General features: G+C 66.2%; 101 protein-coding genes (2 of these 101 cut by a window edge). 62 read left to right on the top strand and 39 right to left on the bottom strand.

Going from position 1 to position 115,343, the window contains the following annotated elements:
• Together ppa and dmeF are read right to left on the bottom strand one after the other, a co-directional pair.
• On the bottom strand, positions 1 to 141 hold the 5' end (the start) of the coding sequence (gene ppa, locus BSY238_RS16505; protein WP_069040112.1) for an inorganic diphosphatase. 408 nt of this gene lie to the left of the window's left edge; the window shows 141 of its 549 coding nt (coding positions 1-141); the start codon lies at positions 139 to 141; the stop codon falls past the left edge of the window.
• A gap of 27 nt (positions 142 to 168) precedes the next feature.
• Positions 169 to 1,146, bottom strand: a complete 978-nt coding sequence (dmeF, locus tag BSY238_RS16500) for a CDF family Co(II)/Ni(II) efflux transporter DmeF (RefSeq protein WP_223300182.1) — start codon at positions 1,144 to 1,146, stop codon at positions 169 to 171.
• 187 nt (positions 1,147 to 1,333) lie between these two features.
• On the opposite strand from dmeF, the gene hemP reads away from it, so the two are divergent.
• The 17 genes from hemP to BSY238_RS16415 all read left to right on the top strand — a co-directional run bounded on the left by hemP (position 1,334) and on the right by BSY238_RS16415 (position 14,840).
• Positions 1,334 to 1,519, top strand: a complete 186-nt coding sequence (gene hemP, locus BSY238_RS16495) for a hemin uptake protein HemP (protein ID WP_069040110.1) — start codon at positions 1,334 to 1,336, stop codon at positions 1,517 to 1,519.
• A 7-nt stretch (positions 1,520 to 1,526) separates the two neighbouring features.
• Positions 1,527 to 1,742 carry a (2Fe-2S)-binding protein gene (locus BSY238_RS16490; RefSeq protein WP_069040109.1) on the top strand — a complete coding sequence of 72 codons (216 nt, stop codon included), beginning with the start codon at positions 1,527 to 1,529 and terminating at the stop codon, positions 1,740 to 1,742.
• Between the two features lie 87 nt (positions 1,743 to 1,829).
• Positions 1,830 to 2,309: a bacterioferritin gene (gene bfr / locus BSY238_RS16485; protein WP_069040108.1), complete on the top strand. Its 480-nt coding sequence runs from the start codon at positions 1,830 to 1,832 to the stop codon at positions 2,307 to 2,309.
• Positions 2,310 to 2,485: 176 nt separating this feature from the next.
• Entirely contained in the window at positions 2,486 to 3,289 is an 804-nt protein-coding gene (locus BSY238_RS16480; protein WP_083224177.1) for an energy transducer TonB, read from the top strand.
• Positions 3,290 to 3,376: 87 nt separating this feature from the next.
• Entirely contained in the window at positions 3,377 to 4,147 is a 771-nt protein-coding gene (locus BSY238_RS16475; RefSeq protein WP_069040107.1) for a MotA/TolQ/ExbB proton channel family protein, read from the top strand.
• A 14-nt stretch (positions 4,148 to 4,161) separates the two neighbouring features.
• Complete coding sequence (locus BSY238_RS16470; RefSeq protein ID WP_069040106.1) at positions 4,162 to 4,581, top strand: ExbD/TolR family protein; 420 nt, start codon at positions 4,162 to 4,164, stop codon at positions 4,579 to 4,581.
• Between the two features lie 245 nt (positions 4,582 to 4,826).
• Positions 4,827 to 5,072, top strand: a complete 246-nt coding sequence (locus tag BSY238_RS16465) for a hypothetical protein (protein WP_069040105.1) — start codon at positions 4,827 to 4,829, stop codon at positions 5,070 to 5,072.
• A 16-nt stretch (positions 5,073 to 5,088) separates the two neighbouring features.
• Positions 5,089 to 5,703 (top strand): 30S ribosomal protein S4, encoded by a 615-nt coding sequence (rpsD, locus tag BSY238_RS16460; RefSeq protein WP_069040753.1) that lies wholly within the window; start codon positions 5,089 to 5,091, stop codon positions 5,701 to 5,703.
• Positions 5,704 to 5,985: 282 nt separating this feature from the next.
• Complete coding sequence (locus BSY238_RS16455) at positions 5,986 to 6,741, top strand: PEPxxWA-CTERM sorting domain-containing protein (RefSeq protein ID WP_069040104.1); 756 nt, start codon at positions 5,986 to 5,988, stop codon at positions 6,739 to 6,741.
• Between the two features lie 273 nt (positions 6,742 to 7,014).
• Entirely contained in the window at positions 7,015 to 9,267 is a 2,253-nt protein-coding gene (locus tag BSY238_RS16450; RefSeq protein ID WP_069040103.1) for a TonB-dependent receptor domain-containing protein, read from the top strand.
• 323 nt (positions 9,268 to 9,590) lie between these two features.
• A complete protein-coding gene (locus tag BSY238_RS16445; RefSeq protein ID WP_069040102.1) occupies positions 9,591 to 9,962 on the top strand; it encodes a DUF779 domain-containing protein in 372 nt (123 codons plus the stop codon).
• 136 nt (positions 9,963 to 10,098) lie between these two features.
• On the top strand, positions 10,099 to 10,302 hold the full coding sequence (locus tag BSY238_RS16440; protein ID WP_069040101.1) for a hypothetical protein: 204 nt from the start codon (positions 10,099 to 10,101) through the stop codon (positions 10,300 to 10,302).
• A gap of 121 nt (positions 10,303 to 10,423) precedes the next feature.
• Positions 10,424 to 11,071 carry a PEP-CTERM sorting domain-containing protein gene (locus tag BSY238_RS16435; protein WP_069040100.1) on the top strand — a complete coding sequence of 216 codons (648 nt, stop codon included), beginning with the start codon at positions 10,424 to 10,426 and terminating at the stop codon, positions 11,069 to 11,071.
• Positions 11,072 to 11,103: 32 nt separating this feature from the next.
• Positions 11,104 to 12,168, top strand: a complete 1,065-nt coding sequence (locus BSY238_RS16430) for a hemin-degrading factor (protein WP_069040099.1) — start codon at positions 11,104 to 11,106, stop codon at positions 12,166 to 12,168.
• Complete coding sequence (locus tag BSY238_RS16425) at positions 12,165 to 13,004, top strand: heme/hemin ABC transporter substrate-binding protein (protein WP_069040098.1); 840 nt, start codon at positions 12,165 to 12,167, stop codon at positions 13,002 to 13,004. The genes BSY238_RS16430 and BSY238_RS16425 overlap by 4 nt, the downstream gene beginning before the upstream one ends.
• The gene (locus BSY238_RS16420; protein WP_069040097.1) at positions 13,001 to 14,050 is read left to right on the top strand and encodes a FecCD family ABC transporter permease; all 1,050 of its coding nucleotides are present in this window, start codon (positions 13,001 to 13,003) and stop codon (positions 14,048 to 14,050) included. Before BSY238_RS16425 ends, BSY238_RS16420 begins: the two co-directional genes overlap by 4 nt.
• A 1-nt stretch (position 14,051) precedes the next feature.
• Positions 14,052 to 14,840 carry a heme ABC transporter ATP-binding protein gene (locus BSY238_RS16415; RefSeq protein WP_069040096.1) on the top strand — a complete coding sequence of 263 codons (789 nt, stop codon included), beginning with the start codon at positions 14,052 to 14,054 and terminating at the stop codon, positions 14,838 to 14,840.
• Positions 14,841 to 14,854: 14 nt separating this feature from the next.
• On the opposite strand, the gene BSY238_RS16410 is transcribed toward BSY238_RS16415, so the two are convergent.
• The 3 genes from BSY238_RS16410 to BSY238_RS16400 are packed head-to-tail and all read right to left on the bottom strand — an operon-like array spanning position 14,855 to position 17,183.
• Positions 14,855 to 15,052, bottom strand: coding sequence for a hypothetical protein (locus BSY238_RS16410; RefSeq protein ID WP_069040095.1), 198 nt, complete (start codon positions 15,050 to 15,052; stop codon positions 14,855 to 14,857).
• The gene (gene feoB, locus BSY238_RS16405) at positions 15,049 to 16,920 is read right to left on the bottom strand and encodes a ferrous iron transporter B (protein WP_069040094.1); all 1,872 of its coding nucleotides are present in this window, start codon (positions 16,918 to 16,920) and stop codon (positions 15,049 to 15,051) included. The genes BSY238_RS16410 and feoB overlap by 4 nt, the downstream gene beginning before the upstream one ends.
• Complete coding sequence (locus BSY238_RS16400) at positions 16,917 to 17,183, bottom strand: FeoA family protein (RefSeq protein ID WP_223300181.1); 267 nt, start codon at positions 17,181 to 17,183, stop codon at positions 16,917 to 16,919. The genes feoB and BSY238_RS16400 overlap by 4 nt, the downstream gene beginning before the upstream one ends.
• A 292-nt stretch (positions 17,184 to 17,475) precedes the next feature.
• Between BSY238_RS16400 and BSY238_RS16395 the strand changes: the two genes are divergently transcribed.
• Positions 17,476 to 19,695 carry a TonB-dependent receptor gene (locus tag BSY238_RS16395; protein WP_069040092.1) on the top strand — a complete coding sequence of 740 codons (2,220 nt, stop codon included), beginning with the start codon at positions 17,476 to 17,478 and terminating at the stop codon, positions 19,693 to 19,695.
• 62 nt (positions 19,696 to 19,757) lie between these two features.
• On the opposite strand, the gene BSY238_RS16390 is transcribed toward BSY238_RS16395, so the two are convergent.
• Positions 19,758 to 20,834, bottom strand: a complete 1,077-nt coding sequence (locus BSY238_RS16390) for a metal-dependent hydrolase (protein WP_069040091.1) — start codon at positions 20,832 to 20,834, stop codon at positions 19,758 to 19,760.
• A 164-nt stretch (positions 20,835 to 20,998) separates the two neighbouring features.
• Between BSY238_RS16390 and BSY238_RS16385 the strand changes: the two genes are divergently transcribed.
• A complete protein-coding gene (locus BSY238_RS16385) occupies positions 20,999 to 24,934 on the top strand; it encodes a DUF3683 domain-containing protein (RefSeq protein WP_069040090.1) in 3,936 nt (1,311 codons plus the stop codon).
• 16 nt (positions 24,935 to 24,950) lie between these two features.
• On the opposite strand, the gene BSY238_RS16380 is transcribed toward BSY238_RS16385, so the two are convergent.
• Positions 24,951 to 25,502: a hypothetical protein gene (locus BSY238_RS16380; protein ID WP_069040089.1), complete on the bottom strand. Its 552-nt coding sequence runs from the start codon at positions 25,500 to 25,502 to the stop codon at positions 24,951 to 24,953.
• Between the two features lie 203 nt (positions 25,503 to 25,705).
• Here BSY238_RS16380 and BSY238_RS16375 point away from each other — a divergent pair, with 203 nt between their 5' ends.
• Positions 25,706 to 26,158 (top strand): hypothetical protein, encoded by a 453-nt coding sequence (locus BSY238_RS16375; protein ID WP_069040088.1) that lies wholly within the window; start codon positions 25,706 to 25,708, stop codon positions 26,156 to 26,158.
• Between the two features lie 3 nt (positions 26,159 to 26,161).
• Here the strand turns inward: BSY238_RS16375 and BSY238_RS16370 are convergent, their stop codons facing one another.
• Positions 26,162 to 26,839 (bottom strand): HAD-IB family phosphatase, encoded by a 678-nt coding sequence (locus BSY238_RS16370; protein WP_069040087.1) that lies wholly within the window; start codon positions 26,837 to 26,839, stop codon positions 26,162 to 26,164.
• On the bottom strand, positions 26,836 to 27,942 hold the full coding sequence (locus tag BSY238_RS16365) for a phosphoserine transaminase (RefSeq protein WP_236952602.1): 1,107 nt from the start codon (positions 27,940 to 27,942) through the stop codon (positions 26,836 to 26,838). Before BSY238_RS16365 ends, BSY238_RS16370 begins: the two co-directional genes overlap by 4 nt.
• A 459-nt stretch (positions 27,943 to 28,401) precedes the next feature.
• On the opposite strand from BSY238_RS16365, the gene BSY238_RS16360 reads away from it, so the two are divergent.
• Genes BSY238_RS16360 through BSY238_RS16345 form a run of 4 tightly spaced genes read left to right on the top strand, consistent with a single transcriptional unit; the run spans position 28,402 to position 33,025 of the window.
• The gene (locus BSY238_RS16360) at positions 28,402 to 29,214 is read left to right on the top strand and encodes a PEPxxWA-CTERM sorting domain-containing protein (protein ID WP_150123963.1); all 813 of its coding nucleotides are present in this window, start codon (positions 28,402 to 28,404) and stop codon (positions 29,212 to 29,214) included.
• Entirely contained in the window at positions 29,214 to 29,627 is a 414-nt protein-coding gene (locus BSY238_RS16355; RefSeq protein WP_069040085.1) for a hypothetical protein, read from the top strand. The genes BSY238_RS16360 and BSY238_RS16355 overlap by 1 nt, the downstream gene beginning before the upstream one ends.
• Positions 29,628 to 29,636: 9 nt before the next feature.
• Positions 29,637 to 30,908: a glycosyltransferase gene (locus BSY238_RS16350; protein ID WP_069040084.1), complete on the top strand. Its 1,272-nt coding sequence runs from the start codon at positions 29,637 to 29,639 to the stop codon at positions 30,906 to 30,908.
• Between the two features lie 38 nt (positions 30,909 to 30,946).
• On the top strand, positions 30,947 to 33,025 hold the full coding sequence (locus tag BSY238_RS16345; protein ID WP_069040083.1) for a tetratricopeptide repeat protein: 2,079 nt from the start codon (positions 30,947 to 30,949) through the stop codon (positions 33,023 to 33,025).
• Positions 33,026 to 33,219: 194 nt separating this feature from the next.
• Here the strand turns inward: BSY238_RS16345 and BSY238_RS16340 are convergent, their stop codons facing one another.
• The 9 genes from BSY238_RS16340 to BSY238_RS16300 all read right to left on the bottom strand — a co-directional run bounded on the left by BSY238_RS16340 (position 33,220) and on the right by BSY238_RS16300 (position 46,387).
• The gene (locus BSY238_RS16340; RefSeq protein WP_069040082.1) at positions 33,220 to 34,116 is read right to left on the bottom strand and encodes a universal stress protein; all 897 of its coding nucleotides are present in this window, start codon (positions 34,114 to 34,116) and stop codon (positions 33,220 to 33,222) included.
• On the bottom strand, positions 34,100 to 35,782 hold the full coding sequence (locus tag BSY238_RS16335) for a cation:proton antiporter (RefSeq protein WP_223300180.1): 1,683 nt from the start codon (positions 35,780 to 35,782) through the stop codon (positions 34,100 to 34,102). The genes BSY238_RS16340 and BSY238_RS16335 overlap by 17 nt, the downstream gene beginning before the upstream one ends.
• 112 nt (positions 35,783 to 35,894) lie before the next feature.
• Entirely contained in the window at positions 35,895 to 37,535 is a 1,641-nt protein-coding gene (locus tag BSY238_RS16330; RefSeq protein ID WP_069040080.1) for a Na/Pi cotransporter family protein, read from the bottom strand.
• Between the two features lie 4 nt (positions 37,536 to 37,539).
• Positions 37,540 to 40,272, bottom strand: coding sequence for a cation-transporting P-type ATPase (locus BSY238_RS16325; protein ID WP_069040079.1), 2,733 nt, complete (start codon positions 40,270 to 40,272; stop codon positions 37,540 to 37,542).
• A gap of 399 nt (positions 40,273 to 40,671) precedes the next feature.
• On the bottom strand, positions 40,672 to 41,709 hold the full coding sequence (locus BSY238_RS16320) for a DUF6352 family protein (protein ID WP_069040078.1): 1,038 nt from the start codon (positions 41,707 to 41,709) through the stop codon (positions 40,672 to 40,674).
• On the bottom strand, positions 41,709 to 42,524 hold the full coding sequence (locus BSY238_RS16315) for a formylmethanofuran dehydrogenase subunit C (protein ID WP_069040077.1): 816 nt from the start codon (positions 42,522 to 42,524) through the stop codon (positions 41,709 to 41,711). The genes BSY238_RS16320 and BSY238_RS16315 overlap by 1 nt, the downstream gene beginning before the upstream one ends.
• Positions 42,521 to 43,417, bottom strand: a complete 897-nt coding sequence (fhcD, locus tag BSY238_RS16310) for a formylmethanofuran--tetrahydromethanopterin N-formyltransferase (RefSeq protein ID WP_069040076.1) — start codon at positions 43,415 to 43,417, stop codon at positions 42,521 to 42,523. Before fhcD ends, BSY238_RS16315 begins: the two co-directional genes overlap by 4 nt.
• Before the next feature lie 4 nt (positions 43,418 to 43,421).
• Complete coding sequence (locus tag BSY238_RS16305) at positions 43,422 to 45,092, bottom strand: formylmethanofuran dehydrogenase subunit A (RefSeq protein ID WP_069040075.1); 1,671 nt, start codon at positions 45,090 to 45,092, stop codon at positions 43,422 to 43,424.
• Complete coding sequence (locus tag BSY238_RS16300) at positions 45,089 to 46,387, bottom strand: formyltransferase (RefSeq protein ID WP_069040074.1); 1,299 nt, start codon at positions 46,385 to 46,387, stop codon at positions 45,089 to 45,091. The genes BSY238_RS16305 and BSY238_RS16300 overlap by 4 nt, the downstream gene beginning before the upstream one ends.
• A 273-nt stretch (positions 46,388 to 46,660) precedes the next feature.
• On the opposite strand from BSY238_RS16300, the gene BSY238_RS16295 reads away from it, so the two are divergent.
• From BSY238_RS16295 to BSY238_RS16255, 9 genes are all read left to right on the top strand, one after another.
• A complete protein-coding gene (locus BSY238_RS16295) occupies positions 46,661 to 47,662 on the top strand; it encodes a beta-ribofuranosylaminobenzene 5'-phosphate synthase family protein (RefSeq protein WP_069040073.1) in 1,002 nt (333 codons plus the stop codon).
• A gap of 92 nt (positions 47,663 to 47,754) precedes the next feature.
• Positions 47,755 to 48,657: an NAD(P)-dependent methylenetetrahydromethanopterin dehydrogenase gene (locus BSY238_RS16290; RefSeq protein ID WP_069040072.1), complete on the top strand. Its 903-nt coding sequence runs from the start codon at positions 47,755 to 47,757 to the stop codon at positions 48,655 to 48,657.
• 25 nt (positions 48,658 to 48,682) lie between these two features.
• Positions 48,683 to 49,846 carry an ATP-grasp domain-containing protein gene (locus tag BSY238_RS16285; protein ID WP_069040071.1) on the top strand — a complete coding sequence of 388 codons (1,164 nt, stop codon included), beginning with the start codon at positions 48,683 to 48,685 and terminating at the stop codon, positions 49,844 to 49,846.
• Positions 49,843 to 50,841 carry a methenyltetrahydromethanopterin cyclohydrolase gene (mch, locus tag BSY238_RS16280; RefSeq protein ID WP_069040070.1) on the top strand — a complete coding sequence of 333 codons (999 nt, stop codon included), beginning with the start codon at positions 49,843 to 49,845 and terminating at the stop codon, positions 50,839 to 50,841. The genes BSY238_RS16285 and mch overlap by 4 nt, the downstream gene beginning before the upstream one ends.
• A gap of 5 nt (positions 50,842 to 50,846) precedes the next feature.
• A complete protein-coding gene (locus tag BSY238_RS16275) occupies positions 50,847 to 51,773 on the top strand; it encodes an ATP-grasp domain-containing protein (RefSeq protein WP_069040069.1) in 927 nt (308 codons plus the stop codon).
• Positions 51,767 to 52,651 carry a triphosphoribosyl-dephospho-CoA synthase gene (locus tag BSY238_RS16270; RefSeq protein WP_223300179.1) on the top strand — a complete coding sequence of 295 codons (885 nt, stop codon included), beginning with the start codon at positions 51,767 to 51,769 and terminating at the stop codon, positions 52,649 to 52,651. Before BSY238_RS16275 ends, BSY238_RS16270 begins: the two co-directional genes overlap by 7 nt.
• Before the next feature lie 141 nt (positions 52,652 to 52,792).
• Positions 52,793 to 53,302 carry a formaldehyde-activating enzyme gene (gene fae, locus BSY238_RS16265; RefSeq protein ID WP_069040068.1) on the top strand — a complete coding sequence of 170 codons (510 nt, stop codon included), beginning with the start codon at positions 52,793 to 52,795 and terminating at the stop codon, positions 53,300 to 53,302.
• A 165-nt stretch (positions 53,303 to 53,467) separates the two neighbouring features.
• Positions 53,468 to 54,178 (top strand): glutathione S-transferase family protein, encoded by a 711-nt coding sequence (locus tag BSY238_RS16260; RefSeq protein ID WP_069040067.1) that lies wholly within the window; start codon positions 53,468 to 53,470, stop codon positions 54,176 to 54,178.
• A gap of 225 nt (positions 54,179 to 54,403) precedes the next feature.
• Positions 54,404 to 54,718: a hypothetical protein gene (locus BSY238_RS16255; RefSeq protein ID WP_069040066.1), complete on the top strand. Its 315-nt coding sequence runs from the start codon at positions 54,404 to 54,406 to the stop codon at positions 54,716 to 54,718.
• Positions 54,719 to 54,732: 14 nt separating this feature from the next.
• On the opposite strand, the gene BSY238_RS16250 is transcribed toward BSY238_RS16255, so the two are convergent.
• Entirely contained in the window at positions 54,733 to 56,121 is a 1,389-nt protein-coding gene (locus tag BSY238_RS16250; protein WP_069040750.1) for a chloride channel protein, read from the bottom strand.
• Positions 56,122 to 56,341: 220 nt separating this feature from the next.
• Between BSY238_RS16250 and BSY238_RS16245 the strand changes: the two genes are divergently transcribed.
• Positions 56,342 to 57,928, top strand: a complete 1,587-nt coding sequence (locus BSY238_RS16245; protein WP_069040065.1) for a gamma-glutamyltransferase family protein — start codon at positions 56,342 to 56,344, stop codon at positions 57,926 to 57,928.
• 70 nt (positions 57,929 to 57,998) lie between these two features.
• The gene (locus BSY238_RS16240; RefSeq protein WP_069040064.1) at positions 57,999 to 58,814 is read left to right on the top strand and encodes a DUF1223 domain-containing protein; all 816 of its coding nucleotides are present in this window, start codon (positions 57,999 to 58,001) and stop codon (positions 58,812 to 58,814) included.
• Here the strand turns inward: BSY238_RS16240 and BSY238_RS16235 are convergent.
• A complete protein-coding gene (locus BSY238_RS16235; RefSeq protein ID WP_069040063.1) occupies positions 58,780 to 59,205 on the bottom strand; it encodes a BLUF domain-containing protein in 426 nt (141 codons plus the stop codon). The genes BSY238_RS16240 and BSY238_RS16235 overlap by 35 nt on opposite strands.
• A 128-nt stretch (positions 59,206 to 59,333) precedes the next feature.
• Here BSY238_RS16235 and ylqF point away from each other — a divergent pair, with 128 nt between their 5' ends.
• Positions 59,334 to 60,254 carry a ribosome biogenesis GTPase YlqF gene (gene ylqF / locus BSY238_RS16230; protein WP_069040062.1) on the top strand — a complete coding sequence of 307 codons (921 nt, stop codon included), beginning with the start codon at positions 59,334 to 59,336 and terminating at the stop codon, positions 60,252 to 60,254.
• A 331-nt stretch (positions 60,255 to 60,585) separates the two neighbouring features.
• Here the strand turns inward: ylqF and BSY238_RS16225 are convergent, their stop codons facing one another.
• The 3 genes from BSY238_RS16225 to BSY238_RS16215 all read right to left on the bottom strand — a co-directional run bounded on the left by BSY238_RS16225 (position 60,586) and on the right by BSY238_RS16215 (position 64,165).
• A complete protein-coding gene (locus tag BSY238_RS16225; RefSeq protein ID WP_069040061.1) occupies positions 60,586 to 62,376 on the bottom strand; it encodes an acyl-CoA dehydrogenase in 1,791 nt (596 codons plus the stop codon).
• An 88-nt stretch (positions 62,377 to 62,464) separates the two neighbouring features.
• Positions 62,465 to 63,400, bottom strand: coding sequence for an electron transfer flavoprotein subunit alpha/FixB family protein (locus tag BSY238_RS16220; RefSeq protein ID WP_069040060.1), 936 nt, complete (start codon positions 63,398 to 63,400; stop codon positions 62,465 to 62,467).
• A 12-nt stretch (positions 63,401 to 63,412) separates the two neighbouring features.
• Entirely contained in the window at positions 63,413 to 64,165 is a 753-nt protein-coding gene (locus BSY238_RS16215) for an electron transfer flavoprotein subunit beta/FixA family protein (RefSeq protein WP_069040059.1), read from the bottom strand.
• 108 nt (positions 64,166 to 64,273) lie between these two features.
• Here BSY238_RS16215 and BSY238_RS16210 point away from each other — a divergent pair, with 108 nt between their 5' ends.
• The 4 genes from BSY238_RS16210 to BSY238_RS16195 all read left to right on the top strand — a co-directional run bounded on the left by BSY238_RS16210 (position 64,274) and on the right by BSY238_RS16195 (position 68,568).
• Positions 64,274 to 64,852, top strand: coding sequence for a TetR/AcrR family transcriptional regulator (locus BSY238_RS16210; RefSeq protein WP_069040058.1), 579 nt, complete (start codon positions 64,274 to 64,276; stop codon positions 64,850 to 64,852).
• Between the two features lie 134 nt (positions 64,853 to 64,986).
• The gene (locus BSY238_RS16205; RefSeq protein ID WP_069040057.1) at positions 64,987 to 66,363 is read left to right on the top strand and encodes a phosphomannomutase/phosphoglucomutase; all 1,377 of its coding nucleotides are present in this window, start codon (positions 64,987 to 64,989) and stop codon (positions 66,361 to 66,363) included.
• A gap of 120 nt (positions 66,364 to 66,483) precedes the next feature.
• Positions 66,484 to 67,716 carry an EAL and HDOD domain-containing protein gene (locus BSY238_RS16200; RefSeq protein ID WP_069040056.1) on the top strand — a complete coding sequence of 411 codons (1,233 nt, stop codon included), beginning with the start codon at positions 66,484 to 66,486 and terminating at the stop codon, positions 67,714 to 67,716.
• 24 nt (positions 67,717 to 67,740) lie between these two features.
• The gene (locus tag BSY238_RS16195) at positions 67,741 to 68,568 is read left to right on the top strand and encodes an HDOD domain-containing protein (protein WP_069040055.1); all 828 of its coding nucleotides are present in this window, start codon (positions 67,741 to 67,743) and stop codon (positions 68,566 to 68,568) included.
• Positions 68,569 to 68,591: 23 nt separating this feature from the next.
• On the opposite strand, the gene BSY238_RS16190 is transcribed toward BSY238_RS16195, so the two are convergent.
• Both BSY238_RS16190 and alaS read right to left on the bottom strand, forming a co-directional pair.
• Entirely contained in the window at positions 68,592 to 68,888 is a 297-nt protein-coding gene (locus tag BSY238_RS16190) for a hypothetical protein (protein WP_223300178.1), read from the bottom strand.
• Positions 68,888 to 71,503 carry an alanine--tRNA ligase gene (gene alaS / locus BSY238_RS16185; RefSeq protein ID WP_069040749.1) on the bottom strand — a complete coding sequence of 872 codons (2,616 nt, stop codon included), beginning with the start codon at positions 71,501 to 71,503 and terminating at the stop codon, positions 68,888 to 68,890. Before alaS ends, BSY238_RS16190 begins: the two co-directional genes overlap by 1 nt.
• A gap of 122 nt (positions 71,504 to 71,625) precedes the next feature.
• Between alaS and glpK the strand changes: the two genes are divergently transcribed.
• Positions 71,626 to 73,098 (top strand): glycerol kinase GlpK, encoded by a 1,473-nt coding sequence (gene glpK / locus BSY238_RS16180; protein WP_069040053.1) that lies wholly within the window; start codon positions 71,626 to 71,628, stop codon positions 73,096 to 73,098.
• Here glpK and ugpQ read toward each other — a convergent pair.
• From ugpQ to BSY238_RS16160, 4 genes are read right to left on the bottom strand one after another with little or no spacing between them, the layout of a single operon-like run.
• On the bottom strand, positions 73,080 to 73,832 hold the full coding sequence (ugpQ, locus tag BSY238_RS16175; RefSeq protein WP_069040052.1) for a glycerophosphodiester phosphodiesterase: 753 nt from the start codon (positions 73,830 to 73,832) through the stop codon (positions 73,080 to 73,082). The two genes, glpK and ugpQ, sit on opposite strands and share 19 nt — an antisense overlap.
• Positions 73,833 to 73,842: 10 nt before the next feature.
• Positions 73,843 to 74,079 carry a hypothetical protein gene (locus BSY238_RS16170; protein WP_069040051.1) on the bottom strand — a complete coding sequence of 79 codons (237 nt, stop codon included), beginning with the start codon at positions 74,077 to 74,079 and terminating at the stop codon, positions 73,843 to 73,845.
• Positions 74,049 to 75,428 (bottom strand): extracellular solute-binding protein, encoded by a 1,380-nt coding sequence (locus tag BSY238_RS16165; protein WP_069040050.1) that lies wholly within the window; start codon positions 75,426 to 75,428, stop codon positions 74,049 to 74,051. Before BSY238_RS16165 ends, BSY238_RS16170 begins: the two co-directional genes overlap by 31 nt.
• 38 nt (positions 75,429 to 75,466) lie before the next feature.
• Positions 75,467 to 76,549: an aldo/keto reductase gene (locus BSY238_RS16160; protein WP_223300177.1), complete on the bottom strand. Its 1,083-nt coding sequence runs from the start codon at positions 76,547 to 76,549 to the stop codon at positions 75,467 to 75,469.
• Positions 76,550 to 76,635: 86 nt separating this feature from the next.
• Here BSY238_RS16160 and rlmM point away from each other — a divergent pair, with 86 nt between their 5' ends.
• The 4 genes from rlmM to BSY238_RS16140 all read left to right on the top strand — a co-directional run bounded on the left by rlmM (position 76,636) and on the right by BSY238_RS16140 (position 83,136).
• Positions 76,636 to 77,736 (top strand): 23S rRNA (cytidine(2498)-2'-O)-methyltransferase RlmM, encoded by a 1,101-nt coding sequence (gene rlmM / locus BSY238_RS16155; RefSeq protein WP_069040048.1) that lies wholly within the window; start codon positions 76,636 to 76,638, stop codon positions 77,734 to 77,736.
• Between the two features lie 501 nt (positions 77,737 to 78,237).
• Entirely contained in the window at positions 78,238 to 79,722 is a 1,485-nt protein-coding gene (locus tag BSY238_RS16150) for a DEAD/DEAH box helicase (RefSeq protein ID WP_069040047.1), read from the top strand.
• A 562-nt stretch (positions 79,723 to 80,284) separates the two neighbouring features.
• On the top strand, positions 80,285 to 82,042 hold the full coding sequence (locus BSY238_RS16145) for a PQQ-dependent methanol/ethanol family dehydrogenase (protein WP_069040046.1): 1,758 nt from the start codon (positions 80,285 to 80,287) through the stop codon (positions 82,040 to 82,042).
• A 257-nt stretch (positions 82,043 to 82,299) separates the two neighbouring features.
• Complete coding sequence (locus BSY238_RS16140; RefSeq protein ID WP_190295034.1) at positions 82,300 to 83,136, top strand: substrate-binding periplasmic protein; 837 nt, start codon at positions 82,300 to 82,302, stop codon at positions 83,134 to 83,136.
• Positions 83,137 to 83,239: 103 nt separating this feature from the next.
• Here BSY238_RS16140 and BSY238_RS16135 read toward each other — a convergent pair whose 3' ends face one another.
• The 5 genes from BSY238_RS16135 to BSY238_RS16115 form a co-directional block, all read right to left on the bottom strand.
• Entirely contained in the window at positions 83,240 to 83,515 is a 276-nt protein-coding gene (locus tag BSY238_RS16135) for a cupin domain-containing protein (protein ID WP_069040748.1), read from the bottom strand.
• Between the two features lie 408 nt (positions 83,516 to 83,923).
• A complete protein-coding gene (pbpC, locus tag BSY238_RS16130) occupies positions 83,924 to 86,290 on the bottom strand; it encodes a penicillin-binding protein 1C (RefSeq protein ID WP_223300176.1) in 2,367 nt (788 codons plus the stop codon).
• Positions 86,291 to 86,296: 6 nt separating this feature from the next.
• On the bottom strand, positions 86,297 to 86,821 hold the full coding sequence (locus BSY238_RS16125) for a putative signal transducing protein (protein ID WP_069040044.1): 525 nt from the start codon (positions 86,819 to 86,821) through the stop codon (positions 86,297 to 86,299).
• A gap of 96 nt (positions 86,822 to 86,917) precedes the next feature.
• Entirely contained in the window at positions 86,918 to 87,985 is a 1,068-nt protein-coding gene (locus tag BSY238_RS16120; protein ID WP_069040043.1) for a hypothetical protein, read from the bottom strand.
• Between the two features lie 24 nt (positions 87,986 to 88,009).
• Positions 88,010 to 88,219 carry a DUF7661 family protein gene (locus BSY238_RS16115; protein ID WP_069040042.1) on the bottom strand — a complete coding sequence of 70 codons (210 nt, stop codon included), beginning with the start codon at positions 88,217 to 88,219 and terminating at the stop codon, positions 88,010 to 88,012.
• Positions 88,220 to 88,380: 161 nt separating this feature from the next.
• Between BSY238_RS16115 and BSY238_RS16110 the strand changes: the two genes are divergently transcribed.
• Entirely contained in the window at positions 88,381 to 88,935 is a 555-nt protein-coding gene (locus tag BSY238_RS16110) for a hypothetical protein (RefSeq protein WP_223300175.1), read from the top strand.
• 9 nt (positions 88,936 to 88,944) lie between these two features.
• Here BSY238_RS16110 and cfa read toward each other — a convergent pair whose 3' ends face one another.
• Positions 88,945 to 90,102 carry a cyclopropane fatty acyl phospholipid synthase gene (gene cfa, locus BSY238_RS16105; RefSeq protein WP_069040040.1) on the bottom strand — a complete coding sequence of 386 codons (1,158 nt, stop codon included), beginning with the start codon at positions 90,100 to 90,102 and terminating at the stop codon, positions 88,945 to 88,947.
• Between the two features lie 116 nt (positions 90,103 to 90,218).
• Positions 90,219 to 92,165 carry an ATP-dependent DNA helicase gene (locus BSY238_RS16100; RefSeq protein WP_069040039.1) on the bottom strand — a complete coding sequence of 649 codons (1,947 nt, stop codon included), beginning with the start codon at positions 92,163 to 92,165 and terminating at the stop codon, positions 90,219 to 90,221.
• A 259-nt stretch (positions 92,166 to 92,424) separates the two neighbouring features.
• Between BSY238_RS16100 and BSY238_RS19015 the strand changes: the two genes are divergently transcribed.
• Complete coding sequence (locus tag BSY238_RS19015) at positions 92,425 to 92,640, top strand: BrnA antitoxin family protein (RefSeq protein ID WP_083224176.1); 216 nt, start codon at positions 92,425 to 92,427, stop codon at positions 92,638 to 92,640.
• Between the two features lie 165 nt (positions 92,641 to 92,805).
• Positions 92,806 to 93,387, top strand: coding sequence for an HNH endonuclease (locus BSY238_RS16095; RefSeq protein ID WP_069040038.1), 582 nt, complete (start codon positions 92,806 to 92,808; stop codon positions 93,385 to 93,387).
• 138 nt (positions 93,388 to 93,525) lie between these two features.
• On the opposite strand, the gene BSY238_RS18950 is transcribed toward BSY238_RS16095, so the two are convergent.
• Complete coding sequence (locus BSY238_RS18950; protein WP_150123961.1) at positions 93,526 to 95,577, bottom strand: PEP-CTERM sorting domain-containing protein; 2,052 nt, start codon at positions 95,575 to 95,577, stop codon at positions 93,526 to 93,528.
• A 1,651-nt stretch (positions 95,578 to 97,228) separates the two neighbouring features.
• Here BSY238_RS18950 and BSY238_RS16080 point away from each other — a divergent pair.
• Positions 97,229 to 97,429 (top strand): AbrB/MazE/SpoVT family DNA-binding domain-containing protein, encoded by a 201-nt coding sequence (locus BSY238_RS16080; RefSeq protein ID WP_223300174.1) that lies wholly within the window; start codon positions 97,229 to 97,231, stop codon positions 97,427 to 97,429.
• Positions 97,430 to 97,704: 275 nt separating this feature from the next.
• Here the strand turns inward: BSY238_RS16080 and BSY238_RS16075 are convergent, their stop codons facing one another.
• Complete coding sequence (locus BSY238_RS16075) at positions 97,705 to 99,873, bottom strand: putative bifunctional diguanylate cyclase/phosphodiesterase (protein WP_083224077.1); 2,169 nt, start codon at positions 99,871 to 99,873, stop codon at positions 97,705 to 97,707.
• Positions 99,874 to 100,160: 287 nt separating this feature from the next.
• Between BSY238_RS16075 and BSY238_RS16070 the strand changes: the two genes are divergently transcribed.
• From BSY238_RS16070 to nth, 13 genes are all read left to right on the top strand, one after another.
• Positions 100,161 to 102,626, top strand: coding sequence for a transporter substrate-binding domain-containing protein (locus BSY238_RS16070; protein ID WP_083224076.1), 2,466 nt, complete (start codon positions 100,161 to 100,163; stop codon positions 102,624 to 102,626).
• A 76-nt stretch (positions 102,627 to 102,702) separates the two neighbouring features.
• Complete coding sequence (locus tag BSY238_RS16065; RefSeq protein ID WP_069040034.1) at positions 102,703 to 104,400, top strand: ABC transporter ATP-binding protein/permease; 1,698 nt, start codon at positions 102,703 to 102,705, stop codon at positions 104,398 to 104,400.
• A 3-nt stretch (positions 104,401 to 104,403) separates the two neighbouring features.
• Positions 104,404 to 105,243, top strand: a complete 840-nt coding sequence (locus BSY238_RS16060) for an enoyl-CoA hydratase/isomerase family protein (protein WP_069040033.1) — start codon at positions 104,404 to 104,406, stop codon at positions 105,241 to 105,243.
• 18 nt (positions 105,244 to 105,261) lie between these two features.
• A complete protein-coding gene (locus tag BSY238_RS16055; protein WP_069040032.1) occupies positions 105,262 to 105,648 on the top strand; it encodes a DUF488 domain-containing protein in 387 nt (128 codons plus the stop codon).
• A gap of 127 nt (positions 105,649 to 105,775) precedes the next feature.
• Positions 105,776 to 106,189, top strand: a complete 414-nt coding sequence (locus tag BSY238_RS16050; RefSeq protein ID WP_069040031.1) for a YidB family protein — start codon at positions 105,776 to 105,778, stop codon at positions 106,187 to 106,189.
• A gap of 14 nt (positions 106,190 to 106,203) precedes the next feature.
• Positions 106,204 to 106,386 (top strand): hypothetical protein, encoded by a 183-nt coding sequence (locus tag BSY238_RS16045; RefSeq protein WP_069040030.1) that lies wholly within the window; start codon positions 106,204 to 106,206, stop codon positions 106,384 to 106,386.
• Positions 106,387 to 106,537: 151 nt separating this feature from the next.
• The gene (rsxA, locus tag BSY238_RS16040) at positions 106,538 to 107,116 is read left to right on the top strand and encodes an electron transport complex subunit RsxA (protein ID WP_069040029.1); all 579 of its coding nucleotides are present in this window, start codon (positions 106,538 to 106,540) and stop codon (positions 107,114 to 107,116) included.
• Positions 107,113 to 107,691, top strand: coding sequence for an electron transport complex subunit RsxB (gene rsxB, locus BSY238_RS16035; RefSeq protein ID WP_069040028.1), 579 nt, complete (start codon positions 107,113 to 107,115; stop codon positions 107,689 to 107,691). Before rsxA ends, rsxB begins: the two co-directional genes overlap by 4 nt.
• A gap of 1 nt (position 107,692) precedes the next feature.
• Positions 107,693 to 109,357, top strand: coding sequence for an electron transport complex subunit RsxC (rsxC, locus tag BSY238_RS16030; RefSeq protein ID WP_069040027.1), 1,665 nt, complete (start codon positions 107,693 to 107,695; stop codon positions 109,355 to 109,357).
• 100 nt (positions 109,358 to 109,457) lie between these two features.
• Positions 109,458 to 110,474: an RnfABCDGE type electron transport complex subunit D gene (locus BSY238_RS16025; RefSeq protein WP_069040026.1), complete on the top strand. Its 1,017-nt coding sequence runs from the start codon at positions 109,458 to 109,460 to the stop codon at positions 110,472 to 110,474.
• Positions 110,471 to 111,280 carry an RnfABCDGE type electron transport complex subunit G gene (locus tag BSY238_RS16020; protein WP_069040025.1) on the top strand — a complete coding sequence of 270 codons (810 nt, stop codon included), beginning with the start codon at positions 110,471 to 110,473 and terminating at the stop codon, positions 111,278 to 111,280. The genes BSY238_RS16025 and BSY238_RS16020 overlap by 4 nt, the downstream gene beginning before the upstream one ends.
• A gap of 92 nt (positions 111,281 to 111,372) precedes the next feature.
• Positions 111,373 to 112,065: an electron transport complex subunit RsxE gene (gene rsxE / locus BSY238_RS16015; RefSeq protein ID WP_069040024.1), complete on the top strand. Its 693-nt coding sequence runs from the start codon at positions 111,373 to 111,375 to the stop codon at positions 112,063 to 112,065.
• Positions 112,065 to 112,724, top strand: a complete 660-nt coding sequence (gene nth / locus BSY238_RS16010; protein WP_069040023.1) for an endonuclease III — start codon at positions 112,065 to 112,067, stop codon at positions 112,722 to 112,724. Before rsxE ends, nth begins: the two co-directional genes overlap by 1 nt.
• A 481-nt stretch (positions 112,725 to 113,205) precedes the next feature.
• Here the strand turns inward: nth and BSY238_RS16005 are convergent, their stop codons facing one another.
• Positions 113,206 to 115,343, bottom strand: partial view of an EAL domain-containing protein gene (locus tag BSY238_RS16005; protein WP_069040022.1) — the 3' portion only. 1,210 nt of this gene lie beyond the right edge of the window; only the last 2,138 of its 3,348 coding nucleotides appear in the window; the start codon falls outside the window, past its right edge; it ends in the stop codon at positions 113,206 to 113,208.

The raw sequence follows: 115,343 nt of genomic DNA, 5'->3' as shown, positions 1-115,343 counted from the left end.
CGACATGAAGCGATCGACGAAGACGGCACCGGACTCCTTGTCCACCTCGTACTTGACCGGGTCAGAATGCATCGGGATTTCGATGACCACGTTGAAATCGTTGGGCAGATCCTTGCCCGACGGAACTCGTTCCAGACCCATGTCTCGCTCCTTTTGAAAAGCCCGCGATTATAGCGATTGTTGCGGCGCAACAGAAGATGTCTCCGGCGACAGCACATCCAGTGTCACATGGGCCAGCGTCGCCATGGCACCCAGTTCATGCCGCAGACGGTCGGCATCCAGTTCCGGCGTCCCGGCGAGCGTGAGCAGCAGCGCATGGCGCCCGGGGGCAAGCAGCCACAGGTGCAGGTCGAGCGCGCGTACGCCGTGTCGTGCGAGGCAGTCGTGGATGTCGTGCAGCAGGTGACTGTCGATCTGGCGATCCAGCAGCACGCCGGCGCTGTCGCCGGCCAGTCGCCAGGCCCAGCGCAGGATGAGCACGCCGCCGAGCGCCGCCATCACCGGGTCGAGCCAGGCCATTCCGGCCCACTTCCCGGCGATCAGCGCCAGGATGGCGGCGACTGACGTGATCGCGTCGGCCAGCACGTGAACATAGGCGGCGCGCAGATTCTGGTCGGCGTGCCCGTTCGCATGTTCGTGCGCGTGCTCGTCTCCGTCATCGTCGTGATCGTGGCCGTGCAACAGCCACGCGCTGAGCAGATTGACGATCAGCCCCAGCACCGCGACCGCGAGCGCTTCGTCGTAATGGATGTCCTGAGGCGCCTGCAGCCGCGACGCCGCCTCGTACAGCATGGCCAGCGCGACGCCCGCGAGCAGCAGGCTGGACGAATAGGCCGCCAGATAGGACACCTTGCCCGGGCCGAAGCTGTAGTGCGCCTGCCCGGCGTGCCTGCGCACATACATGTAGGCAAATGCGCTGATGCCCATTGCCGCGACATGCGTCGCCATGTGCCAACCGTCGGCCAGCAGCGCCATCGACCCGGTCAGATGGCCGGCGACGATTTCCGTCAGCATGGCGATCGCACTCAGCCACAGCACATGGCCGACCGCCCTTTCAGCATGACGTTGCGACATCAGGAAGTCGGGCTGACGTGTCGGGCAGGACGACGCCTGCGTGTCTTCTGCGTCGCGGGGAGGTGTGTTCATGGGGCGATTGTAGGGTGCGGCGCTGACACCGTGACGTCACGCGGCCGCAAGCGCAGCCGGGAGGGACGTGCATACCGCACGAACCTGTCAGCAGCGGCTGTCTCCAGCCCGCGCAGCGAACGCTTGACACCGGCTCGGCCTTCTGTATTAATACGAACCATTCTCATTATTATTTGTTTGTTGGCACATGAATACGCCTGCACTGCCGCTGCCGCAGACACCCGCCAACGCTCCCGCCGCGTCACCCACTCCGTCGCCGACGCTTGATTCGGCGCAGTTGCTGGGTGGCCGCAAACAGGTCGCCATCAATCACGGTGGCGAACTTTACTCATTGCGCCTCACGCGCAATGGCAAGTTGATACTCACCAAATAGAGCTGCCATGTATATCTGTTTGTGCGAACCGGTCACCGACCGGGACATCAAGGCTGCGGTCAGCACCGGTTGCCGCAACGTGCGTGACGTGGCCGGTCAGCTCGGCTGCTGCCGGGATTGCGGCAAGTGCGTGCGCGCCGCAAAGGAAGTGATCGATGCAGCCCGGGCCGATCTGCGGGCACTCGTTGCGCACGCGCCGCTGGCGTCCGGCTGCGCCGCCTGAAATTGATGCTGTGCAACACAAGCCTTCGTGTGGCCTAGAATACGGTCAGGCGTCACGCAGTGACACCGCCTGAACAGGAGACGGCACATGAAGGGCGACAAGAAGGTTCTGCAGTATCTGAACAAGCAGCTGGTGAATGAACTGACCGCGATCAACCAGTACTTCCTGCACGCGAAGATGTACAAGAGCTGGGGCCTGAAGCAGCTGGGCGACCATGAGCACCACGAATCGATCGAGGAAATGAAGCATGCGGATGCGTTGATCGAACGCATCCTGCTGCTCGAAGGCCTGCCCAACCTGCAGGATCTGCACAAGCTGCTGATTGGCGAGAATGTGCCGGAAATGCTCGGCTGCGACCTGAAGATCGAGCACGTTTCGCACACGACGCTTAAGGAAGCGATCGCCTGCAGCGAAACAGCCGGCGACTATGTCTCGCGCGACCTGTTCCGTTCGATCCTGGCGGACACCGAAGAGCATATCGACTGGCTGGAAACCCAGATTGACCTGATCGACAAGATGGGGCTGCAGAATTACACGCAGGCCGCGATGGGAGAAATCGGCAGCTGAGCTGCCGGTCGGGGCAGGACCGGCAATCGGGTGCCGGCCGTCCCCTCACCGTCACGACCATGGTCCTCACCCGAAGTTGAAGTAGCACGGATGTTCCTCCCTACACTGCCTGCCGTGACGTTGTCCTCCTTCCCATCGATGCACCGCGTCCGCTTGCCGTCACCGGTATGGGCGTCATGAGCAGCGCAGCGCTGGCAGGCGGCGCCGGAACCCTGCCACCACAGCTGCCACCCGTCTTCCGCATTCAGGCCGCCCCGGCAACCTCATCGGGTCGATGGACCGGCCTGCCCGATGCCGGCGCGCCGGCGCGCATCTTTTCGCTCGGCACCGTGCTGCTGCTGCATGGCCTCGCACTTTTCTGGCTGATGCATGCCCAACTGCCACTGCCGAGCGCACCCGCCACTGTCATGCTGGCGACGCTGATTGCGCCCGAGCCGCTGCCGATGGCTGACATCGAACCGGTGCGCGAGCAGCCGAAGGTTGAGCCCGAGCCGCCGAAGCCGGTCACCAAACCGGTGCCCCGACGCAAGGAAGTCGTGTTGCCGAAGCTGACTGCGGCTGCCGATGCGCCCAGCGCGGAGAGCGCACCGGTACAGGAGCCTGCGCCGCCGGAACCGGTTGCAATCGATGTCGTACCGGCAACCGCTCCGGCACCTGCCGCGGTAACGGCAGCACCGGTCGCCGCCCCGCCGCCACTGGAACCACCCCGCTTCGACGCCGCCTACCTGTCGAACCCGAAACCGGCCTACCCGATGCTGTCGCGCCGTGCCGGCGAAGAAGGCCGGGTGATGCTGCGGGTGATGGTCGAGGCAAACGGCATGCCGTCGAAGGTCGATATCGAAAAGTCGAGCGGCTTCCCCCGACTCGACGAGGCTGCGCTGGATGCCGTGCGCAAATGGAAGTTCGTGCCGGCGCGGCGCGGTAACGAAGCGGTCGCCGAGTCGGTCATGGTCCCGCTCAGCTTCAGCCTGCCGCGATGATTTGACCGACGCAACCGCTGGCGTACACTGCGCGGCGATCCTTTTTTTGCACTATGGCTTTGATCTGGCTTCACATGGAGAGTCTTGATGAATGAATCACTGGGTTTTGCGCACTTCCTGTCGAATGCGGATGCTGTCGCAATCACCATCGTCGTGCTGATGGCGCTCGCGTCCATCGGCACCTGGTTCCTGATCGTGCTCAAGGGCATCGTTGCGCTGCGCCAGCGCAGTGCCAGCAGCCAGTTCATGGATCGCTTCTGGAACGCCTCGTCGCTGGAAGACGTTGCGCGCGACATGCGCTCCAACGGCGTCACCGACCCGTTCTCGCATCTGGTGCATGAAGGCTTCAGCGCGGTCGAAACGCTGCGCAACGGCAAGGCCGGCGCGCGTGGTTTGATCGCTACGGGCAGCGCCGACGAATTCCTGACCCGTGCATTGAAGCGTTCGATCGAACGTGACCGCAGCCGCATGGAGTACGGCCAGACCTTCCTCGCATCGGTTGCGTCCAGCGCACCGTTCATCGGCCTGCTCGGCACCGTGTGGGGCATCTACCACGCGCTGCTGGCGATCGGCATGTCCGGTCAGGGCACGCTGGACAAGGTGGCCGGCCCGGTCGGCGAGGCGCTGATCATGACCGCCATCGGCCTGGCCACCGCCATCCCGGCAGCGCTGGCATTCAACTTCTTCGCCCGCTCGACGCGCAACGTCATGGCCGAACTGAACAGCTTCGCGCACGACGTGTTCGTCATGCTGTCGACCGGCATCAAGGACGTCGGCACGAACGATCCGAAAGCCACCGGCGACCGCGTACTGTCACTGGTCGAGCACGGCCGCGACGCCGCGCGTCCGGCGCACTGAGCGGGAGCACATCAATGGCCTTCGCAAGTTTCGAACAGGACGATGATGGACCGATGGCGGAAATCAACATGATTCCGCTGATCGACGTGATGCTGGTGCTGCTGATCATCTTCATGGTGACCGCACCGCTGTTGACCCATGCGGTGAAGGTCGACCTGCCGAAGGAATCGACCTCCGCCAACGAGTTGCCCCCGGAGAACATCCAGATCGCGATCGGTGCCGACGAGCAGCTTTTCTGGTCGGGCGAGAAGATCGACAAGGAAACGCTGAAGCTGAAGCTGCAGGAAGCGGCCGCACGCGACAAGAGCGCCGAAATCCAGCTGCGGGCCGACCAGAACGTGCCCTACCGCTCGGTGGCGCACGTCATGAGCGAAGCGGCACGGCTTGGCCTGACCCGCATCGGGTTCGTGACTGATCCTTCCAGCGCGAAGTAAGTCGCCGGCAGCCTGAAGAAAACCGCCTTGACCGGCGGTTTTTTTTCGTCTCGCGTCGACGGGCGACCTCCGACACACTGCTTCACCTGCCGCGCACACGACGATGCTTGACAGACATTGACGCCCGTGTTTGAATGCGAATCATTCCCATTCACTTTTGAATAGGACATGCGCCAGCCCGCTGCTCCGGCAGCCATCCGCCAGCCATCCCGTGCCCCGCACGCCCACCGCTGGAGGATGCAGGTATGACGACCGAACACAGTGCCACTGGCGACGCCAGTCCGAACATGCTGGCCGCGGCCACGCTGTTCGTCATGACCCGGTTTGCGGAACGCCCGTGCCCGGAAGTCGCGCAGATGGTGATCCGCCATCTCGAAGTGGTCGCCGAGGACGAACGCGCCGATCCGCTGATGCGTGAGGTGTGCGACGCACTGATTGGCCGCTGGAGCCTGCATGCCGTCGGCAATGCGGGCCTGCGCGCCGCCCACTGATCCGGAGACCCCGAAGATGTCCCGCTACACCGGCCCCCGCCTGCGCGTGCTGCGCGCACTGGGCACCGACCTGCCCGGCCTGACCCGCAAGAACGTCGAAAACCGGACCTCGCCACCCGGTCAGCATGGCGCACGTCCGAACCGCCGCAAGTCCGAATTCGGCGCTCAGCTGATGGAGAAGCAGAAGCTGCGCTACAACTACGGCCTCAACGAAACCCAGCTGCGCGGCGTGTTCCGCGAAGCCGAACGCTCGAAACTGCCGACCGGCGAAAAACTGGTCGAACTGCTGGAGCGTCGGATCGACAACATCGTGTTCCGCGGCGGCCTGGCGCCGACGATTCCGGCGGCACGCCAGCTGGTGCGCCACAAGCACGTGCTGCTCAACGGACGGCGCGTGAACATTCCGTCGATCCGGCTGCGCGTCGGCGACACCATCACCCTGACCGACAAGGGTCGCAAGGTCCAGAGCGTGGTCGACGCACTGCAGACACCGCCACTCGAACGGGTTGAATGGCTGGCCTTCGACGCCGCGACGCTGAGCCTGCGCCTCGCCCACCTGCCGCCGGGTGACGCGACCCCTTTCGCGTTCGAAGCACAGAAAGTGGTCGAGTTCTACGCCCTGCGCGTCTGATCACCTGCCGGTACAAGGTCGATAGGGCGCCCTGCCCCGATCTGCCTGCTGTTGCTTTTTCACTTTTCCCCCGCCCGCGCTGCGGCCGGGGCTGCCAGCCAGATCCGCTCACGCGATCCAGCCAGTCAAGCATCCTCAGGAGACGCTGACATGTCGCTGTTCGCTTCATCTATCTGCATCACCGGTTCGCTTCACTGCCCTGCCTCCCCCGGGCGTGTCTCCTGTCCACGGCCGCGCAACCGCGCCGGCTCCACGCCTTCAACCCGCTTCGAGAGGTCAATCATGATCACGTCACGCCTGCCCAGCGCAGCCCTCACCACCGCCGCCTTGCTGTCCTTTGCCTTCGCCGGTCAGGCAATCGCCGCCACCGCGCATGAATCCTTCACCTCACCGGCAGATTCGGTCGCCAGCGACGGTTTCAACAACCTGACGGCGGGCCGCATCACGGCGGCACAACTGACCGCGGGCCTAGTTGCCAATGTCGACGGCAGCGCCGGCGACACGATCTTCCGCAAGATGTCGGGCGGCGCCTACCCGGCATCGGCCGGCCTGTATCAGTTCAGCGGTGCCGGCTCGACTTTCGAAATGGCGGTTGCCGACGCTGCCGACGGCCTGACCAGCATCGTGTTCCAGAGCTACATCAACATCAGCCGCGGTGCCAATGGCGTCGACGGGCTGTTCGAAACCGGTTACGAGCCCCGCCTGAGCTACAACAACGGCACGCAGTTCCTGACCGCGTCGCTGGTCGAGACCGAAAACCTAAGCTACACCGACTTCTTCACCGGTCAGGTCGTGGCGTCGGACCCGAACAACCCGAACCACGCCACCTTCACGTGGAATCTCGCGGCGCTCGCCATCACGGTGCCGGTCGACAGTTTCCGCATCACCTTCGGCACCGACACCCACTCGCAGACCGAGGCCTTCCAGCTGGACCAGCTGGTCGCGGCGCCGGTACCGGAACCGGAAACCTGGGCCCTGATGCTGGGCGGTCTGGGTCTGATCACGATGAGCGCGCGTCGTCGCATCACCAAGGGCTGATCAACGCCCGCCGCCGGACGACAAGGTCCGGCGGTCCACCCTGCAGCGCGCGCGGCGCGCTGCATCCGTTGCAGACTTCCCGTGACACCCCAGCCCTCCACCGTCGCAAGGCGTCCTGTCCGCCGTTCCGCCTGCTGGCCTGCCGCCGGACTTTGTGCGTTCGCCTGTTTCATCGCATCGGCAGCCGGTGCGCAAGGCACGAACACGCCTGAGCGCGGCACGCAGGCGCAGAACGCAGCATCGAGTTCGCCATCGGGTGCGCGACTCGATGCAATGAATGCCGACGAAACAATCGGTGATGACACCACCGTTCTGCCCGAAGTCGAGGTCACCGACGAACGCGATCTGCAGCGCCCGGTCGAGATCGAATTGCCGCCGGACCGCCCGGTCACCGTCATCAATGCCGCTGCCATCGCGCGGCGCCAGGCCAGCACCATTTTCGACATCCTGAAGGACATCCCCGGCGTGGCGGTCGATGGCGGACCGCGCGCCAGCGGCATGAAATTCAATCTGCGCGGTTTCTCCGACAACGAGGACGTGCTGTTCAAGGTCGACGGCGCGGTCAAGGGCTTCGAGAAGTACCGCTTCGGCAGCGGTGTGTTCATCGAGCCGGAACTGCTGAAGGCGCTGCAGGTCGAGCGCGGGCCGTCGGTCACCGCCGGGTCCGGTGCGCTCGGCGGCACCGTATCGGCCACAACCAAGTCGGCGGCCGACTTCCTGAAGCCGGGCCAGACCTTCGGCAGCGAGGTGAAATACGGCTACAACTGGAACAGCCGCGAGCGGCTGCGCATGGTCACCCTGTACGGCCGGCCGAATGCCCACCTCGACCTCATCGTGTCGGTCGCCCGGCGCGATTCCGATGACTTCCGCCTGCCCGATGGCGATCGCCTCGACCTGACCGCCACCGCGTCGGAAAGCCGCTTCGTCAAGGCAAGCTTCTACGCCACCGACGACCTGGTGATCGAACTGAGTCAGACGCGCTACACCGGCGGGCCCGAACGCGCACCGTATGACGCGACGGCGAGCGGTGCTGGCGGCTTCGGCATCGTCCAGCGCAGCATCGATGACACCACGACCAATCTGTCGCTGCGCTATCTGCCGCCGGATTCGTGGCTCGCGCTGCGCGGCACGCTGGCCTACGAAACGACCGAACTGGCCGATCTGCACCGCATTGGCCAGAGCCGCATATGCGTGTCACCGTCACCGCTGCTGCCGGCCGCCTTCCGGGTCGACCGCTGCAATGATGACTGGCGCTATGCCATCTGGACCGGCGAACTGTTCAACGACCTGCGCTACACCTTCGGCGAATTGCGCGGTGTGCTCACGGTGGGCTATCAGGGCATCCGCAACAGCCGCGACATCGTGCGCGTGACGTCGAACGCCAGTACCAATGCGAGCACCTATCCCGGCGGATTCAACGAAGCGCAGCCTCCGGGCGACAAGGTGTCCGACGCGCTGATTGTCGAAAACGCAATGACCTACGGCGCTTTCACATTGACGCCGGGCGCGCGCATCGACCGCTACCACGTGAGCGCCGAAGGCCAGACACGCAGCAACATGATTGCAGCCGGCCAGTCGCCCGACCTGCGCTTCGTCAAGGTGTCGCCGGCGCTGGCGCTGACCTGGCGCGTTCCGGCCAGCGATGTATCGCTCACTGCGCGCTACAACGAAGCGTTCCGGCCGCCGCTGGTCGACGAGTATTTCGCACGCGGCGGCTTCGCCAGTCGCTGCGCGAAAACCACCGGCAATCCGCTTGCTCCGGGCAATCTGGTCAGCGACGCCAATCCGCTGTACGACCCGTCAGGCATCGGCCTGCCGTATGACCCGGCACTCGATCTGGCACCGGACAACGAAATCTGCGGCGGGCTGTATCGGCCGCAGGAATCATCCAACCACGAACTGACCATCGCCTGGTCGCCGCAGCCGGCGAGCGCCGCCGACGGGCGCTGGCAGGCGCGCGCGACCTGGTACGACATCCACACCCGCCACCTGCTGCAGTCGATCTCCAACGTCGGCGGCAGCATCGCCCAGCCGGGTCGGGAACGGCGCAAGGGCACCGAACTGGAGCTGTCGTATGACGGGCTGCGCAGTTTCGCCACACTGGCGTGGTCGCAGATCGACGGCCGCATCACGAACCCGGTCGCCGGTACCGATTACGCGATCTACGGCGTACCGGGTGACACGCTGAGCGCCAGTGCCGGCGTGCGCGGCTTCGACGGGCGCATCGAAGCCGGTGTGCGCATGCGCGACATCGGCGAACGGCGCGCCAGCGCAGGCACCGAACCCACGGTGTGCTCGCGCCCGGGCACGCTGTTCATCGAAGGCGTCGGCCGCATCGGCACCCAGTTCGGTGCGCGGGTGTTCGATCTGTTCGCCAGCTGGCGCGTGACACCGGACGCCCTGCTGCGCCTGAACATCGACAACCTGACCGACGAGGTGTACTGCCTGCAGGACGGCTTTGCCGGCGCGGTCGGCGTACAGGCGCCGGGCCGCAGCGCGAAGCTGTCGCTGACGCTGCGCTTCTGAAAGTGCCGATGTCGTTCCGAGGCGCAAACCGGAAGCTTTCTTCATATTCCGGTCATGTTACCGGCCTGACAGATTCCGGCCGCAGCATGGCCACGCAGCAAGACGCCGTTCCAGCCATGGACAGTCCGGTGCACCGTTACTGGACACCGGACGCCAATGACCGCGCTGAGGAATGCGTACTTTTCCTTTGCCGCCCGTACCCTGCAGCGCATCGCCTGATATGGCGCGGGATTTGCTGATTCAACCGGGGTGTGCGCCGGCCTGCCGATGCGACGCACACGAACCATTGCACAGACCTACACGTCGCGCCCCGACATCCGCACATGCCACATTCATCCGATCCCGAATGCTCGCTCCATCGTACCGGCCACCGTCCGGCTGTCTCGCTGACCGCCAGCGTTGATGCCGTCATGCTCATCATCCGGCTGTCCGCGCGCTATGGCCCGCTGATGTTCCGCCACGGTGCAATGGCCGAAAGCGTGCAGCCGCTGTGCCGGCCCATCGGCTCGATTGCGCTCGGCGAGTCCGACGTCAAGCTGGGCGAGATCGCTGGCTGCGAATACTGGCTCGACGCATCCACTTTCGCGCAGCTGGGCGAAGGCGCATATCTGCTCGATGTGCTCAACCCCTCCGTCACGCCGCACGGCACGCCCGCCCTGACCGACCGCTTCGTGTTGCGACCGCAGGCAGGCTGAGCCTGAGCACGGCGCCCCAGCGGAATGAGGGCCCGCCTTCCTCCAGCTGTTTTTGCTTGACACCGAACTGAGAATCATTATTATTTGAACCGGTTCAACACAGCGCGGCCCTGCCGCGCCGGACACTCCGGTCACCATGCACGACGCCACTTCAGGTCTGAACGCTTCGTCGTCGGACGCCCTGAAATCCCGCCTTGCCGGCCTGCTCGACGAGCTGATACGGCATGACGGCTTCGGGTCGCTCAGCGTGGAAGTGCGTCTGCTCAAGCGAGGGCAGAAGGAAGTGATCATCGACTGCGGCAAGCAGTACCGCTACGTGATCGATTTCGCCGCCGGCTGAACCGGAACCGTTTTTGCAGCACCTTCCGGCGGCGCGGGGCCGCGGACTTACATCATCAGAAACAACATCTGAGCAGTCGCCTTCGCGGGGAAGGGATGCATGGCTCTGAACGAGGCCCATCATGTCTTTCCGTCGTCTGTGCTCGACCGGCGCGCTGTGCGTTCTGTCTTCTTCTTCCGTTTTCGCCGCCAGTGCGGTGTGGGACACCCCGCTCGCCGGTTTTGACGGCAACGGCGCCACGTCCGCCACGCCGTGGACCAGCGCATCCGTGTATGCCGAATGGAATGTGTTCGACAGCACCAGCCTCGATGCCACACCGGACATCGCCGGCAGCGGCTCGCTGAGTCAGACCAATCCGGCTGCTGGATCCTTCCTGACCGGCAGCGGGAACCTGTACAGCAGTGGCGGCGCTGCGAACTTCATCGTCGATCTCGCCGCACCTGCCGCAGGCACCTACGACGTCTGGCTGCGCATCGCCACCCAGGGCACGGCGGCCAATGACATCGCAACGCTCAACGGCGTCGCCGCCAGCAAGGTCGTGTCATTCACCGCCGCGCTGGGCGGCTTCGGTGGCAGTGAAGAGGAAGCCTGGTGGCGCTGGACGGTCACCGACCCGCTCGCGCTGCAGTTCGCCTTCGCCAGCCCGGCCGCCCACCTGAGCCTCGACCAGCTGGCCGTGCTCGCCGCGCCGGTACCCGAACCCGCCACCTGGCTGTCGCTGCTGGCCGGCCTCGGCCTGCTCGGCGTCATCGCACGCCGCCGCACCTGACACGCCCTGCCCACCCCGAGCCGGAGACTTCCATGACCCGCACTGCCGATCCCGAAAGCCTGTACCACACCTTCCACGCGCTGAAAGCCGAACGGCGCCTGCGCAACCGCGACGCCGCTGCCGCACTGGGCATCAGCGAAGGAGAAGCCATCGCCTGCGGCGTCGGCCGCGATGCCATACGCCTGCGCGGTCCGTTCGAGGCCCTGTTCCAGCGCATGCCGGAACTGGGCGAAGTGATGGTGCTGACCCGCAACGAAGCCGCGGTGCATGAAAAGACCGGCCAATTCGAAACGATGTCCGGCAACGCGCATGTGGGACTTGCGCTGGGCAGCGTGATCGACCTGCGCATCTTCTACGGTCAATGGATGCATGGCTATGCCGTGACCGACGAAACGCCGCGCGGCACGTCGCTCAGCTTCCAGTTCTACGACCGCCACGGCGACGCCGTGCACAAGGTGTTCTCGCGTGCCGGCACCAAGCTCGACGCCTGGCACGCACTGGTGGCCGCCTACACCGCCGAGCACCAGCAGCCGGGCGAACCGGTCGAACTGCGCAGCACGGAGCCGGAAGCGGAAACGCCGCTGGCCGCGATCGACGCCGACGCCTTCCGTCGCGACTGGCTGGCCATGCAGGACACGCATGACTTCTTCCCGCTGCTGCGCCGTCACAAGGTGTCGCGCCGACAGGCCATGCAGCTGGCGCCGGACGGCCATGCCGAACGGCTGGACAACGCGCTTTCGCGCCCGCTGCTGGAACAGGCGGCTGCGCAGTCCGTATCCATCATGTGCTTCGTCGGCAACCCCGGCATGATCCAGATCCACACCGGGCCGGTGCATCGCATCGAAGTCATGGGCAACTGGCTGAACGTGCTCGACCCCGGATTCAATCTGCATCTGCGGCACGATCTGGTGGCCGAAACCTGGCTGGTGCGCAAGCCGACTTCCGATGGCATCGTCACCTCGGTCGAATTGCTCGACGCCAGCGGCGAAACGATTGCGCTGTTCTTCGGCGAGCGCAAACCGGGCAAGCCGGAGCGCGAAGACTGGCGTGCGCTGGTGCGTCAGGTCTGCCAGTCAACCGACACCGTCGCCGCATGAAGCGTCTTGCCCTGCTGAGCGTTCTGGCCGCGCTGTGCGGCCCGGCGCTGGCCGACAGCGCACAGCGTCTGGTCACCGTCGGCGGCGCGGTCACCGAAATCGTCTATGCGCTCGGCGCCGGCGCCCGCGTGGTCGCGACCGACACCACGAGCACATGGCCTGCGGCAGCGCAGGCGCTGCCGCGGGTCGGCTACCAGCGTGCGCTGGCAGCCGAAGGCGTGCTGTCGATGCGGCCGACGCTGCTGATCGCCACCGCCGACGCCGGCCCGCCGGTTGCGCTGACCCAGTTGCAGGGCGCCGGCGTGCGCGTGCTGCAGCTCGACGCCGGCCATCGTGCCGATCAGGTCGGTGGCGCCATCCGCGCCATTGCGGCCTCGCTCGCGCTGGACGACGCCGGGCGCGCGCTGGCCGAGCGCTTCGACGCCGACTGGGCGACGGCGCGGCAACAGGTTGCGACCTTGCCAGGGCGCCCGCGTGCGCTGTTCATTCTCGATCATGGCGGTGCCAGCCCGATGGTCGCCGGCGACGACACCGCAGCTGCAGCCATGATCGACTATGCAGGCGCCATCAACGTCATGGCGGGCCGCTTCAACGGCTATCGCCCGCTGACGCTGGAAGCCGCCCTGGCGTCGGCACCCGACATCATCGTCACCACCGACGAGGCGATCGCCACCGCCGGCGGCCGCGCCGCCTTCCTCGCCCGACCCGGTCTGGCCGCCCTGCCCGCCGCGCGCGCCGGCCGGCTGGTGACGCTGGACGCGCTGCGTCTGCTTGGCTTCGGTCCGCGCCTGCCGGCGGCCGTCCTCGATCTGGCGCAGCGGATGCGCGCGCCATGAACCTGCGCAGTGTCGAATTGCCGCGCATCGGCCCGCCGGCCGGCATGACGCTGTGGCTGCTGGCAGCCGCGCTGATCTGCGCCGTCGTCCATGCGCTGGCCAGCGGTGCGGTGGACCTGCCGGCGGCCACCGTCGTCAGCGCGCTGCTCGGGCAGCAGGTCGGATCGGATGCCGATCTGGTGATCTGGACGCTGCGTCTGCCGCGCGTGCTGCTCGGGGTGATCGCCGGCGCCGGCATGGGCATCGCCGGTGCCGCCATGCAGGGCCTGATGCGCAACCCGCTCGCCGACCCCGGTCTGGTCGGCGTCAGCAGCGGCGCCGCACTGGCCGCGGCCGCCGTCGTCATCCTTGGCGAGCGCGCCATGAGCACGGGGGGCTGGGCCGCCAGTGCGCTGCTGCCGCTGACCGCCTTCGCCGGCGCCGCGCTGACCACGGCGCTGGTCTATGCAGCGTCGCGCCGCAATGGCCGAAGTTCGGTCACGCTGATGCTGCTGTCCGGCATCGCCATCAATGCGCTCGCGATGTCGGGCATCGGCTTGCTGCTGTTCATGGGCAGCGACGCCCAGGTCCGGCAGTTCACGTTCTGGACGCTGGGCAGCCTGGCTGGCGCCACCTGGCCGGGTGTCATCGCCGCCGCCGCTGCGGTCGGTGTGGCCCTCGCGCTGCTGCTGCGCAAGGCCGGGCCGCTCGATGCACTGGCGCTGGGCGAAGCGCAGGCGGCACACCTGGGCGTGGCGGTCGGTACGCTGAACCGCGCCTGCGTGGTGCTGATCGCGCTATCGGTCGGCGCCACCACGGCGCTGACCGGCACCATAGGTTTCATCGGCCTGATTGCCCCCCATCTGGCGCGCCGCCTCGCCGGGCCATCGCATCACCTGCTGCTGCCGGCCAGTGCGCTGGCCGGCGCCCTGCTGGTCGTGCTGGCCGACAGTGCGGCACGCACCTGGGTCAGTCCGGCCGAACTGCCGATCGGCGTGCTGACCGCGCTGTTCGGCGCTCCCTTCTTCATGCTGCTGCTGCGCCGGCGCGCCGCGCAGGAACACTGACATGCTGAGCGCCCGCCACCTCACCGTCATGGCCGGTCAGCGCCGGCTGATCGACGACGTGTCGATCGATGTGCGACCCGGCGAAATGCTGGCCCTGATCGGCCCCAATGGCGCTGGCAAGACCACGCTGCTGCGTGCGCTGTCCGGCGACATCGACGCCGCAAGCGATGCCGTGTCGTGCAACGGGCGCCCTTTGCGCCACATTCCCGCCGCCGAGCTGGCCACGCTGCGTGCGGTGCACGCCCAGCACCAGCGCAGCGATCTCGACTACTCGGTACAGCAGGTGGTCGCGCTCGGCCGTTTCCCGCATCACGGCGGCCGGCCGGGCGCCGACGATCGCGCCATCGCGCGTGCCGCGATGACGCTGACCGGCTGCGAGACCATGGCCGATCGGCTGTGCAGCACGCTGTCCGGCGGCGAGCAGGCGCGCGTGCATCTGGCGCGTGCACTGGCACAGATCTGGCGCGGCACGCCCGGCGAACATTTCCTGCTGCTCGATGAACCGGTCGCCGCCCTGGACATCGCCTGGCAGCACCGCGTGCTGGCCTGCGCGCGCGATCGCGCGCACAGCCGCATGACCGGCGTGCTGGCCATCGTGCATGACCTCAATCTCGCCGCCCGTTACGCCGACCGTCTGGTATTGCTGGCCGACGGCCGCATCCGGGCCGACGGCTCGCCGTTCGAAGTGCTGCAGTCGACCGCGCTGGCGGACGCCTTCGGACTGGAGTGCCGCGTCTGGGTAGACCCGCAGACCTCACGCCCGCTGCTGATGGCCGAGCCGGCCACCTGACGCGCGCTCAGCGCTCACCGGCGCGACGAGCGCCCCGGGCACTGACGGCAACCATTGCAGCCGTCATCGCCTCCATCGCTGCCCGCATCGGCATCCGACTTGCTACCCGACTCGGCAGGCGGACTCAGCCGCGCCCGGGCGACGCGCATCACCTTCCACGCCGCCAGACCGACGATGACCAGCGCCAGCAGATCGGTCACGGAAAGGCTCATGTGCAGCAGGCCAGCGCGATGCGGTAGGTGACGAACGAGGCCGCATACGCCAGCGCGAACAGATAGCCCGCCATCAGCAGCGGCGCGCTCCAGCCGCCGGTTTCGCGCCGCACCGTGGCGAGCGTCGACAGGCACTGCGGCGCGAATACATACCAGGCGAGCAGCGACAGCGCGGTCGGCAGACTCCAGCCGGCGACGATCAGCGGCACCAGCGCCTGCGCGGTATCGTCTGCCGTGGCCGACAGTGCATACACCGTGCCGAGCGCACTCACCGCGACTTCACGCGCCGCCATGCCGGGTACCAGCGCCACCGCGATCTGCCAGTTGAAGCCGATGGGCTCGAACAGCGGCAGCAGGAAATGACCGAGCCGGCCGGCGAAGCTGTATTCGATCGGCGCGCCTGCGAAGTCCGCCGGTGCGGCCGGAAAGCTGGCCAGAAACCACAGCAGCACGGTGAGCGCGAGAATGATGCCGCCGACCCGCTGCAGGAAAATGAGCACGCGCTGCCAAAGTCCGATCGCCAGATTGCGCAGCGACGGCCAGTGATAGTCCGGCAGCTCCATCAGCAGCGTGTGCTGCCGGTCTTTCGAGCCGAGCCGCTTGAGCAGCCAGGCCACCGCCACCGCCGACACGATGCCGGCGAGATAGAGCGCGAACAGCACCAGCCCCTGCAGTTCCAGTCCGCCGGCCACGCGGCGCGCCGGAATGAAGGCGCCGATCAGCAGCGCATACACCGGCAGCCGGGCGGAGCAGGTCATCAGCGGCGCAATCATGATGGTCACCCAGCGGTCGCGCGGATTCTGGATGGTGCGCGTGGCCATGATGCCGGGGATCGCACAGGCAAAGCTCGACAGCAGCGGAATGAAGGCACGCCCGGACAGGCCGACGCCGCCCATCAGCCGATCGAGCAGGAAGGCGGCGCGCGGCAGGTAGCCGGATTCCTCCAGCACCAGAATGAAGAAGAACAGGATGACGATCTGCGGCAGGAACACCAGCACGCCGCCCAGTCCTGCGATCAGTCCATCTGCCAGCAGGCTGCGCAGCAGGCCATCCGGCAGCACATGGGCGACGGCATCACCAAGCAGCGCCGTCGCCGCTTCGATCCAGCCCATCGGCGCCTCGGCCCACGCGAACACCGCCTGGAAGATCAGGAACAGCAGCGCGAACAGCAGCAGCGGACCGGCCAATGGATGCAGCAGCACTCGATCGACGCGATCGGTGAAGGCGTGCGCCGGCACGCGATCGAGACCCAGCGTCGTCAGGATGTCCTTCACCTGCCGGTAGTCATCCGCCACGCTGCCGGCGGAGGCTGCGGGCGCCGCCGAAGGCAGCGCTGCATCCAGCAACCTGAACAGCGCATCGGCGCCGCCGCCGCGCACCGCGACGGTCGATACGACCGGGACGCCCAGCGCGCGCGACAAGGCCTCGACATCGACATCGATACCGCGTGCCCGTGCGAGGTCGGTCATGTTGAGCACGACGACCAGCGGTCGACCGAGCCGTCGCAGGCCCAGCACCAGTCGCAGCTGGCGCGCCAGCTGGGTCGCATCGACCACCGCCAGTACCAGATCGGGGCGACGCTCACCCGGCAGCCGACCGGCGAGTACATCGCAGGTCACCTGTTCGTCCGGTGAATTCGGCGCCAGGCTATAGGTGCCAGGCAGGTCGAGCACAGCCAGGCGTCTGCCGGCCGGCGTGCGCAGCCAGCCTTCCTTGCGCTCGACCGTGACGCCGGCGTAATTGGCCACCTTCTGGTGACTGCCGGTCAGCAGATTGAACAGCGCCGTCTTGCCGCAATTCGGATTCCCCACCAGCGCCAGCATGGGCGGTGCCAGGCGGCTGCTGTCGATGGGAATCGCGGCTGTCATGTGACGAGCCTGGCGGCGACGCGCACGCAGGCGGCTTCGATGCGGCGCAGCGCAAAGGTCGACGCGCCGATGCGCACCGCCAGCGGCTCGCCGCCCGGCTGCCCGCGACGCAGCACGCACACCGGTTCGCCCTCCATGAAACCCAGCTCGCGCAGGCGCCTCTGCAGGTCCGGCAGTCCGGCACGGTCGTCAAGTCCGATTACCACCATGGGCGCGCCGGTTTCGGCATCGCTGAGCCGCATTTCAGTGTCAGGCAAGGTCATTCAAGGTGTCCGTGATCCGGTGGCAGACGCAAGGCGCGACTTGCGGAGTGTGCTGCGAAGCCCGCCATTCTGGCGCGATCCGGGCAAAAGAGATGAAGGGCGGCTGCCCATCCCGCGCAGGTCGGTCGCTGTTGCGTTCGCGCATCAATTGATTACAGCGCTAATTTTAACAAGAATCATTCTCGATTATAGTCCGCCCCGCGTCGCTGCCGGTGTACCCACCAGACAGACCGCGGACCAGCCAGCCTCTCTGCAAGCCAGTCCCGACAACTTCACTCCAGGACTGACTCAGATGACCCGCACTCCCCCGCAGCAGCCGCTGTCGCTGGCGGCCGCCATGCTGATGGCGCTGTCGACCGGCAATGTCGCCCAGGCACAACAGACCGCCCCCTCCGGCACGACCCCCGTACTGCCTGAAGTTCAGGTGAGCGACACGCGCGAGCGCCCGAATTCACCGAACAACGGCTACCAGTCGGGCATCGTCCGTTCGGCCAGGACGAATCAACTGGCCAAGGACATTCCGCAGGCGATCACCACGGTGACCGAACAGCTCATGCTGGACAGCAACTCCGACACGATGAAGAACGCGCTGCGCCATGTTGCCGGCCTCACCTTCAATTCCGGCGAAGGCGGCCGCATCGGCGACAACATCATGCTGCGCGGGTTCTATTCGTTCGGCGATCTGTATATGGACGGCATCCGCGACGTCGCCCAGTACAACCGCGAGGTGTTCCACGTCGAGCAGATCGACGTGCTGCGCGGCTCGGCCGCCATGCTGTTCGGCCGCGGTCAGGCGGGCGGCGTCATCAACCGGGTCAGCAAGCAGCCGGGCCTGGTCGATCGCACCGAAGTGTCGGCCACCGTCGGCAGCTATGAGTACGGTCGCGTCACCGCGGATGTGAACAAGGTGCTCGGTGAAAACATGGCACTGCGCATCAGCGCGATGAAGACCGACGCGGAAAGTTCGCGCAACGGTGTCGAATCGGACCGCGAAGGCATCGCGCCGACGCTGCGCTGGGGCATCGGCACCGCCGACGAATTCTCGATCGGCCATCTGTACTACACGACGAAGAACGTGCCGGACTACGGTGTGCCCTTCGTCGCCCGTCCGGGCGCGATCACGCGCTCCCAGGTCACACGCAAGCCACTCGACGTATCGGCCAGCCGCTTCTATGGCACGTCGTCCGATTACGAGCAGAACGACACCAACATCACGACCGGCATCTGGACGCATCGCTTCTCGCCCGACACCGAACTGCGCACCGTCGCCCGCTACGCCGACTACAAGCGCGACCTGTGGGCGGTGGCACCGCGTCTGCCGGGCGGCACGACCACGGCAACGGTGAACGACGCCACCGTCATCACGCGCGGCCGTCAGGCGCGCGGTGGTGAAGAAAGCACCTACACGCTGCAGAGCGACCTGACGACGAAGTTCGCGCTCGCCGGCATGAAGCACGAAGCCCTGTTCGGTCTCGAACTGCTGCGCGAAAAGGCCGATCGCTGGTCCTACACATCGGTCAACGTCACTGCGCCGACCACCACGGTCGGCAACCCGGATCCGGATGTCGCGGTCCCGGCCGCCTACGGCAACCGCGTCCGGTTCAACCCTGCGGGTTATGAAGGCGATTCGATCGGTGTCTATGCGCAGGACCAGATCGAATTCATGCCGCACTGGAAGCTGCTGCTCGGCCTGCGCCATGACCACATGGATGCCGATTACCACACGCTGAATTCGACCACGCTGGCGACGACCGCCTTCAACCTGAAGTACAGCGAGTGGAGCTATCGCAGCGGTCTGCTGTTCCAGCCCAGCGACGTGCAGACCTACTACTTCGCGTGGAGCGATTCGTTCAATCCGACCGCCGACCTGTACCAGTTGAACAACGGCATCCGCTACGACGCCGAGCGCAGCCGCACGGTGGAACTGGGCACCAAGTGGGAACTGTTCGACGGCGCGCTGTCGCTGCGTACCGCGTTGTACCGCGCCACCAAGTTCAACGAGCGCAATACCGATCTCGAACAGGCGAACACCGCCGTGCTGTCGAAGGAACGCCACACCGACGGTTTCGAAATCGAGGCGGCCGGCCGCATCACGCCGCAGTGGGATGTGTTCGGCGGTATTGCACTGATGCGGGCAGAAATCGACGAGGTGTTCGCGACAAACAACCCCAACATCGTGGGCCTGCGTCCTCGCAATACGCCGCGCTACACCGGTAATCTGTGGACCACCTATCGCATCACGCCGGCCTGGCGCGTCGGCGGCGGCCTCGAAGCCAAGGGCAATCGCCTCGCCTACGGTACCGGCGGCACCGCCCCGGTCGCCATCGCGCAGGCACCGAGCTTCGTGCGCGCCGACCTGATGCTGGCCTATGAACAGCGGCGCTACGATGTTCGTCTGAACGTGCTCAACCTGTTCAACAAACGCTACTACGAGGCGCTGTACGAAAACGGCGGCTTCGCCGTGCCGGGTACCGAGCGTGCCATTCAGCTGACGGTGGCGGTGAGGTACTGAGCTGCCGGCACAGTGAAGGCCGGGCCGGTGGTCTGCGGACTGCCGGCCCGGCTTTTTTTCGTTCAGCGACCGCTCAGCTTTCGCCAGCCCGCCATCGTTCGTTCGACCAGCGCCCATCCGGCGCTGCTCTCGCACAGCCCGTATCGGAACGGCAGGCTGTCGCGCCCGGGCGTCTCGAAGCGCAGATCGCGAAAGCTGACGCAGGCCCCGCCCGCCGCGCCGCCGACGCTGTCGAGCACCGGAAACATCGCGAACCAGCGGAAGAAGGCGAAATCCGGCGCCGACCAGACGGCGCGCACCTGTTCGCGCACCTCGCCATAGCCTCCGTTGCCGAAACGCTCGCGCACCTGCCAGTGCGCCATCGTCACCGGCCGGTAATGTGAAGACAGGCGACGGATCAGATTGTCGTCCGGCCCGGCCTCCATGACTTCGCTGCGCCGCGTATTTATGTGCGCGGTATGGAAGCGCTCTCCGTCGTCGATCACCGCGGTCCAGTTGAAGGGCGAAGCCGGACGGGGAATCGCGTCGAGCGCGACCGCGGTGATGCCCTGTTCCATCGCATGGCGCCGCGCAGCATCGATGGCTTCCGACTTTCCGACGGCGCCGACGCCCACCCATGCGCACACCGCCATCAGCCCGAATGCGGCCGGTGCGCGGCTGCGCCGCCACAGCGCGCTCGCCACCAGCCCCGCAACAAGCAGCCCGGTCAGCGGCAGGTCGATGATGAACGTGGTGCCCCAGCCAAAGCGACGATCGGAAAAAGGCGCCAGGATCATCGTGCCGAACTGCGTGATCAGGTCGCCGAGGATGTGGATGCCGATGCCGGCACACACCACGACGTAAAAGGCAGGCCAGTCGATGCCCGGCGCGCGCATCTTCGGCACCCGCGCCAGCAGCCAGGCGATCAGCAGCCCCCACAACGGCAGCAGCAGAACCGAATGCGTGACGCCTCTGTGGCCGCGCAGATAGGTCAGCTCCGACACATAGCCGAGCACGAAATCGAGATCGGGAAAGGTCGCGGCTGCTGCGCCGGCGACCACCATCTGCCAAGGTTTCGGCGCCGGCCTTGCCGGGTCGGGCGGGCGGGCAATCAAGCGTCCGAGCAGCGCGCCGGACAGGGCGTGAGTGAGGGTATCCAAAAGACATCCTGAAGTGGAGGTGAAGTGGCCGACGATCGAAAGTTCAGTCGAGCCGGGAATACGGACTGCCGGTGGACGGTTATCGGCGCATATCGTTTCCAGTCTGGCGCAGTGCACAACCAGCGGACGTATAATGCGTCCCCGAACCTCTACACGGCTTGTTGATGGAATCCGCCACCGCGCTCATCGATTTGCAAGCTTCGCGCGAACCTACCCGACTGCGCGAAATACCGTACAACTACACCTCGCTGTCCGATCGCGAAATCGTGATCCGGCTGCTCGGCGAGCCCATGTGGGACACGCTCGCCAGCCTGCGCGGCGAACGTCTGACCGGCCGTTCCGCGCGCATGCTGTACGAAGTGCTGGGCGACATCTGGGTCGTGCAGCGCAACCCCTACCTTGAAGACGACCTGCTCGACAATCCGAAGCGGCAGGCTGCGCTGGTCGGTGCGATGCACCATAGACTGGGCGAGATCGAGCAGCGGCGCCAGCGCAGCGGTGATGCTGCGACGCTGGAACGCGATCGCAAGGTGGGTGAGCTGCTGCTGGCCGCGCGCGCCGCGGTGGACGCCTTCGCGGCGCATTTTGCCACCGTGCGCGAGCTGCGCCGGCGCATCGTCAAGGTGCTCGGCCGCCACACGCGCGAAGCGAACATCGCCTTTGACGGTCTGGCCCGCGTGTCGCACGTGACCGACGCCACCGACTGGCGGGTCGAATACCCGATGGTCGTGCTGTATCCGGATACCGAAGACGAAATCGCGCCGCTGGTGCGCGGCTGCATCGAACTCGGGCTGACCATCATTCCGCGCGGCGGCGGCACCGGTTACACCGGCAGCGCCGTGCCGCTGACGGCGACGTCGGCGGTCATCAACACCGAAAAGCTGATCGACATCGGCCCGGTCGAATCGACCGTGCTGCCGGGGCTCGCGGCGCCCTACGCCACCATCCGCACCGGTGCCGGCGTGGTGACGCGGCGCGTGATGGATGCGGCGGAGCACGCCGGACTGGTGTTCGCCTGTGATCCGACGTCGGCCGACGCCTCGTGCATAGGCGGCAACATCGCGACCAATGCCGGCGGCAAGAAGGCCGTGCTGTGGGGTACGGCGCTCGACAATCTGGCCAGCTGGCGCATGGTCGATGCAGACGGCTTCCTGCTCGAAGTGACCCGGCTCGACCATAACCTCGGCAAGATCCACGACGCGGCGCGCGTGCGCTTCGCCATCCAGCACTTCGAGGCCGACGGCAGGACGCCGCGCGGCGACGCCGAAACGCTCGAAGTCCCGGGCGCCCGCTTTCGCAAGGAAGGCCTGGGCAAGGACGTCACCGACAAGTTCCTGTCCGGCCTGCCCGGCGTGCAGAAGGAAGGTTGCGACGGCCTGATCACCAGCGCGCGCTGGATCCTGCACAAGTTGCCGCCGGTCACCCGCACCGTCTGTCTGGAGTTTTTCGGCCAGGTACGCGAGGCGGTGCCGGCCATCGTCGAAATCAAGGACTACCTCGACGCCCTTCCGAAGGCAGGCAACGCGCGTGTGCTGCTTGCCGGCCTGGAGCATCTGGACGAGCGCTATGTGCGCGCGGTCGGCTACGCCACCAAGGCACGCCGCCACGGCCGGCCGAAGATGGTGCTGATCGGCGACATCGTCGGCGACGACGAAACGACCGTCATGGCCGCCGCGTCGGAAGTCGTGCGCCTGTGCAACCAGCGCGGCGCCGAAGGCTTCATCGCGGTGTCGGCCGAATCGCGCAAGACCTTCTGGCTCGACCGCGCCCGCACCGCCGCCATCGCGCGCCACACCAATGCCTTCAAGATCAACGAAGACGTGGTGATTCCGCTGCCGCGCATGGGCGACTACTGCGACGGCATCGAACGCATCAACATCGAACTGTCGATCGCCAGCAAGCTGCGCTTCTGCGATGCGCTGGTGACCGTGCTGCGCGGCGAGCTGCCGCTGCACGCCGGTGACGCCAACATCGACGCCGACCAGCTGCTCGGCGACCGGCGCACGCAGGCGCTGCAGCAGGTGGCCGCAGTGCGCGGTCGCTGGCAGTGGCTGCGCGACAACCTGGACATGCCGCTGGAGCGGGCCGAAGCGATCATTCTTTCGCTCGGCGTCGAGGTCGGTCCGCTGCTCAACCGCGCGGCGTCGCCGACGCTGTTCCACCGGCTGCAGGACTACTCGGTGCGCGTGTCGTGGAAGCGCGAACTGAAGCCGCTGCTGGAAGAGATTTTCGACGGTGCGATGTACCGGCCCATCCTCGAACGCATCGAGGCGGAGCAGAAAGCCGTTCTGCGCAGCCGGGTGTTCGTCGCGCTGCACATGCATGCCGGCGACGGCAATGTGCACACCAACATCCCGGTGAATTCCGACAACTACGACATGCTGCAGGAAGCCAATGCGGCGGTCGCCCGCATCATGGCGCTGGCGCGTTCGCTCGGCGGCGTCATTTCGGGCGAGCACGGCATCGGCATCACCAAGCTCGAATTCCTGACCGACGACGAACTGGCACCCTTCATCGACTACAAGCGGCGGGTCGATCCGGATGGCCACTTCAACGCCGGCAAGCTGCTGCCGGGTGGTGACCTGTCGCGCGCCTACACGCCCTCGTTCTCGCTGCTCGGCACCGAATCGCTGATCATGGAAATGAGCGACGTCGGCCAGATCGCCACATCGATCAAGGACTGCCTGCGCTGCGGCAAGTGCAAGCCGGTGTGTTCTACCCATGTGCCGCGCGCCAATCTGCTGTACTCGCCGCGCAACAAGATTCTCGCCACTTCGCTGCTGATCGAGGCCTTCCTGTACGAGGAACAGACGCGGCGCGGTGTGTCGCTTCGCCACTTCGACGAATTCAGCGACGTCGCCGACCACTGCACGGTGTGCCACAAGTGCGCCAATCCCTGTCCGGTGGACATCGACTTCGGCGACGTGTCGATCGCCATGCGCAACGCCTTGCGCAAGCAGGGCAAGCGCAAGTTCAACCCGGGCACGGCCGCATCGATGGCCTTCCTGAACGCGACCGATCCGGCCACCATCAAGGCGCTGCGCGTGGCGATGATGGGCGTCGGCTACAAGGCTCAACGGCTCGGCCACAAGGTTGGCAAGGCGCTCGGCCTGATCGACCGGCAGACGAAGAACCCGCCACCGACGCTCGGCCGCCCGCCGATCAAGGCGCAGGTGATCCATTTCATCAACAAGCCGATGCCGGGCAAGTTGCCGAAACGCACCTCGCGCGCACTGCTCGATATCGAAGACGCCGCCATCGTGCCGGTCATCCGCAACCCGAAGCGCGCGTCGGATGAGCAGGAAGCGGTGTTCTACTTTCCGGGCTGCGGTTCGGAACGTCTGTTTTCGCAGGTCGGGCTGGCCACACAGGCCATGCTGTACCACGTCGGCGCGCAGACCGTGCTGCCGCCAGGCTATCTGTGCTGCGGCTACCCGCAGACCGCTGGCGGCGAAGCCGAAAAGGGCCAGCAGATCAGCACCTCGAACCGGGTGCTGTTCCACCGCGTGGCCAACACGCTGAATTACCTCGACATCAAGACGGTCATCGTGTCCTGTGGGACCTGCATGGACCAGCTGCAGAAGTACGAGTTCGACAAGATATTCCCCGGCTGCCGACTGCTCGACATCCACGAATACCTGATGGAAAAGGGCGTGAAGCTCGAAGGCGTGGAAGGTGTGCGCTACATGTATCACGACCCTTGCCACACGCCGATGAAGACCCACGCACCGCTGAAGGTGGTCAATCAGCTGATCGGCACGGCGGACGGTTCGAAAGTCGCGCTGAATGACCGCTGCTGCGGCGAAAGCGGCACGCTGGCGGTCAGCCGGCCGGACATTTCCACCCAGGTGCGCTTCCGCAAGGAAGAAGAGATGCGCAAGGGTGCCGATGTGCAACGCGCGGACGGTTTCAAGGGCGAGGTGAAGATACTGACCTCCTGCCCGTCCTGCCTGCAGGGCCTGTCGCGCTATGACAACGACAGCGCAACGCAGGCCGACTACATCGTGGTCGAGATGGCGCGTCATCTGCTCGGCGCCGATTGGGCGGAGCGCTACATCGACCAGGCCAACAACGGCGGCATCGAGCGCGTGCTGCTGTGATGCCGCCGATCGACCGTCACCGGCGACGCGCCGGTGACGCGTCGCGCCGGTTCAGGTCCTGCATGAAGGCCTCCAGGGCCTGCTCGTCGCGCGGGCCCGCGGGCGCCATTTCCAGCTTCATGGTGCCGCTGCCGCCCGGCTGATCCGCCGCACACACGCGGTGGGCGAGCATGCCGCCATGCCGTTCCGGCCGCCCTTCCCTGTCGAGATAGACGTTCTGCACGCGGTAGGCTTCGCGCTCCGAACGCAGCGTGGCCGCGCAATCCTGCTGATACGCCGCACCCCTGTGGCGCGCTTCGAGCACATGAACGAATTCGTGCACCAGAAAGGAATTGTCGGCTGCGTCCTGCAGGTCGAGATCCGAGCGCATCAGCACCTGGTGGCGTTCGTGGTCGTACAGCGCCACCAGCTTCTCGCAGTCCGACGGTGCGTCCGGGCACACTTCCTCGACCAGCGCCGCGGGCGTCATCAATCTGAGCAGCGGTCGATCCGGTTCCGCTATCGCCGGGTAACCCGAGAGGGCTGCCGCCACGCTGAAAAGATGGGCGATGATTGCGCTGTCAACCATGTGTGTGTCCTTCGGGGCTCGGCAGGCGCCCGGTTTGGGCAGTCAGCGCCATGTCTGGAAAGATATCCGCGCATTTCGACATCGCCGCGCGAAATCGTTCCGTTCCGGAAGAACTCGGGCACGGGGCCCGTGTCGGACAAGGTGTCGATTGCCACAATGCGTCGTACAGCCGATCACTCACACGCCCCGCAACGGAGTCCGTCATGCCCTCACATTCATTGAAGTTCGCCTGCCTGCTGTCATTCAGCCTGCTTCTGGCACAGCACGCGCAGGCCGTACCGGCCGATGCCGAGCGCGCAGCTTCGCCCGTGCCGCAGCTCGCCGGTGCATGGAGCTGGACCGATCCGGCGCAGTGCAGCGAAACCTACGAGTACCGCGTCGATGGCAGCGGTTCGGTGCAGAGCGGCGAAGAGCGCAGCGAAATGGCCTATGTATTCGATCCGAAGGGTTCGGACACAGGCTTCTACAAGCTGGAGGCGACCATCCTGAAGGACCACGGCGGCACGGATTGCGCCGGTTCGAAGGAAGACGACACGAACAAGCTTTACACCGTGTACGTGAAGTTCAACCCGGAAGGCGACCAGCACGTCGTGTGCGTGGCGCCAGAACTGAAGCAGTGCTTCGGGCCGCTGCGCCGCACCGGCGCAGCGCGCTGACGGTCAACGCAGCAGCAGGTCGACGCGGTCGAATTCTTCCGGCGTGGCAACCAGCTTCACGACTTCACGCAGGTCGGCACGATCGATGAAGTGATGCGCGCGACGCGCCACGATGTCGCGCCGCACGACACCGCCGAAGCCGATCACCGTCGCGCCGGCGTCGCCGGCTTCCAGATCGGTGATGCCGTCACCCACCATGACGACGCTGTCGACCTCGCCCAGCACCACCCGGCACACCTCGGCCTTGCCGCCGCTGCGCGCCAGCGGCGATGAGCGGTCGAAACCGGCGTATGCACCCGCGGCGTCGAACTGCAGGTCGACCGCGTGCACGCGCTCGTCGGGCACGCCGAGATGGCGCGCCAGCGCCAGCACCGCCTGGCGAATGCCACCACTCACCACATGCACCTGCCAGCCCAGCGCACGCAGAGCGGCGACCGCCTTGCACGCGCCCTCCACCCGCGTATCGATGTAGCGCTGGCCGAGCGCCTCGATGGCAGCTGCGTCGGGCCGGATCAGGTCCAGCCGCGCTGCGTAGGCGTCTTCAAGCTTCAGTCGGCCGTCCATCGCCGCCGTGGTCAGCGGCACGACCTGATCGACCACGCCGGCCTGTTCGGCCAGCACATCGATGCCTTCTATCGTCGACAGCGTGCTGTCGCAGTCGAACAGGATGGCGCGGTTCATTCGGAGGATTCCTGCTTCACGGTTTCATAGGCCCAATCCAGCCAGGGCGTCAGGGCGACGACGTCTGTGACGTCAACGGTGGCGCCGCACCAGATGCGGAAGCCGGGTGGCGCATCGCGATAGGCCGCAACGTCGAACGCAGCCGCTTCCTGCTCGAGCAGTGCGCACATGCGGCGCACCCGTGCCCACTGCGCGGCCGTCGGCTGCGCAGCGAACCACGGGTCGACGATCTTCAGACAGACCGAGGTGTTCGAGCGGGTCGCCGGATCGTCGGCCAGGAAGGCCGCCCAGTGACTGCGATCGATCCAGCGCGCCAGCACGTCGAAGCTGGCCATGCTGCGCGCAATCAGGCCGGGCAGACCGCCGATGGACACCGCCCAGCGCAGCGCATCGATCTGGTCTTCGACGCACAGCATCGACGGCGTATTGATCGTGCTGCCGGCAAACAGGTCTTCGATCAGGCCCGCCTTGTTGGTCATGCGGAACAGCTTCGGCACCGGCCACGCGGGCGCATGGCGTTCGAGCCGCTCGACCGCGCGCGGGCTGAGCACGATCATGCCGTGTGCCGCCTCGCCGCCGAGCACCTTCTGCCATGACCAGGTGGTCACATCGAGTTTCGGCCACGGCAATTCCATCGCAAAGGCGGCCGACGTGGCGTCGCAGATGGACAGGCCGCTGCGGTCGTCGGCTATCCAGTCACCGTACGGCACGCGCACACCGCCGGTCGTGCCATTCCAGGTGAACACCACGTCGTGCGCCCAATTGACGGCGCTCAGGTCAGGCAGGCAGCCGAACGGCGCCGCAAACGTACGGGCGCCGGCCAGTTTCAGCACGCTGTCGACGTCGGTCACCCAGCTGTGACCGAAGGTTTCCCAGGCCAGACAATCGACGTCGCGCTCGCCAAGCAGCGACCACAGCGCCATTTCGACCGCCCCGGTATCCGAGCCCGGCACGATGGCAATCCGGTAGTCATCGGGCACACCGAGCACGGCGCGGCTCAGGTCGATGACCTCCTTCAGCTTGGCCAGGCCCTGCGGTGCGCGGTGCGAACGGCCGATGAAAGCGTCGTCCAGCGCCGCCAGCGTCCAGCCGGGACGCTTCACGCAAGGTCCGGAAGAAAAAGATGGCCGCAACGGACGGATCAAGGGCTTCTCGGGGGTCATGGCGTGACGGTCACTGGTCATTGAACGAAAAACTGGCACCGACACATGAGCCGGCATGGTGCCTGGATGCGCCAGACACGCGCAAATCGCGGCGAAGTATAGCGGCAGCGCTGCGGTGGCGCAGAACGGACCGGGCAAGCGCAGCGTGCAATGCCGACGGCGTGGGCGAGCATGCGCTGCATGCAGGGGCCTGGATCACCCCAAGGTGCGCCGAAAGGCCCGTTGTAACAATAATTGGCATTCCCGCAGGCCTGCATGAAAACGGCCGTGACAGGTGTCATGCCTGTCTGCAGACACATAACCTAGGTTGTATTACATAATCGCGGGAAAGCGCAGCCAGGATGCACGTCAGCATGCATCCTGAGCAGCAGGACTTCGCTCAATCCGGACACCACAGTCATGAAAAAGATGCTCTCGGCCTTGCTGGCGACGGTCATGGCGGCCCCCCTCGCCGCACTTGCCGTCGATCTGGCCCCTTCACTCCCCGGAAGCTACGGCACCGGTGGTGGCGCGGATGCGCTGTTCGTCAAGATCGATGAAAACTGGCAGGGCAGCACAGTACTGTGGGATGAAGCCACGCTCAGCTACGGCAGTGGACAACCGATTTCCGACTTTGCCTGGGGCACCGGCATCTGGGGCATCGCCGACTGGCATGCGCTGATCGACCAGCCGGTCGGCCAGTCCGGCGTCATCGAACGCTGGACCGGCATCGCGAGCCAGGTGAATTTCGGCAACACGCTCTACAACGCGATGTACGCCGCGCAATGGGGCACCACGCTGGAATTGCCGCTGAGCGCGCCACAGACCAACTGGCTGTCGCGCTTCGATGGCTACATCCGCATCACCGAAAAGAGCCTCTATAACTTCGGCGTACTGTACGACGACGGCTTCTTCTTCAACCTTTACGGCGCCGGCGGCGCGATGTTGTCGCTGGTCAAGGACGGCGTCAATCCGCGTGACCGGCTCGGCTTCGAGCAGGACATCCTGCTTGATGTCGGTCTGTATCGTTTTCAGCTGGGCGCCTACAACCGGCTCGAAGCCGGCGTCGTCGACCTGCGCTGGTCGCGCGAAGGGGCTACAGACTGGACGCTTGTGCCGACCGAAAACCTGCTCACCCTGTCCCAACCAATGCCGGTACCCGAACCTGCCACGTGGTGGATGCTGCTCGGCGGGCTGGGCCTGATCGCAGTCGCCGTCCGGCAACGTGCCTGATGCGCCGTGAGCCCCTGCGCAGCGCGGGTCAGCGGCTGGTGCATGTCTTCGTCGTTGGCGCAGGGTGGTTCCTGTTCGGCTGGGCCTGGCTGCTGGTCGGCCGCGACCTGCCCGACTATGGCGTACTGGCCTGGATGATTGTTGCCACACTGGTCATCAGCCCGGCGATAACGCTGTACTGGGTGCTGCACAATCTGGCGATTTTCAAGCTCAAGGGCCCCCGGCTCCGGTTGCCGGAAGCGAAGGCCGAATACCTGCAGGACTGGGCCGGGCGCCCGGTGGTGGCTGACTGGACCACGCTGCGCACCGCGCGCATCACGGTGATCGGCGTCGTCGATTCCCGAAAGCTGTACCGCTGTCTCGCGCCGCGCAGCGTCGATCCAGGAGTGTCCCGACTGTTCGGCAAGGGCTGACTTGCCGCCATGCACGCGCTTGAAAGCCTGCTGATCAGCTTTCAGTACACCGGGACCTACTCGGTTGCGCTGTTCTTCTTCGCTGCATACCCCATCATTTCCAGCCTGGTGTGGATCACTACATCACTGTTCTTCGTGTTCCGCTGGGAGCGCGACGAGCCGGGTGCCCTGCCATCCGACCGCAGCTTCTCGCCACCGGTCAGCATCCTGATTCCTGCGCACAACGAAGACGCGGTGATCGCGCGCTCGCTGGTCGCGGTATGTGCCGTCGATTACCCGGACTACGAAATCGTGGTGGTCAATGACGGCTCCAGCGACGGTACGGTGCGCCAGGTGCTGCCCTTCGTGCAGACAGGCCGGGTGCGCCTGATCGACAAGCGCATCAACGAAGGCAAGGCGATGGCGCTGAACGACGCGTTGCCGATGCTGCGCGGCGACATCGTGCTCATCATGGATGCCGATGCGGAGCCCGAGCCCGACATCCTGTGGCACCTGGTTCCGCACTTCATGAGCGCCCGCGTCGCAGCGGTCACCGGCAACCCGCGGGTGCGCAACGTCGATACCTTCCTGAGCCGGCTGCAGGCGATCGAATTCACGTCCATCGTCAGCCTGCTGCGACGTTCGCAGCGCATCTGGGGCCGCATCGTGACGGTGTCGGGCGTGGTGGCCGCCTTCCGCAAGAGCGCCGTGCAGTCGGTCGGCGGCTTTTCGCCCGACATGCCGACCGAAGACATCGAACTGACCTGGAAGCTGCAGCGCCACTTTCACGACATCCGTTACGAACCGCATGCCATCGTGTGGATGACGGTGCCGGTACACTTTCGAGCGCTTTTCCGGCAGCGGCTGCGCTGGGCGCGTGGCCTTATGCAGGTGCTGCGCCGCCATCGCGACGTCATCCTGCACTGGCGCTACCGCCGCATGTGGCCGATGTTCATCGAGTCGGTGCTGTCGATCTGCTGGGCCATTGTGTTCGTGGCAATGACCACGTTGTGGATCGCATCGTGGGCCATCGGCTTTCCGCCAGTCGGCGCCTCGCCGCTGCCCAATCTGTGGGGCATGGTGATCGCCACCCTGTGCCTGATGCAGCTCGCTCTGGGCACGCTGATCGACCACCGGTATGACCGAGGCATCTGGCGCTATTTCCCCTACGCAGTGTTCTATCGGCTTGTTTACTGGGCCTTCCTTGCGATCACCACCTGCATGTCGCTGCACCACCTGTTTGTTGCGCCTGCGCGACAGTCCATCACGTGGAACACGCCGCGGACCGGGCGCGAGGCCTGATACTTTTGCTACATGAATTGCTCGCAGCACTCCGCCCCATGACGCGCGCACTGCCTGCCCTGACGCTCGCTCTCGTACTGATGGTTCTGCTCACCGCAGTGAAGCCCGCTTTCGCGGTCCACCCGCAACGCGACGAAGCGCGCCTGCTCGTTGGCGCGCGTGACTATGCGCCGGCGATCGAGCTCTACCGCGTTCTGGTGAGCCAGTTTCCGGACGACACCGACCTGCTGATCGAAGCCGCCCGCGTCGAAGGATTTGCCGACCGCAACGAGGCTGCCGCCGACCTGTACGAGCGTGCACTGCGCGTGGCACCCACCCGGCAGGCAGACATTCTCCCGTCACTCGCCTGGCAATCGCTCTGGGCCGGCCGCTTCGAACGCGCGGCGGCGCTGTTCCAGCAGAGAATGAATGGCTGGTCGGACGCGGCATCGGTCAGCGACAGCCGGCGCGGCCTGATCGAATCCCTGCTCGGTCAGGCGCGCTCGCATACTGCGGCGCAGGACTACACTGGCGCACTCGACGCCTATGCACAGCTGGCACGCGTCGACCGCGCCGATGCCGAGCGCACCGCCGAGGTGGCGCGCGTGCTGGGTTATGCCGACCGCAACGCCGAGTCGGCGCTGGCATGGCGACAGGCACTGCAACTGGCGCCGGAACGACGCACCGACTGGTTGCTGCCGCTGGCCTGGCAGACTCTGTGGTCAGGTGATGCAGCGGCTGCCCGTTCGCTGTTCTCGGAAGCGCACGCCGAAGGCATCGGCCTGCCCGAAACCTGGCGCGGCCTCGCGCAGGCCTGTGCCGCGCTGGACCGCCACCCCTGCGCGGCCGAAGCATGGCGCAAGCTGCTCGCCGACCAGCCGGACGACCGCGCTGCACAGCGCGGTCTGGCGCGCGCGCTGCTGTGGTCGGACGATCCAGCCGGTGCGCGGGAAATTTATGCCACCCTGCTTCAGGCCGATCCAAGCGATGCCGATGCGCGACTCGGTCTGGCGCAATCCGATAATTTCGCCGGGCGGCATCGCGCAGCAGTCGGCGAATTCGACCGGCTGGATGCGTCTGCGGATCCGGGCCTGAACGTGGCAAAGGCGCGCGCCCTGTACTGGGCCGGCCACGCCGACGAAGCGATGCCGCTGCTCGCCGATGTCACCGACGAAGGCGCGCTGTGGCTGCGCGATTACCGGATCCGGCGCGACACGCAGCACTATGCCTCGGCCGGCATCGACTGGTCTGACGACGCCGACCGGTTGCGCATCGTCACGCCGTTCGCGCTGGCCGGCTGGCGACGCTCGCCGACCGATTTTTTCGAGGTCGGCGTACGCCTGCCGCAGATCAGCGGCTACGAAACCGGAACACGTTCGCCGCGCCGAACAGTCAGCGGCAGCGAAATCAGCGCGACCTACGGATTGCGTCTGGGCGATGTGCGCGGTGGCCGCGGCACGCTGTGGCCCAGCTTCACGCTCGGCCGACGCGATTACGACGGCTGGCAGAGCACGGTGTGGCGTGCGCGCCTGCGCTACGTCCCGGCTGATCTGTGGCGCATCGACGCGGAAACCGGCAGCGGCATCATCGACACCATCAGTGCGCTGCGCAACGAAGTGAATTTCCGCGACGTGTCGGTCGGTGTGACCTACACGCCGACACCGCGCTGGAGCTTCGCCGGCAGCGTCGCACGACTCGAATTCGACGACGACAACCAGCGCAATCGCGTCGCCTGGCGCGGGGACTACGCACTGTGGACGCGTCCGCAGATCCGGCTGGGCATCGAGGGCAACCGCTTCGAAAACAGCCGGCCGTGGGACATCAACCGCGCCAATCGCGGCTACTACAACCCGGACCGCTATCTCGAATACCGGGCCTTCATGTCGATCTATGACGACATCCGCCCGTGGAGCTACTACGCCAAGGCTGCATTTGGCCGCTACGACGAAACCGATGGCGACGGCAACGGCGCATCCGGCCGCAACTATCTGCTCGAAGGCTGGGTCGCCTACGATATCGGGCCCGGCTGGCAACTGCGGGCAGCAGCCGGCATTTCCGACAGCGAAGCCGGCTCGCCGGGCGGCGGCAGTGGTTACTGGCGCCGTTTCGGCAGCGTCACGCTCAACGCCTGGTTCTGATCAGACGATGCCCGGTCCGTAATCGGGCATTCGCGTTACCCGGTGGAGGTGCCGCCGACATTGGGTTGTCGCGCAAGCCGCGCCGATTGCGGCAGCGTTCGAATGCAGCTCGAATTCGGCCCACCGCAGCGACGGTGATCCGCCTGCCGCGGCAGGCTTGTGACGAGCTGCTGCGACATCTGCCCGCATCACGGTCACCCGGCACCCGAATCGCCGACGACCAGCACGTCGCAGTCGGATTCCGACAACAGGTGTCGGGTCACACTGCCGAGCAGCATTTCCTTAATGCGGTTGCGCCCCTGCTTGCCAAGCGCGATCAGGTCACAGTGTTCCTGCTGCTGTACCTCGCGGATCAGCGAACATGCATCGCCGTGGCGAACGATGATGCGCGACTGGTCGGCGATGCCGGCACTTGCCTGCAGTGCTTCGATCTGATGGCACGCCGAATTGCGCTCGGCAATCCGGAGCGCATGTATTGCCGCATCGTCGATGCCTGCATAGCGCAGCTTTCCTTCGAACGGCAGTTCGAAGGCGTGCAGCAATATGATTTCAGCGTGCGGAGCGAATGCGCGAACAGCCTGCAGCGACGGCTCCGACGCCATCGAGAAATCAACCGGCACGAGCACGCGCCGGTAGGGTGCATGAGGCGGCTGGCGTACCACCAGCACTGGCCTCGTCATCACTCCGAGCATGCGCTCTGCCGTTGAGCCCAGCATCAGGTGGCGCATGAAATCCTCGCCGCGCGCGCCCACCACCAGCAGATCGGCATCGAGCTGATCGGTCTGATCAACGATTTCCTGCACGACCGCACCGGTCAATACCCGCACTGCGGCGGATACTCCGTGCGTGTGCCCCAACTCTTCGGCAAGGTCACGCAGCGTTTTGCAGGCATCTTCGACGATGCCCTGCTCGACCGTCGACGCGCGGGTGCCGAGCAGCTCATGCAACGCCGCCATCGCCCCGCTGCTCACCGCATGCATCAGCGTCAGCTGCGCACCCGTTTCCGCAGCGAGCCGAAAGGCGCGCGCAAGCGCCTCCCGCGCCGGCGCCGACAGATCAGTTGCCGCGAGAATGTTACGGATTGGCTTCATGTCGCTCCTCCTTCTTGCGTATCAAATCGGACAGATGTTCCGCAACGTAATCCACCGCATTGCGGAACGGGTACAGCACGATCGGAGCACCCGCGCGCTTGAGCTGCTCACCCTGCACGTCATCACGGGCCACGATCGCCACCTCGCCGGCGAAGTTGCGCGCCCGCAGTGCCGCCAGCCATTCCCGGTTCGATTCGAAGTCAGGCAGGGTACTGATGGCCCACTGCACCGTATCGAGCGGCAGACTGTCGAGGAAGTGCGGATCCTGGGCATCGCCGAAATCCACCTTCACGCCGCGCCCGCGCAGCTCGAGCACCACTTCCGGATCGAAATCGATGCCGCGCACGGCCAACCCGGCGTCGGCAAGCTGCATTGCGAGCCGCTTGCCGTAGCGCCCGAGCCCGAACACCATCACGTCGGTCGAACTGGAACGCTCGACTCCGCTTTCGACCGTCACCTCGCGGTATGGATGCTTGCGCTCGAACATCGACAGCCATGGCGACAGCCTCTCGAACAGCGTCTGGGCGTGAATGATCATGTAGGTGGACAGCGCGATGGTGACGAGCCCGACCAGGGTCGTCAGTCCCAGTGCCTCGCGGCCTACATGACCAAGCGTGATGCCCATGGCAACGAACACGATGGAAAATTCGCTGATCTGTGCAACGGTCAGTCCGGCCAGAAAGCCGGTGCGCTTGCGATAGCCCATGTAACCCATGATGGCCATCACGATCAGCGGGTTGCCGATCAGTACGAAGGCGCTGAGCACGATCGCCGGCACGACTTCATCACCCAGCGTCGACAGATCGAGCCGGGCGCCGAGATCGATGAAGAAGAACAGCAGCAGGAAGTCACGCACACCGGTCAGGCGGGCGCTCATCGCTTCACGGTAAGGGGTCGATGCCAGGGAGAAACCGGCCACGAAGGCGCCGGCCTCTTTCGAGAAGCCGGCCCACTCGCCCAGTGCGGCAAGCCCGGTTCCCCAGGCAATCGCAAACAGCAGCAGCAGTTCCTGCGAGCGGGCCATGGTGTGCACCAGCGGCGGCAGGATGTAGCGCATCAGCAGGAAGATGATCAGCGCGGCACCCGACACCCGCGCGAGCAGCGACAGCACGACTTCCGTAGCGCCCGCATCGCCGGCACCGCGCAGCGCACTCATGGCCATCATGGCGAGCACGACCGCGATGTCCTGCACGATCAGGAAGCCGACCGCAATGCGTCCGTGCAGCGAATCGAGCTCCCGTTTGTCGGACAGCAGCTTGACGATGATGATGGTGCTGGAAAAGGTCAGTGCAACCGCGACATAAAGCGCTTCCATTGCGCCTCTGCCGAGCAGCAGCACCAGGATGAAACCGAAAAGTATCGTGAAGCACAGCTGACCCAGACCGGTTGCCAGCGCAACGGGACCGATGCGCCTGACGTGCGACAGATCCAGCTTGAGCCCGACCACGAACAGCAGCACGGCCACGCCTATCTGCGCCAGCAGGTCGACCTGGTCATGCGCCTGGACAAACCCGAAGGCAGCCGGCCCGGCAAGTATGCCCACCACGATGTAGGCGATCAGCACCGGCTGGCGCAGACGCACGGCCAGCGCACCGGCGGCCGTGGTCAGCCCGAGCAGCAGTGCCATTTCGGCGAACACGCTGGGTTGCATCCCTTCAGTCACCATGAAACATTTATCTCCCGCATCCTTGCCTCACTGTCGATCCCGCATCCGGCAGACGGGATCGCCGACGGAACCGACCGTCTTCGCCCCGCCGCGACGCCGCATGCATGCAGCCTCACTCTGCAATCAGATGCATCCGGCTTTCATCCGGACTCATCGCATCGTCATTCATTTCGATCCGGTGCAGCAGTTGCAGCGCCTTCCCGGCCTGCTCTGCAGCAAGACGCATCGCGCGCGCCCGCTCCAGCAGCGCATCCATGCGCGCGATATTCAGCGCGTCCGCAGCGGCAGCACGCAGAATTGCGTCCTTCAGGGCGGCATACGCGGTCACCAGCGCATCGGGCAGCACTGCGGCAGCGGGAAGAGCCACCGCATCCCCGGCTGGCAGCACCAACGCGAGCCAATCGCGAACTTGCTTGCGGAATCGCGTCTCGCAGCTCACCACGTCGTCCGGAAGCGGTCCCGAAGGAACCGGTTCGGCCATCACGGATGCCATGCGGGCGACCGTTTCGTAGTACCGCAACTCGCGCAGGACGCGCGGCAGGCGCTCGCCGCTGGCCGCACTCATCGTGCTGCGGTGGATGCTGACGACGAATCCGGCGACCGCCCGGGTGAGCCGGTCGAATGCGTCACGCTGATGCGCGAGCGAGGCGGGTGCGGCGCCATCCAGCGCCGACAGCACCATCGCTCCGGCCATCGCGCCGACCCTGCGCGCTTCCAGCGCCAGCGCATCCAGCGCCAGCGTCGGTACCGAAAGTACGTTCGCATCGAGGTGCTGCGGACGTCCGGCGTCTTCCTCGGGCGTGGCGAAGCGCGCCGACAGGGCGCGCTCCAGCCGCATGGACAGGGGCCACATCAGCAGCACGCCCAGCACATTGAACGTGGTGTGGAACGTCGCGAGAACGGTGGTCGCCGTCGGCTCGAGTTCCAGTACGTCCGTCATCCATGCGACCAGCGCAAGCAAGACCGGAAGACACAGCAGGGCAACGACCGCGGTGATCAGATTGAACGCCACATGCGCCGCGGCCGTGCGTCGGGCATTCGGTGTCGCGCCCAGTGCGGCGATGATCGCGGTGATGGTGGTACCGAGGTTCACCCCGATCACGCCGGCAGCGGCCACCGACAAGGGCACCACGCCGCCCGCCACGGCGGTCAGCACGACGGCCATCGCGGCACTCGATGACTGCATGAGTGTGGTCAGTACGATGCCGACGAGCACCGCAGACAGTACCGCCCCGGCTCCGCCGCCTGTCCAGGCGTCGAAACTGACAGCGGAGCCGATGTCTCCGAACGCCTCCCGCAGCACGTCGATGCCCAGGAACAGCGCACCGAAGCCGGCGATCGTCATGCCGATCGCCCCGCGGCGCGACCCTTCGCCGGTGAGGCGCAGCAGCATGCCGACACCGATGAGCGGCAACGCGAACAGCTCGATCGGCATCTTGAAGCCGACCAGCGCCACCAGCCAGCCGGTCATCGTGGTGCCCACATTGCTGCCGAAGATCACCCACATCGACTGGCCGAGTGTCAGCAGACCCGCATTGACGAAGCCGATGGTGGCGACCGTCACCGCACTCGACGACTGCACCAGACCGGTCACCAGCACGCCGGACAGCAGCGCGCGCAACCGGGTGCGCGTCCATTCGGACAGAATGCGCTCCAGCGCGGGGCCGGCAGCCAGTTTGAGTCCGTCCGTCATGAATCCCATGCCGAGCAGGAACAGGCCGAGCCCGCCAAGAAGGTGGAAGAGCGATTCCATGAGGTCAGCCGCTCTGCCGCCCGCGGCGTGCCCAGGAGCGCACCGCCAGTTTCTCGAGTTCGATGATGACCATCAGCAGTGCGCCGAACACCAGAACCGGCCACCAGTCGCTCATCTGCGGCGGAGCGGTGCCGAACAGCATCTGTGCAGCCGGCAGATAGTTGAACAGCCCCTGCAGCACCAGCAGCAAAAAAATGGCGAGCAGCACATAGCGGTTGCCCGTGATCCCCTCGAAGGTCAGCGAACTTGCGGTGAGGTGGCGCACATTGAACAGATAGACGATTTCTCCGAACACCAGCGTGTTCACGACAACCGTGCGCGCCAGTTCGAGCGAGCCGCCCTCTTCGAGAATGCGAAGGAACAGGAACAGACCGCCGGTCACCAGCAGCAGCGACACGAACACGATGCGCCACAGCAGGAATCCGGTCAGCAGCGGTTCGTCCGGGTTTCTCGGCGGGCGCTGCATGATGTCCGCTTCCGGTGTTTCGAATGCGAGCGCGAGCGACAGGGTGACGGCGGTCACCATGTTCACCCACAGGATCTGCGCCGGCGTGATCGGCAGCGTCAGGCCGAGCAGGATGGCCGCGACCAGGATGCCGGCTTCGCCGCCCCCGGTCGGCAGGATGAAGATGACCGATTTGCGGATATTGTCGAACACCGTGCGGCCCTCTTCCACCGCGGCGGCAATCGACGCGAAATTGTCGTCGGCCAGCACCATTTCGGCCGCCTCCTTGGCGGCTTCGGTGCCCTTGTCACCCATGGCCACGCCGACATCGGCACGTTTCAGGGCGGGTGCGTCATTGACGCCATCGCCGGTCATCGCCACCACCTCGCCATTCGCCTGCAATGCCTGAACGATGCGCAGCTTGTGTTCCGGACTGGCACGGGCAAATATTTCGGTGCCGCCGACCGCGGCGCGCAGTTGCCCGTCATCCATCTGTTCGATCTGCGGGCCGGAGAGTACGCGCACCGGGTCGCCCAGACCCAGTTGTTCGCCGATCGCGCGAGCCGTGACCGCATGATCGCCGGTGATCATGCGCACGGCGATGCCGGCACCGCGGCAGCGCGCGACCGCGGCGACCGCCTCCTCGCGCGGCGGATCGGCGAGCCCGAGCAGCGCAAGCAATGTGAAGCCGCCCGATTCGACATCGGCAAATGTCAGCGTGCGCACCGACGCATCCATCGGCTTGACGGCCAGCGCGATCAGGCGCATGCCCTCGCCTGCAATGGCTTCGCTGCAGGCATGCCAGTAGCCCGGATGTAGCGGCTTGGCATCACCGTCCTCGCGTTGTTCGCGGCAAAGTTCGAACACGCGCTCGGGCGCGCCCTTCAGCAGCATGAATGCATGACCCTGATGATCGTGATGCAGGGTCGCCATGAAGCGGTGTTCGGATTCGAACGGGATGGTGTCGATGCGCGGCAGCCTGTCCGCTTCGCGGCGGGCATCGAGGCCGGACTTGAGTGCCAGCGTGATCAGCGCACCTTCGGTCGGATCGCCTGCAAGTACCCATCTGCCCTCTCCATCCGGGTTCAGCGCGGCGTCATTGCACAGCAGCGCGGTGCGGCCGATCTCGACCAGTTCGGGACAGTCGATCAGTTCGCATTCACCGTCGCCGCGCGCAAACCCGCCTTGCGGCGCGTAGCCCGCACCACTCACCCGGAAGGTGTCGCGGGCCGTGACGACACGCTGCACGGTCATTTCATTTCGCGTCAGCGTACCGGTCTTGTCCGAACAGATGACCGTGACGGAGCCGAGCGCCTCGACCGCCGGCAGACGCCGGATGATCGCGTGACGCTTCGCCATGCGCTGGACGCCGATCGCCAGCGTCACGGTCATGATCGCGGGCAGCCCCTCCGGAATCGCAGCCACCGCCAGACCGACCGCGGCGAGAAACATGTCCGCCACCGAATAGTCATGGACAAGTATGCCGAAGCCGAACGCCAGTGCGGCAACCCCGAGGATGGTCCAGGTCAGCCATGCACTGAAGGCCGCCATCCTGCGCGTCAGCGGCGTGGCCAGTTCCTGCACGCCGGCAAGAAGCGCGCTGATGTGGCCGATCTGCGTGCGCGCGCCGGTTGCGACGACAACCCCCGTCCCCTGGCCATAGGTCACCAACGTGCCGGAAAAAGCCATCGACCGGCGATCGCCGAGCGCCGCGTCATCCGCACAGACCTCGGTGTACTTGTCGACCGCCACCGACTCGCCGGTCAGCGCGGATTCGTCGATGCGCAGGTTGCGCACGTCGAGCAGCCTCAGATCGGCGGGAACCCGGTCGCCGGACGCGAGAAACACGATGTCGCCCCGGACCAGTTCCGTTGCAGGCAGGTCGATCCGGCGTCCGCCGCGCAGCACCTGCGCGCGTGGGGAAAGCATCTTCCGTATGGCATCAAGCGCCGCTTCGGCCTTGCCCTCCTGCAGAAAGCCGATCAATGCGTTGATGAGCACCACGCCGGCGATGACTGCGCTGTCCAGCAGGTGCCCGAGCAGCGCCGTCACCACGGCAGCGACGATCAGCACACGGATGAGCACGTTCTCGAACTGCGAAAGCAGGCGTTGCACAACACCGCGCCCCGCCGGCACGGGCAGGCTGTTGGGGCCATCGACCGCGAGTCGGCGCGCCGCTTCGTCGGTCGTCAGTCCGGCCTCGCGCGCGCTGCCGACCGAAGTCAGTGTCGCTGCGCCGGTGAGCGTGTGCCAGTTTTCCGGCCGTACCGGCGTGTCTGTCGGCTGCCGCATTTCAAGGCTCCTTTGGGTTCAACCTGAAAACCTCAGTTGACCGCTTGCCATTGCGCTAAAAGCCCTGCGCATCAAGGAGATCGGCGCTTATTGCTCGCTTACCGTCCAGGCGACACCGCTTCGACCTCGCGTGCACGGCCGGCGGGGTGCCCGGCTGCGTTGCTCGTCCTTGCAGGGTGCCATCCTGCCGCGTCCTCGCGCCTTGCCGTACACCCCGCCAACCATGCCCACGAAGCCGATCAACTGAGGTTTTCAGGTTCAACACAATGCTAAACGCGCTGCGCGACGATTTCATTCGCGCGCTCAGCAGATGCAGGCAAGCTTGAGGGCGATCAAGAAAAGCTGAAAACCCGGAGGGATCAGGGAACAAACAGGGCGCCTGCGCCCGCCCGATGGACGTCAGTGTGTGCCTGTCAGCGGCAGGTTGAGCAGCAGATTCTGCGGCTTCATCTGCACCAGACCATTTTCATCCATGGCCAGCGCCAGCCAGACCGGCCGCGCCGCGCCGTCAGGTCGCAGTTCGGCACGCATGTCGCGGGCATCGAGAAAGTCGAGGCGGAGCAGCGCGACGATGCGCGACAGGCGGTCGGGTGCCAGTTCGCCCCCTTCGTACAGCGTGTTCAGCAGCTCCATCGACTCTCGGTCAAGTCCGATGTGCCAGGCCCAGTGTTCGTCGCGGATGTCCTGCTGCGGCGTGATACGGACGGCCGAACCGTAGAAGTGGGCAATCCAGCGCTCCATCACACGGCACAACGCCGCCAGCGCAGGCTGACCGAAGTTCAACGGCAGCACGGCGCGGCGCCCGGCGCGCGCATACAGTTCGGCGGCATTGCCGGCATCGAGCACGTCGAGTTCGGCCGCGCGCGGTATCGCCCCGGCCTGCCGGATCAGACGCCCGATATTCCCGAAACCGCCGGTTTCGGCGTAGTCGCCCAGCACTTCGGCATCGGCCATCAGGATGCGTCCGGCGTGCGGGGTTGCGCGCTGGCTGCGGAAGAACAGTTCGGCTGCGCGCCACATCAGCGCACCGTCATTGCCGGTGCAGCCTTCGAGCAGGCCATGCAGGATGAGCTGCGTGAGCTGCGGCACGAACAGCGGCGCGATGCCGCTCAGGCCATCGAGAAACAGTTCCAGCCAGGCCGATTCGATATCCGGCCGCGCGAGCACGCGGTCGCGAAAGGCGATGAAGGCGAACCAGTTGTCGCGCGCATCGGCGTCGGCAATCGATGCGATTTCCTCATGCGACACGATGCGCGCCGGCTCGCCGAGCAGGCTGGACACCAGCGCGCGCTCGGCGTCGCAACTGTCCTCGACGAGCGCCAGCTCAGGCCTTGCCAGCCAGTCGCGCAGCAGCGCGTCGGTCACGACCAGACGCCCGGCTGCGTTGCGCCTGACCCGCCCGAAGGCCGAGTCAGGCCACCAGCCCGCCGCCGTCATCAGCCGCGGACGAGCAGTTCGCCGCGTCCGCTGACCGCCATGTCGCCCATGTAGCGGCGCACCGTGCAGGCGCTGGCGTCGAGCGCACCGAACGGTCCGGGCAGGCCTTTCCAGCTGGCGTACAGCAGGCTGAGAAAGCCGAGCCGGTGCGCGCCGCAATCGACAACGGTGGGCAGCATCTGCGCCGGCAGTGCGTTGAGGATCAGCGTGCCGCGCTTCATGCCGTACGCCGGATAGGCGCCCAGCGTGCCGGCCACGGCGATGGTGCCGGCGATCATGCGGGTGCCGCAATAATCACCGGCGTTGCCGCTGACCAGTATCTGGCCGCGCCGCATGCGGTCGCCCAGCCGGTCGCCGGCATCGCCGCCGACCAGCAACAGGCCGCCGGCCATGCCCTTCATCTCGCCCGGAATGGCGCCGCCAGCCGATTCGCCAACGTTGCCGGCGATGTCGATGCGACCGCCCTTCATGCCGGTCGCGCAGAAGGCGCCGGCTGAACCGGCGACCGTGATCGTGCCGCCGAGCAGTCCCTGGCCGACATACGGTCCGGCGTCGCCCTCGACGTTGACGCGGCCGGACTTCATGCCGGCACCGATGCGTTCGAGCCTGCTGCAGTCGCCGCGGAACACGATGTCTGTCGTGTCGTCGCCTGAGATGTCGAACAGTTCGTCCGCGCGCACGACGCGCTTGCCGACGTTCAGCGCGATGGCCGCGATGTCGGACGCGGTCTGACCCGCCAGTGCAGAGGGGTTCAGCATGCCGACATCGACGCGCTGGGCCGGTGCGCTACGCAGCGTGAATGTCAGGGCGCTCATTTCAGGATCTCCCGCAGGTGGTACTGGAACTGGCCGAGCTTGCCGCCGTAATTGCCGGCCGACAGCCGGCGGATGCCGCCGGCGGCACCGATCTTGCACACCGCGCGCATGCCGACTTCCATCGCCTTCTTGACCGACGCATCGGTCAGACCGTCGATGACGATTTCCAGCACCGCACCGATGCGTTCGTCGAGTTCGGATTTCGTCGCGCCGCGCAGCGTCGGGCAGAAGGCGTCGTTGGTCGAGGCCGACAGCGCCTTGTACTTGGAGCCCACCTTGGAGCCGGAACGCACGACGCCACCCGGGAAGGGCATGACGATTTCACGCAGCTTGCGCATTTCGACGATGGCCGCCTCGCACGCTTCGAGCGCCTGCACCTGGGTGTCGGCGAGCACGAGGAAATTGCCGCCGCCGACCGCCTTCACCATGCGCGCCGTGTCCTGCACGAGAAACTCGCCGTCCATCACCGGAATGCGCCAGTAGCGCTTGCCGCCGATCTGCTTCGAAGTCTGGAAGCCGTCGCCGAAGTAACGCAGCGTCTTGCCCAGAGGCACCGGGTCGCCTTCGTCCAGACCGGCAAAGATGGCGCTGGTCGGGCTGGTCAGCACGCACTGGCCGACGCGCCGTTCGATCTGCTTGATCAGTTCCTTGCTCGACACGGCAAACACCAGCACCGACACGCCCGGACGGCCGTCCGGCGTTTCGTCCGGCGACATCATGCGCTCGATGCCCGCCTCGGCCCCGCAGGCGATGACCGAGGTCGCGAAGCCGGTCAGCGCATTGGCCGAATGCAGGGCCCAGGTTTCGTTGTAGGCCGTGATGATGAGGCGGATGCCCCGCATGCCGAACGCTTCGGCAAAGGTGTCGTCGATTGCTACGCCATTGATGATCATCGGTTCAACCCCGCTTCCGGCAGGCATGGGCGATCAGCTTCGAGCCGCCACCGCACTCGCACAGTTCGTCGTCACTGATCTTGAAATTGTTCATGCGCACCGAATGGAAACGTTCGAAATAGGGTTTGATCTTCTTTTCGATGCCGATGTCGAATTCGGGTTTAACGGCATGCGTGCCGCCGCGCACCACCTTGACGATGCGGCCGTCGCGCACCACCAGTTCGCCGTCCTTGAACACCAGTTCCGGCTTTTCGAACATGCGCTCGCGGTCGGCATCTTCCTTGTAGACGACGATGTCGGCCGCCGCACCCGGCGCCAGATGACCGCGATCGGCCAGGCCGATCAGCTTCGCCGGACCGGCGCGCGTCATGATCGCGATCTCGTACAGCGAATACTCGCGGTCGAGACCCGCCAGATTGCTCATCGCGCGCGCGTCCGGATTGATCGTGTCGAGCATCGCGTTGCGGAAGCTGCGGTCCATCAGCAGCTTGATCAGGTGCGGGTAGGTCGTGAACGGGGCGCCGTTCGGGTGATCGGTGGTCAGGAAAATGCGCCACGGGTCATCGACCATCAGGAAGATTTCCAGACCGATGGCCCACTGCAGCGCATTGACGAAGTTCTGGTCCTTGTACTTGAACGGCACCACACCGCAGCCGGCGTCGCACTCGATGTCCATGATGACCGACTTCTTCGGCGAGCCGTGACCGGCGTTGCGGTACTGCACCATGTTGTCGCCGGATGCCGTCACCGTCTGGCCGAACAGAATCTGCCCGACGTCGGCCGACACGTTCTTCTTCTGGTTGATCGCTTCGGCAATGCGGGCCGCAGCGCTCGAAAACTTGCGCTCGCCCTCGGTGCCGTAGCTGTGGAACTGGATGTGCGTCAGGTGGACCGGCAGGCCTTCGGCCGCGTCCATCGTGCCCAGCGTGGTGTCCACATTGCCCGGCACGCCCAGATTGCTGGCATGCACGTGCAAGGGCTTGGCCACCCCCAGGTCATGTACGGCGCGCGACAGTACCTTGACGATCTCGCGCGGCGTGATGCCGTAGAAGGCGTTCTGTTCGTCAAGGTCGAGCTTGCGCTGGTTGAACTTGAAGGCGGAAATCGCACCCGGATTCACCACCTTGATGCCGACCGTCTGCGTCGCGTGCAGCGTCCACGCCACGTAATCGTTAATCGCCTGCTGGTCTTCCTTCGCCGCCAGCATGCGCAGCAGGAAGTCGTCGCTGCCGAGCATGGCATAGCCGCCGGTGTCGAGCATCGGCGTGTCGCCCATTTCCATGTGGGCCTGGCGCGCGTTGACCGGCAGCAGCGCCGGCTCGAACGCCGCGGTGTAGCCCATCTCTGCATACCGGTAACCGGCGGCCAGCGTGCCGGGTGCGGCGTGGCCGCAGCTTGAACGCGTCAGTTCGGTGCGCTCGACCGGATCGCCGCGGTGGTCTTCCGGCAGCATTTCGCGCGCGATGTTCACCTTGCCGCCGCCGATGTGGCTGTGCATGTCGATCGCGCCCGACATGACGATGCGGCCGGAAATGTTGTATTCGGCGCTGATCCTGTCGTTCGCGTCCGGGGCTGAGATCAGCCGGCCATCGCGGATGTAGAGGTCGCGTACCTGGTCGTCGACACCATTTGCCGGATCGATCACCCGGCCGCCGGTCAGCTTGATGACGCTCACGACTGCACCTCCTTCAGGCGGTTGGCGATGGCCACCGCCACATCGCCGGCTGCCGGCAGCGCGCTCCGGCGCAAGGCCTGCAGCGGCAGTGTCACGACCTTGTCGGTACGCACGAAATGACCGGTGTGATGCATGCCTGGCGTGGCGACCGGAATGAAGACCTGCGGTTCGCTCGCCAGCTTCAGCGACGGCGGTGCGATCACGATGGTCGGCACGCCGGTGGCCGGCGGCGACTGCAGGTCGTTCAGGCTGGACAGCCACACCAGCGCATCGGCTTCACCGGTCGCGAGCAGGCGGTCGATGCCGTTGTGCAGCGGGTCGAACTTCGGTGCGCCGCTGGCGTAACTGGTGCGCATCGGATAGCCGGTCTGCCAGGTGTGTACGGCGCCCATCGACAGGTCGCCGTCGTTGCCGGCCAGCGGCAGGCTGTTGCAGCGGGTGGTGACATTGAGCCGACGGACCAGCGACACGATGGCGCCGACATTGAGGTCGAGTTGCGACACCTCGAACGCAGGCCCCGTCCACACGATCACGCTGTACTTGGCGCCCAGCAGCGCTTCGGCCAGCTCCTGCCAGCGCGCCAGTGCAATGCCCAGCGGGGCGTCACCGGCCACCGGCTGCTGCGCCGCCAGCGCGTTGAGCACCGACAGCGCTTCCGGCATGCGGCTGAGATCGAAGTCGAACACGTCGGGCGCTCGCCCGTCCGGCGAGTGGCCCGGCTGCGTATCGAGTCCGCCGCCGAGATAGACGATGCGCCGGCTGGCCGGCTGCAGGTCGAACATCGTTTCCTCCACCCACACGCAGCGCTCGAAGAAGCGTGGCTGCGCGCTGACCGCATCGGTGCCGACCAGCAGGATCAGGTCGGCACGATTCTTCACTTCGGCCAGCGTGGTGTTGATGCCGCCGCCGTCCTGTATCACGCGGCTGGCGCGCCAGCCGAATTCGTTGTTCATGTGGTCGATGACACCACCGGCCCGATCGACCAGTTCCATCGCACCGCGTGCGCCGCTGACATCAAGCGCCATGCCGCCGAATGCCGGCTGGGCCGACGCGGCGAGCAGGCGGGCTGCTTCGGCACAGGCTTCGTCCAGCGTGGCCGCACGCCCGGCAATGCGCGGCGTCGCGACGTTCGATCCGGCACCCAGGCGGGCAAATCCGCTTGTCGCCCGATCGCAGCCATGGGCCACCACCGCCAGTGCCGCGCCGGCGGTATCGACGCTCAGGTCGTCACAGGCGTGGCCGCACAGCGGACAGGCCACCTCGGTGACGACAGTCGAAATCGCTTCATGGGTCATGAATCATCCGTTTCATCAGTTGGGTCGCACACAGCTCCCGCCACGATACAACATGCAAAAAGTCGTTGCGGACCGACCTTCCGGTGCCGCAGTGCAGCATCGAAGCCGCGACCAACGCGTGAGATCAGTCTGTTTCACATGCGATACAGCACGATCCGAAAACGACGTCGCGCGGCAGCACCGGACTCCGCCGCTGCACCTCATCATCCAAGCCTTCCCTGTGTTGCGGGCGAATTTGGGATAATCGGCGCTCTTCGGACCACGATTGACGCGATGAACTTCAGACACGCAACCGCCGCCGCCCTGACCGTTCGGGCCCCCGCGCGTCTGCACCTGGGCTTCATCGACCTGGACGGCAGCATGGGTCGGCGCTTCGGCAGCGTCGGTCTGACCCTGAGCGGGTTGAGCACCGCGGTCGAGATAGAGCCATCCGACGTGCTCCAGGTCACCGGCCACGACGCCGAACGCGCCCACCGCTACGCCCTTGACCTGAGCACGCGCTTCGACCTGCCGCCGGCACGCATCACGCTGACCGATGCCATTCCGTCGCATTCGGGCCTGGGCTCCGGCACCCAGCTTGCCCTCGCCGTCGGCATGGCGCTGGCCCGGTTGTACGGACTCAACCTGGATTCGCGCGAAGTCGCCAGCCTGCTCGACCGGGGTGCCCGCTCCGGCATCGGCATCGGCAGTTTCGACGGTGGCGGCTTCATCGTCGATGGCGGTCGCGGCGCGCTCGATGCGCCACCGCCGATCATTGCGCAGATGCGTTTTCCAGCCGCCTGGCGCATGGTGCTGATTTTCGATCACGCCTGCAGCGGCCTGCACGGCAGCGCAGAGAAGGAAGCTTTTCGCGTGCTGCCGCCCTACGCTACGGGTGTGGCCGACCGGCTCAGCAGGCTGGTGCTGATGCGCGCATTGCCGGCGCTGGCCGAAGAAGACATCGACCTGTTCGGCGCTGCGATCAATGAATTGCAGCACTGCGTCGGCGACTATTTTTCGCCGGCACAGGGTGGCCGCTACACCAGCAAGCGGGTCGGCGAGGTTGCGCTCACGCTGCAGGAACTGGGCGCGGCCTGCATCGGCCAGAGTTCGTGGGGTCCGACCGGCTTCGCGCTGGCTGCATCGGAGACGGATGCGCAGGCCATGGTCCGGGCAGTGCGCGAGCGCTACGCGGATGCGGCGGGACTCGAACTGATGATTTGTGCTGCGCGCAACGAAGGCGCGCAGTGGACAGCGCGACAGACTTCAATTGTCGCCGCGACCAGCCGTGAATGAATACCGGGCCGGCCTGCCGTTGACGCAAGCACGCACCTGACAACGACGTAACCAGAGTACGCAGCCTTCGGGCGGAAAGAGTGAGACAGACCATGGAAAACCCATACATCCTTCACATGTTCAGCCCGACCAACAACATCAGCCCGTTCGACGTGAACATGGCGTGTGATGCGGGCTACCAGGTTCTGATGCCCTACTCCGGCGTCGGCCTCGACCAGATCTACGGCCTGACGCAGGACGCGATCTTTTCGCGCGGCCCCAATGGCGTGAAGCGTACCGGCCTGTTCATCGGCGGTCGCGACATCGGTCTGGCGGCCGACATGCTCGACGCCTGCCGCAATGCGATGGTGCCGCCGTTCGAAGTGTCGGTGTTCGCCGATCCGAGCGGAGCCTTCACCACCGCGGCCGCACTGGTCGCCTGTGTCGAACGCCAGCTGCGCAAGGCGCACAACACCGAACTCGAAGGCAAGACCGTGCTCGTGCTGGGCGGCACCGGCCCGGTGGGTACCGCCGCCGCCGTGCTCGCCTCGAGCGCCGGCGCCAAGGTGCTTGTGGGCAGCCATTCGAGCGCGATGCGCGCCCGCGTCGCGTCCGAAGTGGTGAACACCCGCTACGGCTCGTCGGTGCTGCCGGTCGAGGCAGGGTCGAACGAACAGAAGGAAAACCTGATGCCGCAGGCCAACATCATCCTGTGTACGGCCAAAGCCGGCATCCAGGTGCTGAGCAAGGCGCAGCTGATGTCCGCCACCTCCCTGCTGGTCGCTGCCGACGTGAACGCCGTGCCGCCGGCCGGGGTCGAAGGTCTGGGCGTGATGGACGACGGCAAGCCGCTGGAGGCCGGTTCGGGCAAGGCGGTCGGCATCGGCGCACTGGCCATCGGCAACGTGAAGTACCTGTGCCAGCGCGGACTTTTCCAGCGCATGATCAATACTGAAAAGCCGGTGTATCTCGACTTCCGCGACGCTTTCGCCACCGCCCGCGAGCTGGTGGCCTGACCGGAGCGGGCTGGAAACCACGGCGGTGCCGCACTGGCTCATCGTGTCGGGCAGCGCACGCGCGCTGGCGCAATCCTGCGTCGCAGCGGGCTGGACCTGCGATGTGATCGATCCATTTGCCGACACGGACACACAGGCAGTGGCCCGACGTACCGTCAGGGCGGACTTTCGCGATGGCGCCTTCGGTGATGAACTGCCAGCGCTGATCGCCGGGATGGCCGGTCGCTGGGACGGCATCGTCGACGGATCGGGTTTCGAGCCGCGGCCCGACCTGCTTTCCGCGCTGGACAGGGCATTTCACGCATCGGCGCCGCGCCGCGGCAATGCGGCGGCCACCGTACAGCAGTGCAAGACACCGGATGCGCTGGCTGCAGGCCTGCGCGAGGCCGGCGTGCGCCATGCGGCGATGCGCAGTGAAGGTCGGGCGCCGGACGGCTGGCTGATGAAGCAGACCGGAGCCTGCGGCGGCGCGCACGTGCGCCCGGCGCAAGGCGGCGAAACAATACCGACAGGCTGGCACGCGCAGGCCTGCGTGGCAGGTATTCCGGCGTCGGTGCTGTTTCTCGCCGATGGCCATCGCGGCCGCATCGTCGGCGTCAGCCGGCAGTTTCCCGGCGCGATCGCCGGGCCGTATGCCTGGTGCGAGGCGGTGAGTGACCTGCCGCTGGACGACGCGCAGCTGGCGTTGCTCGAACGCGATGTCGACGCCATCGTGCGGGCGTTCGGGCTGCGCGGACTGAATGGTGCCGATCTGGTGCTGGAGGGCGGCCGCCACGTGCTGCTGGAGATCAACCCCAGACCGACCGCAACGCTTGCGCTGTACGACGGCCGGGTGGCGGGCGGCCTGTTCGCGGCCCACATTGCCGCCTGTGCCGGGCAACTCGCCGACGTGGCGATGTCACCGGCGCGCGCCTTGCGCGGCCTGCGCGTGGTCTATGCGCCGCACGACCTGATCGTCGGCAACGGCGTCCGTTGGCCCGAGGGCTGCACCGACCTGCCGGCAGCCGGCAGCTTTGTCGCGAAAGCAGCACCTGTCTGCACCGCCCACGCAGCCGGCCAGGACGAAACCCGCGTTCGCGCGCAGTTGCAGCGACGCGAGACAGAAGTGCTGCACCTGATCGCTCCGTTCGCCGGAGCGGTCGCAACACACCATAACAACGAGCTTGAATTCCCGAGGAGAAGCGCATGAGCACAGCAGAACACGGACCGGTACTGACCGGCGCCCAGCCCAGCGTGGGCCGATACGTGATGGATCTGGTCGATGGCCTGGTGCGCGACGCCGACGCGCTGCGCGTCAGGGTGGATGCCCTGCCCGGCGGCGGCCGCGTCATCGACGCCGGCATCCATTGCCATGGCGGCATCGAGGCCGGTCGCCGCATCACCGAAATCTGCATGGGCGGTCTGGGCACCGCCACCTTCAACACACGCGATGCGCACTGGCCGCTGACCATCAATGTGCATTCGACCCACCCGGTCGTCGCCTGCCTGGCCAGTCAGTACGCCGGCTGGAGCCTGTCGCACGGTGAAGGCAAGGACGCGTTCCATGCGCTCGGTTCCGGTCCGGGCCGTGCGCTGGCCGTCAAGGAGCCGCTGTTTGCGGAGCTGGGCTACAAGGACGACGCGAAGCACGCCGTGCTGGTGCTGGAAGTCGATCGCCAGCCGCCGCCCGAAGTGCTGGCCAAGATCCGCCGCGACTGCGGGGTCGCCGACGACGCCGTGACGCTGATCCTGACGCCGACGCGCAGCCTGGCCGGCACGGTGCAGGTGGTCGGCCGCGTACTCGAAGTCGCGCTGCACAAGGTGCATGCGCTGGGCTTCCCGCTGAGCCAGGTGGTCGACGGGTCCGCCAGCGCGCCGGTTGCACCGCCGGCGCCCGACTTCCTGAACGCCATGGGTCGCACCAACGACGCCATCCTGTTCGGCGGCGTGGCACAGCTCTATGTGGACAGCGACGACGATTCGGCGGCCGATCTGGCGCACAAGCTGCCGTCTTCCTCGTCGCGCGACTATGGCCGGCCGTTCGCCGAAGTGTTCAAGGAAGTGAAGTACGACTTCTACAAGATCGACCCGATGCTGTTCGCCCCGGCGCGCGTCATCGTCAGCAATCTGCGCACCGGCAAGAGCTTCCGTGCCGGCCAGATCAATGCCGAACTGCTCGGCCGTTCGTTCGGCGAGGGCCAGTAAGCGCCATGGGTGCGCAGCAGGCCGACATCGCCATCGTGACCGACGAGCCGGGCTGGCACGGCAAACGCCTGGTCGAAGCCTTCCGGGCGCGCGGCCTGCTGGCGCGCTATGTCAGTCTGGGCGAGTGCCACATCGACCTGCAGCGCGGCGTATCGGGCGTGATGATGCCCGGCTTCGAACAGAAGCTGCCGCAGGCCGTTTTCGTGCGCGGCGTGGCCGGCGGCACGCTGCAGCAGGTGGTGCTGCGCATGGATTTCCTGCACTACCTGGGCGAACTGGGCATTCCTGTCTACAACCACGCGCGCGCCATCGAAAAGAGCGTGGACAAGGCGATGACCAGCGTGCTGCTGCACCACGCCGGCATTCCGACGCCGCCGACCTGGGTGGCCGAGAGCGAAAGCGAGGCGCGCGCCGTGCTGATGCGCGAATTCGCCGCTGGTCACGACGTGCTGGTCAAGCCGCTGTTCGGCTCGCAGGGTGAAGGCATCGTGCGCCTGACGGCTGGCGATGCGCTGCCCAACGCAGAAAGCGTCGGCCACGTCTGGTACATGCAGCGCTACAGCGCCCGCTCGCGCGACGCACTGGGCGAGTGGAGCGACTGGCGCGTCATGGTGATCGACGGCAAGCCGGTCGCGGGCATGCTGCGCAAGGGCCGCAGCTGGCTGAACAATGTGTCGCAGGGCGGGCGCTGCGAAGCCATTCCGCCTGACGAAGCACTGACCCGGCTGGCGGTCGATGCGGCCCGCGCCACCGGAATGGATTACGCCGGCGTCGACATCCTGCGCGACGATCACGGCCGGCTCACCGTGCTCGAAGTCAACAGCATTCCGGCCTGGAAGGGTCTGCAGGGCGTCACCAGCCTGAACATCGCTCAGGCGCTGGCGGACGACCTGCTGCGTCGCTGCCCCGCGGCGGGCGAGATCGCATGCTGATGACGCCGCCGCCCGACACCGGCCGGATCGCGCTGCAGGCTGCGCTGGAAACGGCCTTCCTGCACGCATGTCGGCTCGACGTCGAGGCGCTGAAACCGGGCAATGTCGGCCATCATGGCGATGGTCACCGCATGCAGGTGGCCGATTTCCTCGCCAGCGCCAAAGCCGCTGCCGGGCCGATCTGTCGCGCAGATGCGACAGTCGGCGAACGCATTGAACAGGCGATGCGTGCCACCTGGCAGGCGGTCGGATGCAACACCAATCTGGGCATCGTGCTGGGCTGCGCGCCGATCGCCCATGCTGCGCTGCACCGTCAGCCGGAAGAGAGCCTGTGCGCATCGTTGCAGCGCACACTGGCCGGGCTCACTGTCACCGACGCGTCACATGCCTATGCGGCAATCCGTCTGGCCCAGCCAGCCGGGCTGGGCCGGCGTGACGAGGACGACGTGGCGGGCGATGCACGGATCACGCTGCTGCAGGCCATGCAGCTTGCCGCGCACCGCGACAGCATCGCCTCGCTGTATGCAGCCCGCTACGAACTGGTGCTCAGGCACCTGCTGCCGGTCCATCTGGCGGCACGCGATCGATGGTGCAGTGAAGCATGGGCGGCGGCCACAGTGTTCATGTTCTGTCTCGCATTGATTCCTGACACCCACATCATGCGCAAACATGGTCCGGAAACGGCGCTATCGGTGCGCAACACGGCGATACGCCTGCTGGGCGGGTTTGAACGGGCGGTTGATCCGGTTATGATGCAAGACACGCTGATGGACTGGGACGAACGTCTGAAAACGGCGGGCATCAATCCCGGAACGAGCGCAGACCTGACGGTTGTGACGGCCTTCCTCGCCGGCGCGCTGGAAATAACCGGCGCATGACGAAGCCAGGATGCAACCAAATGCAGGAAAGCATCACAAACGCACCACAACGAAGTTTTTATCCTGTGTTTCGTACCCCGGAACGCGGGTTACCACAGGGGGTAAACCCCTACAACTTGCCTAGTAATGAGGAGATTCGATATGGCGAAGATTAATGGTCTGTGTGTTGGTGAATCCCTGGTTGGTGACGGCAATGAAGTCGCTCACATCGACCTGATCATGGGCCCGCGTGGCAGCGCTGCTGAATCCGCTTTCGCCAACGCCCTGGTCAACAACAAGGACGGCTTCACGTCCCTGCTGGCCGTCGTTGCACCGAACCTGCTGTGCAAGCCGGCAACGGTCATGTTCAACAAGGTCACCATCAAGGGCGCCAAGCAGGCTGTCCAGATGTTTGGCCCGGCACAGCGCGGCGTCGCGATGGCCGTCGCCGACAGCGTTGCTGACGGCACGATCCCGGCTGACGAAGCCGACAACCTGTTCATCTGCGTCGGCGTGTTCATCCACTGGATGGCCGAAGACGACGCAAAGATCCAGGATTACAACTACCGCGCGGTCAAGGAATCGATCGCACGCGCCGTCGCCGGCACCCCGACCGCTGCTGAAGTGGTTGCCAAGAAGGGTTCGGCCACGCACCCGTTCGCCGCAAACTAAGCCCCACGGCTTCGTTGCAGAAAAAGCCTCCGGCCATCTGGCCGGAGGCTTTTTTTTGGCCAATGCATGCGCGCGTCCGTACATTCGCCCCGACGCAACGTGGAGGCTACACTGCGGCGCTCAGGCGTCCGTCCGCAGACGAGCCGTTCCATCGAAGGGAGCATCATGATCGACCTCTACACCGCGGCTACACCGAACGGCCACAAGGTTTCCATCGCGCTGGAGGAACTCGCGCTGCCCTACACCGTGCATGCGCTGTCGCTGTCGGCACGCGACCAGAAGGAACCGTGGTTCCTCGCGATCAATCCGAACGGCCGCATTCCGGCCATCATCGATCGCGCGGAAGACGATTTCGCGGTCTTCGAATCCGGCGCCATCCTGATCTATCTGGCCGAAAAGACCGGCCGGCTGATGCCGTCGGACTTGAAGGGCCGCTCGCGCGTGCTGCAGTGGCTGATGTTCCAGATGGGCGGTGTCGGCCCGATGATGGGCCAGGCCAACGTGTTCTTCCGCTACTTCCCCGAGAAGCTGCCATCGGTCATCGACCGCTATCAGGGCGAATCGATGCGGCTGTTCCGCGTGCTGGACGGCCATCTGAAGGACCACGAATTCCTGGCCGGCGACTATTCGATCGCCGACATCGCGAACTGGGCATGGGTGCGCACCTATCCGTGGTCGGGCCTGAACATCGACGAACTGCCGCATCTGAAGCGCTGGCTCGATGTCATCGACGCGCGCCCCGCGGCGCGACGTGGCGTGGTGATTCCGCCGTCGGACATCGATCTCGCCAAGCCCGACGACGACAAGGCCCGGGCCTTCGTGGCCGGGGCACAGAAGATGGTGGAGACCGGCGGATCGAACAAGGGTGGCGTCTGACGAACGGCGTCAAGGAGGCTGCGTCACCTGATGGCCGGTCCTCCGCGGCGCTGCCGGCGGCCTCTGCTCGAGGACATGTGAACAAGCGTGACGAATCGCCGACCGGTGCAGATCGGCGCTCAGGCTTTACGCATTGCGACCGCTAATTGAATCAGGCCTGCCCTGATCCGGCAGGCCCGGATTCACCGGGCATCCGCCCGGGGCCTGACTTCAGCGGGGTCGAGCATGAGCCAGGCAAGACGTCACCCACCTGCACACACTGCACCGCGCGCAGCGTGCAACACCGAAAAACCGGGCCGCAACCGGCGCAAGGCGGACGGTCGCACGGCCACGGCTGACGCGACCCCGGACACCGAACTGATTGCTGCCATCGGTCTGCGCAGCGTCGCCCCTGACGACCGCGTCGTCGATGTCATGTCCGCAGCCCGGCGTGAGCACCTGATCATCGTGACCAACGGACAGCGTTTTGCGCTCTGTTCCGTCGTTCCGGCAGGGTGGCGCGCTTTCGGGGCGCGCGAGTTCGATAACGCCGCGCATTGACCTGGACGGGTCATTCACGGCTTTTCCTCCTTCTGCGCGACGATCGGTCCGCCGTTGCGCGCCACCATGTGCCGCGCCACGGTTTCATACAGCGGCTGGCTGAAGATGCGCGATACCCCCGACGACAGCAGCGATACCGCCATCAGGCCGATCACCACCGAATAGCCGTCGACCATTTCCATCACGATGATGAATGAGGTGATCGGCGACTGGGTCACCGCGGCGAGAAAGCCCGCCATGCACAGCACCAGCAGCATGCCCGGCGCGTCCTGCTGGCCGATCAGCGGCGCCAGGTCGTGGCCGATGCCAGCACCGATGGCGAGGCTGGGCGCAAAGATGCCGCCCGGCAGGCCGGACAGGTAGGCGATCAGCGTGGCCAGGAACTTGGCCGGACCGTAGTACCACTCGAGCGACGTGTCGCCTTCGAGCAGCGCACGGGTTTCACCGTAGCCGCTGCCGAAGCTGCTGCCGCCCGTGACGAAGCCCAATGCGGCGACCAGCACGCCGCAGGCGGCGGCAAAGTGGATCGGATGGTCGCGTCGATAATCCGCCATCCGTCCTTTCCACGACGTGGAACTGATGATGAGCATGCGCGAGAACAGGCCACCCGCGACACCGCACACCAGTGCGGTGATGGCCACGGCAAGCGCCATTTCGCGGTCGGTGCCGGCGATGGCGATCTGGCCGAAGTAGCTCGCCTTGCCAAGAAACGCCTGCGACACGATGCCGGCCAGCACGATGGCGGTGATGATGAGGCCGCTCATGCGCGATTCGACGTTGCGCGAAAGCGTTTCGATGGCGAACACGATGCCGGCCAGCGGTGTATTGAACGCCGCAGCAATGCCGGCCGCACCGCCGGCGACCAGCATGTGGGTGCGCGGAATATGCAGGCCGCCCGGCAGCAGCCGGTGCAGCGCATTGAGCATCGACGCCCCGATCTGCACGGTCGGGCCTTCCCGGCCAAGCGAAAATCCGCTTCCGACGGCGGCCGTGCCGATGACGATCTTGCCCATGATGATGCGCAGCGACAGCAACGGCTTCCAGCTCCGGTCCTCGGGTCGCGACATTTCGGCGATGGTCTGTGGAATGCCGCTGCCCTCGGCCCCCGGAAACCAGCGCCGCGTCGCCCACACGCACAGCGCGCCGCCAAGTGGCGTCAGCAGGAAGGGCCACCAGGGGTTCTCGCTTGCCATGGTGCGGAAGTGGTGAATGGCCAGGTCGGACAACTGCGCAAAACCGACCGCCAGCATGCCCACCACGACCGCACCGCCCCACAGCACGAGACGGCCAAGCCATACCTTGAAGTAGGCCTGGTTGCGCCGGCGCAGGGTCGGGTACTTGAGATCGAACCAGGCAAGCCGAAGTCGGGTACGCCAGGCAGACAGCGAATACTTGTTACGCATCGATTCATTCCGTAAGCGGATATGGCGCAGTACGCCGTCGAAGATGATTGCCGGACGCAAGATGCATGCCGCCAGCCGCGACGCCTGCATGGCGACTGTAACCGTGTTCAAGCAGCCGTTTGCCCGGGAAAATCACCGAAAGCCGCGCAGGCGATGCAGCTTGATGCACCATATGGGGGCATTCGAACCTGCCCGCGCGGCCGCCCATGGAGATGCCCCGATGAAACCCACTGCCCGCGGCATCGCGGTCGCCCCGCACCACCTGGCCAGCGAATCGGCGCGCGATGTGCTGCGCGAAGGTGGCAACGCGATCGAAGCCATGATCGCCGCCGCCGCGACGATCGCCGTCGTCTATCCGCACATGAACGCGCTCGGCGGTGACGGATTCTGGCTGATCGCCGAACCGGGCCAGCCCCCGCGCGCGATCGACGCCTGCGGCGCCGCAGCGGTGATCGCCAGCCGTACCTGGTACGCCGATCACGACGTGCGCAACCGCCTGCCGACACGGGGCCCGCTGGCTGCGCTGACGATGGCCGGCACGGTATCGGGCTGGCAGCTGGCGCTCGACGCGGCCGCGCAGGCGGGTGGACGCCTGCCGCTGTCGCGCCTGCTGCGCGATGCTGAACACCATGCGCGGACCGGCACGCCGGTTTCGCGCAGCCTGGCACGCGGCCTGCGCACGAAGCAGGACGAGCTGCGCCACCAACCCGGCTTCTCCGCGCATTTCATGCCGGCCCAAACGGTGCCGCAGGCCGGCGACGTGCTGTGTCAACCACGGCTGGCCGACACCCTCGCCCAACTGGCGCGCGCCGGACTCGAAGATTTCTACCGCGGCGACCTGGCGCGCCGCATGGCCACCGCGCTGGGATCCGCCGGCAGCCCGTTGCGCCTGTCCGATTTCCTGACGCACCGCGCACAGTGGCGCACGCCATTGAAGCTCGAGCACAGCCTGGGCCACGTCTACAACACGCCGCCGCCCACCCAGGGCCTGCTGTCGCTGCTGATACTCGGTCAGCTTGACCGCCTCGGGCTCGACGGCCTGCATGGCCAATCCGCCGAATTCATTCATCGCGCGGTCGAGGCGACGCGCCAGGCCTTCGTGATCCGCGACCGTCATCTGACCGATCCGGCACGCATGCGTACGGACGCACAGTCGCTGCTGTCGGACGAATGCCTCGACCTGCTGGCGGACGGCATCGATCTGCAGCGTGCCGGTGGCTGGGTCAGCGGCGCACCGGGCGATACGGTGTGGATGGGTGTGGTCGACGCCGAAGGCCGCGCAGTGAGCTTCATCCAGAGCATCTATCACGAGTTCGGCAGCGGCGTGATCGCCGGCGATACCGGCGTGCTGTGGCAGAACCGCGGCATCAGCTTTTCTCTGGCGACCGGCGCGCTCAACGCGCTGGAACCCTGCCGCAAGCCTTTCCACACGCTCAACCCGCCGATCGCCCAGCTGACTGACGGGCGCACGGTCGTCTATGGCTCGATGGGTGGCGACGGGCAGCCGCAGTTCCAGGCGGCTGTACTGCTGCGCCACCTGCTGTTCGGCGACAGCGTGACGGACGCAGTCGCGGCGCCGCGCTGGCTGCTCGGTCGCACGTGGGGCTCGGACAGCGACACCCTGAAACTGGAGTCGCGCTTTGCGCCGGAGGTGTTCGACGCGCTGCGCAATCGGGGTCATGTGGTCGAATCGCTGCTCGAGTTCGACGAAAGCGCCGGCCACGCCGGCCTGATCGTGCGTCACCCCGACGGCCGCGTTGAAGGCGCCTCCGACCCACGCTCGGATGGGTCGGTCGAGTACGCCTGAGACGTACGCCCGGTAAGGACGGCAGACCGGCACCGGTCATCTGCGCATCGCCAACTGCCGGAGTGCGTTCATGTCGCTGCGCCTTGCCACCCTCACCCTGCTCGTCGCCACCCTCGCACCGATCGCCCACGCCCTGACGACACCGGTTGCCCAGACCTGTCAAGGCACCCGCAGCTGGGTGCCGGTGGTCGAGCTCTACACTTCGCAGGGCTGCAGCAGTTGCCCGCCGGCCGACGACTGGCTGCGTTCGCTGACACAGGCCGCCGACGCGCAGCAGGTCGTGCCGCTCGCCTTCCATGTCGATTACTGGGACTACCTCGGCTGGCGTGACCCATTTTCGTCTGGCGCCCATTCGGCGCGACAGCGACGGTTGGCGCGGGCCGAAGGCGGCAGCGTGGTCTATACGCCGCAGGTCAGGCTGTCGGGCGACGACTTCCGCGGCTGGCGCTCGGCCGACACGGTGCGTGCAATGCTGGCGCGCAAGTCACCGAAGCCAGCCGGCGACGTGATGCTGTCGCTCGATGTGCGCAGCAATGTGCTCAAGGTCGATGCGCGCACCACGCTGCCCGGCGATGCGGTGGGTTATGTCGCCGTGTACGAACGCATGCTGGGGTCGAAGATTTCAGGTGGCGAAAATGCGGGACGCACGCTGGCACACGACTTCGTCGTGCGCACCCTGATCGGCCCGTTTGCACCCGACGCACAGGGCCGGTTCAACCTCATGCGCGAGATTGCGCTCGACCCGTCGTGGAAACGCGCCGACCTCGGCGTGGCACTGCTGCAGGCCGATGCCGATTCGGGCGCTGCACGGCTCGGCGCATCACTGGCCCTCTGCGTCGCACCCGAGCGCCTCAGCGCGCTGACTTCCAGCGCGCCACGCCGATGAGCGCCTGAAACAGCGCCTCGACCGACGCGCCGGACATGGTGTAAGGATCGAATTCCGGGCGCGGACAGTATTTCAGGAACAGCGCCCGGTTCTCGGCGGTGTAGCCGACATAGCCCATGCCCCACTCGGTGAAGTCGCGTTGTGCGATCTCCCTGAGCCCCAGCAGCAGCGGATCGCTGTGCCGCGCATCGGCGACGATGCGGTGATAGGCCGCATTCACCTGATCGCGGCCGCCTTCCAGACATTGCAGGAACACGCTGCCGGTGTAGCACAGCGCGCCGGTGATGCCGTCGCGTGCATTGTTCGCCTGCGACACCTGCAGGATCTGGTCGATGTCGCCTGGCCCGACGTCGGGCTGGACGCGGCTGGCGTAGATCAGTCGGACTAGCATGGTTCTCTCCCTGGCTCCATCGTCATTCGATCATGGTCGCCCCGGCGCTGCGACAAGGAATTGTGCGGCGCCACGTGCGCTGCCGGTCGACCGGTAGAATAGCGGCCTTATTCCGTTGTCTGTCTCACATGTCCATCCAGTGGTTCCCCGGTCACATGACCGCCGCGCGCAAGCACGCGACCGACGCGATGAAGTCGGTCGACGTGGTGGTCGAGGTGCTCGACGCCCGCCTACCCGACGCGAGCAGCAATCCGCTGATCCACGCCATCCGCACGCATCGCAACCGGCCTTGCCTGAAGCTGCTTAACAAGGCGGATCTGGCCGATCCGGAGGCGACGGCGGCCTGGCTGAAGCATTTCAACGCACAGCCGAACACGAAGGCGGTGTCGATTTCGGCGCGCAAGCCGGGCGACGCGAAACGCATCGAGCAGCTTGCGCAGTCGCTCGCACCGCACCGCGACGACAACCTCAAACCGCTGCGCCTCATCATCATGGGCATCCCCAACGTCGGCAAATCGACGCTGATGAATGCGCTGGTGAAGAAGCACGTGGCCGCGACCGGCGACGAGCCGGCCATCACCAAGAGCATCCAGCGCATCCACCTGACGCCGCGGCTGACGCTGTACGACACGCCAGGCCTGATGTGGCCGAAGATCGAACATGAAAGCGATGGCCTGATGCTGGCGGCCAGCCACGCCATCGGCCGCAACGCAATCATCGACGAAGAGGTCGCGACCTTTCTCGGCAACCTGCTGCAGGCGAAGTACCCGGCGCTGATGACTGCCCGATACGGCTGCACGCCGGACATGGATGGCGTGTCGGTCATCCAGCACATCGCGGCGCGGCGCGGCTACCGCATCAAGGGCGGCGCGCCGGATTACGAAAAGGCGTCGTTCACCCTGCTGCAGGACTACCGCGACGGCGCCATCGGCCGCGTCAGCCTGGAAACGCCCGAATCGCGCGCGAAGATGCTGGCCGCCGACCGCGCGGCCAAGGCAGAGAAGGCGCGCCAGAAGGCGCCGGACGACGACACCACGACTGCAGACTGACGGGAACGGGGGCTGCGAAGGGCACTGCAGGGTTCAGGGCTGTGCTCCAGGCCTGTGCTCCAGGCCTGTGCTCCAGGCCTGTGCTCCAGGCCTGTGCTCCAGGCCTGTGCTCCAGGCCTGTGGGAGCGGCGGCCTCGCCGCGATACGCACGCTGCACAACGACCATCGCGGCACTGATCGCGGCGAGGCCGCCGCTCCCACAGACCGCCGCTCCCACAAGCCGCCGCTTGTATGTTCTCCCACAGGGGCCGCTCCCACAGGGCGCACTGCATTGACTGATGTCGCAGCAGCAGGAAGGGCTGCAGCGAGCGAGCGTCAGAAGGTGCCTGTGTCAGTCCAGCGACTCGTCCAGCGTAGCGGCCGCACCCTGACACACGACGTGCGCCAGACCGGCGCACTGGCTCAGCACATGGTCGGCGTAGAAGCGGGCGCTGGCGATCTTGGCGCGATGGAAGGCTGCGTCGTCGCTGCCGCCGGCCAGATGACGGTGCGACAGCAGCGCCGCGCGCGCCATCTGCCAGCCGCCGGCGGCGCGGCCGAACAGGCCGAGCAGCGGCACCGCACCGGCCAGCACGGCGCGCACATCGCTGCGGAAGTGTTCGACGACGAAGCCCACGCCGCGCTCCAGCGCCTGCGCTGCGTCGCGCAGGGCGGCAGCGATCAAGGCAAGCGCCGCATCACCGGTCGCGTCCAGCGCAGCACACTGTGCATGCATGTCGGCGATCACCGCGCGGGCTGCGGCACCGCCGTCACGCGCAATCTTGCGGCCGACCAGATCGTTGGCCTGGATGGCGGTCGTGCCTTCGTAGATCGTGGTGATGCGCGCGTCGCGCAAGTACTGCGCGGCACCGGTTTCCTCGACATAGCCCATGCCGCCGTGCACCTGTATGCCCAGCGATGCGATGTCGATGGACGTTTCGGTGCTCCAGCCCTTGACCAGCGGAATCATCAGTTCGACGAAACCCTGAGCGCGAGCGCGCGCCTCCGGGTCGGGATCATGTTCGGCGCGGTCCAGTGCCGCCGCAGTCACGGCGGCGAGCGCGCGCATCGCCTCGACCTGCGACTTCATCAGCATCAACATGCGGCGCACATCCGGGTGGCGGATGATGGCCACGCGTTCGCCCGACTTCACACCGGCTTCGGTGCCCTGCACCCGCTCTCGCGCGTAGCCCAGCGCGGCCTGCAGGGCGCGCTCGGCCACCGCGATGCCCTGCAGGCCAACCGCGTAGCGCGCGGCATTCATCATGATGAACATGTACTCGATGCCGCGATTCTCGTCGCCGCACAGCCAGCCGATCGCACCGCCGTCGTCGCCGTAGGCCATGACACAGGTCGGACTGGCATGGATGCCCAGCTTGTGTTCCAGCGACACGCAGCGCACATCGTTGCGCGCGCCCGGCTTGCCGTCGGCATCCGGAACGAACTTGGGCACGATGAACAGCGAAATACCCTTCATGCCCTCGGGTGCACCCGGCGTGCGCGCCAGCACCAGATGCACGATGTTGTCGGCCAGTTCGTGCTCGCCGAAGGTGATGTAGATCTTCTGGCCGAAAACCCGATAGCTGCCGTCGGCCTGCGGCTCGGCGCGGGTGCGCACGGCGGCGAGGTCGGAGCCGGCCTGCGGCTCGGTCAGGTTCATGGTGCCGGTCCATTCGCCGCTCACCATCTTGTCCAGGTACAGGTGCTTCTGTGCGTCCGAGCCGCACAGCGACAGCGCTTCGATGGCGCCGGCGGTCAGCAGCGGACAGAGCGAAAACGCCATGTTCGCGCCCATCACCATTTCCTGGATCATCGCGACCACCACATGCGGCATGCCGGCGCCGCCGTGCGCCGGGTCGCAGCCCATGCCGTTCCAGCCGTTTTCCGCGTACTGCCGGTAGGCGCCGGTAAAGCCCTCCGGCAGCGTTACGCGCCCGTCTTCGCCCAGCGTGGCGCCGGCCCGGTCGCCGATCCAGTTCAGCGGCGACAGCACTTCGGAGGTGAAGCGCGCCGCCTCGTCGAGCACGGCATCGACCACGTCGGGGCTCGAATCCTCCAGCCCGGGCAGCGCCACCACTTCGGCCAGCCCGGCCAGTTCGAGCGCGAAACGCATGTCGCGCAGCGGGGCGATGTATTCACTCATGGCTCACTCCTCCGGGGCTCTGCCGGCCCGTTGATGCCGTGCCGCGGATCGCCGCGGCGACAACCCTGCAGCGACTGTCAGGCGCCGGCTACCCCAGCTCCGCAACCAGCTTGGGCACCAGTTCGAACAGGTCGCCCACCAGGCCGTAGTCGGCGACCTGGAAGATCGGCGCATCGGCGTCCTTGTTGATGGCGACGATGACTTTCGATTCCTTCATGCCGGCCAGATGCTGTATGGCACCCGAAAGACCGACGGCAATGTAGAGATCGGGTGCGACGATCTTGCCGGTCTGACCGACCTGATAGTCGTTGGGTGCATAGCCCGAATCGACCGCGGCGCGGCTGGCGCCGAGCGCGGCACCGAGCTTGTCGGCCAGCGGTTCGAGCACGCTGTGGTAGGCCTCGCCGCTGCCGAGCCCGCGTCCTCCTGATACGACGACCCGCGCCGATCCAAGTTCGGGGCGCGCCGACTGCGACAGTTCCTGCGACACGAAAGTCGCCAGCCCGGTCGCCGCCGGTGGCTGGATGGATTCGATCGCGGCGGCGCCGCCGGCAGCCGTCGCCGGGTCGAACGCGGTCGCGCGCACCGTGATGACCTTTATCGCGTCACGACTCTGCACCGTGGCCAGCGCATTGCCGGCGTAGATCGGGCGCACGAAGGTGTCGGCCGACTCGACCGCGACGATGTCGGACACCTGCGCCACATCGAGCAGCGCAGCGACGCGCGGCATGAAATTCTTGCCGAAGCTGCTAGCCGGCGCCAGCAGGTGGGTGTAGCCGGACGCCAGCGACAGCACCAGCGCGGCCACGTCTTCCGCCAGCGCGTGTTCGAATTGCGGCGCGTCGGCCGTCAGCACCTTCGTGACGCCAGCGACAGCCGCCGCGGCGCTCGCTGCGGCGGCGCAGCCCAGGCCGGCGACCAGCACGGTGATGTCCCCGCCGATCTTCGAGGCGGCAGCGATCGTGTTCAGCGTCGCCGGGCGCAGCGCGGCGTTGTCGTGTTCGGCAATGACCAGAATGTTCATGTCAGGGATTCCTCAGCGCAGCACTTTGGCTTCGTTGCGAAGCTTCGCGACCAGTTCGGCGACGTCGGCCACCTTCACACCGGCCTGCCGCTTGGGCGGTTCGGCAACGCGCAGCGTCGTCAGGCGCGGCGTCACGTCCACGCCCAGTTCGTCTGGCGTCAGCGTGTCGAGCGGCTTCTTCTTCGCCTTCATGATGTTGGGCAGACTGGCGTAGCGCGGCTCGTTCAGGCGCAGATCGGTGCTGATCAGCGCCGGCAGCGCAACGCTGACCGTTTCCAGCCCGCCGTCGATTTCGCGCGTCACCACGGCGCGACCGTCGGCCACCTGCACCTTCGACGCAAAGGTCGCCTGACCCCAGCCGAGCAGCGCGGCCAGCATCTGACCGGTCTGGTTCGCGTCGTCGTCGATGGCCTGCTTGCCGCAGAAGATCAACTGCGGCGCTTCGCGTTTCGCCACGGCGGCGAGCAGCTTGGCCACCGCCAGCGGCTGCAGTTCGACCTCCGTACCGACCAGAATGGCGCGGTCGGCGCCGATGGCCATCGCGGCACGCAAGGTGTCCTGGCAGGCCGCGATGCCGCAGGACACCGCGATGACTTCGGTCACCACGCCCGCCTCGCGCAGCCGCACCGCCTCTTCCACCGCGATTTCGTCGAACGGATTCATCGACATCTTCACATTGGCGGTTTCCACGCCGCTGCCGTCGGCTGCCACGCGAATCTTCACGTTGTAATCAATCACCCGCTTGACCGGAACCAGTACCTTCATCGCTCGCGCCTCCTCGGTGCTTCCGCATCCATACGGCTGCGTATGTTAAGGTCCATACGCTACCGTACGCAAGAATCCATGGTCAATAGCCGGAAGCGGAATAGCCTCATGCCCGAACCCGAAACCCTCGCTCCGCGCCCACAGATGGATCGCGATACCTGGCTGAGCGCCGCCACCCAGACGCTGGCCGACAGCGGTGTCGACGCAGTCAAGGTCGAAAGCCTTGCGCGCCAGCTCGGGCTGACCAAGGGCAGCTTCTACTGGCACTTCCGGGACCGGCGTGCCCTGCTCGACGCGCTGCTCGATCACTGGCGGGTCGGGCGCATCTACGACATCACGCAGCGCACGCAATGTGCGCCCGGGCACGAGATCGCGCAACTTCACCACGTGATCGACACCTACAGCCTGGCCCGCAACCAGCGCGGCATGCGCGTTGAGCTGGCGATCCGCGACTGGGCGCGCCACGACGCAGCGGCGCAGTCGGTGATCGACGCCGTCGACGCGGTGCGCCTCGACTGCGCCACCACCCTGTTCGTCGCCGCAGGGCACGACGCCGACGAAGCCGCCAGCCGCAGTCTGCTGCTGTACGCCTACGTGTTCGGCCTCGGCATGATGGACGGCGAACGCGAGGCGCTGCGCCCGGCCGTCTCGCGAACCTTCATCGCGCGCCTGATCACCGGCGGATGAGAGGTTGCGCACTGAAATACGCGCCAGACTGCGCAATGATGCGCGTCACCCTCGCGGCTGGCGACGGATAATTGCCGCGCTGCCGCATGGCACCCGATGCACCGTGCCGCCCGAATTCACAGAAAGGAAAACAGATGTCCTTCCCCGCACCAGAAATTTTCAAGGCCTACGACATCCGGGGCATCGTCGACAAGACGCTGACCGCGGAGGCGGTTCGCGCCATCGGCCACGCGCTCGGCTCCGAAGCCGTCAAGCGCGGCCAGCGCACGATCGCGGTCGGCCGTGACGGCCGGCTGTCGGGCCCCGAACTGGCGGGCGCACTGGCCGCCGGCATCAATGCCGCCGGCGTCGACGTGCTGGACATCGGCTGCGTGCCGACGCCGCTGTCGTACTTCGCCGCCTTTGATCTCGGCACCGACAGCGCGGTCAGCGTGACCGGCAGCCACAATCCGCCCGACTACAACGGCCTGAAAATGGTGCTCGGCGGCCAGACACTGTACGGCGACATGATCCAGGACCTGCGCCGGCGCATCATCGAGAACGATCTGGTGCATGGCGTGGGCACCACCCGCCATGCCGACGTTCGCGACGCCTACATCGCCCGCGTCACGTCCGACGTGAAGCTCAAGCGGCCGATGAAGATCGTCATCGACTGCGGCAACGGCGTGGCCGGCGACATCGGCCCGAAGCTGTTCGAAGCCCTGGGCTGCCAGGTGACGCCGCTGTTCTGCGAGGTCGACGGCCACTTCCCGAACCACCATCCGGATCCATCCAAGCCGGAAAACCTGGAAGACCTGATCCGCGTGCTGGCCGCGGGTGACGCCGAAATCGGCCTCGCCTTCGACGGCGACGGCGACCGCCTGGGCGTGGTCACGCGCGACGGCGAAATCATCTACCCCGACCGCCAGCTGATGCTGTTCGCGGCCGACGTGCTGTCCCGCCAGCCCGGTGCGCAGATCGTCTATGACGTTAAATGCACGCGCCTGCTCGCGCCCTGGGTGCGCGAACACGGCGGCGAGCCGGTCATGTGGAACACCGGTCACGCGCTGATCAAGGCCAAGCTCAAGCAGAGCGGCGCCGCACTTGCCGGCGAAATGAGCGGCCACATGTTCTTCAAGGAGCGCTGGTTCGGCTTCGACGATGGCCTGTACGCGGCCGCCCGACTGCTGGAAATCCTGTCTGCCTCGCCGGACGGCAACGCGGTGCTGAAGGCACTGCCGACCGCAATTTCGACGCCCGAGCTCAACCTCAAGATGAACGAGGGCGAGCCGCATGCGCTGATCGCCGAAATGCAGCAGTCGGCCGTGTTCGACGGCGCGCGCGAAATCATCAAGATCGACGGTCTGCGCGTCGAGTACGCCGACGGCTTCGGCCTGATGCGCGCCTCGAACACCACGCCAGTCGTCGTGCTGCGCTTCGAAGCCGACACCGACGCCGCGCTGGCCCGCATCCAGGCCGATTTCCGTGGCGTCCTGCTGCGCGCCCGACCGGAGCTGAAATTGCCGTTCTGACCCGACACTGCACCGACCACCGAGCTGCATCGTCGGCTGTCGGTGATGCAGTGGGCACCGGCGGAGAAAAATAAGATCAGGAAGTCCTCAATCTTGAGTACGGCATGCCGAAACCGGTACATGTCGAATAACAACACCACTTCCATCTTCGTCGGTCGCCAGCCCATCCTCGACCGGAGGGGCGCGCTGTACGCCTACGAACTGCTGTTCCGCTCAGGCCAGATGGATCATGCGGAATTCAGCAGCGACATGAGTGCAACCGCCCGCGTGATCACCACGGTGTTCAATGAGCTGGGTCTGGAAAATTCGCTCGGCAACGCCTTCGGTTTCATCAACGTCAGCGAAGAGATGCTGATGTCCGAAGCGATCGAGCTGCTGCCGCCGGACAAGATCGTCATCGAGCTTCTGGAAACGATCCCGCCGACACCAGTTGTTATCGAGCGCGCGCGCGACCTGGTGGCCAAGGGTTTCCGCCTGGCGCTCGACGACGTACTCAGCCTGGAAGACGACTTCCGGCCGCTGATCGAAATTGCGTCCTTCGTCAAGATCGACCTGCTGGGCGTCGATCCGGACACGCTGCCGGCCATCGTCAACAGCTTCAAACCCTACAAGGCGAAACTTCTGGCCGAAAAGGTCGACAGCGCCGAACAGGCCCAGCGCTGCAACGAACTGGGCTTTGCCTACTTCCAGGGTTACTTCTTCGCCCGCCCAAGCGTGCTGAGCACACGCGCGCTGAAATCGAGTGAAACGACGCTGCTGCGACTGCTTGGCCTGGTCATGGGCGACGCAGAAACAGTCGCAATGGAGCCGCTGATCAAGCAGGAACCGGCGCTGCTGGTGAACCTGATGCGGGTATCCAATTCTATCGGCAATGGCGGGCGCCAGATATCGTCCGCGCGCGAAGCCATCACGTTGCTTGGACGCACCCAATTGCAGCGCTGGCTGCAGCTGTTGCTGTTCTGCCCGCAAGGCGGCGAGCAGACCGGCGGCCCGCTGCTCGCCATGGTGGCCACCCGCGCCCGCACGATGGAGCTGCTGGCGGAAAGGTGCGACAGCCGTGACTGCGACCCCGAATGCGCCTTCCTGACCGGCATTCTTTCGCTGCTGCCGGCGCTGCTCGGCGTGCGGATGGACGAAATCCTGAAGACCCTGGCGGTGGCTCCCTCGATCCAGAATGCCCTGAATGATGGCTCGGGCAACCTCGGTGCGCTGCTCACGCTGATGCGCAACTGGGAGGACAACGCGCTGCACGAGTTCGCGCTTACGCTCAGTCGATTGCCGGCGCTTGGTCTGACCGATTTCACGAACGCCACCTCCGAATCCATGGCCTGGGCGGCAACGCTCGGCCAATGAACAGCACGCTCAAAGGAAGCCCGCATGAACGCAATGGAACGCATCTTCAGCGCCACCGCCCAACTCCCGGTCATTCCGCGGGTGGTGCAGAAGATGATCGACACCCTCAAGCATGAAGATGCCGACCTGCAGCCGCTGATCGCCGATATCCGGCTCGACCCGGTCATCAGCGCGCGCGTGCTGCGCATTGCCAATTCGGGCTTCTACGGCAGCCGCCGCACGGTGGGTTCGATCGACGATGCAGTCCGCCTGGTCGGTACGCGCGTGCTGCGCACGCTGGTCATTTCGGCCGGCGTCAGCAGCGCATTTCCCAAGGTACCCGGTGTCGACCTGAAGGACTTCTGGCGCCACGCGCTGATGACCGCCAGCGCCAACGCGCTGCTGGCACGCCATGCCGGCGAGAATGCCGACAACGCCTACGTCTCCGGCCTGATGCACCGGCTGGGCCAGCTGATGATCCACATCGCCTTTCCGCGTCTTGCCGAGGAAATCGCTCGTGACTGTGATGGTCTCAGTATCGGCGAGCGCGCGGCCGTCGAGCACCTCAAGCTGCACACCAACCATTGCGAAGTGGGTGCCGAACTTGCGGCGCGCTGGAATTTTCCGGATGACGTCGCCCTGGCGATGCAGTACTACTGCCAGCCGCATCACGACAGCGCCACGCGCCTCGCGCGACTGACCAATGTCGCGGCCCAGATCGCGACGGAAATCGATGACGACGTGAAGCCCGAGGACATCGCCGGGCACCTGAACCGCAGCATCACCGACCTGTGCGGCCTCGACCGCACGGCCATCCTGCCCGACATCGAGTACTGCGCGGAACACGCGGCGGAAGCAGAACTGGCGCTCTGACCGGCTGCCACCGGCGTGCCGGGTCAGCGCATCTTCGGGTTCAGCGTGCCGCGGTTGTAGTCCTTGTCGCCCGGCATGAGCACACGGGTGCCGAACCAGCCGCCCTGTGCGCCTTCCGGCCGCAGATGGTTTTCCGGATAGGTGTCGGCAATCTTCTTCGCCTCGACCTGCTTCGCCTGATCGACGAACTTCCAGCGGCCGTCCGGCATCAGCTGCACCTTCTCCCCGGCCGCTGTGGTCGCCTCGATCATCGTGCCCTCGCCGGCCTGCACCAGCCCGCCAGCGGCGAGCATCAGCGCCACGCACGTCATCCGTTTCATCACAGTCTGCCCTCCACCCATGTCGTGACGCCGGCCAGCGCAGCGGGCAGGTTTTCCGGCTGCGTTCCACCGGCCTGCGCCATGTCCGGCTTGCCGCCACCCTTGCCGCCGACCTGGGCGGCGACGAAATTGACCAATTCGCCGGCCTTCACCTTCGCCGTCAGATCCGGCGTGACGCCGGCGATCAGGCTCACCTTGCCGTCGTTGACCGCAGCCAGCACGATGGCGGCCGAACCGAGCTTGTCGCGCAGCTTGTCCAGCGTTTCGCGCAGCGCCGGCACATCGGCCCCTTCCATCACCGCGGCCAGCACCTTCGTGCTGCCGACGGTCACGGCCTGCGCCGCCAGATCGTCGCCCTGGCTCGACGCCAGCTTGCTCTTGAGCCGGGCCAGTTCCTTTTCCAGCGCGCGCACGTGATCCAGCGTCTGCGCGATCTTGGCCGGCAATTCCGCAGGTGGCGCCTTGAAGGCGGCTGCCGCCTGCGCCACCAGCCGGTCCTGTCCCTGCACGAAACCGACCGCGTTTTCGCCGGTGATGGCCTCGACCCGGCGCACGCCCGCCGCGACGCCGGCTTCGACCGTGATCTTGAACAACCCGATGTCGCCGGTGCGCGCCACATGCGTGCCGCCGCACAGTTCGCGCGATGAGCCGATGTCGAGCACGCGCACCTCGTCGCCGTACTTTTCGCCGAACAGCATCATCGCACCGGTCTTCTGCGCGTCCTCGATGCCCATCACGCGCGCCTGCGTCGCCGCGTTGGCGAGGATTTCCGTGTTCACGATGCGCTCGACGCGGGCGATCTGGTCGTCGGTCATCGGCGCGTGATGCACGAAGTCGAAGCGCGTCTTGTCGGCATCGACCAGCGAACCCTTCTGCGCCACATGGTCGCCCAGCACTTCGCGCAAGGCCTTGTGCATCAGGTGGGTGACCGAGTGGTTGCGCGCGGTCGCGGCGCGGGCGCGTACATCGACGCGTGCGCTGACCGTGTCGCCGACCGCCAGACGGCCGGTGCCAAGCACGCCGTGATGGCCGAACACTGCCGCCTGTATCTTCAGCGTGTCCTCGACCTTGAAAATGCCCTGCGCACCGCGCAGCTCGCCGCGGTCGCCGACCTGACCGCCGGATTCGGCATAGAACGGCGTGTCGTCGAGTACCACGACACCCAGTTCGCCCTCGTGCAGCGCATCGACCGGCGCGCCGTCGCGGTACAGCGCCAGCACCCTGCCCTGCTTGTCGAGCGTGTCGTAGCCGTGGAAGGCGGTCGCCGCGCCGTCGTAGTCAAGCGCCGTGGCCATGCGGAACTTGCCGGCGGCGCGCGCCTGGTCCTTCTGGCGGGCCATCGCGACATCGAACCCGGCGGTGTCCGCGGTCACGCCGCGCTCGCGACAGATGTCGGCGGTCAAGTCGAGCGGGAAGCCGTAGGTGTCGTGCAGCTTGAACGCGGTTTCGCCATCCAGCGGGGTACCCTCGGGCAGCGCGCTCAGCGCCGATTCGAGGATGGACATGCCGTTTTCGATCGTCGCGAAGAAGCGCTCCTCCTCCTGTCGCAGCACGTCCATCACCTTCTGCTGCGCCGCAGCCAGATCCGGGTAGGCGACGCCCATCTGCGAGATCAGGTCCGGCACCATGCGGTGGAAGAATGCGGCGCGCGCGCCCAGCTTGTAGCCGTGGCGGATGGCGCGGCGGATGATGCGGCGCAGTACATAGCCGCGGCCTTCATTACCCGGGATGACGCCGTCGGCGATCAGGAAGGAGCAGGCGCGGATGTGGTCGGCCAGCACCTTCAATGACGGATTGTCGAGATCGACGGTGTGCGTTTCGCGCGCAGCGGCGGCGATCAGCGCGACGAACAGATCGATTTCGTAATTGCTGTGCACGTGCTGCAGCACGGCGGCGATGCGCTCCAGACCCATGCCGGTGTCGACACTGGGCTTGGGCAGCGGATGCAGTACGCCCGCTTCGTCGCGGTTGTACTGCATGAACACGTTGTTCCAGATTTCGATGTAGCGGTCGCCGTCTTCATCGGGAGATCCCGGCGGGCCGCCCGGAATGTCTTCGCCGTGGTCGTAGAAGATTTCGGTGCACGGGCCGCAGGGGCCGGTATCGCCCATCATCCAGAAGTTGTCCGACGCGTAGCGCGCGCCCTTGTTGTCACCGATGCGCACGATGCGCTCGACCGGCACGCCGATCCGGTCGCGCCAGATCGCATAGGCTTCATCGTCCTCGGCATACACCGTGACCCACAGCTTGTCGGCCGGCAGCTTGAACACCCCGGTCAGCAGTTCCCAGGCGTAGTCGATCGCGTCCTGCTTGAAATAGTCGCCGAAGCTGAAGTTGCCCAGCATTTCGAAGAAGGTGTGGTGACGCGCGGTGTAGCCGACGTTTTCCAGGTCGTTGTGCTTGCCGCCCGCGCGCACGCATTTCTGCGACGTCGTCGCGCGGTTGTAGCTGCGCTTGTCGAAGCCGAGAAACACGTCCTTGAACTGGTTCATGCCGGCGTTGGTGAACAGCAACGTCGGGTCTTCGTGCGGCACCAGCGAACTGGACGCCACGATCTGGTGGCCCTTGGACGCGAAAAAATTCAGGAAGGCGGAGCGGATGTCGGCGCTGGTCATGGTCGGCAATGGAGAATCAGGAGAGCGCTAAACTGCGCGAAACAGCCGCGGATTCTAGCATTCCGCCCGCAGCGCCCGATGACTGCGCTGCCGTGGATACGACAGGCGGACGAGGAGAACACATGCGTCACATTCTTGCGCTCGACCAGGGCACGACCAGTTCGCGCGCGCTGGTGTTCGACACCGCCGGCGACATGGTTGCGATGGCGCAGCGCGAACTGCCGCAGCACTACCCGCAGCCCGGCTGGGTGGAACATGACGCCCGGCGCATCTGGACGGATACCGTCGACTGCGTGCGCGAGGTGCTGATGCGAGCCGCGTTGTCGCCCGCCGACATCGCGGCCATCGGCATCACCAACCAGCGCGAAACCGTTCTGCTGTGGGACCGCTCGACCGGCGAGCCGCTCGGGCCGGCCATCGTCTGGCAGGACCGACGTACGGCGGAGGTCTGCGCCCGCCTCAAGGCTGCAGGCCACGCAGACGCCGTGCGCGCAAAGACCGGTCTGGTGCTCGACCCCTATTTCTCGGCCAGCAAGATCGCCTGGCTGCTCGATCATGTGCCGGACGCCCGCGAACGCGCGCAGCGCGGCGAACTGGCCTGCGGCACGATGGACAGCTGGCTGGTGTGGCAGCTCACCGGCGGGTGCGCGCATCTGACCGACCTGACCAACGCCAGCCGCTCCCAGTTGCTCGACATCCACACCGGCCAGTGGGACGACTACCTGCTCGAACTGTTCGGGATTCCGCGCGCGCTGCTGCCGCGAGTGGTGGCATCCAGCGGCGCCCTGGCGGAAACCGGCGCAGCACTGTTCGGCCGCGCGCTGCCGATCACCGGCATCGCCGGCGACCAGCAGGCGGCGCTGTACGGCCAGGGCTGCACCGCGCCCGGACTGGCCAAGAACACCTACGGCACGGGCTGTTTCATGCTGATGCATACCGGTGACCGGGCCATCGAATCGCAGCACGGCCTGCTCACGACCTGTGCCGCGCAGACGTCGGAGCGCATCGAATACGCGCTCGAAGGCAGCGTGTTCGTGACCGGGGCGCTGGTGCAGTGGCTGCGCGACGGGCTGGGGCTGATCGCCCGCGCGGGGGATATCGAGGCGCTGGCGGCCAGCGTGCCGGACAGCGCCGGCGTCACCATCGTGCCGGCCTTCACCGGCCTCGGTGCGCCACACTGGTCATCCGGGGCGCGCGGTGCGATGTACGGGCTGACGCGCGGCACCACGCGCGCCCACATCGCCCGTGCCGCGCTCGAAGCGATCGCGCTGCAGACGCTGGACGTGATGCGGGCGATGGAAGCCGATGCCGGTGCGCCGCTGCGCGAACTGCGCGTCGACGGCGGCGGCACGGTCAATGCGCTGCTGATGCAGATGCAGGCAGACCTGCTCGGCTGCCCGGTGCGCGTCGCACCTGCGGCGGAAACCACGGCGCTGGGGGCGGCGCGACTGGCGGCGCTCGGCGCTGGCATCGCGATGCAGACAGCGGCGGACGACGGTCGGGTATTTCTGCCGTCGGAAGCGTCAGCCGATGCGCTGATTGAGCAATGGCGGGCCGCCCTGCATGCCACGCTCGATCATGTCGCGCAGCGCTGAGGCAGGTCGAGCGTGTCGGTAAACAGACCGGCCACACCGGCCGCGATCAGCTCTCGGGCGCGCGCAGCGTCGTTCACCGTGTAGCACAGCACCGGGACACCTGTTTCGCGCACGGCCCGAAGTTGCTGCAAATCGAGCGCCGCCTGGTCGCAGTGCACCGACACCGCGCCGTGTGCGCGCACCCGGGCGGCCCAGTCGTCCGGCAGCCGTTCGAACAGCAGACCGCGCGGCAAGTCGGGCGCCGCCTCGCGCGCCGCCTCGAGGGCGTCCATCGAGAACGAGGACAGCAGCGGCGCCCGCATGCCGGCATGCCAGCGTGCCGCGACCGCGAGCGCGACGACTTCGCCGGTGCGGCGCTCGAAGCCGGTGGCCGGCTTGATTTCGATGTTGGCGGTGATGTCCAGCGCCAGCAGGCAATCGAGGGCCTGATCCAGCGTCGGAATGCGTTCGCCGGCGAAGGTCGGGCCGTGCCAGCGCCCCGCATCGAGTTGCCGCAGCGCGTGGGCGCTGTGTGCGCTGACATTGCCCGTGCCGTCCGTCGTGCGCTCCAGCGTTTCGTCATGGATCAGCAGCGGCACGTCATCACCGCTCAGCATGACGTCGAATTCGACCATGCCGAAGCCGGCTGCCGCGCCGGCACGGATCGCTGCGAGCGTGTTTTCCGGCGCCGCCGAGCCACCGCCGCGATGGGCGATCCACAGCGGATAGGGCCAGGGCGACCGCCTGGACGTCATCGGGTCCGCTTCAGGCCGGATCGAGCAGTTCGCGCGCCTGACGCGCGATGTCGTCGTCGGTCAGCCAGGCGATGGCGGTCAGCATGTCCACCGACGTGCCGGCAGCCACGCCCTCGCGCACCCACTTCTCGATCGCCTTGACGCGCGCCGCGTCGTCGAGCGCGAGCAGCCGGCGCAGCGGCTCGCCAACCGTTGCGTCCTCGCGGGCCGAGCGGATCAGCAGGACGAGTTGATCGACGTCACACATGGGCCTGCCCTCAGGACTGCCGTGTCGAGCACGGCCTTGGCCGGCTTGCGGTCGGCCCACAGCTCTTCCAGTTCTTCGTCGAGCACCGCGCGCACGCGCGGATTGCTGGCCGCGTGGCTGGTCTGTTCGTCCTTCGCACCGGCGCGCCCGGCCAGCTGGCGCAGCGCCACCCGCGCGACGCTGTCGGCGGTCGGCGCATCGACCGGACTGATGGCCACCATGCCGGCGCGGTTCAGCGGGATGAAGCCGGTGGCAAGCGACCACTGGGCCTGGCGGTCCGGATCGAGCAGGAAGGTGACAAAGCGCGCGATGGTGCGCGTTTCCTCGGCACCACGCCCGGCGCTCACCCACAGGCTCGCGCCATCTGCCAGCGTGTGGCGCGGCGCATTGCGGATGTCTTCGTGGAAAGGCAGCGCCGCGACACCGATGTCGAACTTGGCGTCGCGCTTGATCTGCGGCCAGGCCGAGGAACGTGCCGTCAGCACCTGGCACTGGCCGCCGGCGAACATCGGCACCGCCTCGTCGGCGCGTCCGAAAATGTGCAGGTAGCGGCTCTTGTACCAGGAGGACATCATGGCCAGATGCTTCACCTGCACGAGGCCGTTGATCGCAAGCGCCTCGCCGGTCTTGCCCTGTTTGCGCGCGAACGGCTCGTTATGCCAGGCGCTGATGTTGTCCACGTGGATCTGCGTCGGGCGCGCGCTGGTGTAGGGGCAGGCGTAGCCGCCATCGCGCAGCGTGCCAAGCGCTTCCTGCAGTGAGAACCAGTGGGTCGGCGGCACGTTCGGGTCAAGCCCGACGCGGCTGAAGGCGTCGCGGTTGTAGAACATGACCGGCGTCGTGAGCCCGATCGGCAGCGCGTTCAGACGGCCTTTCGCGCCATTCAGATAGGGGGGCATCGGCGCAGGGATGGCTGCATGCGCGAACTTTTCCTTGGCGATCGTCATCACCTGATGCAGCGGGGTGTAGCGCGGCTTGCCGTCCAGAAAGCGCTGACGCGCGCCGTCGTCGAGCACCAGCATGGCCGGGAGCGTGGGAACCGCAGCGTCTGCGTCTTCCCAGTTGCGCGTGCTGAGCACGATCTTCTGCTTGGCCTTGCCGCCGGCATTGAAGTCATCAACCAGCGCCTGCAGGGCGAGTGCCGCGGCCTCATCCAGACCGTGGGCCAGTTCGACTTCGGCGGCTTCCTTCGGCGCGGCGACCTTGGTGCTTTTTGCGCTGGCCTTCGCAGCCGGCTTGCTTGCCTTGGCGCTGGCCGCCGGCTTGGGGTTTGCTGTGTTGGCGCCCGCCGACATCGGCGCGAGCATGACGCTGGCCGCGATCAACGCGGCTAACGGCTTGATGAACATCCGTAGATCTCCTCTGTACAACATGGCAGGGCGCCCGGTCACGGCGCCGGGTTGGTGTAGCGCAGGTGCAGCGCGTCGATGGCTTCGTTCAGCGCGTTCGACAGCGTTACGGTCCATGCATCGATATTTTCCCGCAACTGGGTGCGCGTGGTCACTCCTATCAGGGTACTCGCCACGGCGTGGCGCCGATAGCAGAACGCGAGCGCCAGCTGGGTCGGCGTCAGTCCGTGTTCATGCGCCAGCTGGGCATAGGCGCGCGAAGCGGGCGCCACGTTTTCCTTGAAGTAGCGCTGGCCGAACTGCGGAAATTCGGTGATGCGACCGGCCGCGTCGGCGCGTTCGGCGTACTTGCCGGTCAGGTGGCCGAAGCCAAGTGGCGAGTACGCCAGCAGCGACACCTGCTCGCGCGTACATACCTCGGACAGGCCGACGTCAAACGTGCGGTTCATCAGGTGGTAGGCGTTCTGGATGCTCACCACGCGCGGCAGACCTTCGTCGGCGAGGCGCAGGCAGGTCATCAGGCCCCACGGCGTTTCGTTCGACACGCCGACATGGCGGATCTTGCCTTCCTCGATCAGCCGGCCCAGCGCCTCGAGCTGGCTGCGCAGCGACTCCGCCTCGCGCTCGCCGCCCGGGTCGTACTCATACTGGCCGAACATCGGCACGTTGCGCGCCGGCCAGTGGATCTGGTACAGGTCAATGTAGTCAGTGCGCAGCCGCGCGAGCGATCCTTCGACCGCCTGCCGGATATTGCTTTCATCCAGCGCCAGCGGCCCGCCGCGTATCCATTCGATGCCGCGTGCCGGTCCGGCCACCTTGGTCGCGACGATGACCGACTCGCGCGGACGGCGCGCCAGCCAGCTGCCGACGATGCGTTCGGTGTCGCCGAAGGTTTGCGCGCGCGCCGGGACCGGGTACATTTCGGCCGCGTCGAGAAAGTCGATGCCGGCCTCGAAGGCTTCGTCCATGATGGCGTGGGCCGTGCGCTCGTCGACCTGCTGACCGAAGGTCATCGTGCCCAGCGCGATGGCCGGGACTTCAAGCGTCGAGCGGCCGAGACGTCGGCGCGCGATATCCTTCGTGCCGACATCCTTCATTCCGGTAACTTTCGTAAGATTCATGCGGCAGACCGGATTGCGTTCCCAAGAGCGCGACATGTATCACAGACCGGTCGGCCCGGCACGGATTCACCCTGAACGGACACACCTTGAAAACAAATCCCCTCGGCCTGCTGCTGTATTGCCGCGCCGGCTTCGAACGCGAATGCGCGCAGGAGATCATGGACCGCTGCGGCGACGCCGGCCAGATGATCGAACCGCAGGCCGAAGCCGGCAGTGGCTACGTAGAGGCGTTTGCCGATGCGCGCACGCTGAGCGCCTTGATGCGCAAGCTGAGCTGGCAGGACCTCACCTTTGCGCGCCAGCTGGTGTGGGCGGGCCGTACCGTCGAAGGCATGACACCGCGCGACCGCGTCACGCCGGTGGTCGAAGCCGCTCTCGAACTGGCGCCGGGCTTCAGCGACTTCCTGATCGAAACGCCGGACACCGACAAGGTGAAGGCGCTGTCCGGCCTCAGCCGCAAGCTGGAAGGCTTCGTCAGTCAGGCGCTCGAAACGGCCAACGCCTTCAGCGACGACCGCGATGCGCCGCGCCTGCACATCTTCTTCACCGCCGCCGACCGCGCCACCGTGGCGCTGTCCTGGCCGGGCCGGCGCAGCGAGTGGCCGGGTGGCATTCCGCGCCTGCGCATGCCGCGCGAGGCGCCGTCGCGCTCCACGCTGAAGCTGGCCGAAGCGTTTCACAGCCTGCTGACCGAAGACGAACAGGAACGGCTGATCAAGCCCGGCATGAGCGCCGTCGACCTCGGTGCTGCACCGGGAGGCTGGACCTGGCACCTCGTGTCGCGCCATTTCGAAGTGACTGCGGTAGACAACGGGCCGATGAAGCCCGAATTGCTCGAAACCGGCCAGGTGCGGCACAAGAAGGAAGATGGTTTCCGTTTTGTGCCGCGCAAGCCGGTCGACTGGCTGGTGTGCGACATGGTCGAACAGCCGCGCCGCGTCGCCGCACTGGTCGCGCGCTGGATCGCGCAGGGCCTGTGCCAGCACGCCATCTTCAACCTGAAGCTGCCGATGAAGCGGCGTTATGAAGAACTGCAGCTGTGCTCCGACCTGATCGCCGAGGCGCTGGAATCGGTCGACAAGAAGCACGAACTGCGTTTCCGCCAGCTCTACCACGACCGCGAGGAAGTCACCGGTTACCTGGGCGTGCCCGGCAAATCCGCATCCGCCCGGCGGCGGCACGGCTGAGGGGAGCGGCGGCTACAGGGCAGTTCCCGGTTGCGGGGGCTGCCCTTTGGGAACGGCCGGCGCCTGTGGGAGCGGCCCCTGTGGGAGCGGCGGCCTCGCCGCGATACGCACTCTGCACAATGATGGTCACGGCACTATCGCGGCGAGGCCGCCGCTGCAACAGGCCGCCGCTGCCATGGGCGGCGCTCCCGCAGCAAGCCCGCACGAGGTCGCGCTCGGGCTCCTGAACTGCGAATCAGCGCCACGCGGAGGCGCGACCCTGCACTGTGCGATAATGCGCGCGCAGTCGCCTCGCCGGTCATGGCGCGGCCCGGAGTTTCCGATCCGGCCGGATTGCCCGGCCAGATCCTCCACTTCTCCCGCCCAGGCGCCTGCGCCCCGGGCTCGATACCCGCGCCAAGCTTACGTTGGCGCGCACTCGCGCCGGGTTTTCCGGAACCGATTTCCCCAGCCTGAACCGGCATGCCAGGCGGAAGTCCTTACACAAAGAGCTTCGCATACATGTCGTTTGAAGAACTCGGGCTCATCCCCGAATTGCTGCGCGCTGTCGCAGACACCGGCTACACCGTGCCGACCCCCATTCAGGCCCAGGCCATTCCCATCGTGCTCGCGGGCCGCGACGTCATGGGCGGCGCCCAGACCGGCACTGGCAAGACCGCCAGTTTCACGCTGCCACTGCTGCAGCGCCTTGCGCCGCACGCCAGCAGCTCGCCATCGCCCGCACGCCACCCGGTACGCGCGCTGATCGTCTGCCCGACGCGCGAACTGGCGATGCAGGTGCACGAAAGCGTGCGCACCTATTCGAAGCACCTGCCGCTGCGTTCGGTCTGCATCTACGGCGGCGTGGACATGAAGGCACAAGTGAAGGAGTTGCGCGAAGGCCGCGAAATCGTCGTCGCCACGCCGGGTCGCCTGCTCGATCACGTCGAAGGCAAGAGCATCGCGCTCGGCCAGGTTCAGATGCTGGTGCTGGACGAAGCAGACCGCATGCTGGACATGGGTTTCATCCCGGACATCAAGCGCATCCTCGCACTGCTGCCCGCACAGCGGCAGAGCCTGCTGTTTTCGGCCACCTTCTCGGAAGAAATCAAGAAGCTTGCGCAGGCCATGTTGCGCGACCCGCAGCTGATCGAAGTCGCACGCCGCAATGCCACTGCCGAAACCGTCACGCACAAGGTGCACGCCTGCGCGACCGACGACAAGCGTGCGCTGCTGACGCACCTGCTGACGCAGCCCGACTACGTGTCGCGTCAGGCGCTGGTGTTCGTCAATACCAAGTTCGGCGCCAGCCGGCTGGCCGTACATCTGATCCGTCAGGGTGTTGCAGCCGACGCCATCCACGGCGACAAGAGCCAGCAGCAGCGCACCGAAGCGCTGGAGGCGTTCAAGAGCGGTGCCGTGCGCGTGCTGGTCGCGACCGACGTCGCAGCGCGCGGACTCGACATCGAGGACCTGCCCTTCGTCATCAATTTCGAGTTGCCGCACAACGCGGAAGATTATGTACACCGTATAGGCCGCACTGGCCGAGCCGGGCGCAGCGGCGAAGCGATCTCGCTGATGGCGCCGGAAGAGCGCGGCCGTGTGGCCGACATCGAAAAGCTCATCCGCAAGGAAATCGAACCGGCAACGCCGGAAGGCTTCGACCCCGGCCGCGCCCGACAGCGCGAAGCGCGCGAATCGAGTCCGCGCGAAGCGCGTGGTGGCGAGCGCCCGCGGGAGCGTGCCGTCAGCAGCGGTGAGCGGCCGGAACGGCCGGAAAGCGCAGCTCGCCGCAGCCGGTCGTCGCCGGGCGACGCAGTGCGTCCGCCGCGCAGTCCGCGTTCATCCGCCAGCCAGGTTGCGGCGGACGGTTTCGACTTCAGCAAGCCTTACGAATCACTGCCTTCCGGCGATGTCCCGGCCGCAACGTCCGACGGCACCGCAGGTGGCGCCCGGCGTGGCAAGCGACAGGTTGCCGCATTGCTGGGCGGCAACGGCAAGCGCTGACCGCCGGGGCAGCCTTGCCCCGGCAAACCAACGAGTACACGAACGCGAAGAGCGCATTCGACGAATGCTTCGTCGGGATTGCGTTCGCGCCGCGCATGCCCAGAACGTGCTGATGCGCCGGTGGCAGCGGTGAAGAAATCCCCGATGAATCGGGGCGTCACCCTGCCCTCGCCGGGACAACCCCTCTGGCGGACGTTCGATATCTGTACGAACGATTTGCATGAATCGGTTGAAATCCGGACGGGTCAGCCGCTTGTGCAACCGTCACCGGAAGTTGTCCGGCGCGAACGCGACCGCCCGTCTCGTTCCGTTATCCACGCCGCATCCGCACTCCGCCAGAAGACCTACCCACCGCAGGGCCTTTGTCCGCGCGGCTCAGGGAAGACATCCCTTCTCCCGGGCTTTGCCATGCCTGCCGGAACAGCCGCCCGCCTGGCGATCCCGAGCCGGAATTTTGGTGCAACCCCGATAAATGGCATGCGTTTTGCAACACTTGGGCGTCGCTCGTTGCGACGAAAAATCCGACAGTCAGACGACTGATCCAAATCAGAGGAGACCATCCATGAAAAGAACTGCTCTTGCAGCGCTCGTCCTCACCGCCTGCGCGCACAGCTCCATCGCGTATGCCGGTGTGACGGACGCCGACATCGTGAATGACGCCAAAACCACAGGTAACGTTCTTTCGTGGGGCATGGGAACCGAGGGTCAGCGTTTCAGCCCGCTCAAGCAGATCACTCCGAAGAATGTGAAGCGTCTGGTGCCCGCCTGGTCGTATTCGTATGGCGGCGAAAAGCAGCGCGGTCAGGAAGCGCAGCCGCTCATCATCGACGGCAAGATGTTCGTCACCGCCTCGTACTCCCGCGTGTTCGCGCTCGATGCCAAGACCGGCAAGCGCCTGTGGACCTACGAACACCGTCTGCCTGAAGGCATCATGCCCTGCTGCGACGTGATCAACCGCGGTGCTGCGGCCTTTGACAACCTCATCATCTACGCCACGCTCGACGCCCAGCTCATCGCGCTGGATCAGGCCACCGGCAAGGTCGTGTGGAAAGAAAAGATCGACGACTACCAGGCCGGCTATTCGTCGTCGGCAGCGCCCATCATCGCCGGCGGTCTGCTGCTGACCGGTGTGTCCGGTGGCGAGTTCGGCATCATCGGCCGCGTCGAGGCACGTGACCCGAAGACCGGCAAGATGGTCTGGATGCGCCCGACCATCGAAGGTCACATGGGCTACAGGTACGACGCCGACGGCAACAAGACCGAAGCCGGCATCAGCGGCACGACCAATGCCACGTGGCCGGGCGACCTGTGGAAGGTCGGCGGCGCTGCGACGTGGCTGGGCGGCACCTATGACGCGAAGACCGGCCTCGCCTACTTCGGCACCGGCAATCCTGCGCCGTGGAACAGCCACCTGCGCCCGGGCGACAACCTGTATTCATGCTCCACCGTCGCGATCGACGTCAAGACCGGCGAGATAAAGTGGCACTTCCAGAGCACACCGAACGACGGCTGGGACTACGACGGTGTGAATGAATTCGTCACCTTCGACATGAACGGCAAGCGCATGGGCGGCAAGGCCGACCGCAACGGGTTCTTCTACGTGCTGGACGCCAACACCGGCAAGTTCGAGCGCGGCTTCCCGTTCGTCAAGGCCCTGAATTGGGCCAAGGGTCTGGACGAAAACGGTCGCCCGATCTATGACCCGGCGAACCGCCCGGGCGACCCGAGCGCGGGCGCTGACGGCAAGAAGGGCAGTGTCGTGTTCGCCACACCTTCCTTCCTGGGCGGCAAGAACCAGATGCCGATGGCCTACAGCCCGGATACCGGTCTGTTCTACGTGCCGTCCAATGAGTGGGGCATGGAAATCTGGAACGAGCCGATCACCTACAAGAAGGGTGCGGCCTACCTGGGTGCCGGCTTCACGATCAAGACGCTGGACGCCAAGGAGATCGGCGGCGACTACATCGGCGCGCTGCGTGCCGTCGATCCGAAGACCGGCAAGATCGTATGGGAAGTCCGCAACAACGCCCCGCTGTGGGGTGGCGCGATGGTGACCCGCGGCGGCCTCGTGTTCTGGGGCACGCCCGAGGGCTACCTGAAGGCAGCGGATGCCAAGACCGGCAAGGAAGTGTGGTCCTTCCAGGTCGGCACCGGCATCGTGGCCCCCCCGATCACCTGGGATCAGGACGGCGAACAGTACATCGCCGTGACGGCCGGTTGGGGCGGCGCAGTCCCGCTGTGGGGCGGCGACGTCGCCAAGAAGGTTTCCTACCTGAACCAGGGCGGCTCGATGTGGGTGTTCAAGCTGCTGAAAGATTGATCAAGAAGATCTGAAGACTCCTCCTTGCGCCCCGTTATTGGGGCGACCGTAACCGGCGCCTTCTGGCGCCGGTTTTTTCTTTGCTGTCCGGTTCGTCGACGCGCGTGCGGACAGGATTGCCCGGCAGCGCCCCCGGTACCGTGCGCTGACACCTCGGGTTGCCATGGCGGTTGTTGCAACCGATTTCGGGCTGCTGTGCAAAAATGCGGCCTCGCGGTAAATCCTCCCCGCACACACAATATCTCTGGAGACCAGGAATGAAGAACAGATTAACCACGCTCATGCTGTGTGCCGTCATGTGGCTGGGCGGCTTCGCCGGCAGCGCATGGGCGCAAGGCCGCGACCTCGACGAAGTGATCAAGAGCGGTCAGATCAAGGTTGCGCTGTACAAGGAGTTCACCCCGTTCTCCGACGTGGACAAAGGCGGCATCGACGTCGACGTCGCCAGACTGCTGGCTGAACGGCTCGGCGTGAAGCTGGAAATCCTGTGGTTCTCGGCCGACGAAAACATGGACGATGACCTGCGCAACATGGTGTGGCGCGGCACCGTGCTCGGCTATGGCCCGGCCGATGTCATGCTGCACGTGCCCATCGACGCGACCTACACGGCTCGTAACGACAAGGCCATGTTCTTCGCACCCTACTACCGCGAAAAGTTTGCCATCGCCCGCAACGTCGACAAGCTCGACAAGCTCGAATCGCTCGATGCCTTCCGCACCCAGCGCATCGGCGTCGAAGTGGAAACCTACCCTGCCACGGTGCTCCTGTCCGCAGATGGGGGCGTCTACCGCAACAACGTCGGCAATTACAAATCGGCCAGCGAAGCACTGAGCGCGATGAAGAATGGCGAGGTCAGTGCCGTCATGGCCATGCAGAGCGAACTGGAGGCCGGTCTCGCAGGCACCAGCGGCTACGCCATCGCCGACGTGCCGCTTCCGCTGGTCAATCGCCGCCAGTGGGTCATCGGCCTCGCGGTGAAGTCAGGTAATGAAAAATTGGCCCAGTCGCTGCAGGCCGCGATGAACAGCATTGCCGAAAAGGGCGAGCTGAAGGACATCTTCAAGCGCCACGGTGTCGAGTATCGCGCCCCCTGACGCCCCGGTCGGGCCGGCTCAGTTTGTCGACGGCCCGGCGGACAGAAAAAAGCCCCGGATTTCCGGGGCTTTTTTTTACCCATCATCGGGTCACCACGGTGGTTCAGCTGTGCTTGTAGTGCTTGCGCAAGGGCTTCACCACTTCCCACATCGACTTCATGCCTTTCGGGAACACCACGAAATCGCCGGCCTTGATCACGACTTTTTCGCCACCCTGCGGCGTGACATGGATTTCGCCTTCCAGCAGATAGGCGCTTTCCGTCATGCCGAAATCTAGCGGAAATTTCGACACTTCCTTTTCCCAGATTTCCCAGCTCGACACGCCCAGTTGCTTGAGCTTGTCTTCCGACGGATTGTGTTCAACGATGATTTGAGACATGGTCATTCCCGGGTTGGTGATTCAAATAAGAGCAAAAAAAACTGGAGCGAAATTCAGGGCAATTGAGTTTTCCGGATAATCCGCGGCCCGCCTATAAAGATGCATCTGGGCCCTGCGCGATCGGTACGCGCGACGCATCGTCACCATCGCTGCCGTACGTGTCAAGGCAGTCCACGCGGGATCGCAGAAACGAACCACATCGCTACGGCGTGGCTGCATTTTCCGTTCGTGGATTCCCGCGAACGGAACAGGTCGGGATTTGATTCCGCCGATCGCGCCGCGCAACGGCAATCGACCTGCCTGGCGCAGACAACGTTCGCCAGCTGAGCCGACGGTGGGAGCTGTCCCTGTGGGAGCGGCGGCTCATCCAGCAAGGGGCCCGGCCGAAGCCGCTTGCGCCACCGGGGGTCAGCGCAGGACTCGACCATCAGCCGCCGGATCGAGCACGAATCTCAAGCTGTGATGGCGCCCCTCGCCGTCCATCACGGTCAGGCGATGCTCGCCAGGGTCATCGAGCAGCAGCTTGCCCCCGGCATCCGGCGTCACCCGTCGGCCATCGAGCAACCAATGCACCGTGCCCTGCGCGCCGCGCGCCGCGAGCTTGAGCGACACATGGCGCTGATGTGGCGCGGGGCGCAGGCGCAGGCCGTCGGTGAGGCCGACGATGCGCAGCGTGGCGGCCGGCGCGGTGTCCATCGGCGCGCAGCCGGGCTTCCAGTCGGGCGGGCGCTGGTGGGCGGGCAGCCAGCCGGCAAGCCACGGTTGCAGCAGCACCGGCCAGCGGGCGAATTCCTGCATCTGTCCATTGCCGCAGCCGGACACGGTGCGCAGACCGCTGGCCGGATCGATCCACAAGGCCTGCCGCAGACTGCTGCCATCGATGCGGTCCGGGCGCGTCGGCGGCACGGCGCCGGCGAGCGCCCACGCGCTGCGACGTCGATGGCACAGCGGTGCCGGGGTATCGGCTGTTGCCGTGCCGAGTGGCCAGCAGATGTCGACCGGCTGCACCGACGCCGGCCGGTCACGCGGCGCAGGCGCTGCCCGCGGCAGCGCCGCAGCGATATCCTTCAGCAGCGGCGCTGCCGCGTTGGCGCCGAAGAACCCCGGATTGGGCGTGCCGTCGGGCCGCCCTATCCACACGCCGAGCGCGTTGCGGCCCGCCACGCCGACCGCCCAGGCATCGCGAAAACCGAAGCTGGTGCCGGTCTTCCAGGCCAGCGGCGCGCTGCCGCCCGCTTCGATGAAGGGGCGATCCGGGTGGCCGCCGCCTTCCAGGATGTCGCGCACGATCCACGCTGCACCCTCGCTCATCAGACGCGATTCGACGCGCGGTGCATCCGGTGTGAGGCGCGGTGTGCCGGCCAGGCCGCCGGCAGCCAGTGCCCGATAGGCACCGACCAGTTCTTCCAGCGTGACCCCGGCGCCGCCCAGGATGAGGCTCAGATTGGGCTGCTCTCCAGTCGCGATGCGCAGCTTGAGGCCGCCCGTGGCGAGCCGGGCGGCGAAGCGCGGCGGCGTGATCTGGTCCAGCAGGTCGACGGCCGGCACGTTGAGCGAGCGCTGCAGCGCTTCAGCGGCACTGACCGGCCCCGAAAAATCGGCCTGGAAATTGCCCGGCTGATAGCCGCCGAAGGCCTGCGGCGCATCGATCAGCAGACTTTCGGAATGGATGAGGCCGTCATCCAGCGCCATCGCATAAAGAAAGGGCTTCAGTGTGGAGCCGGGCGAGCGGACGCCGCGCACCATGTCGACATGGGCGCTGCGTCCGGCGTCGGTGAAATCGGCTGAGCCGGCATAGGCGCGCACCTCCAGCGTGTCGACATCCATCACCAGCGCGGCGATCGACACCTTCGGCGGCAGCACCGAGGCGCGGTCAGCCAGCAGCCGCTCGACGGTGCTCTGCAGTTCGCGGTCCAGCGTGCTGGCGACGCGGGTCAGGCCGCGCCGGTCCGACCGGCGCACCTGCCCGCGCAGACGTTCAGCCGCCAGCGGGGCCAGCCAGCCGCCCTGCAGACGCTGTGCGATGACCGGTTCGATGCGCGCGTCGGCCACCACCTCGGGTGACCAGATGCCGAAGGTGGCCAGCCGCGTGAGCACCCGGTCGCGCGCGGCCTGCGCAGCCTGGGGCGCCCGGTCCGGGCGCAGGCGGCTGGGCGCACGCGGGAGGGTGGCGAGCAGCGCCGCTTCGGCATGGCTGAGAGCGCGCGACGGCTTGCCCAGGTAGGCACGACTGGCCATCTCGACACCTTCGACGATGCCACCCATCGGCGCGTGGTTCAGATACAGCGTGAGGATGTCGTCCTTCGACAGCCGCCACTCGAGCTGCAGCGCGCGCGCCATCTGGCGCAGCTTTCCGCGCGGCGTGCGCGGCACGGGTTCGAGAATGCGCGCGACCTGCATGGTGAGCGTGGAGCCGCCGGACACGATGCGCCCGCTGCCTGCCCACTGCCAGGCGGCGCGCGCCAGCGCAGCCGGATTGACGCCCGGGTGCCAGCGGAACCAGCGGTCTTCGTAACCCAGCAGTGCCTCGACATAGCGCGGCGACACGTCGGCCAGCGTGACCGGATAGCGCCACGCACCATCCGCACCCGGCCAGGCACGCAGCGGGCTGCCGTCGCGCGCCAGCACGATGAAGCCGTCGTCCGGACCGGGCAGCGGCGGCGGAAGAACGCGATCGAGCAGCCACAGCGCGCCGAGAAACAGCACTGCAATGAGGAGGACGCGGCTGAGCAGGCGCCCGGTGCGCGGCGGCGCCGGATCGGTGACAGCCGGCACGGACACTCAGCGCACGCGCAGCGCGGCGCTGTTTCCGGGTGAAGGCGGCTGCACCGGATGGCGCATGCCGGCGCTTGTCGAAAGCTCGGCGGTGCGGCTGTCGACGTCGACCACGTCAGCCAACTCAACCGCTTCGATCGCGCGCGCATACAGCCAGCAGGCGGTAGCGACCACGGCCACGGCGATCCACATGCCGAAGGGGTTGCGGCCGTCGCGCCGCCGCTGCGGAGGCGGGTGTGGCTGCCGATGCACGGACTGCTCGCCAGAGGGCGACGCCTCGTCCCGGGCCGAAGGACGTGGCACGTCCGGGATGTCGCTGACCGGGCTGGCTTCCCAGCGTTCAATGACCGCGCGCCCCGCGCCATAGTGGTGATCATCCACCATCAGCCGGACCAGGCCCGCAGCCGGCAATTCGCCCATGCCGCCCTGCAGGAACTCACCGTGAATCACCACGGGCACGCCTTCCTGTGCCAGCAGATCCTTCAGCAGATGGGCTTCCACGAGGCTGGCCGCTTCGTAAAGGGTTTTCATCGTGATCGGTGCACAGAGGATGAATGAAATGGAGGGTACATCACCGCCGCGGGCAGATCATGTTGCAGCGCTCACAGCGCATCCGCAGCGCGGTCATCAAGGATCCGGCCTCACATACTGCGCGCTCAAGCCGCGGTCGGTCGCGGTGAGGTCGACCGAAATCCGCAATGCGTTCACTGCGTCGCCCGAAGGCGTCGATGTCTTGAGTTCACCGCCGAGCAGACAGTCATGCGCGCGATCGAGGCTTGCCGGCAGCGCGCGGAAATAGCCGCTGGCGCCCGCCTGATCGCTGACGGTGACGAGGTCGCGCGGCAATGGCGCCGGCAGATCGACACCGCCGCCGCTACGCCAGCGCGGCTCGAAGTCCGCCGCCGACGGCAGCGCAACCGGATCGGCGGGCTGGAATTCGGTCAGCGCGGCGCCGGAGCCGTCACGCCAGTGCAGCCTGAGCCGCGGCACCGCACTGCCGGGCCGCCATGCGAAATGCAGGTCGTCGCCATCACGGCACATGTATGCATGCATCTGGGTCGCGGTGTCGGCCCAGTGACCGCCCGACATCGCTTCGACCCGCTCGACCGTCACATTCGCCGGCGCACGCAGCGACTGAACAAGGAGGTCGCCGGTCCCGCCACCGACTGCGGCCAGTCGGAAACGCAGCACCGGCCGTACGTCATGCGGCAGCGGCCGCTGACCCGTTGCGGCCACGCGGGCGCCGTCGATCAGGCGCACCAGATGGAAGTACGGCATTTGCAGAGCGCTGACGAGGCCGACCGGCAGCGCCAGCATCAGCAGACCACTGACCGCCAGCCACGCACTTTCACCCCGGTCCAGTCGCGGTGAGGCGAGCCACCCGGCCAGCCCGTGCAGACCGAACCACAACAGCGGCGCCAGCGTGAACAGCGCGCCATAGAACACCGCCAGACCTTCCATGCCCGACACGGTGCGCGCAACGAGCAGCACGACGGCCACGGTCAGCGCGAGGATGGGCAATGAGCACAGTCGCACGAACAGCGCACCGCCACCCTTGCCGCGCGCCCGGAACATGCGCTGTTCGATCACGATCAGCACGCCGATGGCGAACAGCAGCGCCAGCAGCACACTGCCCCAGAAGATCAGACCGAAGCTGCCCAGCGTATCAGGGAGGCGCGCGAGGGAGGCGAACATGGCGCGTGCTCGGTGCGACAGCCTTCAGCGGACGCGCCGCACGTTCAGCCCCGGCGAAGCGAGGTCCTGGAAACTATTGGTCAGCACCTCGGCCAGCCGGTCTTCGGCCAGCCCGCGCGGGAAGGACACGTCATAGTCGCGATGACGCATGCCGGGCCCCAACCGGTAGGCGACCCACGCCCCCGACTCCTCGCAAACCTCGACTTCGAATCGTCCGTAGACTTCGAAAACCATGTGCGTAACCCGTAGATTGACGCCTGAAAATCCGGATACCCCGTCCGGGGAGGACCGGATGCGTGTCTGCAGACCAGAATGCGGTTCTCGTGGTGACATCATTCACGAGAAATCGGGCCTCGACCGTGATGCAGCGCGGGCGGAGCACCCCACGCGAGTAAATGTTCGTTTCGCCGTGCCAACCTGCTCACCGGCTGCTCAAGCCGGATCGTTGCGCAGTCGTAAAAGCGGACTGGAGGACGTCGGCTGCGAGTCTGCGTCACCGGCTGAATGCTTCCGCGACTGCGTACAAGGATAACGCCAACATGATGAGCGAAAAGGCCACCGAACAAACCTATGTTGCGCTTCTGCAAAACTGGACCGCAAGTCTGCGGCAGCGCTTCAAGCTCAGCCCGTCGTGGACGGCCGCCATCGACAGGCTGGAGCGCCGCCTGGCCGAGCGCCCGCAATCGGTCACTGCACTCGATGTGGGCCGCCTGTTCCAGCCGCTCGAAAAGCATCGCGCCGTAACCGAGCAGACTCCCGGCGCCGACCGCGCGCTGCAGTACCTGATCGAGTCGGGCCGCCTGGGCGCCATCGACAAGGCCTCGGACGAGCTGTATGCGTGGTTCCGCAAACACTACCTGTGGGCTACCGGCAGCCTGTCGATCAACGTCAGCGAGCTGAACACCCACACCTCCGACGAGGCGATCCGCCAGTATTTCAATGCCGGTTGATGCGCAGCGTCAGTTGATGCGCCGATAGCCGCCGGGCACACCGGCTGGCGACAGCACCCACTGCCAGAGCTGGATGTCGCGTGCGCGGAAGGCGCCGGCACACGACAGCAGGTAATACCGCCACATGCGGCGAAAGCGCTCGCCGAGCCGGTCGGCCAGTTGCGGCCATGCGGCTTCGAAATTGGCATGCCAGGCCATCAGCGTGCGGTCGTAGTCCGCGCCGAAATTGTGCAGGTCTTCGACCACGAACAGATCGTCGACCGCACGGCCGATCTGACCGACCGCCGGCAGATCGCCGTTGGGGAAGATATAGCGGTCTATCCAGGGGTCGGTCGCGCCGCGCTGCGTGTTCTTGCCTATCGTGTGCAGCAGCAGCAGGCCGTCCGGATGCAGGCAGCGCCGCGCCACCTGCATGAAGGTGCGGAAGTTCTTGCGCCCGACATGTTCGAACATGCCGATGCTGGCCACACGGTCGAAGGCCTCGTCGACCTCGCGGTAGTCCTGCAGCCGGAATTCCACCGGCAGGCGGGCGTAGCGTGCGCGCGCCCACTCCACCTGCTCGCGCGACACGGTCACGCCGACGCATTCCACCCCATAGTGCTCGGCCGCATAGCCGATCAGGCTGCCCCAGCCGCAGCCGATGTCGAGCAGACGCATGCCGGGTTCGAGCTTGAGCTTGCGGCACACCAGATCGAGCTTGGCTTCCTGCGCGGACGCGAGGTCGTCGGCGTTCTTCCAGTAGGCGCAGGTGTAGGTCATGCGCGGATCGAGCATCGCAGCGTAGAAATCGTTGCCCAGATCGTAGTGACGCTCGCCGACCTGCCAGGCGCGGCGGCGTGTCTGGCGGTTGAAAATGTGCGCGCTGAGCGCATGCATGACGATGCGCGCCGGCTGAACGCGTTCGCCCAGTCGCGCACGCAGCAGCCGGGCGAAGAATTCGTCGAGCTGGTCGGCGTCCCATTCGCCATCCATATAGCTTTCGCCCAGACCAAGACTGCCCTGCGCAAGCAGGCGCGCCGGCAGGTCTGGTGAATGGATGCGCATGTCCCACGGTTCCGGTCCGTCCACTTCGATGCCGGCCTGCGCAAGCAGCCCCGACAGCACGCGGAATTTCGACGAACGGGTGTCGTCCTGCGGCGGTCCCCTGAAAAGTGCTTCGCGCAACATGGCGACACCTCCCGCACTTCGGAATCACGATTCTAGACCGAGTCCAGACTAGCGCGCGGAGCTTGGCGCGGATCGGGAAATCCACACCATCGCCGATCAGGAAAATCTCGAAGCTTTCAGCCGCCCAGGCTTTCGAGAAACTGCACCGCCACGTCTTCGCTGCGCGTGCGGCGCATAGGCGGCAAGCTGCGCCAGATGGTCTTGCCGTAGTGCTTGTCGATCAGGCGCGGGTCGCACACCACGAGTACGCCATGATCGCGCTCGTCTCGGATCAACCGGCCGGCGCCCTGCTTCATGCTGATCACCGCATGCGGCAGCTGGTAATCCATGAAGGCGTTGCGGCCTTCGCGCTTCATGTGTTCGATGCGCGCCGACAGCACCGGGTCGTCCGGCGGGGCAAACGGCAGCTTGTCGATGATGACCAGCTGCAGCGCGTCGCCACGCACATCGACACCTTCCCAGAAGCTCTGGCTGGCGACCAGCACCGCGTTACCGGCGGCGCGATGCCGCTCGAGCAGTTCGCTGCGCGTGGCCTGGCCCTGCATCAGCAGCGGCCGGTCAGGGTCATAGGCCGACAGCTTGTCCTCGATCAGTTCGTGGATGCGCTTCATCGCGCGCAGCGAGGTGCACAGCACGAATACGCCGCCGCGACAGGCCTTGATCAGCGGCCAGGCGGCGCGCGCCACCGCTTCGGCGTACGTGGGCGCCGACGGTTCGGGCATGTTTTCGGGCGCATAAAGCAGCGCCTGCTCACCGTAGTTGAACGGGCTGCCCCACTGCGCCGTCTCGGCGCCGGCCAGGCCCAGTTCGCCGCAGTAGTGGCCGAAATCGCCGCCGACCGCCAGCGTGGCCGACGTGAAAATCCATGCCCGCGGATTGTCTTCCATCTGGCGCCGGAAAATGTCGGCCACCGACAGCGGCGTGGCGTTCAGCGCCAGCGCCTGCGTGTACACCTCGGCCCAGCGCACGCGGTCGGCCTGCTCGGGCTGTTTCCTGTCGCCCGCCTGCCAGCGTTCGATGCGCGCCACCAGATCGAGCGCACGCTGCCAGCACTTTTCCAGCCCCTCGCTTCGCCCGGCCTGGGTTTCGAGCACGCCGGCCAGTTCGCGCAAGGCGTCGAGCACGGTCGCCAGTGCCGGCGCGAACGCGGCACGCTCGTCGATCTGCGCCGCCGACAGCCGCACGTTCTCTTCGCGGAACACCAGCCGCAGGTCGCGCGCCGTCTTGGACATGCGCTCGGCGGCTTCGGGCAATTGCTTGAAATCCTTGGCGTTGATGACCGCCTCGGCGCGCGTGTCGCGCGCCAGCTCCAGCATCTGCGAGGTCGACACCGACTCGCCGAAGAACAGGCTGGCGGTCTCGGCAAGCTGATGCGCTTCGTCGAACACCACCGCATTGCAGGCCGGCAGCAGTTCGGCCACGCCCTCGTCACGCAGCATCAGGTCGGCAAAGAACAGGTGGTGATTGACCACCACCACATCCGCCTCCATCGCCTCGCGCCGCGCCGCGGTCACGAAGCACTCCTTCGCGTTCGGGCAGTCCTGGCCCAGGCAGTTGTCGCGTGTCGAGGTGGCCAGCTGCCAGGCACCCGATTCTTCCGGCACCTCGGTGCACTGCGCCTTGTCACCGCTGCCCGTCACCTTGGCCCAGCGCGCGATGGCCTGCAGATGCCCCGCCTCTTCGCGCGACCCGAGCCGGCCATCGTGCAAGGAACGTTCGAGATGGTAGTGACACAGGTAATTGGCGCGCCCCTTCAGCAGTGCAATCGTCACCGGCACGCCGAGCGCGCCGCGCACCGTCGGCAGGTCGCGCTGGAAAAGCTGGTCCTGCAGCGTCTTGGTGCCGGTCGACACGATCACCTTGGTGCCTGACAGCAGCGCCGGCACGAGATAGGCGTAGGTCTTGCCCGTCCCGGTGCCCGCCTCGACCACCAGCACGCTGCGCTGTTCGATCGCCGCCGCCACCCGCTCGGCCATTTCCGTCTGCTGCGCACGCGGCGTGAACCCGTCGATCGCCCGGGCGAGCGGGCCGTCGACGGCAAAGGTGGTGGGAATGTCGGACACGGAGAAGCGATCGGAAGGAGGTTGGCGGAAGTGTACAGCACGCCCTGGCGCTGACCTGCATGGCAGCGCGGATTTCTCGCTCGAAATTTCCTTTTGTCATACTCCGGCACTGAACGGATCAATAGTCAGGCGAGTCCCGGCTACGCCCTCATTCAGTCCGTCACGTCCGTGAATCGTAACGGTATCGTCGTTGCAGCAAAGTCATTGCCTTGATCCGCTTCATCGGAACGACCAAAAGGCCGCGTCTTTCTGAAAGGACATAACCTTACAACCTGAACAGGACTTTTCTGAGGCATCGGAGCCCCGCCACGCTGAACAACTCGAGAGGCGGATCACGATCCGGCTCGACGCGGATTCGATTCAGTACCTCAAGTCATTTGCCACAGACACCGGCATTCCGTGGCAGAGCCTGCTCAACCTCTACCTGCGCGACTGCGCCGCATCGCGCAGTACGATTGATCTGAAAGGGAAGTAACTTCGCGGCGACGCTCCCCGGAATTGGCGCTGCATAACCGCTACCCTACACGTCCGATGGGAGGAGTCGCAGTCCAGAGCAGCTTGCATTCGATGCACAGAGGATCGCCGCACGCAGATCGGCTAGCATATCGGTGCAGCTGACCGACTGGAGATCGCAGCGTCCATGCCGACCAAACCGCTCGACCGCCTCCTGTTCGTTCAGGGGGGCCTGTGCTTCTTCTGCAAACAGCCCCTGCCACGGGATGACGCGAGCGTTGAACATCTGATGGCCATTGCGAAGGGCGGCGCCAATGGCGACGACAACTGTGTGGCGTGCTGCAAGACGGTGAATACCTTGCTCGGCAGCATGTCGATCAAGCAGAAGTTCGAAGTCGTACTGAATCAGAAGGGGCACTTCAGATGCCCGAACAAAGCAAGTGCCCCAACACCGAAGCCGGTCGTATCTCCCGTAACAGTGGCGATCGCCGTTGCGCCGAAAGCGGTCGTCACCCCACCCGCAAAACCCACGCCGCCCAAACCCCCCGCAGCACCTGCCCCGAAAAAAGTCGACCGCTTCGCGATGGTGGTCAGTAACCTCAAAACGCGCGGCAATTCAAGGCCACGCACGCTGAAAACACTCACGACTACGGTTACTGCGCTTTTTCCGAAGGGTATTTCCAAGGCTGAGGTGGCTGCGATCGTCAGGCATCTGCAGGCGACCGGGAAGGTGAAGGTTGAGGGGGAGAAGGTGGCGTATCAGCTCTGAGCAAGCGCAATGCGCGGAAGATGTTGCTGCGTCTCCGTTGACGCTTGCGAAGGCGCCGAGCTGCACGCGGCGATGGGCCTGCTGGGTGGGCTGCTGAGGTAGCGGTCCGTTCTGGCGGCCGCCTCTTGGATCAATAAATCAGCGTCTCCCAAAACTACGCCGACGCATCAGCATTCCCATTACCCCAAGTCCCGCGAGCAGCATGGCGGCAATTTGCGGTTCAGGAATCGGCGCTGTGGTAGCGGTACTGGACATGAAGTAGCGGAAACCTGCGCCTTGTTCAATATCGCCGATCATCGTAAGTTGCAGCGAAAACTGAGCGGCCCCGGTGTATTCGCCGAGGAGCAGCGCATGATCCGAAAACCAGTTTGCTGCGTCGCTCAGATCGGTGAAGTTGTTTTCGAGGATGGTTCCGCCGAACGATGAGACTAGAAAGTGCAGGTTGAGCGTCTCGCCTCCGCTTTGGCCGCCGAAATCGATCAAGCTCAGGGTGACCTCGCTTGAATCGTCGAGTTTGAATTCGAAATCGACGCTGGCCCTGTAGATCTGAGTGCCTTGTGCAAACGATCCATAGCTGACGCCCATCATGCCGTAACCCATGACGACGTCTGAGGACGATTCTTCAAGAGACTTTCTTAACGAGCTGCCAGGGTCGACCGAATCCGCGATCAGCGACGCCGATGTCACGCCAGTCGCGAACGAAACGGCTTCGAGTCCAGTGCCGGCGCTGATGAAGTCGGGATAGCTTGGGAGCCCGGCAGCATGCGTGACCATCGACATGACTCGTGTCTGCCCAGATACCGTTGCCTGGGCCGATGTACTTACCCTGCTGCCCAAGAACTCACTAGCGGTCGCTTGAGCATGCACCTCGCCATTCCGGCCATCGCCCTCGGCTGATGCACTTGCCCAGCCACCCGCACGTGCCTCCGCGCGGGCGATCGCATCGGTCTGATTCGACGGGCTCGACCCCGCCGCACGGGCACTTGCAAAACCATTGTCGAGCGTCGTGACGGACACCGCCTCAGCTTTCGCCGCACCGGCCTGTCCCGCCGTATTCGCTCCTCCCCTGGCCTCAGCCACGCTATCTGTCCAACCGGCTCCAGTCGCGTAGCTGTCCGCTCGTGCGTCCCCTCCGCGACTCAGCGATCCGCTCACCCTTCCCCCTTGTGCTTCGCTCCTCGCGCTCGTGAAGGCGCCGATGCGCAAGGATGTAAGGGAGACCACGGCATGCGCATCGCCACCATCGGAAGTATTGCCCCCGGAGGACGTGCCGGCTTCTCCGCCTTTCGCGATGCTGACGCCAGTGAGTTGGATCGCATCGGTATCGTTGAACGACAGACTGGAGTAGCCCTTCGCACCGCGCCCGCTTGTTCCGCCGTCGGAAAATCCACCACTGCCGCCCTCGGCTCGTTGTTCGAGTGCAAGCACTCCGGTCGTGCTACCAGAGACGGCGTTGATCAATATCGCATCACCACCATGGCCAGCATATGCGCCCGCGCCGCCATTGCCGCCATTACCGCCTTGTGCGGAGGCGGTCACGGCAACACTTCCCGCGACCGAGTGACCTTCAGCCCGGGCATCTCCAGCAAACATGCCATCGCCGCCGCGAGTGCCCGTACTGCGGTTATGCCCCCCCCTACCAGCAGAGACACGTGCGCTGACGTCCACCGAATGCGTGCCGACGGTCTGGCCGTACACCCTTGCCGTAGCTTGGCCACCGACGGAGCCGCGTTCGCCGAATGATGCGTCGCCACCGTCACCGCCCGCAGCAGTGGAACTGGCCCAGACGGTCCCGCTACCGAAGACATTGAGTTCGGATAACGCATCCGCGCCATTGCTCGCAGGGCCACCTCGATAGATGGACACGTTCCCACCGTTTCCACCCATTGCGTATGCGTTCGCGCGTATGGAAGAAGCCCCGGAAGGCGTAGCAGCGGCGGCTGTCAGTCGGCTAGATGCGCTGCCGGCGACGCCGGCAAAGCTGCTGCTGTCGCCGCCGTCCCCGCCGACCGCGCCCTGGTTCAATGCAAGCATGCCGGATGTCTGGCCATTGACTACGTCGGTCAGCGAAACGGATGCGCCTGCGCCGCCGATGGCACCTGCACCGCCGTAGCCGCCCTTTCCGCCGTAAGCGGTTGCCGACAGACTGACGTTACCAGTGTCAGATTCCGCTGAGGCAAACAGGGCCACCGTTCCGCCGTCGCCTCCGCGCTGGCCCGTGCCGAGCGCCGTTCCGCCGAGACCACCCCGGCCAGTGATGCCTGCCGAGACGCCGCCGACAGCCGCCCCTTGAGCGGTCGCGTGTGCATGCCCGCCCGACACGCCGGGCACTACGTCGGACGCACTTCCAAAAACGCGCCCGCCATCGCCGGCAACAGCTTGCGACGTAATTGAAAGCAATCCGTTTGATGTTGCCGACGCGTGAGATCGGGAATTGCCGCCTCTGCCTGCGATACCAGAATCCGTGCTCCCCCCGGAGCCGCCGGTGCTAGCCGACTCGAGAAAGAGCTGAGTACCCGAGTGCATGCCCGAATCCAACTTGGATTCGGCCGTTCCGCCTGCGCCGGCTATGCCCTGCTGGGAATGACCACCACGACCGGCGACCGCCGTCTGCGTCAGGGAGAGGTTACCCGCGCTTGAACCACCAACCGCATTGGTCAGCGCAGCATGACCACCGCGCCCGCCGGATGCATTGCCGAGTGCGGCGCCGCCACGACCGGCGATGGCTGTAGCGATGGCCCCGGTGTTACCTGAATCCGCCTCCGCGTACGCTTTGACGTCGCTGACGTTTGCGCCATCACCTCCAACTGAACCGCTCCAACCCTCGCCACCCGCACCGCCCCGGACGCTGGCTTGAGCAAGAGATCCCGCCTGCGTTTCACGTGTGCTTGACTGTGCATGTGCCGAGCCCGTGCCGCCTTGGGCCCCGCGCGCGCTATCGCCGTGAGACCTGCCGCCGTCCCGACCCGTTGCCTGCGCGTCCGCTGCGGCACGAGCGTCGAATGGTCCCGACGCGGAGGCCAGCGCTGTCGCATGCGCGGTTCCCGCATTCCCTCCATGACTGTCGCCATTACCGGCACCGCCGTCGCCACCGCGACCGCTCGTCGCGTTCGCCGATGCAACGGCTGGCCCACCGCTCTGGACGCTCGTCGCCGAGGCGCTTGCATTGCCCCCGTCCCCTCCATTGCCACCTTTACCGCCAGCCACCTGTCCGGAACCAGTCGTACCGACTGCGCCGTTGCCGCCCGCGCCGCCCACTGCAAAGGCCTCATTGTTTGCGTCGGCCGGTGCGCTGGCATTCGCAACGGCGGCTCCACCGGATGTACCTGCTTCGCCAGGAGCTTCCGCTGTCAGACCGCCGGTTCCCGCGGAAAACACCGATTCAGCCTGCGCATAAGGAATCAAAGCCAAGAAAATCAGCGAAAGCAGCGCCGATGGAGATGAATCAGAAAGCCGCTTGTTTCGTACTGCGTGCGGAGCGCGTCCGGACATGACTTTTCCCCTAGTTCGTAGAACCTATCAAGCAATCACTTCACTCTATTGAATAAGCATTACAGCTTGCATCATGCGTATCCGTTTCACGTTGTGTAACGTTCTGGTCAAACGTGAACTCAGAAGCAGACATCCGGTGTCAGATGGACAACCGGGTTTGCCGGAGCGAGCTCTTCGACGGGAAATGGCATGTAGATTGGATAAGCGGTAAATTTACAAACCACGATTTGTCCGGTCTTTTGTGTAGGACTTGTTCTACAAACCCTCCGACGTGACCATTGCCAAACCAGCGCATGTGAGATGCAGTATCCCAACCGAGCTAGAGAGCACCACGACCGAGCCCCATGACTTGCTGTTTCGCGATGGCTGCCATCAGGCGGAGCGCATCCTGCATGAGTTCGAACTCGAAGGTGCCGGGGTGCTGAACCGCAAGGCGGGCGACAACCTCATCCTGACGCGCATCCGCACGAACCGTCTGCTGGACCTACAGGCCTCGTGGGAGCCGCTGGCCAAAGGGTTACCCGAGGTGGAAGACCTGCCAACCCAGTAGCGTGGGGCTCGTGATGGCGCAACCGATCTGGTTACTGGACACCAACGCGCTGTCCAAACTGATCGGAGACCCGCGCGGCCCGGTGATGCAGCATCCTGCCGGTGCGTCGCCCGATGCAGTGTAAACACGCATCGTGATGTCATTCGAGCGGCACACCCACATCAACAAGATCCATCAAGCGCGTCCGCTGGAAGCCCGTGCCACGCAAGCTGCCTTCCCCCGACTTCATCTGCATCCGGTCGGTCGTAACGCGGCCGCGCCCGATCAGGCGAGCGCTACTCGCCGCCGCCGAGCCGCTGGCGCCGACCGCTGGCGAGCAGCGCCGTCGCATCGGCGGCGGGCAGCGGGCGGCTGAACAGGAAACCCTGCATGACCTGACAGCCGTGCTCCTGCAGGAAGGCCAGCTGGGGCATCGTTTCGACGCCTTCGGCGACGACTTCCATGCGCAACGCGTGCGCCATGGCGAGGATGGAGGCGCAGATGGCAGCGTCGTCCTGATCGACCGAAATATCGCGCACGAAGGAGCGGTCGATCTTGATCACGTCGAGCGGAAAGCGCTTCAGGTAGGCGAGGCTGGAATAGCCGGTACCGAAGTCGTCGACTGCGATCGACACGCCCATATCCTTGATCTGGCGCAGCACGCGCACCGACTTGCCGGCATCCTGCATGAGCAGCGATTCGGTGATTTCGACTTCCAGATTGCCCGGATCGAGGCCGCTGTCGCGCAGCGCGCTGGTGACGGTTTCCACCAGGTCGCTGCCGGCGAACTGGCGGGCTGAGAGGTTCACCGCCATGCGCAAGTGCGGGCCGAACTCATTCACCCAGATGCGCGCCTGTGTGCAGGCCTGGCGCAGTACCCAGGTGCCGATCGGCACGATGAGGCCGGTCTCTTCGGCCAGCGGTATGAATTCCAGCGGCGACAGCAGGCCGCGGCTCGGGTGGCGCCAGCGCACCAGCGCCTCGAACCCGGCGATGCGTCCGTCGCATGTGAGATCGACCTTCGGCTGGTACTGCAGTACGAATTCGTCATTGACCAGCGCGGCACGCAGTTCGCGTTCCAGTTCAAGCCGGTTGTTGGCCGCACCCCCTTCTTCGGGATTGTAGAAACGCAACGTGTTGCGCCCTTCCTTCTTCGCCCGGTACATCGCGAGGTCGGCGTGCTTGAGCAATGTGCCCGCATCGTCGCCGTCCCTCGGGAACAGGGCTACACCCATGCTGGCGGTGCAGTAGATCGGATGGCCGAGCAGTTCGACCGGCGGCTCGATGGCGCGCATCAGGTTGCGGCACACCGTTTCGGCGTCGGCCACGCGATGCAGGTCGGGCAGCACGATGACGAATTCGTCGCCGCCAAGGCGGGCCAGCGTGTCGCTCGCGCGCAGGGCGAGCGACAGGCGTTCGGTGATCTGGCGCAGCAGTTCGTCGCCGGCATCGTGACCCATGCTGTCGTTGATCACCTTGAAGCGGTCGATGTCGACGAACAGCACTGCCAGCATGGTTTTCCCGTCGGCCTGGCGGACCAGCGCGCGGTTGAGGCGGTCGCTCAGCATGGCGCGGTTGGGCAGACCGGTCAGGGCGTCGAAGTTCGCCGCCTGGTAGAGCTTGGCTTCGCTGAACTTGTGTTCTGTCACGTCGCGGGCGATGCCGTCGACGCGCAGGCGCGCGCCCGAATCGTTGCAGACCACGCGCGCCCGGTCATGAATCCAGCGCACCTCGCCATCGGGCCGCACGATGCGGTATTCGCTCGACAGACTGCCGACCTTCGACACTTCCTTCAGCGAATGTCGCATGCGCTCGCGATCGTCCGGGTGCACCATGTCGAGCCAGTCGATGCGGCCGTCGAGGAATGCCTCCGCCGGTACGCCATAGATGTTGACCGCGGCCGGGTTGAGATACACCAGTCGCTGCGTTCTGAGGTCGATCGACCAGATGATGTCTTCCAGCGTGGCGAGAATGCTCTGCAGGCGCAGTTCGCTCTCGCGCAGCACCGCGTTCGCCGCCAGCTGCTCGCGCTGCGCCGCCGCCTTCTTCAGCTCTCGGTGGATGACGGCCGGCAGGCGCTGCAGGTTCTTCTTCAGCAGGTAATCCTGTGCGCCGGCCCGCATCGCTTCGACCGCGATGTCTTCGCCGATGCCGCCGGACACGATGATGAGCGGCAGATCGGGGTCGAAGCGCTTGACGATGTTCAGTGCGTCCAGACCATTGAAGGTCGGCAGCAGGTAGTCGCTGATGACAATGTCCCATCCCCCTCGCACCAGCGCATCGCGCAGCTCGCCCGGTGTTTCGACGCACACCGACGTGACGTCGTAGCCACCGGCCCTCAGGCGGACGAGCAGCACGCAAAGATCGACCGGATTGTCTTCGACGATCAGCGCGCGTAGTGCGACCGTGACCGCGGGAGAGGCCGATTGCTCGCGCGCCGCCAAGTCGCGGGGGGTGTCCTGCATTGGGTGTGGTCTCCTCGATGTCCTCATGTGCCGATCGGGACGTGGGTGAGTATCGGCAGCAAGGCGGCTTCACTTGAGCAGCCCGCTGCGCCAGGCCGCATCTGCGGGCGCTGATCAGCGCGTCGTAAGGTAAAGACACCCGGCGGCCAACGTCGTGCCGGTGGCGATGACGCATCGGCGCCATCCGGATGAACGCGAGGCCGGTCTGTTCGGGCACCGACTGGCTTTCTGGTTTCACATCACGAGGCGTCTGACATCAGCATAAGCCTTTGCGCCCGTCATGAGCCATGAATACCATTCGCGTGCCATGCGGATCCGGCCGGACGGTCATGACCCATGGCTCCGCCTTCACCAGCACGCACATCCCGGTCGTGCGCGCGGCCTGCCGGGTGCGCCAATCCTGCAGTTCAGCAGGCGCCCGCAGAAAAACCCTAAAATTATTGTGTGATTGGGGGCCATCGCTGCCGCTGACCCCAGTGACCGACGCGCACCGCGCGACGCCGCAGGGTAAATATCTTGTAGTCTTGCGCCCTGCAGGGTGTCCGGGCCACAAAACGAACAAGTCCGCAGCCGCTGCAGCCCACTTCATTCAAGCGATGACGCACTGGTTCCGCCCAAAGCATTCGACGAAGATTTGCCTGCCGGCGTCAAGTCTGCGCAGCAGCGGCCTTTTCCATTTCGCACTGCGCCTGCTGCTTGTCGTGACGCTCTGTTTCGGCACTTGCAGTGCGATATTGGCCGACACGCTGAGCTACGGTGGCGACCGCGATTTCCGACCCTTCGAGTTCATCGATGAAAGCGGTCAGCCACAGGGTTTCCAGATCGAACTGATCGCCGAACTGGCGCGCGTAACGGGCCTCGAGATCGTCCCGCGGCTGGACGACTGGTCAGCCATCGAAGCCGATTTCCAGGCCGGGCGGCTGGATCTGATTGCGATGTCGCGCACGCGCAGCCGCGAACAGTGGGCGGCGTTTGCCACCGCGCATGCCACACCCGCCATGTCCATCTATCACCGTCGCGACACCGATGCACCGGTTTCTCTGGCCGACCTGGCACATGGCACGATTGCCGTGCCCGACAGCGAACCGATGCGCGAAACGCGGGCAAATTTCTTCTCCGGCGAGCAGTACCGATTTCTGAACGTCGCCGATCACGCGGCCGCGCTCGCGGCTCTGCGCGACGGCGCAGCCGAGTTCGCATTGATGCCGCGCGCCTATGGCGACAAGCTGCTCGCAAGCGGTCAGTACGACGCGGTGGTGGCAAGCAACTTCATGCTGCGGCTGCAGGACTATGGCTTCGCGGTGGCGCCGGAGAATGAGGCGCTGCGCGAGGTGTTGAATGCTGCGCTCAAGTCACTCGAACGCTCCGGCCAGCTCGACGCACTGCGCATGAAGTGGCTCAGCAGCCACCGCGCGGCAGCCGATCAAGGCGTGCTCGAGGCGCGCGTGGTCACCCAGCGCATGGACCTGATGCTGCTCGCCGCAGGGGCGGCCGTCGTACTGGGCTGGCTGGCGCTGCGGCTGCGTCGCCGAGCGGCGCAGACCGCGCGCGAACGCAGCCGTCGAGCCGAAGCGGAACAGGCCCTGCAGCGGGCCGAAGACCGGCTGGCGTGTGCCTTCACCCATCACCCGGACGCCATGCTGATCAGCGACTACCACAGCGGCCGGGTACTCGACGTCAACGACGCACTGTGCCGGCTGGCGGGCGCCGAGGCGGACACGCTCGTCGGCCAGCCGATCGACGCGCTGCCGGCGCTCGTCGATCCGGATGGACTGCGCGCCCTGCGCGAACTGATGCGTACCGACGGCGAAGTGAGCAGCACGCCGGTGCGCCTGCGCAGGGCAGACGGCGACATGCGTGCCTGTCTGGTGTCGTCCGAGGAATTCCGGTCGGACGGCACACGCGAGGTGTTTTCCATCATCCGCGATGTCACCGACCTGCTGCGCGACAGCGATGCACTGCGTGCCGCCTACGATGCGCTGACCGAATCGGCGCACCGGCAGGCCGAAGCGCTGGCCCAGGCACGGGTGGCACTGGCCGGCACCCAGGATGAGCTGCAAACGCTGACCGCTTCGATCTCCCATGACCTGCGCGGGCCGCTGCGCATCATCCGCGGTTTCTCCCGCATGCTGCGTGGCGATCTGCAGGCGGGCAATTTCGACAAGGTGCTGAGGAATGCCGAACGCATCGAAAATGTCGCGCGTCGCATGGATGACATCATCGAGGCGCTGACCCGGCTCGCTGGCGCCGCGCCGCACCCGCTCGAACCGGTACGCATCGACATGGCGGCCAGCGCCGCCCGCGCGTGGGCGCTGCTGACCGACATGGGCGAGACCGGCCGCACCACGCTGCGCATCGGTGACCTGCCATGCGCCACCGGCGACGAAGCGATGCTGGCCCAGGTGTGGCAGAACCTGCTCGGCAACGCCTGCAAATACTCGGCGAAGGCGGCGGATCCGCGCGTGGCCATCGACGCCTTCGTCGAGGACGGACGTCAGTGGTACCGGGTAACCGACAACGGCGCCGGATTCGACATGGCTTACGCCCGGCATCTGTTCGAGCCCTTCCGCCGTCTGCACCTGGCGAGCGAATACGCCGGTTCCGGCGTCGGGCTGAGCATCGTGCAGCGCATCGTTCGCCATCATGGCGGTGAAATCCGGGCACGCGGCAGCGTAGGCGTCGGTGCGGTATTCGAGTTCACGCTGGAGCAGCCCGCCATCGAAACCGGGGGCCCGGCTGCGCCAACCGGCTGAGTCGCACACATCGCACACATCGCACGCGCGCTCCCCGCATTCACCCGCCTACACTTCTGCCCCGGGTCACGTCGTCATGATCGCCATCCTGAAGCACACCTTCCGCCTCGCGGCACCCTTCTGGCGCGAGGCGCCGGGGCGCTACCGGTACTGGCTGCTCGCGCTGATCCTGGTCGCACTGGTGGCCGCCAGCACCGCGCTCAATGTGTGGTTGAACGAGCTGCAGAAGGCGTTCTACGATGCGCTGCAGAAGCTCGATGCACCGGGCTTCAACAGCAGCATCACCCTGTTCTTCGTCGCCGTCGCCATTCTGGTGATCGTGACGACGCTGCTCGGTTATCTCGAACAGGCGCTGGAAATCCGCTGGCGGCGCAGCCTCACCGATTCGATGATGCGGCGCTGGCTGAAGGACGACACCTTCTACCGCATGGAGCGCGACGCGCAGTGCGACAACCCGGACCAGCGGCTGTCGCAGGACATCAGCGAATACGTGAAGCTGATGATCAGTCTGGGTCTCGGTTTCATCGCCAATCTGGGCACGCTCGGCTCCATGGGCTGGATATTGTGGCAAAGCGCCGGGCCGATGAGTTTCGATGTCGGGGGCACGGTGCTGACCGTTCCCGGCTACCTGTTCTGGCTGGCCATCGGCTGGGGTGTGTTGCAGACCGTGGTGACCCACTTCGCCGGCCATCGTCTGGCCGGCCTCACCGTGGTGCAGCAGACCTGCGAGGCCGATTTCCGCTTTGCGCTCGGCAGGGTGCGCGATGCGGCCGAACAGATCGCGCTGTACCGCGGCCAGGCGGTCGAGCAGACGAGGCTGCAGCAGCTGTTCGGTGAAATCCGCCGCAACTGGGCGCTGTTGATGCGGCACAACGTGTATCTGAACCTGACCACCACGACATTCTCCGTCATCGCGGTGCTGGTACCCATCATCGCCGTATCGCCCAAGGTGCTCACCGGCGAACTGTCTCTGGGTACGCTGATGCAGGACATCGCCGCCTTCGCCGCCACGACCTCGGCGGTGGCCTGGTTCGCACTGTCCTACCGCGACCTGTTCCAGCTTTCGGCGCGGGTACGTCGCCTGACCACGATGGAGGCAGTCATGGCGCAGCCCCCTGCCGATGGCATCGCACTCGAGCGCGACCCGGCCAGTCGGGCCATCACCGGCGAATCGATCGCGCTCGGTCTGCCGTCGGGACGCCTTCTGTCGACCATCCGCGGGTTCACCTTCGCGCCGGGCGAGCGCTGGCTGGTGCGTGGACCGTCGGGCGTCGGCAAGAGCACGCTGCTGCGTGCAATCGCCGGGCTGTGGCCCTTCGGCAGCGGTCGCATCACGCTGCCCGATGCGAAGCGCATCATGTTCATGCCGCAGAAGAACTATCTGGCCGACGGTCTGCTGAAAGACACCCTGGCCTATCCGGCATCGACCGACAGCGTTGACCCCGCGGCCATGGCTCAGGCACTGATCGACTGTCGCCTGCCCCATCTGGTGGCGCGGCTCGACGAATCGGCGCGCTGGAGTCACCAGCTGTCACCCGGCGAGCAGCAGCGGCTGGCGTTTGCCCGGGCGCTGCTGTACCGGCCGGATATCCTGTTCATGGACGAGTCGTCGAGCGCGCTCGACAATGCGACCGAAGCGCAGATGTACCAACTGATCGTCGAACGCCTGCCAGGCTGTACCGTGGTCAGCGTGGCGCATCGAACCACCCTGGAAGTGTTCCATGACAACTTCCTGAACATCGAGCCGCCGGGTCCGTTCGGCGCACAGGCCTGACACGTGACTGCACAGACTGACGCCGGCGGCGACGGCCGCATCCTGACCCGCTGCGACGGTGGCGTCGCCACGCTGACCATGTCGCGCCCGTCCCGGCGCAATGCCTACAGCACGGCGATGATGCGCGCATTGCGGATGGCGATCGGCGAAGTGCTCGCCGATCCTGCCTGCGAACTGCTCGTGCTGCGTGGCGAAGGTGCCAGTTTCAGTGCCGGCGGTGACGTGCATGAGTTCTCGCAAAGCCTCGCCCTCGGTCCGGCCGCGCGGCAGGCGTCGTTCGAGGCGCTGGTCGCCGACCAGGTCAATCCGGTCATCCTCGCACTGCGCGCGGCGCACCAGCCGGTGATCGCAGCAGTGCGCGGAGATTGCGTGGGCTATGGTCTGTCGCTGATGCTGGCGTCCGATTTCGCCGTGGCCGCCGACGACGCGCTGTTCAGCACTGCCGGCATCGCGCTGGCCCAGCCGGGTGCCGGCGGGCAGTCCGCCTTCCTGAGCCGCGCGCTGGGCGAGCGCCGTGCGCGCGAACTGATGTGGAGCGCGCGCCGCTTCGACGCGCACGAAGCGAAGGCGCTCGGTCTGGTCGAGCGTGTCGTGCCGGTGGCCGACTTCGAGCACGCACTCGACGCTGAAGTGACCCATATCGCCCACGGCCCGCGCCATGCGTACGCCGAAATCAAACGGCTGCTGAACGCCGCCGGCGAAGGCGCAGCGGGTCAGCCGCTGGCGGACCAGCTGGCCGCCGAGGCCGCCGCCTTCGGCCGCAGCGCCGCTGGCGCCGACTTCGCGGAAGCCGTTCAGGCCTTCGTCGCGCGGCGCAGGCCGCAGTTCGGTCAGGCCGGGTGAGCGCGGAGTGAGCGCGGAGTGAGCGTATTCATCGTGAAACTCGGCAGCCCGCGCCTGCCCGGTGAAGGACTGCGCCTGGGCACCGTGCGGCGGCCGCCGCGCGGTGTACCGAAAGCCGAGCTCGCCGAGCGCGACTGGTACGACCTGTGGTTTCCGAATCTGGCGCCCTCCGCGGACACGCTGAAGCGATGGAAGGCCGATCCATCGCCTGCGCACTGGCCTGCGTTCTCGAAACGCTATCTGGCCGAAATGGCGGCGCCCGAGGCGCGGCATACGATCGCGCTGCTCGCAGCGCTGTCGCACCGCACCGACTTTTCGGTCGGTTGCTACTGCACTGACGAGGCGCACTGTCACCGCTCGCTGCTGCGCACGCTGCTGGCCGATTGCGGTGCGCTGATCGGCTGACGGGCGGAGCACGCCGCAGGGAACGGACGGCAGCAGGTGTCTGTCCTGATCGCAGGTGCGACCTGACGCTACACTTCCACTCCGGCAGGCTCACCCGGGCCAAACCTTACTGTTACAGGAGATTCAAATGGGTCTGTTCGATTCGATCGCAGGTCAGGTGGCCGGTGCGCTGTCCGGCCAGAGTGGCGCGCAGGGTTCGGGACTGTTGCAACTGTTGATGGGCCTGATCAACAACCCGCAGACCGGCGGCCTGCAGGGGCTGGTCGCCGCCTTTCAGGACAAGGGCCTGGGCGACCTCGTATCGTCCTGGATCGGTACCGGACAGAACCTGCCGATTTCGGCCGAACAGCTGCAGTCGGTGCTCGGCAGCGGTCAGATCGGCCAGATCGCGCAGCAGCTCGGCCTGTCATCGCAGGAGGTGTCGGGCCAGCTGAGCACGCTGCTGCCGCAGGTGATCGACGGCATCACGCCGAATGGTCAGGTACCGGAAGGCGACGCCATGCAGAACGCGCTCGGCATGCTTAGTGGCCTGCTCAAGTAGGGCGGGCGGCGCGCATGTTCAAGCTGATCGGCGTCGCACTCGCGATCTACACGGTGTACGCCTTCGTGAAGGGCGAGGTGTATGCGCGATCTTTCGTGATGGGCCGCAAGGTCACGCGGGCGGAAGACGAAAACTACTTCCTGACCGTGATCGCGATCTACGGGCTGCTGAGCGTCGGGTTGATGACCTTCCTGTGATCGGCGGTGCGGCCCGGTTTTGCCACCATAACCGGTCGCAGCCGCGCACAGCAGCTTGAGTGCTGCGCTGCAGTAACGGATAATTCAACGGTTTCGCGGCGCGCTGTGTGCCGCGACGTGCCGCATACCTCTGGCGAACCTTCGCCCCGTCATGACGAGTTACCTCTATCTGCTGCTGGGTGCCGCGCTGGTCAATAACGTGGTGTTCGTGCGCATTCTCGGCCTGTGCCCCTTCATGGGCGTGTCGAAGAAGCTGGAAACCGCTGTGGGCATGGGTCTGGCGACCATGTTCGTGCTGACGCTGGCGTGCGGCACCAGCTACCTGATCGACACCTTCCTGCTGAAGCCCTTCGACCTCGGCTATCTATCGACGCTGAGCTTCATCGTGGTGATCGCCGCCATCGTACAGCTGACCGAACTGGTGATCCAGAAAACCAGCCCGCTGCTGCACCAGGTGCTGGGCATCTACCTGCCGCTGATCACCACCAATTGCGCCGTGCTCGGCGTGCCGCTGCTCAATGCCTCGATGGCTCACGACCTGCTCGAATCGCTGCTGTTCGGCTTCGCGTCGGCGGCCGGTTTCGTGCTGGCGCTGGTGTTGTTCGCCAGCATCCGCGAGCGGCTCGACGGTGCCGACATTCCCGCGCCCTTCCGCGGCAACGCCATCGCGATGATCACGGCCGGCCTGATGAGCCTTGCCTTCATGGGTTTTGCAGGGCTGGATTCGTGATCACCGCGCTGATCGTCATGGCCGGTCTGGCGCTGGTGCTCGGTGCGACGCTGGGCGCGGCATCGGTGCTGTTCAAGACACAGGGTGACCCGCTGGTCGACAAGATCGACGCCATCCTGCCGCAGACGCAGTGCGGCCAGTGCGGCTACCCCGGCTGCAAGCCCTACGCCACGGCGATCGCCGGCGGCGACGCAGACATCAACCAGTGCCCGCCGGGCGGCGACGAAGGCGTGCGCAAGCTGGCCGATCTGCTGGGCCGCGAATACAAGCCGCTGAATGCCGAACACGGCGTCGAAAAGCCGAAGTCGGTGGCGGTCATCGATGAGGCGACCTGCATCGGCTGCACCCTGTGCATCCAGGCCTGCCCGGTGGACGCCATCGTCGGTGCGGCCAAGCAGATGCACACCATCGTCGCCGACCTGTGCACCGGCTGCGAACTGTGCGTGCCGCCCTGCCCGGCCGACTGCATCGACATGGTGCCGGTGGCCGAAACGGTCGAGAACTGGAAGTGGCGCTACCCGGTGTTCGAACTGAAGGTGCAGCCGGCAACCCTGCCGGCGAAGGAAGCGGCCTGACATGCTGAGCAAGCTCTTTTCGTTCAACGGCGGCGTCAAGCCCGCCCCGAACAAGTCGCCATCGACGCGCGAACCGATCGCCCGCCTGGCGCTGCCGCCGCAGCTCGTCATTCCGCTGCACCAGCACATCGGCGGTACGCCGCGACCACTGGTGAGCGTGGGCGACACGGTGCTGCGCGGCCAGCGCATCGGCGCGGCCGACGGCAATGTGTCGAGCGCGGTGCATGCGCCCACGTCGGGACGCGTGGTCGCCATCGAGCCGCGGCCGATGCCGCATGCGTCGGGCCTGTCGTCGCCGGCCGTCGTGATCGAACCGGACGGGCTGGACGCGGCGATCGAGCGCGAGCCGTTCGACTGGCACGCTGCCGCGCCTGGCGAAATCCGCGATTTCCTGCGCGATGCCGGCGTGGTCGGTCTCGGCGGTGCGGTGTTTCCGAGCCATCTGAAGCTCAATCCCGGCAAGTCCGGTCACACCGACACGCTGGTGATCAACGGTGCCGAGTGCGAGCCCTTCATCACCTGCGACGACATGCTGATGCGTGCCGAGCCCGACAACATCCTGCGCGGCGCGCTGATCATGCAGCGCATGCTGGCCGCGAAGCAGGTGCTGGTGGCGCTGGAAGACAACAAGCCGGAAGCCGCTGCCGCACTGAAGGCCGCCGCACAGGCGCTGGGCCACGCCTCGCTCGAAGTCGTCGTGGTGCCGACGCGCTACCCGGCCGGCGGTGCCAAGCAGCTGATCCGCGTGCTGACCGGCATCGAGGTGCCACACGGCAGCCGCTCGACCGATTACGGCGTGCAGTGCTTCAACGTCGCCACCGCGCTCGCCGTGTGGCGCGCACTGGAGCATGGCGAACCGCTGACCCGGCGCATCGTCACTGTGGCCGGCAATGTCGAGCGGCCGCGCAATTTCGACGTCGCCATCGGCACGCCGATCGCGTACCTGTTCGCCGCCGCCGGCCTCAAGCCCGACACCGACAAGCTCATCATGGGTGGCCCGATGATGGGTATTCCATTGCCCAACATCGACGCCCCGGTGGTCAAGGCCACCAATTGCCTGCTCGCCTCGTCGCCGATGCTGTTCCCACCGCCGGAACCTGAATTGCCCTGCATACGGTGCGGCGAGTGCGCGCGCGCCTGCCCGGCCGACCTGCAACCATTCGAGCTTTACTGGCATTCGCGGGCGCGCAACTTCGGCCGGGCACAGGAATACAAGCTGTTCGACTGCATCGAATGCGGCTGCTGTGCCTACGTGTGCCCGTCGCACATCCCGCTGGTCGATTACTACCGCTACGCCAAGAGCGAAATCTGGGCGCGCGAACGCGACAAGGATGCCGCCGATTCGGCGCGCGAACGCTTCGAATTCCGCAACTGGCGGGCCGATCGCGAAAAGGAAGAGAAGGCCGCCAAGCTTGCGGCACGCAATGCCGTCAAGCCGGCGGTCAAGCCGACCGACGGTGTGGCCGACGCAGCACCAGCGCCCGCGGACGACCCGAAGAAAGCGCTGATCGAAGCAGCCATGGCGCGCGCCAGGGCGCAGAAGGAGGCGGTCGCGGCGAAGAATACCGATGCGCTGACGCCGGCCCAGCAGGCGCAGATCGACGCTGCCGAGGAACGGCGCAAGCGCGCATCGGAACTGAGCGGGAGCGACGCGCCCACCGAGTGAGCCCGGAATTGCCCGCCCCCCTGACCCGACCCCTTGAGCTGACCCGCGACTGCCCCGGGCAGTACCGAACCGACTGCCCTGCCGACCACCCCGGACTCCGATGTACAACTCGCCCTATCTCCGCCAGAACACCAGCGTGCGCCGCGTCATGGTGACCGTGCTCGTCGCCATGCTGCCGGCCATCGCGATGCAGGTGTGGCTGTTCGGCATCGGCCTGCTGCTGCAGATCGCGATCGCCAGCGCCACTGCGCTGGTTTGCGAAGCGGCCATGCTGTCGCTGCGCCGCCGCCCGGTGGCACGCGCACTGGGCGACGGCAGCGCGCTGGTCACGGCCTGGCTGATCGCGGTGTGTCTGCCGCCGCTGCTGCCCTGGTGGATGATCGTCATCGGCACGTCGTTCGCGATCGTCATCGGCAAGCACCTGTATGGCGGCCTCGGCCAGAACCCGTTCAACCCGGCCATGCTGGCCTACTGCGTGCTGATCATCAGCTTTCCGGCGCTGATGTCGCAGTGGCCCGGACTGCAGGGCAGCGACGCCGCCACACAGCTGCACTGGGTGTTCGGCGGCGAGCGCATGCTCGACGCGGTCACCGGCGCAACGCCGCTGGACGCGCTGCGCACCGGGCTGCTCGGCAACGCCGATGTCGCCGCGGTGATGCAGTCACCGGCTTTCGGCCACGTGGCCGGCGCCGGCTGGGAATGGGTCGCGCTGGCCTGGGGCGCCGGGGGCCTGCTGCTGCTCGCGCTGCGCATCATCACCTGGCACATACCGGTCGCCTTCCTCGGCGCCATGGCCATCGTGTCCGGCGTGGCCTGGCTGATCGACCCATCGCACCATGCCAGTCCGGCCTTCCACCTGCTGGCCGGAGGCACCATGCTGGGTGCCTTCTTCATTGCGACCGATCCGGTGTCGGGCGCCACGACGCCGCGCGGGAAACTGATCTTCGCTGCGGGCATCGCGCTCATCGCCTGGCTGATCCGCGCCTTCGGCGCCTACCCGGACGGCATCGCCTTCGCGGTGCTGCTGCTGAACATCTGCGTGCCGCTGATCGACATCAAGACCCAGCCGCCGGTGTTCGGCCACAAGGTCGAGCCTCCGGACGGAGGTGCGCGATGAGCGATGCGGAACGCGACATGCCGGCGACGTCACCGGCCGTCGATCCGGCACCGGCCGGGGCGGCACCGGGCGGGCGGGCGCCGCATGAACTGGCGCCACCGGCCAGTGCAGCAGGCACTGCCGCGCGATCGGCCTTGCTGCTCGGCACCTTCACGCTCATCTTCACCGCGCTGATGGCACTCACCTTCGAAGCCACTCGCGAGCCGATCCGCGCATCGGTCGAAGCACGCCGTCTGGAGCTGATCGCCCAGGTTCTGCCGCACGGCGACTACGACAACGCGCTGCTGACCGACACCGTGCAACTGCCGGCGCTGCCGGCGCTCGGCATTGCCGGCCCGGTCACGCTGCACCGCGCGCGGCGCGGCGCCGATCCGGTGGCGCTGGTGTTCGAGGCGCAGGCGCCCGACGGCTACAGCGGCGCGATCCGGCTGCTGATCTCGCTGCGCGCCGACGGCACGCTGGGCGGCGTGCGGGTCGTTGCGCATAAGGAGACGCCGGGTCTGGGCGACTATATCGACCCGGCCAAGGACCGCGCCACGCCGAAGTGGATCGCCCAGTTCGTCGGCCGTGACACCGCGCAGGCGGGCAACTGGACCGTGCGCAAGGACGGTGGCGACTTCGCCTACATGACGGGTGCGACGATTTCTCCGCGCGCCGTGATCCGTGCCACGGGGCGCGCCGTGGCGGCGATCGCCCCGGCGCGCGAGGCGCTGTTCGGCCTGCCGACTGGCGCCGACGCGGGCAAGGTGTTTGCGAAAAAGGGGGCGCCGCGGATGGACGCGGAAAATCCGGATAACGTTGAATGAAGGCTGTGGACGGCGGGCTCCGGACCGACCTTCACCGGCCCCGATCAGACCGCTCCGCGATAACCTGCGGTGCATGAAAGGATGTGCTCACGATGAATCCTGAAGAACGTACCGCTTATGGCGACATCGGTCGCAAGGGCCTGTGGGAGAACAACACCGCCCTGGTGCAGTTGCTTGGCCTGTGTCCGCTGCTGGCCGTCAGCAACACGCTGGTCAATGCCGTCAGCCTTGCGCTGGCGACCGTGCTGGTCATGGCGCTGGCCAGCGGCGCCGTGGCGGCGCTGCGTACGCTGATTCCGTACGATATCCGCATCCCGGTGTTCATCCTGATCATCGCGGCGCTGGTCACCTGCCTCGACCTCGCCTTCAATGCCTGGCTGCACGAGCTGTATCTGGTGTTGGGCATCTTCATTCCGCTGATCGTCACCAACTGCATCGTGCTGGCGCGGGTGGAAGCCTTCGCGGCAAAGAATTCGCCGCTGGCCGCCGCGTGGGATGGCGCCGCGATGGGTATCGGCCTGCTGTGGGTGCTGGCCCTGCTGGGCGGCGCACGCGAACTGATTGGCGCGGGCACGCTTTTTTCGGGCATCGACATGATCATTCCGGGCGCGCAGGCGCTCAAGCTTCTGGGGGACGACTACCAAGGCCTGCTGGTTGCCATCCTGCCGCCTGGCGCCTTCATCCTGCTCGGACTGCTGATCGCCGCGCGCAACGCCTGGGTGGCGCGCGCCGCGGCCGCCCGTCCGGCGGCGCCGCACGCACCGGCGGAAACGGCCTCTGCCTGATGGGGGCACGGGTCAGCAAGCTCGCGCGCGCCGACATCCAGACGATGTTCGAGCGCTGGCGCGCCGCCAACCCGCATCCGAAAAGCGATCTCGAGTACGGCTCGCCGTTCCAGCTGCTGGTCGCGGTGGTGCTGTCGGCGCAGGCGACCGACAAGGGCGTGAATGTCGCCACGCGCCGGCTGTTTCCTGCGGCGCCGACGCCGGAAGCGATGGTCAGCCTCGGTGTCGCGGGCGTCGAGGACTGCATCAGGACCATCGGTCTGTTCCGCGCCAAGGCGAAGAACGTCGTGTCGCTGTCGCATCAGTTGCTGGAGAAGCACGGTGGCGAAGTGCCGAATGACCGCGCCGCGCTCGAAGCGCTGCCCGGCGTCGGCCGCAAGACGGCCAATGTGGTGCTGAACATCGTGTTCGGCCAGCCGACCATGGCGGTAGACACGCACATCTTCCGCATTTCGAACCGCATCGGCCTCGCGCCCGGCAAGGACGTGGTCGCCGTCGAACAGGCGCTGCTCAAGGTGGTGCCGACGGAATTCATGGACCACGCCCACCACTGGCTCATCCTGCACGGCCGCTATACCTGCACCGCACGCAAGCCGCTGTGCGGCCAGTGCAACATCAACGACCTGTGCCGGTTCAAGGACAAGAACATCGCCGGGTGACCACCCACCACCCGGCAGGGCGGCCGCCCTGTGGGAGCTTGCCTGTGGGAGCTTGCCTGTGGGAGCTTCCTGTGGGAGCTTCCCTGTGGGAGCTTCCCTGTGGGAGCTTCCCTGTGGGAGCTTCCCTGTGGGAGCTTCCCTGTGGGAGCTTCCCTGTGGGAGCTTCCCTGTGGGAGCTTCCCTGTGGGAGCTTCCCTGTGGGAGCTTCCCTGTGGGAGCTTCCCTGTGGGAGCTTCCCTGTGGGAGCTTCCCTGTGGGAGCTTCCCTGTGGGAGCTTCCCTGTGGGAGCTTCCCTGTGGGAGCTTCCCTGTGGGAGCTTCCCTGTGGGAGCTTCCCTGTGGGAGCTTCCCTGTGGGAGCGGCGGCCTCGCCGCGATGTGCACGCTGATCATCGACCATCGCTGCTCGATCGCGGCGAGGCCGCCGCTCCCACAGGCCGTTGCTCCAACAGGCGCGCCACTAAGGCTTGCAGTCAGGTGCGATCAGCCCTGCAGGAAACGAAACGCGAATTCTTCGCCGGGCAGCGGTTTGCTGTACAGATAACCCTGCCAGGCATCGCAGTCGCGCTCCTTCAGGAACGCCAGCTGTTCGGGGGTTTCGACACCTTCGGCCACGACGCGCAGTTTCAGCGTGTGCGCCATGGCGATGATCGTGGCGGCGATTTCCATGTCATTGCGGTCGTGCGGGATGTCGCGCACGAAGCTCTGGTCGATCTTGAGCACGTCGATCGGAAAACGCTTCAGATAGGCCAGCGACGAATAGCCGGTGCCGAAATCATCGATCGACAGCGCAATGCCGAGCGCCTTGAGCTCGCGCAGCCGCAGTTCGGTCGAGGCCTGTTCGCCGGCCAGCATCGATTCGGTCAGTTCGAATTCGAGCCAGTCCGGACCGATGCCGAATTCCGCCATCAATGCGGCCACGCGCTGGGCGAGATCAGCCTGCTGCAGTTGGCGTGCCGACAGGTTGACCGCCACCGTCAGGACCTGACCGGCATCGCGCCACGCGCGCACCTGGGCACAGGCCGTGCGCAGCACCCACTCGCCGATCGGCACGATCAGACCGGTCTCTTCCGCCACCGGTATGAAGCGCGCCGGTGAAATGACGCCCTCTTCCGGATCGATCCAGCGCACCAGCGCTTCGGCACCGGTCAGCCGACCGGTGGCCATGTCGATCTGCGGCTGGTAGTGCAGCGTGAATTCGCCGCGCTCCAGCGCGCGGCGCAGCCGCGTGTCCAGATGCAGCCGGTCCTGCGCGGCGCGGCTCATCGCTTCGGTGTAGAAGCGGAACGCGCCGCGCCCGGCTTCCTTGGCCTGGTACATCGCCACATCGGAATGCTGGATCAGCTCCGTCACAGTGCGGCCGTCGTCCGGAAACACCGAAATGCCGATGCTCGCGCCGATGTAGATCTCGCGCCCCTGGGACAGACTGAACGGCGCCGTCAGCAGGTCGATCAGCATCTGCGCGACGATGGCGGCGTCTTCCGGCACCGTCATTTCCTCGATCAGCAGCACGAATTCGTCGCCACCGAGCCGGGCCAGCGTATCCACCTCGCGCAGCCGGCTGCGCAACCGCTTCGCAATCGCGGCCAGAAGTTCGTCGCCGGCCGGATGGCCCAGGCTGTCGTTCACGTTCTTGAAGCGGTCCAGATCGATGAACAGCAGCGCAAGATGGCAACGGCTGCGTGCGGCACGTTCGATGGCGTGCTGGATGCGCGATTGCATCAACAGTCGGTTCGGCAGATCGGTCAGCGGATCGTGGTGGGCCAGATAGTCGAGCTTGGCTTCCGAGCGCTTGAGCTGGCTGATGTCGGTCATGACGGCAACATAGTGACTGGGCGCGCCGGCTTCGTTGCGCACCGTGCTGATGGTGAGCAGCTGCTGGTAAAGCTCGCCATTCTTGCGCCGGTTCCATACTTCGCCCTGCCAGTTGCCGCTGGCCAGAACGGTCGACCACATGACCTGGTAGAACCGCTCGTCGTGGCGTCCCGACTGCAGCATGCGCGGTGTCTGGCCGATGGCTTCGAACTCGCTGTAGCCGCTGATATGGGTGAATGCTCGATTGACGGCGACGATCTGCGCCTCGAGATCGGTAATGAAGATGCCGTCACGCGTGCTTTCGAACACCGCTCCGGCCTGCCTGAGCGCGGTGGCTGCGCGCACCTTCTGAACCGCCAGGCCAGTGATGCGGCTGAAATCGTTGATCAGCTCAAGCTGCGCAGCGTCCGGCAGGCAGGGGGTGTCGTGATAGAGCGCAAAGGTACCGAGCACACGCCCGTCCTTGTCCTTGTAGGGGACCGACCAGCAGGCACTGAAGCCACCCAGCCGCGCCAGCTCGACATATGGCGCCCAGTACGGGTGCTCGAACACGTTCTCGACCAGCACAGTTTCGCCCGACCACGCCGACGTGCCGCAGGAGCCGGTGCCCGGGCCTGGCAGCACACCTTCTATCGCCTGCAGATAGCGCTCGGGCAGCGAGGGCGCAGCGCCATTCACCAGCCGGCCGCTCACTTCATGCAGCAGCTGGATCGATACGCGCGTTGCCGGCTCGATCGCCTGCATGCGCAGCGCAATCGCCTCGAGAATGACGGACAGCGGCTCGGCCGCAACGATGCGGTCGAGCA

Origin of the sequence: Methyloversatilis sp. RAC08 (assembly GCF_001713355.1) — a bacterium.
Lineage (GTDB): Bacteria > Pseudomonadota > Gammaproteobacteria > Burkholderiales > Rhodocyclaceae > Methyloversatilis.
This window is presented reverse-complemented; position numbering and strand designations above follow the sequence as displayed.

Bases quoted from the DNA above. Each gene is read 5' to 3' on its own strand.
- BSY238_RS16095 (WP_069040038.1), top strand. From the start codon at position 92,806: ATGCCGACCAAACCGCTCGACCGCCTCCTGTTCGTTCAGGGGGGCCTG.
- BSY238_RS16195 (WP_069040055.1), top strand. From the start codon at position 67,741: ATGAACGCAATGGAACGCATCTTCAGCGCCACCGCCCAACTCCCGGTC.
- hemP (WP_069040110.1), top strand. From the start codon at position 1,334: ATGAATACGCCTGCACTGCCGCTGCCGCAGACACCCGCCAACGCTCCC.
- fhcD (WP_069040076.1), bottom strand. From the start codon at position 43,417: ATGATCATCAATGGCGTAGCAATCGACGACACCTTTGCCGAAGCGTTC.
- BSY238_RS16275 (WP_069040069.1), top strand. From the start codon at position 50,847: ATGGGTGCGCAGCAGGCCGACATCGCCATCGTGACCGACGAGCCGGGC.
- fae (WP_069040068.1), top strand. From the start codon at position 52,793: ATGGCGAAGATTAATGGTCTGTGTGTTGGTGAATCCCTGGTTGGTGAC.
- BSY238_RS16475 (WP_069040107.1), top strand. From the start codon at position 3,377: ATGAATGAATCACTGGGTTTTGCGCACTTCCTGTCGAATGCGGATGCT.
- BSY238_RS16145 (WP_069040046.1), top strand. From the start codon at position 80,285: ATGAAAAGAACTGCTCTTGCAGCGCTCGTCCTCACCGCCTGCGCGCAC.
- BSY238_RS16320 (WP_069040078.1), bottom strand. From the start codon at position 41,709: ATGACGGCGGCGGGCTGGTGGCCTGACTCGGCCTTCGGGCGGGTCAGG.
- BSY238_RS16240 (WP_069040064.1), top strand. From the start codon at position 57,999: ATGTCGCTGCGCCTTGCCACCCTCACCCTGCTCGTCGCCACCCTCGCA.
- BSY238_RS16215 (WP_069040059.1), bottom strand. From the start codon at position 64,165: ATGAAGGTACTGGTTCCGGTCAAGCGGGTGATTGATTACAACGTGAAG.
- BSY238_RS16420 (WP_069040097.1), top strand. From the start codon at position 13,001: ATGAACCTGCGCAGTGTCGAATTGCCGCGCATCGGCCCGCCGGCCGGC.
- BSY238_RS16205 (WP_069040057.1), top strand. From the start codon at position 64,987: ATGTCCTTCCCCGCACCAGAAATTTTCAAGGCCTACGACATCCGGGGC.
- BSY238_RS16295 (WP_069040073.1), top strand. From the start codon at position 46,661: ATGAACTTCAGACACGCAACCGCCGCCGCCCTGACCGTTCGGGCCCCC.
- BSY238_RS16115 (WP_069040042.1), bottom strand. From the start codon at position 88,219: ATGGTTTTCGAAGTCTACGGACGATTCGAAGTCGAGGTTTGCGAGGAG.
- bfr (WP_069040108.1), top strand. From the start codon at position 1,830: ATGAAGGGCGACAAGAAGGTTCTGCAGTATCTGAACAAGCAGCTGGTG.
- BSY238_RS16325 (WP_069040079.1), bottom strand. From the start codon at position 40,272: ATGCGGCAGCCGACAGACACGCCGGTACGGCCGGAAAACTGGCACACG.
- BSY238_RS16290 (WP_069040072.1), top strand. From the start codon at position 47,755: ATGGAAAACCCATACATCCTTCACATGTTCAGCCCGACCAACAACATC.
- BSY238_RS16160 (WP_223300177.1), bottom strand. From the start codon at position 76,549: ATGAATCTTACGAAAGTTACCGGAATGAAGGATGTCGGCACGAAGGAT.
- BSY238_RS16135 (WP_069040748.1), bottom strand. From the start codon at position 83,515: ATGTCTCAAATCATCGTTGAACACAATCCGTCGGAAGACAAGCTCAAG.
- BSY238_RS16350 (WP_069040084.1), top strand. From the start codon at position 29,637: ATGCACGCGCTTGAAAGCCTGCTGATCAGCTTTCAGTACACCGGGACC.
- BSY238_RS16400 (WP_223300181.1), bottom strand. From the start codon at position 17,183: ATGACCTTGCCTGACACTGAAATGCGGCTCAGCGATGCCGAAACCGGC.
- BSY238_RS16335 (WP_223300180.1), bottom strand. From the start codon at position 35,782: ATGGTGACTGAAGGGATGCAACCCAGCGTGTTCGCCGAAATGGCACTG.
- BSY238_RS16345 (WP_069040083.1), top strand. From the start codon at position 30,947: ATGACGCGCGCACTGCCTGCCCTGACGCTCGCTCTCGTACTGATGGTT.
- rsxE (WP_069040024.1), top strand. From the start codon at position 111,373: ATGAATCCTGAAGAACGTACCGCTTATGGCGACATCGGTCGCAAGGGC.
- BSY238_RS16440 (WP_069040101.1), top strand. From the start codon at position 10,099: ATGCACGACGCCACTTCAGGTCTGAACGCTTCGTCGTCGGACGCCCTG.
- BSY238_RS16250 (WP_069040750.1), bottom strand. From the start codon at position 56,121: ATGCGTAACAAGTATTCGCTGTCTGCCTGGCGTACCCGACTTCGGCTT.
- BSY238_RS16065 (WP_069040034.1), top strand. From the start codon at position 102,703: ATGATCGCCATCCTGAAGCACACCTTCCGCCTCGCGGCACCCTTCTGG.
- rsxA (WP_069040029.1), top strand. From the start codon at position 106,538: ATGACGAGTTACCTCTATCTGCTGCTGGGTGCCGCGCTGGTCAATAAC.
- feoB (WP_069040094.1), bottom strand. From the start codon at position 16,920: ATGACAGCCGCGATTCCCATCGACAGCAGCCGCCTGGCACCGCCCATG.
- BSY238_RS16355 (WP_069040085.1), top strand. From the start codon at position 29,214: ATGCGCCGTGAGCCCCTGCGCAGCGCGGGTCAGCGGCTGGTGCATGTC.
- BSY238_RS16385 (WP_069040090.1), top strand. From the start codon at position 20,999: ATGGAATCCGCCACCGCGCTCATCGATTTGCAAGCTTCGCGCGAACCT.
- BSY238_RS16200 (WP_069040056.1), top strand. From the start codon at position 66,484: ATGTCGAATAACAACACCACTTCCATCTTCGTCGGTCGCCAGCCCATC.
- BSY238_RS16415 (WP_069040096.1), top strand. From the start codon at position 14,052: ATGCTGAGCGCCCGCCACCTCACCGTCATGGCCGGTCAGCGCCGGCTG.
- BSY238_RS16245 (WP_069040065.1), top strand. From the start codon at position 56,342: ATGAAACCCACTGCCCGCGGCATCGCGGTCGCCCCGCACCACCTGGCC.
- BSY238_RS16370 (WP_069040087.1), bottom strand. From the start codon at position 26,839: ATGAACCGCGCCATCCTGTTCGACTGCGACAGCACGCTGTCGACGATA.
- BSY238_RS16255 (WP_069040066.1), top strand. From the start codon at position 54,404: ATGAGCCAGGCAAGACGTCACCCACCTGCACACACTGCACCGCGCGCA.
- BSY238_RS16070 (WP_083224076.1), top strand. From the start codon at position 100,161: ATGAATACCATTCGCGTGCCATGCGGATCCGGCCGGACGGTCATGACC.
- BSY238_RS16025 (WP_069040026.1), top strand. From the start codon at position 109,458: ATGTACAACTCGCCCTATCTCCGCCAGAACACCAGCGTGCGCCGCGTC.
- BSY238_RS16120 (WP_069040043.1), bottom strand. From the start codon at position 87,985: ATGTTCGCCTCCCTCGCGCGCCTCCCTGATACGCTGGGCAGCTTCGGT.
- BSY238_RS16315 (WP_069040077.1), bottom strand. From the start codon at position 42,524: ATGAGCGCCCTGACATTCACGCTGCGTAGCGCACCGGCCCAGCGCGTC.
- BSY238_RS16410 (WP_069040095.1), bottom strand. From the start codon at position 15,052: ATGAGCCTTTCCGTGACCGATCTGCTGGCGCTGGTCATCGTCGGTCTG.
- BSY238_RS16480 (WP_083224177.1), top strand. From the start codon at position 2,486: ATGAGCAGCGCAGCGCTGGCAGGCGGCGCCGGAACCCTGCCACCACAG.
- BSY238_RS16395 (WP_069040092.1), top strand. From the start codon at position 17,476: ATGACCCGCACTCCCCCGCAGCAGCCGCTGTCGCTGGCGGCCGCCATG.
- cfa (WP_069040040.1), bottom strand. From the start codon at position 90,102: ATGTTGCGCGAAGCACTTTTCAGGGGACCGCCGCAGGACGACACCCGT.
- BSY238_RS16360 (WP_150123963.1), top strand. From the start codon at position 28,402: ATGAAAAAGATGCTCTCGGCCTTGCTGGCGACGGTCATGGCGGCCCCC.
- BSY238_RS16425 (WP_069040098.1), top strand. From the start codon at position 12,165: ATGAAGCGTCTTGCCCTGCTGAGCGTTCTGGCCGCGCTGTGCGGCCCG.
- BSY238_RS16470 (WP_069040106.1), top strand. From the start codon at position 4,162: ATGGCCTTCGCAAGTTTCGAACAGGACGATGATGGACCGATGGCGGAA.
- BSY238_RS16110 (WP_223300175.1), top strand. From the start codon at position 88,381: ATGTTCGTTTCGCCGTGCCAACCTGCTCACCGGCTGCTCAAGCCGGAT.
- BSY238_RS16430 (WP_069040099.1), top strand. From the start codon at position 11,104: ATGACCCGCACTGCCGATCCCGAAAGCCTGTACCACACCTTCCACGCG.
- BSY238_RS16380 (WP_069040089.1), bottom strand. From the start codon at position 25,502: ATGGTTGACAGCGCAATCATCGCCCATCTTTTCAGCGTGGCGGCAGCC.
- BSY238_RS16375 (WP_069040088.1), top strand. From the start codon at position 25,706: ATGCCCTCACATTCATTGAAGTTCGCCTGCCTGCTGTCATTCAGCCTG.
- BSY238_RS16075 (WP_083224077.1), bottom strand. From the start codon at position 99,873: ATGCAGGACACCCCCCGCGACTTGGCGGCGCGCGAGCAATCGGCCTCT.
- BSY238_RS16300 (WP_069040074.1), bottom strand. From the start codon at position 46,387: ATGACCCATGAAGCGATTTCGACTGTCGTCACCGAGGTGGCCTGTCCG.
- BSY238_RS16490 (WP_069040109.1), top strand. From the start codon at position 1,527: ATGTATATCTGTTTGTGCGAACCGGTCACCGACCGGGACATCAAGGCT.
- BSY238_RS16340 (WP_069040082.1), bottom strand. From the start codon at position 34,116: ATGAAGCCAATCCGTAACATTCTCGCGGCAACTGATCTGTCGGCGCCG.
- rsxC (WP_069040027.1), top strand. From the start codon at position 107,693: ATGCTGAGCAAGCTCTTTTCGTTCAACGGCGGCGTCAAGCCCGCCCCG.
- mch (WP_069040070.1), top strand. From the start codon at position 49,843: ATGAGCACAGCAGAACACGGACCGGTACTGACCGGCGCCCAGCCCAGC.
- BSY238_RS16125 (WP_069040044.1), bottom strand. From the start codon at position 86,821: ATGAAAACCCTTTACGAAGCGGCCAGCCTCGTGGAAGCCCATCTGCTG.
- nth (WP_069040023.1), top strand. From the start codon at position 112,065: ATGGGGGCACGGGTCAGCAAGCTCGCGCGCGCCGACATCCAGACGATG.
- BSY238_RS16165 (WP_069040050.1), bottom strand. From the start codon at position 75,428: ATGTTCATCAAGCCGTTAGCCGCGTTGATCGCGGCCAGCGTCATGCTC.
- BSY238_RS16150 (WP_069040047.1), top strand. From the start codon at position 78,238: ATGTCGTTTGAAGAACTCGGGCTCATCCCCGAATTGCTGCGCGCTGTC.
- BSY238_RS16235 (WP_069040063.1), bottom strand. From the start codon at position 59,205: ATGCTAGTCCGACTGATCTACGCCAGCCGCGTCCAGCCCGACGTCGGG.
- BSY238_RS16225 (WP_069040061.1), bottom strand. From the start codon at position 62,376: ATGAGTGAATACATCGCCCCGCTGCGCGACATGCGTTTCGCGCTCGAA.
- glpK (WP_069040053.1), top strand. From the start codon at position 71,626: ATGCGTCACATTCTTGCGCTCGACCAGGGCACGACCAGTTCGCGCGCG.
- ugpQ (WP_069040052.1), bottom strand. From the start codon at position 73,832: ATGACGTCCAGGCGGTCGCCCTGGCCCTATCCGCTGTGGATCGCCCAT.
- BSY238_RS16140 (WP_190295034.1), top strand. From the start codon at position 82,300: ATGAAGAACAGATTAACCACGCTCATGCTGTGTGCCGTCATGTGGCTG.
- BSY238_RS16445 (WP_069040102.1), top strand. From the start codon at position 9,591: ATGCCACATTCATCCGATCCCGAATGCTCGCTCCATCGTACCGGCCAC.
- BSY238_RS16190 (WP_223300178.1), bottom strand. From the start codon at position 68,888: ATGAAACGGATGACGTGCGTGGCGCTGATGCTCGCCGCTGGCGGGCTG.
- BSY238_RS16450 (WP_069040103.1), top strand. From the start codon at position 7,015: ATGAATGCCGACGAAACAATCGGTGATGACACCACCGTTCTGCCCGAA.
- BSY238_RS16170 (WP_069040051.1), bottom strand. From the start codon at position 74,079: ATGTGTGACGTCGATCAACTCGTCCTGCTGATCCGCTCGGCCCGCGAG.
- alaS (WP_069040749.1), bottom strand. From the start codon at position 71,503: ATGACCAGCGCCGACATCCGCTCCGCCTTCCTGAATTTTTTCGCGTCC.
- BSY238_RS16045 (WP_069040030.1), top strand. From the start codon at position 106,204: ATGTTCAAGCTGATCGGCGTCGCACTCGCGATCTACACGGTGTACGCC.
- BSY238_RS16435 (WP_069040100.1), top strand. From the start codon at position 10,424: ATGTCTTTCCGTCGTCTGTGCTCGACCGGCGCGCTGTGCGTTCTGTCT.
- BSY238_RS16330 (WP_069040080.1), bottom strand. From the start codon at position 37,535: ATGGAATCGCTCTTCCACCTTCTTGGCGGGCTCGGCCTGTTCCTGCTC.
- ylqF (WP_069040062.1), top strand. From the start codon at position 59,334: ATGTCCATCCAGTGGTTCCCCGGTCACATGACCGCCGCGCGCAAGCAC.
- BSY238_RS16210 (WP_069040058.1), top strand. From the start codon at position 64,274: ATGCCCGAACCCGAAACCCTCGCTCCGCGCCCACAGATGGATCGCGAT.
- BSY238_RS16260 (WP_069040067.1), top strand. From the start codon at position 53,468: ATGATCGACCTCTACACCGCGGCTACACCGAACGGCCACAAGGTTTCC.
- BSY238_RS16020 (WP_069040025.1), top strand. From the start codon at position 110,471: ATGAGCGATGCGGAACGCGACATGCCGGCGACGTCACCGGCCGTCGAT.
- BSY238_RS16455 (WP_069040104.1), top strand. From the start codon at position 5,986: ATGATCACGTCACGCCTGCCCAGCGCAGCCCTCACCACCGCCGCCTTG.
- BSY238_RS16270 (WP_223300179.1), top strand. From the start codon at position 51,767: ATGCTGATGACGCCGCCGCCCGACACCGGCCGGATCGCGCTGCAGGCT.
- BSY238_RS16465 (WP_069040105.1), top strand. From the start codon at position 4,827: ATGACGACCGAACACAGTGCCACTGGCGACGCCAGTCCGAACATGCTG.
- BSY238_RS16050 (WP_069040031.1), top strand. From the start codon at position 105,776: ATGGGTCTGTTCGATTCGATCGCAGGTCAGGTGGCCGGTGCGCTGTCC.
- dmeF (WP_223300182.1), bottom strand. From the start codon at position 1,146: ATGAACACACCTCCCCGCGACGCAGAAGACACGCAGGCGTCGTCCTGC.
- BSY238_RS16220 (WP_069040060.1), bottom strand. From the start codon at position 63,400: ATGAACATTCTGGTCATTGCCGAACACGACAACGCCGCGCTGCGCCCG.
- rpsD (WP_069040753.1), top strand. From the start codon at position 5,089: ATGTCCCGCTACACCGGCCCCCGCCTGCGCGTGCTGCGCGCACTGGGC.